This window comes from Paraburkholderia gardini, assembly GCF_907164545.1.
Classification (GTDB): domain Bacteria; phylum Pseudomonadota; class Gammaproteobacteria; order Burkholderiales; family Burkholderiaceae; genus Paraburkholderia; species Paraburkholderia gardini.
In genome coordinates this window covers 227,979-309,785 of sequence record NZ_CAJQZB010000002.1, presented here as the reverse complement: position 1 = coordinate 309,785, position 81,807 = coordinate 227,979, and the positions used below count along the sequence as shown (strand labels likewise).

70 protein-coding genes, 1 tRNA gene, 2 pseudogenes and 1 riboswitch (1 of these 74 cut by a window edge) are annotated in these 81,807 nt (G+C 63.9%); of the genes and pseudogenes, 38 read left to right on the top strand and 35 right to left on the bottom strand.

The genetic code is table 11. The features are described from left to right. The first annotated feature begins 113 nt into the window (after positions 1–113). The 4 genes from waaF (at position 114) to LPA37_RS03280 (ending at position 3,514) form a co-directional block, all read left to right on the top strand. Complete coding sequence (gene waaF, locus LPA37_RS03295) at positions 114–1,139, top strand: lipopolysaccharide heptosyltransferase II (protein ID WP_228978995.1); 1,026 nt, start codon at positions 114–116, stop codon at positions 1,137–1,139. Positions 1,140–1,317: 178 nt separating this feature from the next. Further along, on the top strand, positions 1,318–1,764 hold the full coding sequence (locus LPA37_RS03290) for a nuclear transport factor 2 family protein (RefSeq protein WP_228978762.1): 447 nt from the start codon (positions 1,318–1,320) through the stop codon (positions 1,762–1,764). A 57-nt stretch (positions 1,765–1,821) separates the two neighbouring features. Continuing rightward, positions 1,822–2,904 (top strand): hydrolase, encoded by a 1,083-nt coding sequence (locus tag LPA37_RS03285; protein WP_229011412.1) that lies wholly within the window; start codon positions 1,822–1,824, stop codon positions 2,902–2,904. Beyond that, a complete protein-coding gene (locus tag LPA37_RS03280) occupies positions 2,897–3,514 on the top strand; it encodes a DUF2946 family protein (protein ID WP_229011410.1) in 618 nt (205 codons plus the stop codon). Before LPA37_RS03285 ends, LPA37_RS03280 begins: the two co-directional genes overlap by 8 nt. 5 nt (positions 3,515–3,519) lie before the next feature. On the opposite strand, the gene LPA37_RS03275 is transcribed toward LPA37_RS03280, so the two are convergent. Next, positions 3,520–5,220: a M48 family metalloprotease gene (locus tag LPA37_RS03275; protein WP_229011408.1), complete on the bottom strand. Its 1,701-nt coding sequence runs from the start codon at positions 5,218–5,220 to the stop codon at positions 3,520–3,522. Between the two features lie 266 nt (positions 5,221–5,486). On the opposite strand from LPA37_RS03275, the gene moaC reads away from it, so the two are divergent. Next, positions 5,487–5,966: a cyclic pyranopterin monophosphate synthase MoaC gene (moaC, locus tag LPA37_RS03270; RefSeq protein WP_228978770.1), complete on the top strand. Its 480-nt coding sequence runs from the start codon at positions 5,487–5,489 to the stop codon at positions 5,964–5,966. A gap of 3 nt (positions 5,967–5,969) precedes the next feature. Here moaC and LPA37_RS03265 read toward each other — a convergent pair whose 3' ends face one another. From LPA37_RS03265 to recA, 9 genes are all read right to left on the bottom strand, one after another. Further along, positions 5,970–7,031 carry a class I SAM-dependent methyltransferase gene (locus tag LPA37_RS03265; protein WP_228978772.1) on the bottom strand — a complete coding sequence of 354 codons (1,062 nt, stop codon included), beginning with the start codon at positions 7,029–7,031 and terminating at the stop codon, positions 5,970–5,972. A gap of 185 nt (positions 7,032–7,216) precedes the next feature. After that, positions 7,217–9,010 carry a PglL family O-oligosaccharyltransferase gene (locus LPA37_RS03260; protein ID WP_229011406.1) on the bottom strand — a complete coding sequence of 598 codons (1,794 nt, stop codon included), beginning with the start codon at positions 9,008–9,010 and terminating at the stop codon, positions 7,217–7,219. Positions 9,011–9,163: 153 nt separating this feature from the next. Beyond that, positions 9,164–9,775, bottom strand: coding sequence for a pilin (locus tag LPA37_RS03255; protein ID WP_324251735.1), 612 nt, complete (start codon positions 9,773–9,775; stop codon positions 9,164–9,166). Between the two features lie 165 nt (positions 9,776–9,940). After that, positions 9,941–10,666, bottom strand: coding sequence for a TerC family protein (locus tag LPA37_RS03250; protein WP_229011404.1), 726 nt, complete (start codon positions 10,664–10,666; stop codon positions 9,941–9,943). 171 nt (positions 10,667–10,837) lie between these two features. After that, positions 10,838–11,719, bottom strand: a complete 882-nt coding sequence (gene sucD, locus LPA37_RS03245; protein WP_229011402.1) for a succinate--CoA ligase subunit alpha — start codon at positions 11,717–11,719, stop codon at positions 10,838–10,840. Between the two features lie 106 nt (positions 11,720–11,825). Beyond that, entirely contained in the window at positions 11,826–12,995 is a 1,170-nt protein-coding gene (gene sucC / locus LPA37_RS03240; RefSeq protein WP_228978777.1) for an ADP-forming succinate--CoA ligase subunit beta, read from the bottom strand. A gap of 58 nt (positions 12,996–13,053) precedes the next feature. After that, complete coding sequence (locus LPA37_RS03235; RefSeq protein ID WP_228978779.1) at positions 13,054–13,755, bottom strand: DUF2889 domain-containing protein; 702 nt, start codon at positions 13,753–13,755, stop codon at positions 13,054–13,056. Positions 13,756–13,888: 133 nt separating this feature from the next. Continuing rightward, positions 13,889–14,644 carry a recombination regulator RecX gene (recX, locus tag LPA37_RS03230; RefSeq protein WP_229011400.1) on the bottom strand — a complete coding sequence of 252 codons (756 nt, stop codon included), beginning with the start codon at positions 14,642–14,644 and terminating at the stop codon, positions 13,889–13,891. 7 nt (positions 14,645–14,651) lie between these two features. Next, complete coding sequence (gene recA, locus LPA37_RS03225; protein ID WP_228978783.1) at positions 14,652–15,725, bottom strand: recombinase RecA; 1,074 nt, start codon at positions 15,723–15,725, stop codon at positions 14,652–14,654. Positions 15,726–15,953: 228 nt separating this feature from the next. Between recA and LPA37_RS03220 the strand changes: the two genes are divergently transcribed. The 4 genes from LPA37_RS03220 to LPA37_RS03205 all read left to right on the top strand — a co-directional run bounded on the left by LPA37_RS03220 (position 15,954) and on the right by LPA37_RS03205 (position 20,452). After that, positions 15,954–16,739: a response regulator transcription factor gene (locus LPA37_RS03220; RefSeq protein WP_228978786.1), complete on the top strand. Its 786-nt coding sequence runs from the start codon at positions 15,954–15,956 to the stop codon at positions 16,737–16,739. Positions 16,740–16,821: 82 nt separating this feature from the next. After that, positions 16,822–18,378 carry a sensor histidine kinase gene (locus LPA37_RS03215; RefSeq protein ID WP_228978999.1) on the top strand — a complete coding sequence of 519 codons (1,557 nt, stop codon included), beginning with the start codon at positions 16,822–16,824 and terminating at the stop codon, positions 18,376–18,378. A 228-nt stretch (positions 18,379–18,606) separates the two neighbouring features. Then, positions 18,607–20,265: an MFS transporter gene (locus LPA37_RS03210; RefSeq protein WP_228978788.1), complete on the top strand. Its 1,659-nt coding sequence runs from the start codon at positions 18,607–18,609 to the stop codon at positions 20,263–20,265. 110 nt (positions 20,266–20,375) lie between these two features. Next, positions 20,376–20,452, top strand: a tRNA-Met gene (locus LPA37_RS03205). 74 nt (positions 20,453–20,526) lie between these two features. Here the strand turns inward: LPA37_RS03205 and LPA37_RS03200 are convergent. Together LPA37_RS03200 and LPA37_RS03195 are read right to left on the bottom strand one after the other, a co-directional pair. After that, the gene (locus LPA37_RS03200; RefSeq protein WP_228978801.1) at positions 20,527–20,865 is read right to left on the bottom strand and encodes a hypothetical protein; all 339 of its coding nucleotides are present in this window, start codon (positions 20,863–20,865) and stop codon (positions 20,527–20,529) included. Positions 20,866–20,991: 126 nt separating this feature from the next. Next, positions 20,992–21,723, bottom strand: a complete 732-nt coding sequence (locus tag LPA37_RS03195; RefSeq protein ID WP_228979000.1) for a FadR/GntR family transcriptional regulator — start codon at positions 21,721–21,723, stop codon at positions 20,992–20,994. A 178-nt stretch (positions 21,724–21,901) separates the two neighbouring features. Between LPA37_RS03195 and dgoD the strand changes: the two genes are divergently transcribed. Beyond that, positions 21,902–23,050, top strand: coding sequence for a galactonate dehydratase (gene dgoD, locus LPA37_RS03190; RefSeq protein WP_228978803.1), 1,149 nt, complete (start codon positions 21,902–21,904; stop codon positions 23,048–23,050). Positions 23,051–23,153: 103 nt separating this feature from the next. Here the strand turns inward: dgoD and LPA37_RS03185 are convergent, their stop codons facing one another. Beyond that, complete coding sequence (locus tag LPA37_RS03185) at positions 23,154–24,083, bottom strand: CopD family protein (protein ID WP_228978805.1); 930 nt, start codon at positions 24,081–24,083, stop codon at positions 23,154–23,156. Positions 24,084–24,527: 444 nt separating this feature from the next. Here LPA37_RS03185 and LPA37_RS03180 point away from each other — a divergent pair, with 444 nt between their 5' ends. The 4 genes from LPA37_RS03180 to LPA37_RS03165 all read left to right on the top strand — a co-directional run bounded on the left by LPA37_RS03180 (position 24,528) and on the right by LPA37_RS03165 (position 29,103). Beyond that, complete coding sequence (locus tag LPA37_RS03180) at positions 24,528–25,259, top strand: c-type cytochrome (RefSeq protein ID WP_228978807.1); 732 nt, start codon at positions 24,528–24,530, stop codon at positions 25,257–25,259. A gap of 21 nt (positions 25,260–25,280) precedes the next feature. Continuing rightward, a complete protein-coding gene (locus tag LPA37_RS03175; RefSeq protein WP_229011397.1) occupies positions 25,281–26,579 on the top strand; it encodes a c-type cytochrome in 1,299 nt (432 codons plus the stop codon). Between the two features lie 140 nt (positions 26,580–26,719). Next, positions 26,720–27,340: a PAQR family membrane homeostasis protein TrhA gene (trhA, locus tag LPA37_RS03170; RefSeq protein WP_090528059.1), complete on the top strand. Its 621-nt coding sequence runs from the start codon at positions 26,720–26,722 to the stop codon at positions 27,338–27,340. Positions 27,341–27,549: 209 nt separating this feature from the next. Continuing rightward, positions 27,550–29,103 (top strand): DEAD/DEAH box helicase, encoded by a 1,554-nt coding sequence (locus LPA37_RS03165; RefSeq protein ID WP_228978811.1) that lies wholly within the window; start codon positions 27,550–27,552, stop codon positions 29,101–29,103. A 30-nt stretch (positions 29,104–29,133) separates the two neighbouring features. On the opposite strand, the gene LPA37_RS03160 is transcribed toward LPA37_RS03165, so the two are convergent. From LPA37_RS03160 to ggt, 4 genes are all read right to left on the bottom strand, one after another. Further along, positions 29,134–29,652, bottom strand: coding sequence for a hypothetical protein (locus tag LPA37_RS03160; protein ID WP_228978814.1), 519 nt, complete (start codon positions 29,650–29,652; stop codon positions 29,134–29,136). A 100-nt stretch (positions 29,653–29,752) separates the two neighbouring features. Further along, positions 29,753–30,580 carry a ferritin-like domain-containing protein gene (locus tag LPA37_RS03155; RefSeq protein WP_228978816.1) on the bottom strand — a complete coding sequence of 276 codons (828 nt, stop codon included), beginning with the start codon at positions 30,578–30,580 and terminating at the stop codon, positions 29,753–29,755. Positions 30,581–31,008: 428 nt separating this feature from the next. Then, positions 31,009–32,349 carry an MFS transporter gene (locus LPA37_RS03150; protein ID WP_228978818.1) on the bottom strand — a complete coding sequence of 447 codons (1,341 nt, stop codon included), beginning with the start codon at positions 32,347–32,349 and terminating at the stop codon, positions 31,009–31,011. A 176-nt stretch (positions 32,350–32,525) separates the two neighbouring features. Next, a complete protein-coding gene (gene ggt / locus LPA37_RS03145) occupies positions 32,526–34,163 on the bottom strand; it encodes a gamma-glutamyltransferase (protein WP_229011395.1) in 1,638 nt (545 codons plus the stop codon). A 277-nt stretch (positions 34,164–34,440) separates the two neighbouring features. Between ggt and LPA37_RS03140 the strand changes: the two genes are divergently transcribed. Both LPA37_RS03140 and LPA37_RS03135 read left to right on the top strand, forming a co-directional pair. After that, a complete protein-coding gene (locus LPA37_RS03140; protein WP_228978822.1) occupies positions 34,441–35,220 on the top strand; it encodes a DeoR/GlpR family DNA-binding transcription regulator in 780 nt (259 codons plus the stop codon). Positions 35,221–35,531: 311 nt separating this feature from the next. Beyond that, a complete protein-coding gene (locus LPA37_RS03135; protein WP_176954051.1) occupies positions 35,532–35,729 on the top strand; it encodes a hypothetical protein in 198 nt (65 codons plus the stop codon). A 122-nt stretch (positions 35,730–35,851) separates the two neighbouring features. Here LPA37_RS03135 and LPA37_RS03130 read toward each other — a convergent pair whose 3' ends face one another. After that, positions 35,852–36,226, bottom strand: a complete 375-nt coding sequence (locus LPA37_RS03130; RefSeq protein WP_229011392.1) for a hypothetical protein — start codon at positions 36,224–36,226, stop codon at positions 35,852–35,854. Between the two features lie 178 nt (positions 36,227–36,404). Here LPA37_RS03130 and glpD point away from each other — a divergent pair, with 178 nt between their 5' ends. From glpD to LPA37_RS03115, 3 genes are all read left to right on the top strand, one after another. Next, on the top strand, positions 36,405–37,940 hold the full coding sequence (gene glpD, locus LPA37_RS03125; protein WP_229011390.1) for a glycerol-3-phosphate dehydrogenase: 1,536 nt from the start codon (positions 36,405–36,407) through the stop codon (positions 37,938–37,940). Positions 37,941–38,117: 177 nt separating this feature from the next. Then, on the top strand, positions 38,118–39,623 hold the full coding sequence (glpK, locus tag LPA37_RS03120) for a glycerol kinase GlpK (RefSeq protein ID WP_228978828.1): 1,506 nt from the start codon (positions 38,118–38,120) through the stop codon (positions 39,621–39,623). 160 nt (positions 39,624–39,783) lie between these two features. Then, positions 39,784–40,470 (top strand): HAD family hydrolase, encoded by a 687-nt coding sequence (locus tag LPA37_RS03115; protein ID WP_228978830.1) that lies wholly within the window; start codon positions 39,784–39,786, stop codon positions 40,468–40,470. A gap of 118 nt (positions 40,471–40,588) precedes the next feature. Here LPA37_RS03115 and ribB read toward each other — a convergent pair whose 3' ends face one another. Both ribB and LPA37_RS03105 read right to left on the bottom strand, forming a co-directional pair. Next, the gene (ribB, locus tag LPA37_RS03110) at positions 40,589–41,308 is read right to left on the bottom strand and encodes a 3,4-dihydroxy-2-butanone-4-phosphate synthase (protein WP_229011389.1); all 720 of its coding nucleotides are present in this window, start codon (positions 41,306–41,308) and stop codon (positions 40,589–40,591) included. Positions 41,309–41,461: 153 nt separating this feature from the next. Continuing rightward, positions 41,462–41,623: riboswitch (FMN riboswitch) on the bottom strand. 81 nt (positions 41,624–41,704) lie between these two features. Beyond that, positions 41,705–42,388, bottom strand: a complete 684-nt coding sequence (locus LPA37_RS03105) for a helix-turn-helix domain-containing protein (RefSeq protein ID WP_228978835.1) — start codon at positions 42,386–42,388, stop codon at positions 41,705–41,707. A gap of 108 nt (positions 42,389–42,496) precedes the next feature. Here LPA37_RS03105 and LPA37_RS03100 point away from each other — a divergent pair. The 7 genes and pseudogenes from LPA37_RS03100 to lnt form a co-directional block, all read left to right on the top strand. Then, a pseudogene (locus tag LPA37_RS03100) lies at positions 42,497–42,718 on the top strand (LysR family transcriptional regulator); the annotation flags it as partial. Between the two features lie 120 nt (positions 42,719–42,838). After that, complete coding sequence (miaB, locus tag LPA37_RS03095; protein WP_229011386.1) at positions 42,839–44,212, top strand: tRNA (N6-isopentenyl adenosine(37)-C2)-methylthiotransferase MiaB; 1,374 nt, start codon at positions 42,839–42,841, stop codon at positions 44,210–44,212. 46 nt (positions 44,213–44,258) lie between these two features. After that, entirely contained in the window at positions 44,259–45,332 is a 1,074-nt protein-coding gene (locus tag LPA37_RS03090; RefSeq protein WP_229011383.1) for a PhoH family protein, read from the top strand. A 38-nt stretch (positions 45,333–45,370) separates the two neighbouring features. Beyond that, positions 45,371–45,829 (top strand): rRNA maturation RNase YbeY, encoded by a 459-nt coding sequence (gene ybeY / locus LPA37_RS03085; RefSeq protein ID WP_229011381.1) that lies wholly within the window; start codon positions 45,371–45,373, stop codon positions 45,827–45,829. Between the two features lie 16 nt (positions 45,830–45,845). Beyond that, positions 45,846–46,502, top strand: coding sequence for a gamma-glutamylcyclotransferase (locus LPA37_RS03080; protein ID WP_229011378.1), 657 nt, complete (start codon positions 45,846–45,848; stop codon positions 46,500–46,502). Between the two features lie 253 nt (positions 46,503–46,755). Continuing rightward, positions 46,756–47,649 (top strand): HlyC/CorC family transporter, encoded by an 894-nt coding sequence (locus tag LPA37_RS03075; protein WP_228978846.1) that lies wholly within the window; start codon positions 46,756–46,758, stop codon positions 47,647–47,649. A gap of 53 nt (positions 47,650–47,702) precedes the next feature. Then, a complete protein-coding gene (lnt, locus tag LPA37_RS03070; protein ID WP_229011376.1) occupies positions 47,703–49,388 on the top strand; it encodes an apolipoprotein N-acyltransferase in 1,686 nt (561 codons plus the stop codon). 664 nt (positions 49,389–50,052) lie between these two features. Here the strand turns inward: lnt and LPA37_RS03065 are convergent. After that, positions 50,053–50,629, bottom strand: a pseudogene (locus LPA37_RS03065) (IS3 family transposase); the annotation flags it as partial. Between LPA37_RS03065 and LPA37_RS03060 the strand changes: the two are divergent. From LPA37_RS03060 to LPA37_RS03035, 6 genes are read left to right on the top strand one after another with little or no spacing between them, the layout of a single operon-like run. Next, positions 50,562–51,023 carry a DotU family type IV/VI secretion system protein gene (locus LPA37_RS03060; RefSeq protein ID WP_229011373.1) on the top strand — a complete coding sequence of 154 codons (462 nt, stop codon included), beginning with the start codon at positions 50,562–50,564 and terminating at the stop codon, positions 51,021–51,023. The pseudogene LPA37_RS03065 and the gene LPA37_RS03060 sit on opposite strands and share 68 nt — an antisense overlap. Continuing rightward, positions 50,996–52,003 (top strand): glycine--tRNA ligase subunit alpha, encoded by a 1,008-nt coding sequence (glyQ, locus tag LPA37_RS03055; protein WP_228978859.1) that lies wholly within the window; start codon positions 50,996–50,998, stop codon positions 52,001–52,003. The genes LPA37_RS03060 and glyQ overlap by 28 nt, the downstream gene beginning before the upstream one ends. A gap of 15 nt (positions 52,004–52,018) precedes the next feature. Further along, positions 52,019–54,112: a glycine--tRNA ligase subunit beta gene (glyS, locus tag LPA37_RS03050; protein WP_229011371.1), complete on the top strand. Its 2,094-nt coding sequence runs from the start codon at positions 52,019–52,021 to the stop codon at positions 54,110–54,112. Positions 54,113–54,122: 10 nt separating this feature from the next. Then, on the top strand, positions 54,123–54,683 hold the full coding sequence (gene gmhB, locus LPA37_RS03045) for a D-glycero-beta-D-manno-heptose 1,7-bisphosphate 7-phosphatase (RefSeq protein WP_228978863.1): 561 nt from the start codon (positions 54,123–54,125) through the stop codon (positions 54,681–54,683). Positions 54,684–54,723: 40 nt separating this feature from the next. Further along, positions 54,724–55,482, top strand: a complete 759-nt coding sequence (locus LPA37_RS03040) for a lysophospholipid acyltransferase family protein (protein WP_228978865.1) — start codon at positions 54,724–54,726, stop codon at positions 55,480–55,482. Between the two features lie 45 nt (positions 55,483–55,527). Continuing rightward, a complete protein-coding gene (locus LPA37_RS03035; protein WP_229011370.1) occupies positions 55,528–56,412 on the top strand; it encodes a M48 family metallopeptidase in 885 nt (294 codons plus the stop codon). Positions 56,413–56,515: 103 nt separating this feature from the next. Here LPA37_RS03035 and gloA read toward each other — a convergent pair whose 3' ends face one another. From gloA to LPA37_RS03010, 5 genes are all read right to left on the bottom strand, one after another. Further along, positions 56,516–56,902: a lactoylglutathione lyase gene (gloA, locus tag LPA37_RS03030; protein WP_228978869.1), complete on the bottom strand. Its 387-nt coding sequence runs from the start codon at positions 56,900–56,902 to the stop codon at positions 56,516–56,518. A 77-nt stretch (positions 56,903–56,979) separates the two neighbouring features. Beyond that, entirely contained in the window at positions 56,980–58,599 is a 1,620-nt protein-coding gene (locus tag LPA37_RS03025; protein ID WP_228978871.1) for a long-chain-fatty-acid--CoA ligase, read from the bottom strand. 66 nt (positions 58,600–58,665) lie between these two features. After that, complete coding sequence (locus LPA37_RS03020) at positions 58,666–60,489, bottom strand: alkyl sulfatase dimerization domain-containing protein (protein WP_229011368.1); 1,824 nt, start codon at positions 60,487–60,489, stop codon at positions 58,666–58,668. 55 nt (positions 60,490–60,544) lie between these two features. Then, complete coding sequence (locus LPA37_RS03015) at positions 60,545–61,222, bottom strand: TetR/AcrR family transcriptional regulator (RefSeq protein ID WP_228978875.1); 678 nt, start codon at positions 61,220–61,222, stop codon at positions 60,545–60,547. A gap of 135 nt (positions 61,223–61,357) precedes the next feature. Further along, positions 61,358–62,305, bottom strand: a complete 948-nt coding sequence (locus LPA37_RS03010; protein WP_229011367.1) for a LysR family transcriptional regulator — start codon at positions 62,303–62,305, stop codon at positions 61,358–61,360. Between the two features lie 306 nt (positions 62,306–62,611). Between LPA37_RS03010 and LPA37_RS03005 the strand changes: the two genes are divergently transcribed. After that, on the top strand, positions 62,612–63,955 hold the full coding sequence (locus LPA37_RS03005) for an MFS transporter (protein ID WP_229011365.1): 1,344 nt from the start codon (positions 62,612–62,614) through the stop codon (positions 63,953–63,955). Between the two features lie 88 nt (positions 63,956–64,043). Here the strand turns inward: LPA37_RS03005 and LPA37_RS03000 are convergent, their stop codons facing one another. Beyond that, complete coding sequence (locus tag LPA37_RS03000) at positions 64,044–65,159, bottom strand: porin (protein WP_229011362.1); 1,116 nt, start codon at positions 65,157–65,159, stop codon at positions 64,044–64,046. Positions 65,160–65,461: 302 nt separating this feature from the next. Between LPA37_RS03000 and LPA37_RS02995 the strand changes: the two genes are divergently transcribed. Continuing rightward, positions 65,462–66,412: a DMT family transporter gene (locus LPA37_RS02995; protein ID WP_228978882.1), complete on the top strand. Its 951-nt coding sequence runs from the start codon at positions 65,462–65,464 to the stop codon at positions 66,410–66,412. Positions 66,413–66,471: 59 nt separating this feature from the next. Here the strand turns inward: LPA37_RS02995 and rsmA are convergent, their stop codons facing one another. From rsmA to LPA37_RS02975, 4 genes are all read right to left on the bottom strand, one after another. After that, on the bottom strand, positions 66,472–67,329 hold the full coding sequence (gene rsmA, locus LPA37_RS02990) for a 16S rRNA (adenine(1518)-N(6)/adenine(1519)-N(6))-dimethyltransferase RsmA (RefSeq protein ID WP_228978884.1): 858 nt from the start codon (positions 67,327–67,329) through the stop codon (positions 66,472–66,474). A gap of 22 nt (positions 67,330–67,351) precedes the next feature. Continuing rightward, a complete protein-coding gene (gene pdxA, locus LPA37_RS02985; protein WP_228978886.1) occupies positions 67,352–68,368 on the bottom strand; it encodes a 4-hydroxythreonine-4-phosphate dehydrogenase PdxA in 1,017 nt (338 codons plus the stop codon). Positions 68,369–68,379: 11 nt separating this feature from the next. Continuing rightward, positions 68,380–69,747: a peptidylprolyl isomerase gene (locus LPA37_RS02980; protein WP_228978887.1), complete on the bottom strand. Its 1,368-nt coding sequence runs from the start codon at positions 69,745–69,747 to the stop codon at positions 68,380–68,382. A gap of 67 nt (positions 69,748–69,814) precedes the next feature. Next, entirely contained in the window at positions 69,815–72,181 is a 2,367-nt protein-coding gene (locus tag LPA37_RS02975) for an LPS-assembly protein LptD (protein WP_228978890.1), read from the bottom strand. Between the two features lie 222 nt (positions 72,182–72,403). Here LPA37_RS02975 and LPA37_RS02970 point away from each other — a divergent pair, with 222 nt between their 5' ends. After that, positions 72,404–73,480, top strand: a complete 1,077-nt coding sequence (locus LPA37_RS02970; RefSeq protein WP_229011360.1) for an aminoglycoside phosphotransferase family protein — start codon at positions 72,404–72,406, stop codon at positions 73,478–73,480. 48 nt (positions 73,481–73,528) lie between these two features. Then, on the top strand, positions 73,529–74,221 hold the full coding sequence (gene murU, locus LPA37_RS02965) for an N-acetylmuramate alpha-1-phosphate uridylyltransferase MurU (RefSeq protein WP_228979001.1): 693 nt from the start codon (positions 73,529–73,531) through the stop codon (positions 74,219–74,221). A 123-nt stretch (positions 74,222–74,344) separates the two neighbouring features. On the opposite strand, the gene LPA37_RS02960 is transcribed toward murU, so the two are convergent. Next, positions 74,345–76,240: an ABCB family ABC transporter ATP-binding protein/permease gene (locus LPA37_RS02960; RefSeq protein ID WP_228978894.1), complete on the bottom strand. Its 1,896-nt coding sequence runs from the start codon at positions 76,238–76,240 to the stop codon at positions 74,345–74,347. 235 nt (positions 76,241–76,475) lie between these two features. On the opposite strand from LPA37_RS02960, the gene LPA37_RS02955 reads away from it, so the two are divergent. Continuing rightward, on the top strand, positions 76,476–76,871 hold the full coding sequence (locus LPA37_RS02955; RefSeq protein ID WP_228978897.1) for an acyl-CoA thioesterase: 396 nt from the start codon (positions 76,476–76,478) through the stop codon (positions 76,869–76,871). Positions 76,872–76,950: 79 nt separating this feature from the next. On the opposite strand, the gene LPA37_RS02950 is transcribed toward LPA37_RS02955, so the two are convergent. Together LPA37_RS02950 and LPA37_RS02945 are read right to left on the bottom strand one after the other, a co-directional pair. Continuing rightward, positions 76,951–80,064, bottom strand: a complete 3,114-nt coding sequence (locus LPA37_RS02950) for a sensor domain-containing protein (protein ID WP_228978899.1) — start codon at positions 80,062–80,064, stop codon at positions 76,951–76,953. Between the two features lie 189 nt (positions 80,065–80,253). Then, on the bottom strand, positions 80,254–80,748 hold the full coding sequence (locus LPA37_RS02945; RefSeq protein ID WP_228978901.1) for a nitrate reductase associated protein: 495 nt from the start codon (positions 80,746–80,748) through the stop codon (positions 80,254–80,256). Positions 80,749–80,879: 131 nt separating this feature from the next. Between LPA37_RS02945 and fdhD the strand changes: the two genes are divergently transcribed. Continuing rightward, a complete protein-coding gene (fdhD, locus tag LPA37_RS02940; RefSeq protein ID WP_228978902.1) occupies positions 80,880–81,701 on the top strand; it encodes a formate dehydrogenase accessory sulfurtransferase FdhD in 822 nt (273 codons plus the stop codon). A gap of 62 nt (positions 81,702–81,763) precedes the next feature. Here fdhD and LPA37_RS02935 read toward each other — a convergent pair whose 3' ends face one another. After that, positions 81,764–81,807, bottom strand: partial view of an enoyl-CoA hydratase gene (locus tag LPA37_RS02935; protein ID WP_229011358.1) — the final stretch only. The gene runs 727 nt beyond the window's last position; the window shows 44 of its 771 coding nt (coding positions 728–771); its start codon lies off the right edge, out of view; it ends in the stop codon at positions 81,764–81,766.

The window sequence follows — 81,807 nt, the reverse complement described above, 5'->3', positions numbered from 1 at the left end:
AGCCGGACTTCGTTCCGGCTCGCCGCGCTTTGCCCAGCTGTCTTTTCCCCACAACCTGAACGCCGCGCGCCTGTGCGCGCGGCGCTTCGTTTCGACACCGGAAACCCACCCTGATGCGTCGCGCGTTGGTAATCGCACCGAACTGGATCGGTGACGCATTGATGGCGCAGCCGCTGTTTTCGCGGCTCGTGAAACTGCATCCGCGCATCGCGATCGATGCAGTCGCGCCCAGCTGGGTCGCGCCCGTGCTCGAACGCATGCCTGAGATTCGCGACGTCTACGCCACCGATCTCGCGCACGGCAAGCTGCAGATGCTGCGCCGCTGGCAGCTCGCGAGCGACCTGCGCGACGTCGGCTATGACGCCGCCTACGTACTGCCGAATTCACTGAAGTCGGCGCTGATTCCGTGGATGGCGGGCATCGGGCTGCGCATCGGCTATACCGGCGAGAGCCGTTATGGCCTGCTGAACGTGCGTCATGCGAATCCGCGCAAGGACGAGCGTCCGCCGATGGTCGGCCAGTACACCGCGCTCGCTTATACGCCGGGCGCAAAAGTGCCCGGCGACCTGCCGATGCCGCGCCTCGACGCCGACCTGAACGAGGCGTCGCGCGTGTCGGCGCGCTTCAATCTGGATACGCGCGTGCCGCTGGTCGTGTTCTGCCCGGGGGCCGAATACGGCCCGGCCAAGCGCTGGCCGCCCGAGCATTTCGCCGCGCTCGCGAAGATGATCGGCCAGTCGTTTCCCTACACGCAGATCGTCGCGCTCGGTTCGCCGAAAGACGCGCCGATTGCGCAGGCCATTGCGGACCGCGCGTCGAACGTGCGCAACCTGTGCGGCCAGACCGCGCTCGGCGAGGCGTGCGCGCTGATCTCGCGGGCGAGCGCCGTCGTCACCAACGATTCCGGGCTGATGCACGTCGCGGCCGCGCTGCGCCGGCCGCTGGTGGCCGTCTACGGCTCGACCGATCCGCGCCACACCCCGCCCCTGTCAGAGCTCGCGAAGGTACAATGGCTGCATCTCGAATGTAGCCCCTGCTTCCAGCGCGAGTGCCCGCTCGGCCATCTGAACTGCCTGCGGCAGCTCAGCGCGGAACAGGTCTTCGATGACCTGCGCGGCATGCTGGTCGCGCAACGCTAGAACCGTCTGATCGCCATACGCATGCTTCATCGCGTCATGTCCGCGCCTCACGGCGCGGACATCCTCGCGGAAGTCCCATTCGTTCATGCACGCCGGGGCACTGCCGCTGACTGTCGAGCCGTTCCGAAGACGCACCCGGACACGCAACCGCGCGCCGCGCACAAGAGACTGACGAGCCATGCCACGTTTTGCCCACATCTTCGAAGCCGCCGCCGACACGCTCAACGCCTGGTATCAGGCCATCGCCGAGGCCAACATCGACAGCTTGATGGGCCTGTGGATCGACGAGGAATTCGTCAGCTGTATCTGGGCGGACGGCTCGCACCTGCATGGCCTCGAAAGCATCCGCGCGGGCCTGTCCGTGCAGCTCGAAATGAATCCGGTGTCGATCGAGCCGCTCGATATCCGCGTCTACGACAGTCTTGGCACCGTGGTCTACGCGATTGCGGAAGCGCACCGGCCGGTCGATCCGGCCGCCACGCCCACGATGGTCTTCGCCACCTACGTGATGGTTCACGAGCGCGGCGAATGGTGCATCGCGCACATTCACGCGAGCCCGATGCCCGACACCGCCGCGAGCCAGTTCGCGGCCAAGATGCGGCGCGGACAGGGATCGCTGCACTGACGCTGCCTGTTTTTCCTGCCGCTCCTGCTTTTCCGTTTTTTCGATCTGGCTGCTGGTATGAGTACGACGCATAACAAGAACGGTTCGGATACGTCGCCTGTCGAGGACGTCGCGCAACGGCTCGCCGACCTGCGCTATCGCGCACCGCTGTGGCTGCCGAACAGCCACGTTCAGACCATCGTTCCCGCGCTTTTCGCTCGCGTGCCGGCCGTCGCCTACCGGCGCGAACGCTGGGACACGCCCGATGGCGACTTCATCGAACTCGACTGGCTGAAGCGCGAACCTTCATCGGCTGCACGCACGCACGATGGCACCGCGCCCCTCCTCGCTTCCGACGACAAAACGCCACTGTTCGTGCTGTTTCACGGCCTGGAAGGCAGTTCCGCATCGCATTACGCGCGCGCGCTGATGGCCGGCGCGCGCGATCGCGGATGGCATGGCGTCGTGCCGCATTTTCGTAGCTGCAGCGGCACGCTGAACCTGCTGCCGCGCTTCTATCATCTCGCCGACAGCAATGAAGTCGACTGGGTGCTGCGACGTCTGCGCGGCATGCATCGCGGGCCGATCGTCGCGGCAGGCGTTTCGCTTGGCGGCAACGTGCTGCTGCGCTGGCTGGGCGAACGCGGGCAGGATGCATCGTTTGTCTCGGCGGCGGCGGCGATTTCCGCGCCGCTCGACGTGCACGCCGGTGGACGCGCACTGTCGCAAGGTTTCGGCAAGGTGTACACGCGCAGCTTCCTGAAGACGCTGAAGCTGAAAGCGGACCAGAAGCTCACGCAATACCCCGGCCTGTTCGATCGTCACGCGATGCTCGCGAGCCGCACGATGTACGAGTTCGACAATGTCGTGACCGCGCCGCTGCACGGCTTTCGCGATGCCGACGACTACTGGACGCGCGCGACAACGAGCCCGCTGCTGCCGGACATCACCGTGCCGACGCTCGTGCTGAATGCGCGCAACGACCCGTTCCTGCCGGGCTCGGTGCTACCCTCGCGCCATGAGGTGTCGGCGTCGGTGGAACTGGACCAGCCGGATCACGGCGGCCACGTCGGCTTCATGACCGGGCCGTTCCCAGGCCGCATCGACTGGCTCGCGCAGCGCGTTTTCGGCTATCTCTCACCCTTCGCCCATCATGGATGACATCGTCAGGCAGGCCCTCGTCAAATGGCCGAACGTGCCGCATTGCACCGGCTGGCTGCTGCTCGACCGGCGCGGCAACTGGCGCATGCGCGACGAGGCCGCGCAGGCCCAGGGTGCGCCCGGCGCGCCGATCCGTCATGAGGCGCTGCTGGGGTTCATTCACCGCAACTACGAAGCCGACGCACACGGGAAGTGGTTCTTCCAGAACGGCCCGCAACGCGTGTACGTGGAACTGGTCTACACACCGTGGATCGTACGGCTGGCCGTCGATGCAAACGGCGCGCTGACGCTCACCGATCAGGCGGGCGGCACGTTCACGCCCACTGCCGCATGGCTCGACGACGAAGGCGGCATCCTGTTCACCGAGGCGGCGACCGGCGAGGGGAAACAGCCGCGCGTGGCCGCGTTGCACGACCATGATCTCGATCTGTTCTCGGAACACGCCGAAATCACCGACGATGGCCGGAGCGGCGCATTCCACTGGCGTTCCGACGTGACCTTGCCGCTGCAAGCCATCCCGCGCGCGGACGTCGCGGCGCGCTTTGGCTTCGTCGCGAGCCCCGCGGCGCAGGCAGCGCAAGCCGCCGAAGCGTCCGGCGACCGCGCCTGAGCGCCCTATCCGCGATTCTTGTCGTCTTCGCGCTCTTCCTTGTAACGCGCCTCGAAGTCGTGCAGACGCGCGTCGATCGTCGACAGTTCGTAGTAACCGGCGGTCTTGATGTCGCGCGCTTCTTTCAACTGACGGATCGCCGATGGCCACGCCCCCTCCAGCGCGAACTTCTCCGCGAGCGCGCGATGCTGTGTGAGCGCGTCGCCGGTGCCGACGCTCGCCTGCGCGAGATAGCGCCACCATAACGGCTGTTGCGGGTCGCTACGCGTTTCCTTGTACGCGAGCGCCTGGGCATCGGCGAAGCGGCGGGCGCTGAGCAGCGTCTGCAGCCGCATGTCGATCGCGGCGTGCGACGCCGGCCAGCGACGTTGCGCCACTTCGGCGAGACGCACCGCGTCGTCGTTGCGTCCGGCGCGGCGGGCGATATCGACGTCCAGCACGTCGAGGCTCGGCGAGCTGCGGGCAGCGACACCCTCGCTGCGTCCGGTCGCGCCGAAGGCCTTGCGCGACGCGGCAAGCGACGCAGCCGCATCGTCGTAGCGCTCGAGCAGCATTTGCGCGAACGCAATGCCATACCAGTTCGCCGCGACGTTCAGCGCGGTTTTGTCCTCGATCTCGGCGCGCATCCGGGAGATTTCGTCGGCGTAGTCGCTACGCGAGCGGTCCTGCAGCACACGCGCCCGGGCACGCACAAATCCATATTCCGGCGACTGACGCGGCTGGCGATACGGCGAGCGGCGCGCGCGGTCTTCCATGTCGGCGATGCGCTCGACGGTCAGCGGATGCGTGCGCGCGTAGACCGGAATGCCGGCGTCGCCCATCGACGCGCGGTCGAGCCTGCCGAAGAACGTCGGCATCGCGTACGGGTCGTAGCCCGCGCCCGCCAGCATCTGGAAACCGACGCGGTCCGCCTCGTGCTCCGCAGCGCGCGAGAACTTCAGCTGGGTGTCGACCGCATAGGCCTGGCCGCCCATCACAATCGCGCCGCCGAGATCGCCGCTATGAGCGACGACGCCCGCGAGAATGCCGAGCAGCATCGCGGCGAGCGCGGCGTAGCCGGTGCGCTCGCCAGCACTGATCATGCGCGCGATGTGCCGCTGCAGCACGTGTCCCATTTCGTGGCCGATCACGGACGCGAGTTCGGATTCCGTCTGCGTCGTGACAATCAGGCCCGTGTTCACGCCGATGAATCCGCCCGGCAGCGAAAACGCGTTGATCTGCGCGTCGCGCATCGCGAAGAGGTCGAAATCCGGCTGGTAACCGCCGATGTAAAGCGCCGTGGCCGCCGCCGACAGTTTCGCGGAAACCGAATTCAGGTAGTCGCGCATGAGCCAGTCGTCGAGATAATCGGGGTCGGCACGCACTTCGCGCATCACGCGCTCGCCGAGCTTGCGCTCGGCTTGCGGCGTGAGCGAGCCGCCGGAGCCGTCGCCGAGATCCGGCAACTGCTGCGTCAGAAGCGGCGCGTGCAGGCTGACGTTGGCGCCCGGCGTGCCGGCAAACCGGCTCTCGGCGCCGCCGTAAGTGCCGAACACGCCGGGCGCGATATTGTCGGGAATCAGCGGTGACGTCCAGGACCTGATCGGACCGATTTCGAGCGACGGCGTCTTCGGAGCGGAATTCGATGCGGAAGACTGCGCGAACGCCCCCGACGGCGCCGCGAGCGCGATCGAAAGACAGACTGCGAGAAGCCGTTTCAGACGCATTGCGTGATGGGCAAAAGCAAGGTCGGGAACCAGTCGGGCGCTTCGGCGCGGCGGCGCCGGGCGCGCTTTAATTGTACTCAGTGGCAGGCGGTATCGAGAACCCTGTGCCCGGGAAGTTGCCGCCGCTGTGTCTATACCTGCCGTCGAGTCTGTGCTCGCGCCGGATTTGAGGCCAGTTGCCCGCAGGACGTGCATGCGCGCAGCGCGAGGCGGACAATCACCGTCGAATGGGCGCTGTTATGATGGCACCCTTCAGGGAGCCCACCATGACGGAATTGACTCATTTCGACGCAGCTGGCCAGGCGCATATGGTCGACGTCGGCGGCAAGCAGGAGACGAAACGCATCGCCATCGCGAGCGGCACGATCCGCATGCTGCCCGCGACGTTCGCGCTGATCCGCGACGGCAACGCGAAAAAAGGCGATGTGATTGGCATCGCGCGCATCGCGGCGATCCAGGGCGCGAAGCGTACCGCCGACCTGATCCCGCTCTGCCATCCGCTTGCGCTGACGCGTGTCGCCGTCGACTTCACGCTCGACGACGCGCTACCCGGCGTGCACTGCACCGTGCAGGTGGAAACGCTCGGGCGCACCGGCGTGGAGATGGAAGCGCTGACGGCCGTGCAGATCGGTCTTTTGACCGTGTATGACATGTGCAAGGCCGTCGACCGCGGCATGACCATCACCGATGTGAAAGTGCTGGAGAAGCATGGGGGGAAGTCGGGGGACTGGGTGGCGAACCCTTAACCTTCACGCCCGCGCTTCGAGCACGAGATTGAACGGCGTCTCCGTCGCGCGACGGAACTGCGTGAAGCCGCCCTTCGTCACCACGTCGCGCAGTCTCGCTTCGCCGGCCTGCGCGCCGAGCCCCATCTGTCCTTCCTGCGCGAACGACGCCGGCGTGCAGATCATCGCCGATGCCGAATAGAAAATGCGTCCGACGGGATTCATGTTGTCGGCGGCGTTGTCGTTGGCGAACGGCTCGACGATCATCCACGTGCCGCCCGGCTTCAGCGACTGCCGCACATGCGCGGCCGCGCCCACCGGATCGCCCATGTCGTGCAGACAGTCGAAGAACGCGACGAGGTCGTAGTCGTTACCCGGGAACTCCTTCGCGGGCGCGACTTCGAACGTGACGCGATCGCGCACGCCTGCGTCCCCTGCTAGCTGACGTGCACGTTGAATCGACGGCTCGTGATAATCGAAGCCGACGAACGTCGCCTCGGGATACGCCTGCGCCATCAGCACCGTCGACGCGCCGTGCCCGCAGCCGACATCCGCGACTTTCGCGCCGCCCGCCTTCAGCTTCGCCTCGACGCCATCGAGCGCGGGTATCCACGCGCTGACGAGATTCGCCGCGTAGCCAGGACGGAAGAACCGCTCGGTGCCGCGAAAGAGCGAATGATCGTGCTGGTGCCAGCCGAAGCCAAGCCCGGTGCGAAACGTGCCTTCGAGTTTATGGATGTCGCGAAACATCGATTCGGCTATCTGGAAGAAACCCGGCACGAACACTGGACTCGTCTCATCGGCGAAACACATCGCCTGTTCGTCTTCGAGTTCGAAGGCATCCGCGGCAGCGTCGTAACGAAGAAAGCCGGCGGCCGCCTGGGCAAGCAGCCATTCACGCACGTAGCGCCCGTTGACCTGCGCAGATTCGGCGACCTGCCCGGCGGTCATCGGTCCCTGCCCCGCCATCGCCTTGTAGAGACCCAGCCGGTCACCCAGCAGGATCAGCGGCGCTGAAGCAACCGCGCCAAATTCGCCCACCATCCGCCCCATGAAATTCTGCAGCTTGTCCTGATCGATCTGCATGACTGGTCTCCCGTTCGAGTTAAAAATGAAACGGGCATGGCGCGGGGAAATTGAATGGCTACGATACCTTCCACTTTCGAGGCGCTCGCTCGGTATCGAAAAGTATAGGTTTGCAGCAGGAAGTTGAAAGGCGTTTCACCGGCGCGCGCATTGCACGTGCGCGCCCGGTCAATGTATTAACGACATCACTCGTCGTCGGATTCGTCATCCTGATTGATGTCCCTGGGCGGCATGCCGTACTTCTTCATGAGCTCGGCCTTGAAGCCGGAAAGCATCTTCTGGTCGTCGCAAAGATCATACAGATAGCCGAGTTGCGACGGCCAGTCCTTCAACTCCTGCGCGAAGATTTTCAGACGCTCGACCGTATCGAATGCGGCGTCGGTGTCGCCATTCAACGCCTGCAACACGGCATAGCGACGCAGCACCGTCTCGCCCGGCAACAACGCGAGCGCCTGCTTGTGCATCGCCAGCTTGTGCGGCAGGTTCTGCGCGTTCATCGGCAACAACGTTGCCATGCCGTATTCGCCCCACGCCTGGAACAGGAACGACGGGTCCGCCCGATACTCCTCGGCCGGATGTTTGCCGTAGTACAGCACTTCGGCGCGCGCATAGTCGCGATACACCGGATAGAGCGACGCAAGTCCGACGAAAACCACGAGCGCATAGATACCGAATGCCGCGCCCTGCGGCCCACGCAACGGCTTCGTTTCAAGCAGGCCGAAAACGAACATCGCCGGCAGCAGGAAAAACATGTATTGCTGCGGATACTCGACAAGCGCGTGCATCACCAGCACACCGATCATCGCCAGCCCGAAAATGCGCGCTGCCGTATGCGGCGCGCGCGCGACGCGGATCAGCCAGCTCACCAGACCGATGACGACAATCGCGGCACCGAGCAGGCCCGTCTTCGCGAGCAGATCGATAAAAATATCGTGCGAGTTATTGGCGATTTCCACGCCGCCGAGTATCTTCGCCAGATCGAACTGATAGCGCGGAAACTCACCCCAACCGACGCCCATCAGCGGATGCATCCTGAACATCGTCCAGCCGTACTTCCACAGCGCGAGACGCGGTGCGATCTGACCGGCGTCCTGCATCCGCTCGGCCGCCGACTGCGCGAGATCGAGCTGATAACGCACGTTCGCCCAACGGATCGCCGCGTTGACGACGACGAAGAGCGTCGCCAGCGCAACTGGAATCAGCCACGCGCGGTCGCTGCGCTTGCCTGTCCCGCGCTCCAGCGGCTCGCTGCGTCGCCCGGCAAACGCCATCCAGAACCCGGCCACGACGATCACGCCCATCTGCAGCCACGGCCCGCGCGATACCGTCAACGCGAGCCCGGCGCTGAAAATCGTCGAGACGACAACCCACAGCACGAGATTCAGACGCCGCGTCTGCACCAGATACAACGCACCGGCCATCGCGAACGCGATGTATGTCGCGAGGTGATTGGCCTGCGCCATGTTGCCGAACGGACGGCGATCGATCGTGATGTTGTACGCCACCACGAGCGGCGTGACCTTCGCCTCCAGATGAAACAGTTGCACGACCTGGCAGAACACCGCGAACAGTCCGCCGACGATCAGCGCCGCAGCCATCCAGCGCAACGTCGTCTCGCTCAGGTTCGCGCGCGTGAAGCCATAGCCCGCGTGGGTCGCCATGAACGCAGCCAGCAGGAACCCGGCGCCGAGCCAGTTCATCGACGGTTGCGCAACCGGCAGCGCAAACGACTGCAGAACCAGCACAAGACCGAATGCAAGCGGCACGAGCGCGACAACCGGAGAGGCGAACGCAACACGCGGCCGCGCGCTGCTGACCAGCAGCACGACAGCGGCGCCCGTCAGCAGATACAGCGAGAGCGCGGTGAACTCGGCATAGAACGTCGGAATCGGATACGTGTGATTGACCACGGCATACGGCAGGGTCAACGCAAGAGCCAGCAGGACGAGAGACAGATAGCGCGCGAATGGGGTGGGCATGAGTAACCGGGGGCGTCAGCAACCGGCGCACTATACAAAAAAATCAATGACCTGTGCGCCGGCTGACCTAAATAACGCCAGATTACAGGGATGTACGCATGCGCCCGCCATTTGTGATCCCGTGCGTCGCTACACCCGTATCCACGTTCGTCGTCAGGTGCGGCATTCAGGTGGCGCGAGGTTCGCTGGCAGCGTCGCCGCATCTGCCGGTGCCGGACCCGATCCCGGCGCGGGTAGCGACGAACTGTTCTTGCCGCCCGCGAAGCATTCCCACGTGAGCGTGCCCGGCTGCGACGCTCCCCTGGCGAGGCCGACCCGCGCAGTGGGGGTTTCCGGGTTATCCGGCACCGACGGCACGAGCACGATCGTGTTCGATCCCGCAGCCGCGACCCGCGTCGTGAAGGCGACCGTGATCTGACCGTTGTCGTCGTCGACGTGAATCGACTCGACGTTGCGCGTGGCCGGCGGCGACGCGTATCCGCCACCCAGCGCAGTGCCGCTCGCCGCGTTCTCGGCAACCGACAGACGCGCCGACGAAGCCAGCGACAAGCCCTCGCCCACCCGGCCGCGCGCCAGATAGTCCTGATACGCCGGGATGGCATAGGCGGCGATGACACCGACGATCGCCAGCACGATCATCAGTTCGATGAGCGTGAAGCCGGCGTGACCCCAGCGGGCGTACCGGCGGCGCGCATGGGCAAGCTCGACAGGCCAGGGCCAGCGCCTGAAACACCGCATGGCGCCCACGCGAATGCGGCGGACCATCGATGAGGATGGCGACGAGGAAGGCGATACGGAACAAGGTACAGACACAATCATCAGCAGGCTCCCGAAACGAAAAACGCCTGCTTCACGTATTGAGGCAGGCGCTTCGATCGTAGCCAGTGGGAAAAGCGTCGGACAGTCGGCCGGACGGCCAACGCTCCAGGTTCAAGGTGGGCCGGGCGGCGCCTGCGTGGCCTCGCGACGTGCGTTGCGGCGCTTGAGCGCATAGCCGACGATCACGACGAACAGCGCGCCCGCGATGCTCATGCCGTACTCGGCGGCCGGCATGTCGAGGACAGGCCAGCGGTCGCCGGCAGGATCGTTGATGATGAGACCGCCCGCGATCCAGCCGAGCAGCGCGGCGCCCAGCGTGATCACTACGGGCAAACGGTCGAGCAGCTTCAGCACCAGCTGGCTGCCCCACACGATCAGCGGAATGCTCACGACCAGGCCGAAGATCACGAGCGCAAGGCGATGCTGCGGATCAGCGGCTTCGGCGGCGCCGGCAATCGCGATGACGTTGTCGAGGCTCATCACGGCGTCGGCGACGATGATGGTCTTGATCGCGGCCATCAGCTTGTCGGCCGGCTTGACGTCCGCGTGTGCGTCGTGCGCGGGCGCCATGAGCCGCACGCCAATCCACAACAGCAGCAGGCCGCCCGCGAACTTCAGCAGCGGCACATCGAGCAGGGCGACCGCAAACGCTATCAGCGCGACGCGCAGCAGGATCGCACCGACTGTGCCCCACAGCACGCCACGGGTGCGCTGATCGGCCGGCAGATTGCGGCACGCCAGTGCGATCACGACCGCGTTGTCGCCACCCAGCAGGATGTCGATCACGATGATCTGGAAAACGGCGCCCCAGTGGAGCGTAGCGAAAAACTCGAACATGGCAGGAAGCGTAGAAGGACGTGAAGCGAAAAACCAGCGGAAACGAAAGCGCGAAGACAAAAAAAAGCGAGGGAAGCAGATGCTCCCTCGCCTTGACACTTCGCTCTTACGAAAGGGATTCGTAAGGGTATCAAAATTTCGGGACGGCCGGGGCCGTCGTCGTTATTTCGATTACAGCATCGCCTTCAGAAGACGCGCCATTTCCGACGGGTTCTTCGTGACCTTGATGCCGCATGCATCCATGATTTCCAGCTTCGCTTCGGCCGTATCCGCACCGCCCGAGATCAGCGCGCCGGCATGGCCCATGCGCTTGCCCGGAGGCGCCGTCACGCCAGCGATGAAGCCAACCACCGGCTTCTTCATGTTGTCCTTGATCCACTCAGCGGCGTTCGCTTCGTCCGGACCGCCGATCTCGCCGATCATGATGACGGCGTCCGTATCCGGATCGTCGTTGAACATCTTCATCACGTCGATGTGCTTCAGACCGTTGATCGGGTCGCCACCGATACCGACTGCCGACGACTGGCCCAGGCCGATCGCCGTCAACTGGCCGACTGCTTCATACGTCAGCGTGCCCGAACGCGACACGACGCCGATGCGGCCCTTGCAGTGGATGTGACCCGGCATGATGCCGATCTTCAGTTCGTCCGGCGTGATCGTGCCCGGGCAGTTCGGTCCGAGCAGCAGCGTCTTGCTGTTCTTTGCGCGCATACGAGCCTTGAGCTCGATCATGTCACGGACGGGAATGCCTTCCGTGATACAGATAGCGAGATCCAGATCGGCCTCGACGGCTTCCCAGATCGCGGCGGCGGCGCCTGCCGGCGGAACATAAATGACCGACACGGTCGCGCCCGTTTCAGCCTTGGCTTCAGCGACGCTTGCGTAGATCGGAATGCCTTCGAAGTCTTCGCCGGCTTTCTTCGGGTTCACACCCGCGACGTACGCTTCGCGGCCGTTTGCGTATTCACGGCAGGCGCGCGTGTGGAACTGACCGGTCTTGCCGGTAATGCCCTGCGTGATGACCTTGGTGTCTTTGTTGATCAGAATCGACATGTATTGACCTCTGTTCGTCTGGCGTCGCACGCGCGTGGGCAGGATATTCTTCGCCCGCGTCGCATGCGCGCCGCCATTCGTAATCCGTGATGAGCGCCGGGGCGGCTTACGCCTTGCCCGCAGCGGCCGCGACGACCTTCTGCGCAGCTTCTTCCATGCTGTCCGCCGCGATGATCGGCAGGCCGGATTCAGCGAGCATCTTCTTGCCGAGGTCTTCGTTCGTGCCCTTCATGCGGACCACGAGCGGCACCTTCAGCGAGACGGCCTTCGAAGCCGCGATCACGCCTTCAGCGATCACATCGCAGCGCATGATGCCGCCGAAGATGTTCACGAGAATCGCCGTCAGGTTCGGGTTCTTCAGCATGATCTTGAACGCTTCCGTGACCTTCTCGGTCGTGGCGCCACCGCCCACGTCGAGGAAGTTCGCCGGTTCGCCGCCGAACAGCTTGATCGTGTCCATGGTTGCCATGGCCAGACCGGCGCCGTTCACGAGACAGCCGATGTTGCCGTCGAGCGAGATGTAGGCGAGGTCGAACTTCGATGCTTCGACTTCAGCCGGATCTTCTTCGTCCAGATCGCGATACGCGACGATTTCCGGATGACGGAACAGTGCGTTCGAATCGAAGTTGAATTTCGCATCAAGCGCGATGACCTTGCCGTCGCCGGTCAGGATCAGCGGGTTGATTTCGGCGAGCGATGCGTCGGTTTCCCAGAATGCCTTGTAGAGGCCCTGCAGGATCGCGCGTGCTTGCGGCAGCGAAGCGGCGGGCACGCCGATCTTCGTTGCGAGTTCGTCGGCTTCGGCGTCCTTCAGGCCGGTCGACGGGTCGACCGCGATCTTGTGGATCAGCTCAGGCGTCTTTTCCGCGACTTCTTCGACGTCCATGCCGCCTTCGCTCGATGCCATCACGACGATCTTCTGCGTAACGCGATCGATCACGAGGCCGACATACAGTTCCTTCTTGATGTCAGCGCCTTCTTCGATCAGCAGACGATTCACCTTCTGGCCTTCCGGGCCGGTCTGGTGCGTGACGAGCTGCATGCCGAGGATCTGGTTCGAGTATTCGCGAACCTGTTCCAGCGTTTTGGCGACCTTCACGCCGCCGCCCTTGCCACGGCCACCCGCGTGGATCTGAGCCTTCACGACCCAAACCGGGCCGCCGAGCTCTTCCGCGGCCTTGACCGCATCATCCACCGAGAAGACCGGCTTGCCGCGCGGTACCGCGACGCCGAATTTCCGCAGGATTTCCTTACCCTGGTACTCGTGAATCTTCATGCGTGATTCCCTTCAGTCTGAGAGTTGGATTGAACTTCGTTTCCGCTTTTATCGCTGTTCAACGACGCGCCGCTCGCGCGGCTTGTCCGTCGGATGCACCTTCCGCGCGCTCCTCTGCTCGCGGCGCGCGGCCGTACCAGCGCGGATAAAACTGCTGCACCGCTTCACCGTCGAATCGCAGCGCGTGGCAGCGACCGAGCTGGAAAGGCGGTTTGTCGGTTGATTCCGTTGCCGGCCTGCCGGCCTGTTCATCCGCGGATACAGGCTCGCTGGCGCCGCGGGCCGGATCTGCGTCTGCTGCTTTCTCGCCGGGCGCGCCGCTGTTCGTGTTCCAGACATCGCCCGCGAACGCCTGGATGGCGGCCGTGGGCATGACCGCGCACAACTCGGTGAGATGCGTGCAGCCGGCGGTGCCACCCAGTAAACGGTTGGCATCGCGACGGAAGTTGTTGAACAGATTGAGCCCGATGAGGGCCCGATAGGCGGGAGTGGCGGTCTGGCAGATGCCCGGATAGGGCACCCAGTCGGACGACGCTTCGGCGTCGACGACGTTGAGCTTGCGATCGATCGTAATGCGGAGCCAGAGTTCATGGATCGGCAGACCGTTGGGCCGGACGCCCGACGCAAGCACCACATCGCGTGGCTTTTCGTCGGTGAGGCATGCCTCGATGTCCCACAGCCCGTCCTCGCGCTCATAGGCTTCCGCACATATTGCGCGGCGATGGCGCAACCGACGGGAAACTGGCGGGGAAAGCGGCATGCGAGAGAGTTAAGGCCGGATTGGGAAACCAGCGAATTTTAGCATACTGGGTATTTGACATTATTCGTGTACGGCTACCCTGCGGCAACCTCGCCCGGGCCAACGCGTCGCGACCTGAAATACGATTAGCGGGCTATTCGCCGCCTTCGGCCCAGTCTTCGTCCATCCCTTTCAGGATCTTGCCGATCGTTGCGCCCGAAAATCCGCGTGCAGCCAGAAAACGCGCCTGTTTCGCGCGCTCGGCGGGCGTTTCAGGAACATGGCCGAATTTCTTGCGCCAGACACCTTGCGCGCGGGCAAGTTCGGTTTCGCGCAACTGCGCACTCGCCTCTTCGATCAACGTCTGGCCGACCGCGTGCTGCTTCAGTTCATTGACGATGCGGCTTGCGCCCATACGCGATGAACGGCGGTGGACCAGGCTTTCGGCGAAGCGCGAATCGGAGAGCCAGCCTTCGGTTTCCAGTATGTCGAGCAGCGCGTCGACGCTGTCGTTTTCTTCGACGAACGGAGCGAGCTTGCGGGCAAGTTCAGCGCGGCTGTATTCGCGACGCGACAGATAGCCGAGAGCACGCCCTTTCAGCGAGCGCACGGGACGTTTGGCGTTGGCGGAGCGGTCTTTGCCGGCAGGCGGCGGGTCACCCGGCGCGCGACGCGAGCGCGAGTAAGTGGGCTCCGCGGGTGCCGGGTCGCTTTCGGAGGTGAAATCTGAAGCGAAGGCACCGGCGGAATTTGAAGCCGACGAACGACGCCCTGCCGCGCGATCATGTGCATCAAACGACTCGAACGAGTCGTCTTCCTGCGGGCCGTCCGCATCTTGCCCTGCACGTCGAGCAGACCGTGGTTCAGGCTGCGAATCAAACTGCGGTGCAGACCGGCCCTTGCGTATCACGCGACGATTACTCTTCTTCGCCCGCGATTTCGGCGCTGACCACGGCGATGTCTGCCATCGTGTTCACACCAAGCGATTCGCGGATGCGGTTTTCAATTTCGCGCGCGATGTCCGCATTCTCACGCAGGAATTCGCGCGCGTTGTCCTTACCCTGGCCAATGCGCTCGCCGTTGTAGCTGTACCAGGCGCCGGCCTTGTCGACGATCTTTGCCTGCACGCCGAGATCGATAACTTCGCCCTGACGCGAAATGCCTTCGCCATAAAGAATGTCGAAGATCGCTTCGCGGAACGGCGGCGCCACCTTGTTCTTGACGACCTTCACGCGCGTTTCGTTACCGATCACCTCGTCGTTCTTCTTGATCGAGCCGATACGGCGGATGTCGAGACGCACCGACGCGTAGAACTTGAGTGCGTTGCCGCCCGTTGTGGTTTCCGGGTTGCCGAACATCACGCCGATCTTCATCCGGATCTGGTTGATGAAGATCACGAGACAGTTCGTACGCTTGATCGTACCGGTGAGCTTGCGCAGCGCCTGGGACATCAGACGCGCCTGCAGACCCGGCAGCGAGTCGCCCATTTCACCTTCGATTTCAGCCTTCGGCACGAGTGCCGCGACCGAGTCGATCACGATCATGTCGATCGAACCCGAGCGCACCAGTGCGTCCGCGATTTCGAGTGCCTGTTCGCCGGTATCCGGCTGCGAAACCAGCAGATCGTTCACGTTCACGCCGAGCTTGGCTGCGTATTGAATATCAAGCGCGTGTTCCGCGTCGATAAACGCTGCCGTGCCGCCCAGTTTCTGCATTTCGGCTACGACCTGCAACGTCAGGGTGGTTTTACCCGACGATTCCGGACCGTAGATTTCGACGACGCGACCACGCGGCAGACCACCGACGCCCAATGCAATGTCGAGGCCGAGCGATCCGGTGGAGACCACCTGGATGTCTTCGGCAACCTCGCCTGCGCCGAGCCGCATGACCGACCCCTTGCCGAACTGCTTTTCAATCTGCGCGAGCGCGGCTGCCAGTGCCTTGCTCTTTTCAGCAGTCAGTCCAGCCGGGCCTTTCTTGCTTTCTTCCATGAATCGTCCTTTGCTATGATGAACGGCGTCTGACGCAGGGTTGCGGTCCGTTTTTGCGGACGGCGCTCTAAACGCAGACACTGTATAAAAAAACAGTGGTTTTGGCAAGCGCGTTTCGCATTCATTTCGATGCGTGCGCAACGCCAGCCCAACCACCACGATTGTTTCGGAGACCGCCGCGCGCCGGGCGACACCACGACGCGGGCAATGCCAGAGCCTCAACGCCTCATGCGAATTCTCATTGCCGAAGACGACAGCATACTCGCGGACGGTCTCGTCCGATCACTCCGCCAGTCGGCCTATGCCGTCGATCACGTGAAGAACGGCGTCGAGGCCGATACCGCGCTTTCGATGCAGACATTCGACCTGCTGATCCTCGATCTCGGCCTGCCGCGCCTGTCCGGGCTCGAGGTGCTGCGGCGCCTGCGGGCGCGCAGTTCGAACATGCCGGTGCTGATTCTCACGGCCGCGGACAGCGTCGACGAACGTGTGAAGGGCCTCGATCTCGGCGCCGACGACTATATGGCCAAGCCTTTCGCCCTGAACGAGCTCGAAGCGCGTGTGCGGGCGCTCACGCGCCGCGGCGCGGGCGGCGGACCGACCGTCGTGAAACATGGTTCGCTGTCGTTCGACCAGGTTGGGCGGATCGCGTACGTGAACGAGCAGGTCGTGGACCTGTCGGCGCGCGAACTCGGCCTGCTGGAAGTGCTGCTGCAGCGGATCGGCCGGCTGGTGTCGAAGGAACAGCTCGTCGATCACCTGTGCGAATGGGGCGAGGAAGTCAGCAATAACGCCATCGAGGTCTACGTTCACCGGCTGCGCAAGAAGATCGAGCCGAGCGGCGTGCGCATCATCACCGTACGCGGACTCGGCTACTGCCTCGAAAAGGCCGCACCGGCACTGGCGCCGGCAGCCGGCGAAGCCGCTGCCACACCGGCGACACCTTCAGCAACAGCCGCCGCAACCGCCGCGCCCGCTCCGGGCGCGATGCCCGCGAGCCACTACTTCAAGTAAGGCCCGCATGCCCGCTCGCCACGAGCACGCCGCCGCGCATCACGCCGAAGTGCCGGCGCCACGGGCGCAAACCGGACAAAGCATGTCGCCGGGTTCGCCAGGCGCATCCGCCACGGCTCTCGACGACGAAGCCCGCGACGCCCGCTACGCCAACCCCTTCGCCCCGCCCGACGAAAGCGAGGCCGCTGCCGCAGCCCGTCCGCGCTCGCTCTTCGGCGAAATTCTCGACTGGATGCTCGCGCCGCTGCTGCTGCTGTGGCCGATGAGTCTGGCGGTCACCTATCTCGTCGCCAAATCCATCGCGAACGGCCCGTTCGACCGTGCGCTCGAAACCGATGCCTACGTGCTCGCGCGGCAGATTCATCCGGTGAACGGCGTCGCGGAACTGTCGCTGCCCGATTCGACCCGCGATTTCCTGCGCACGGACAACATCGACAGCGTGTTCTACCAGGTGCTTGGCACGCGCGGCGAACTGGTCGGCGGCGACCGCGACATGCCGCTGCCGCACGAGGAAGACCGGCCGCAACCGGGCATCGTCGCGTTTCGCGACGACGTGCTGCGCGGCAACGACATCCGCGTCGCGTACACGACCGTCGAGTTTCCGCAGATGCCCGGTGCCCAGCCGGTGTTGCTGCAGGTGGCCGAAACGCTCGACAAGCGTAGCCAGCTTGCCAACGACATCATCAAAGGCGTGATCCTGCCGCAGTTCGTGATCCTGCCGCTCGCGATCCTGCTGGTGTGGTTCGGGCTCTCGCGCGGGCTCGCGCCGCTGCACGCGCTGCAGTCGAACATCCGCGCGCGTCGTCCAGACGACCTGTCGCCGCTCGAAGCCCGACGCGCGCCGCCGGAAATCGAGCCGCTCGTGACGTCGTTCAACGACCTCCTGACCCGCCTCGAACAGAACATGGAGCTGCAAAAGCGCTTTATCGCCGACGCCGCGCATCAGATGAAGACGCCGCTCGCCGGTCTGCGCACGCAGGCGGAACTGGCGCTGCGGCAGGATGCGCCGGCGGAAGTGCATCGTTCGCTCGAACAGATCGCGACCAGCTCGGAGCACGCCGCGCGGCTCGTCACGCAGTTGCTGGCGCTCGCGCGGGCGGAAAACCGGATGTCCGGGCAGATCTTCACCCCGGTCGAAATCACGGAAGTGGCCCGCAACGCCGTGCGCGACTGGGTTCAGGCCGCCCTCGCCCGGCAGATGGACCTCGGCTACGAAGGCCCCGACGATATCGACGCACCCGACGGCGGGCGCATCGAGGTGGACGGCAATCTCGTGATGTTGCGCGAAATGCTGTCGAACCTGATCGACAACGCGATCCGCTACACGCCCGAAGGCGGGCGCGTCACCGTGCGCGTCAAACCCGAACCCGCCGTGGGACTCGTGCACCTCGAAGTGGAAGATACCGGCATCGGCATTCCGGCCACCGAGCGCGACCGGGTGATCGAGCGCTTCTACCGGATTCTCGGTCGCGAGGGAGATGGCAGCGGCCTCGGCCTCGCCATCGTCCGCGAGATCGCGACGATGCACGGCGGCACCCTGACGATCGGGGACAACGTCTATCAAACCGCGCCAAGGCTCGCGGGGACGCTCGTGCGTGTCAGCCTGAGATTGCTGGAACGCGCCCGGGACTTACCCTAACTGACGGCTTTCCGGCAAGCACCGCACCCCACCAATTCGCGCAATTGCCACCACATTGAACGATCTTGACACCATATTGGATAATGTAGACGGACATTGAGCTTCAGGCGCAGCGCTCTTATTTACGGGACAAGCGTCAGTAGGCAGTAAGTTTTGGCTCCAATAATCGGCTCACGGGCTCGCCTTGCCGGCGGGTCCGCATGCTTATATCAATATTGGAGACGACATATGGCAACCGTTGGCGGGCAAATCTCGCACGCGCCGATGACAAGCGATGAGAAGCGGGTGATCTTCGCTTCATCGCTCGGCACCGTTTTCGAATGGTACGACTTCTATCTGGCCGGCTCGCTGGCGGCTTACATCAGCAAGAGCTTCTTTTCCGGCGTCAACCCGACCGCGGGGTTCATCTTCACGCTGCTCGGTTTCGCGGCGGGCTTCGCGGTGCGTCCGTTCGGCGCGATCGTGTTCGGCCGGCTCGGCGACATGGTGGGCCGCAAGCACACGTTCCTCATCACGATCGTGATCATGGGCCTGTCGACGTTCGTTGTCGGCTTCCTGCCGGGTTACGCGGCCATCGGCTTTGCGTCTCCGGTGATCTTCATTGCGATGCGTCTGCTGCAGGGTCTCGCGCTCGGTGGCGAGTACGGCGGTGCGGCGACCTACGTCGCCGAACATGCGCCGGCTAACCGTCGCGGTTACTACACCGCGTGGATCCAGACGACGGCCACGCTCGGCCTTTTCCTGTCGCTGCTGGTGATTCTCGGCGTGCGCACGTCGATGGGCGAAGATGCGTTCGGCTCATGGGGCTGGCGCATTCCGTTCGTTGCGTCGATCGTGCTGCTCGCGATCTCGGTGTGGATCCGCCTGCAACTGCAGGAATCGCCCGCGTTCGAGCGCATCAAGGCCCAGGGCAAGACGTCGAAGGCGCCGCTGACCGAAGCGTTCGGTCAATGGAAGAACCTGAAGATCGTGATCCTCGCGCTGGTCGGCCTGACGGCCGGTCAGGCGGTGGTCTGGTACACGGGCCAGTTCTACGCGCTGTTCTTCCTCACGCAGACACTGAAGGTGGACGGCACGAGCGCCAACATCCTGATCGCGCTGGCGCTCCTGATCGGCACACCGTTCTTCCTGTTCTTCGGCTCGCTGTCGGACAAGATCGGCCGCAAGCCGATCATCATGGCCGGCTGCCTGATCGCGGCGCTCACGTACTTCCCGCTGTTCCACGCGCTCACTCACTTCGCGAACCCGGCACTCGAAGCCGCGCAGCAGAAGTCGCCGATCGTCGTGGTGGCGAACCCGGACGAATGCTCGTTCCAGTTCAACCCGGTAGGCACCGCGAAGTTCACGAGCTCGTGCGATATCGCGAAAAGCGCGCTGTCGAAAGCCGGCCTGAACTACGACAACGTGGCCGCTCCGGCGGGCACGCTGGCCGAGATCAAGGTGGGCGACAAGATCATCAACACGTATGACGGCAAGGCTGCGGACGCGAAGGATCAGGGCAAGACGTTCGACAAGACGCTGGGCGACGCGCTGAAGACGGCCGGCTACCCGCCGAAGGCCGATCCGTCACAGATCAACTGGCCGATGACGGTCGTGATCCTGACGATCCTCGTGATCTACGTGACGATGGTGTACGGCCCGATCGCGGCGATGCTGGTGGAAATGTTCCCGACGCGGATCCGCTATACGTCGATGTCGCTGCCGTATCACATCGGCAATGGCTGGTTCGGCGGCTTCCTGCCGGCGACCGCCTTCGCGATCGTTGCGGCGAAGGGCAATATCTATTCGGGGCTGTGGTATCCGATCGTGGTCGCGCTGGCGACGTTCGTCATCGGCATGCTGTTCGTGAAGGAGACCAAGGACTCGAACATCTACGCCGAAGACTGACGGCGTGACTGCGCCGCCGGCTTGAGGGCGCCGCCTGGATGGGGTGTCCACGAATATGGCGCGCGGGGGTTGACAGTCCTCGCCGCCATCCGCATAATCTCGCTTCTTTCGGCGAATTAGCTCAGTTGGTTAGAGCGACGGAATCATAATCCGCAGGTCCGGGGTTCGAGTCCCTGATTCGCCACCAGTTGTAAAAAAAGCCGCTGCTTCTCACGAAGCAGCGGCTTTTTTGTTTCCACTGACCGTCCACCGCGCCCAGCGCTACTTCCCCTTCGACGTCGAAAACGGCTGCGCCAGCTCGAAACACGCAAACTGCGCCGCCGGCATGCGCGTCTTCTGGTCGATCTGATGCTGCTCGATGCATTTGAACGCGCCCTGCTCCCGCTGAAGATAAAACGTCTGGGTCGAATTCGCCTCGCCACGCCGCTCGTCGATCACCGATACGATCCGGTACCCGTCCTGCACGAGCGTAAACAAGGTTGCCTGGCTGGGCTGCCACTGGCTTTCGGGAACGGGCTCGGCATGCACGGCCAGCGACGCCACCGCAGGCAGAAACGCCAGCGCAAGCGCGAGCCTTCGCGCGACGAAACAGACTGACATGAACGAGCCTCCTCTGTTCGGTTGACTGAACGCATCCGCTGCCAGTTGCCAGCGTTCACGCCAGCGCCAGCGTTACTTCAGCAGCACAATCCGGGCCTCAGACCTTAGCACGGCTCCCGCGCACGTTCACCCTTCGATCCGCCGGCGCGTCACGCCGAGCAGGTTCGCCATCGCCTGACGCGCGGCTTCGGCGTCGCGATCGCGGATCGCCTCGAAGACCGCCGTGTGCTCCGCGAGCGACGCGTTGAACACGCCCGCCCGCCGCGCGTTCAGTTGCAGTTGTGCCTCAAGCGTGCGCTCGATCAGCGTGCCAAGCGGAATCAGCAGTTCGTTGCTGCACGCCGTCAGCACGTTCAGATGGAACTGAAGATCGGCCCGCACCCATTCGTCGACGTTGCGCGCCGTCACCATCGAGGCATGCGCGGCATCGAGTGCGGCAAACGTCCCATCGCTCCAGGACGACGCAGCTAGCGCCGCCGCATATGGCTCGATCATCTCGCGCATTTCCTGCAGCTTGAGCGCGAACGCCATCGGCGGGGCGACGCGCGAGTACCAGTCGAGCACGTCGACATCGAGCAGATTCCACGCGTTTTTCGGACGCACACGCGTCCCCACCCGCGGACGCGACTCGATCAGCCCCTTCGACGTCAGCGTCCGCAGCGCCTCGCGCAGCACCGTCCGGCTGACGCCGAACGCATCCATCAGTTCCGCCTCGCGCGGCAGGATGGATTCGGGCGCATAGTCGCCGCGCAGGATGGCGGTCGCGAGCAGGTGGGCGACGCGCCCGTGCAGATCATGCTGAATAACGGTTCTCCGCTTTCGCCTCGCGGCGCGATGAGTGACTGGAACGCCCCGGATTATCCGGCATCAGACCAGGAACGCGAGCGAACGGCCAAAGCCGCGTGACAGTCGATGCCCATACCAATAGTACTATTAATACTACTTAACGGCGATTTTGTTGTAGGATGTGTTCCCCGTATCCACGCTTCCACCGTCCCACAATCTGGCCCGCAGCGGCAGTCAGGAGAGCCTCAGCATGAAAATCACCAAACTCGAAACCTTCATCGTCCCGCCGCGCTGGTGCTTCCTGAAGATCACGACGGATGAAGGCATCGTCGGCTGGGGCGAGCCGGTTGTCGAAGGTCGCGCGCACACGGTTGCGGCGGCTGTCGATGAACTGTCGGATTACCTGATCGGCAAGGATCCGCTCCTGATCGAGGATCACTGGCAGGTGATGTACCGCGCCGGCTTCTATCGCGGCGGCCCGATCACGATGAGCGCGATCGCCGGCGTCGACCAGGCGCTGTGGGACATCAAGGGCAAGCATCACGGCGTGCCGGTGCACGCGCTGCTCGGCGGCCAGGTGCGCGATCGCATCAAGGTGTATTCGTGGATCGGCGGCGACCGCCCGAGCGACGTCGCGAACAACGCGCGTGCCGTCGTCGAACGCGGTTTCAAGGCAATCAAGATGAACGGCTCGGAAGAGCTGCAGATCATCGACACCTTCGACAAGGTGCAAGGGGTGATCGACAACGTCGCCGCCGTGCGTGAAGCGGTAGGTCCGAACATCGGCATCGGCGTCGACTTCCACGGCCGCGTGCACAAGCCGATGGCGAAGGTGCTGGCGAAGGAGCTCGATCCGTACAAACTGATGTTCATCGAGGAACCGGTGCTGTCGGAAAACGCCGAAGCGCTGCGCGATATCGTCAACCAGACGAACACGCCGATCGCGCTGGGTGAGCGTCTGTACTCGCGCTGGGACTTCAAGCACATCCTCGCGAACGGTTTCGTCGACATCCTGCAGCCGGACGCGTCGCACGCGGGTGGCATTACCGAATGCCGCAAGATCGCGACGATGGCCGAAGCGTACGACGTCGCAATCGCGCTGCACTGCCCGCTTGGTCCGATCGCGCTCGCCACCTGCCTGCAGATCGACGCAGTGAGTTACAACGCATTCATCCAGGAACAGAGCCTCGGCATTCACTACAACCAGGGCAACGACCTGCTCGATTACATCAGGAACCCGGAAGTCTTCAAATACGAAGACGGCTTCGTGTCGATCCCGCAGGGCCCGGGCCTCGGTATCGAAGTCAACGAAGAAAAGGTTCGCGAGATGGCGAAGGTCGGGCATCGCTGGCGTAACCCGGTGTGGCGCCACGCAGACGGCAGTGTCGCCGAATGGTAAGCACGGGAAGCGCGTAAGCATCTGTTTGCGTGACGGGAAGCGCCGCCACTTGAAGGCAAGGTGGCGGGCGCGGTAATCGTTCAGTCAGCGGAGAGCAGCCCGATCAGCCCATCGCGGCGAAGGCCGGAATGCTGTGCGACAGCACGGCAGCCGCGACGAACACGCCCAGCATCGCGAGCGCTTCCAGATACATCACGTTGTTGAACGTGTGCGCATCCATGGTCGACGCGCTGCGCTTCAGGCGCGGCAGCGCCGAAAAGCGGTTGAGTCCGCCCAGCACGAGCGCGAGCGCGACAAGCGCCAGCTTGAGCATCAGCACATGACCCCACGTGCTGGCGTCGATGGCTTCGAACGAACCGCCCGAACCGCGCACCGCGTTGAACACGCCCGTCAGCAGCACGAACACGACCGCGACGAGCGACACACTGGACACCTGGCCCGCCGTGCGGATCAGGACGCCGCGCGCGGTTGACGTATCCAGCGCCGGCAGCACAGCCAGCCCCGCTGACAGCGCGAGACCGCCCCACACGCTCGTGACGAGCACATGCAGCGTATGCATGCCGATTGCCGCCGACGGAATGCCGGCATCCGCCGCGTGACCGAGCGCCGCCTTGCCTGCCGCGACGGCGATCACCGCAAGCCACAGCAGCGCGTTGCGTAACACCCCCTCATGACTCGCAAGCGACGTAAGAAGCAACACAAGCGCGCCGCCGAACGCGAGACTCCACGCAAAGCCGACGTGCGTCTGCGTGAGTACGGAAGGCACGACGCCGAGCGCCTCGGGCAGACCGACGCCGCTCATCGTCGCACTTTGATAGATGAGCCAGCCGAGATCGGCGAGCACCAGCACGACAGCCCCCATCACCAGCGCGCGTTGCGCACGCAGCAACGCCGGCCGCGCCGGCGCCACGGTCTGCCCGCCGTCCTTCGCGAGCCACGCCGCGAGGAGCGCCGACCCGACGGCAAACGCAAACGCAATATTCATGAGCGAGGCCATGGCGACCTGCCCGATCCACAGTCCGTCGACGCTCATTGCGCGGCCTCCGTTCTGTCCAGACGGAAATCGGCGTGGCGGCGCGCACCCGATGCCGTTTCATGCTCCAAAGATGAGCTGTCGATCACGGAGTCTGGCGGCAGGCAGGCAAAATCAGTTGGCATCGTGAATGAAATGAGGAGATAAACAGGGAAGCGGAGTGAAAGCGGAAGCAGGCCCGACGCCGGACAGCACCGGCTGCAAGACCCGCGAGTGTACGCTTCGATGCCCTCGACGCGCGATGGTTTCAGATCTCCCGACGGTCCCTGCAATGCAGGTGGCGATCATTCTGCGGCAAACTGTCGCATCGACGCTGAGGCCGGAACTCACGTCAATGTGTCAAATAGTCACCATCAGTCATCGATGATAGAATGCTGCGTCGCCGCAGCGCCGGCTGGCTTCCACACCGAGCCGCTCGAAGTTCGGTCAGGTCCCCTGATTTTGATGGAGTTACGCGTGTCTTCAAGACGCATTTTCCGCCCATTGCTCGCCGTTCTGTTGATCGGGAGTGCAGGCGTCTTCAGCGCAGCGAATGCGCAGACCCAGCCCAAAGCCCCGGACACGATGGAAGCACGTGTGCAGGGTTGTACTGCGTGCCACGGCTCCCATGGTCAGGGTACCGATAACGACTACTTCCCGCGCCTTGCGGGCAAGCCGGCCGACTATCTGTTCAACCAGTTGCAGAATTTCCGCGAAGGCCGTCGCAAGTATCCGCCGATGAACTACCTCGTCACGTATCTCTCGGACGACTACCTTCATCAGATCGCGACGTACTTCTCGCAGCAGCGTCCGCCGTATCCGCCGCCCGCAAAGCCGACCGTATCGGCCACGACGCTTTCGCGCGGCCAGCAGATCGTGCTGCACGGCGATGCATCGAGGGAGATTCCCGCCTGCGCGGCCTGTCACGGCAAGGGTCTGACGGGCATGGAACCGGCCATCCCGGGTCTCGTCGGCCTGCATGCCGACTACATCAGCGCACAGCTTGGCTCCTGGCGCTCGGGTACGCGCCATGCGGTCGCGCCCGATTGCATGCACACCATCGCCACTCGCCTTACCGATGAAGACGTGAATGCCGTCGCGGCATGGCTTTCCACGCAACCGGCTCCGCATAACCCCGTGCCGGCTCCTGCCCGTTCGATGAAGACTCCGCTTGCCTGCGGCAGCGAACCGCAATAAGGCACCGGGAGAGATATTCAAATGAAACGCAAGTCCCTTTTCGCACTTTCGGCTGTTATCGTCGCTGCAGCCGCTGCGCTTGTTCCGGTCCTGTGGACCGGTGGCGATAACCTGCATAACGGCTCGGCCGTCGCGGCAACGCCCGCCGACCAGGCCGAGCTGATCAAGAAGGGCGAGTACCTCGCCCGCGCCGGCGACTGTATCGCGTGTCACACGGTGCGCGGCGGCAAGACGTTCGCTGGCGGCCTGCCGATGGCTACGCCGTTCGGCACGATGTTCACGCCGAACATCACGCCGGACGATCAATACGGCATCGGCAAATGGACGCGGGACGATTTCTACCGCGCGATGCACACGGGCCGTTCGAAGGACGGCAGCCTGCTGTATCCGGGCTTCCCGTTCACGAGCTACACGAAGATCACGCGCGCCGACTCGGACGCGATCTACGCGTATCTGCGTTCGGTCACGCCGGTGAACGTGCCGAGCCGTCCGCACGAGCTCAAATTCCCGTTCAACCAGCGCAACATGCTGATTGGCTGGCGCACGCTGTTCTTCCGTGAAGGCGAGTACAAGGCCGATCCGACCAAATCGGTCGAATGGAACCGCGGCGCGTACCTGATCGAAGGCCTCGGCCACTGCGGCATGTGCCACACTTCGATCAACGCGATGGGCGGCCCGGTGAGCTCGGCAGCGTTTGCTGGCGGTCTGATCCCGCTGCAGAACTGGTATGCGCCTTCGCTGACGTCGAACAAGGAAGCCGGCCTCGGCGACTGGGACATCAAGGACATCTCCGATCTGCTGAAGAACGGCGTGTCGAATCGCGGTGCCGTGTTCGGTCCGATGGCTGAAGTGGTTCACAACAGCCTGCAGTACATGTCGGACGATGACATCCACGCGATGTCGACGTACCTGAAGACCATTCCGCAAAAGAAGGAAGCGCCGGAAGGCCTGCAGCTCGAAACGTCGGAACAGTTCGGTGGCGAACTGTTGAAGCAAGGTCAGAAGATCTACGGTGACAACTGCGCGAAGTGCCACGAAGCGAATGGCCTCGGCCAGCCGCCTAACTTCCCGCCGCTCGCGAACAATCAGTCGATCCAGATGCCGTCGGCCGTGAACCCGATCCGCATGGTCCTGAATGGCGGTTATCCGCCGAGCACGGATGGCAATCCGAAGCCGTATGGCATGCCGCCGTTTGCGCAGTCGCTGTCGAATCAGGAAGTGGCTGCAGTTGTGACGTACATCCGTATGTCGTGGGGTAACCACGGCTCGGCAGTGTCGCCGCAACAGGTAAGCGATCTGCGTTCGGCGCCGCTCGATTAAGCGACGCCGGGTGCACCCGGGGCGCGGCCAGCGGTTTTCGCGGGCTGCGCCCTTTGTTTTTGCTGGATTCTGTTTTTGAGGTTCAGTTGCCGGTCACGCGTGTAGCATGAAGCGCATGAGGGCAGGCAGGAGAGAGTGCCGTGCATTTCGGTGAGCGATTCAACAGCATTACCCATCTCGTCGGCGCCGTGCTGTCGGTGGCGGGGCTCGCGACGCTCGTCACGATGGGCGCGCTCGATGGCGATGCGTACAAGGTCGTCAGTTTCGCTGTCTACGGTGCAATGCTGTTCGTGCTGTATGCTATCTCCACGCTTTATCACAGTGTTCGCCATCCGCGTCTGAAGGCGATCCTGCAAAAATGCGACCATTCGGCGATCTATCTGCTGATCGCCGGCAGTTACACGCCGTTCACGCTGGTTACGCTGCGTGGTCCGTGGGGCTGGTCGCTGTTCGGTGTGAGCTGGGGGCTCGCAGCTCTTGGTATCACGCAGGAACTGACGCTCGGGCGACGCACCCGCAGCGTTTCGATGGTGCTGTATGTATTGATGGGGTGGCTCGCGCTCGTTGCCATTCGTCCGCTGGTGGAAGCATTGCCGCCAGCAGGCACCGCATGGCTCGTGGCCGGCGGTCTCATCTACAGCGCCGGCATCTACTTCTTCATCAATGACGAGCGCATCCGGCATGGACATGGCATCTGGCACCTGTTCGTGCTGGCCGGCAGTCTGTGCCAATTCGTCAGTGTCGCGCGCTACGTCGCATGACATTCCACGGCGGCGAAATGCAACTTAACGCCAGTCGACGTGTCTTGATAGCGCGTTGATGCATTCGGTACGCCAGCGAGCGTACCGCCGATTTCCCGGCGATCAGCTTCAGACCCCGGCTTGCGCCCCGGTCTTTGCTCCGGCTTTCATCGCGCCTTTTCCGGCTGCGAACGAGCGGATCGCTACATCTGCATTTACAAAGAGTTTCTATGTCTTTTGATTCCCTCGGCTTGTCCGAACCGCTGGTCCGCGCTGTTCACGAACTGGGCTACACCTCCCCGACTCCGATCCAGACGCAGGCGATTCCTGCCGTGCTGAATGGCGGCGACCTCCTTGCCGGCGCCCAGACCGGCACCGGCAAGACCGCCGGCTTCACGCTGCCGATCCTGCAACGTCTGACGACGATGCAACCGGTCAACAACGCAAACGGCAAGCGCGCGGTGCGCGCGCTGATTCTCACGCCGACGCGCGAACTCGCCGCGCAGGTCGAAGAAAGCGTGCGCCAGTACGGCAAATACCTGAAGCTGAAGTCGACCGTGATGTTCGGCGGCGTCGGCATCAATCCGCAGATCGATGCGCTGCGACGCGGCGTCGATATCGTCGTGGCGACGCCGGGGCGTCTGCTCGACCACATGCAGCAAAAGACGATCGATCTTTCGCAGCTCGACATCCTCGTGCTCGACGAAGCCGACCGCATGCTCGACATGGGCTTCATCCACGACATCAAGCGCGTGCTCGCGAAGCTGCCGGCGAAGCGCCAGAACCTGCTGTTCTCCGCGACGTTCTCCGACGAGATCAAGACCCTCGCCGACAACCTGCTGAACTCGCCGGCGCTGATCGAAGTCGCGCGCCGCAATACGACGGCCGAGAACGTCGCGCAAAAGATCCATCCGGTCGATCGCGACAAGAAACGCGAACTTCTCACGCACCTGATCCAGCAACACAACTGGTTCCAGGTGCTGGTGTTCACGCGCACGAAGCACGGCGCGAACCGTCTCGCCGAACAGCTGACGAAGGATGGCATCAGCGCGCTCGCCATTCACGGCAACAAGAGCCAGTCGGCGCGTACGCGCGCGCTCGCCGAGTTCAAGGATGCGACGCTGCAGGTGCTCGTCGCGACCGATATCGCCGCGCGCGGCATCGACATCGACCAGTTGCCGCACGTCGTCAATTTCGATCTGCCTAACGTGCCGGAAGACTATGTTCACCGCATCGGTCGTACCGGTCGCGCGGGTGCGACGGGCGAGGCGATCTCGCTCGTGTGCGTCGACGAACTGCAACTGCTGAAGGACATCGAGAAGCTCATCAAGCGTCCGGTGCCGCAGGAAGTGATCGCGGGCTTCGAGCCGGACCCGACGGCAAAGCCGGAACCGATCCTGCGCCGTGGACAAGGTGGCGGCGGCGGTGGCCGTCAGCCGCGCCAGCCGCAAGGCGGCGCGCCGAAGCGTGACGGTGCGTCTTCGCCGAAGCCGGCGCAGTCGCGCCCGAACTCGCGTGGCGGTGCACAGCAACAGCCGCAGCAGGCGCGTACGCAAGGCAGCAAGCCCGTGAACAATGGTCCGGCGCAGGTGCGCAAGGACAATCCGCGTCACGAAACCACGCGTCATCACGACAAGCCGCGCGCCGCATCGCACGAGGGCGGCAACGCCAGTTCGCCCGCACCGCGCAAGCCGCAACGGGCAGGCGGCAATCCCGGCTCACTGCTGGGCGGCGCGCCGCGTGGATCGCATCCTGCGCGTAACGGTGGACAGCGCGGTCGCTAGACCGCAGGTTCCATCGCTCGCATCAGAGAATTAACGGCCGGGGCTTGCTCCGGCCGTTTTTTTCAGGTGCTCGATCTGTTGCTTCCATCGGTCGAGCACCGTCTCGCGCTCCCCTTCCAGATCGAACGTAATGCCGCCGGTGAGGCGCGCATAGCGCACGCGCTGCGCTTCGCCCGTATCGATCGACCCTGTGAAGCACGCCAGATCGCCGCCTGCTTCGGGAAGCGGTTCGATATCGAGCTGCACCTGATAGAACGCATCGTCGAAGACGAAGGTGAGTGCCGCGCGGCCGCCTCCAGCGAGCGCACGGGCAGCGCGCGAATGCGGCCACAGCGCGAGGCACAGCGTGCGCGAGTCCGGTGCATACAACTCGCCGACGCCGAGCAGCGACGTACGCAGATGACCGTTCACATCGCGGGTGATGAGCGATGCGGTGAAGCCGATTTTCGTCTCCAGAGATGTCCCGTCGAACGCCGCTCGCAATGTGGGCGGCCATTCATCGAATACGTCCTGTTCGAGTGATCGCTCGCGATCCGTTGAGGCGGTCATTAGTCGCTCCATGTGGGTTCACACAAAACAGAATGGCCCGCGCAGGCGGGCCATCCGGTCACTGCCACGCAGCGGCATGCGCCGCGCGCGTTGTTCGGAACTATCGGAAGAACACGTGCTGCGTGATCTTCGCCAGCGGATAGTGCACGCCCGGCTGGATCTTCGCGGGTAGATCGAGCGGCTTGAGCAGCATCTTCACACACATATCGGCCGACAGATTGCGACGCACCAGCGAATTGACGCGCGCCGCGCGGTCGCGATTGTAGGCCGAATCGTTGACGCGCTCGGGATAACGGATCGCAAATACATGACGCAGCGCGATTTCCGAATCCTCGTTCTTGATCTCCATCACACGACGCATCAGCGCACCCAGCACCGCCAGCCGGCCGTTACCTTCGATCCTGTTGTACTTCTTGAAGTATTTGAAAAAATGCTTGTAATGGCGCACTTCATCGATACGGATGTTGTCGGTGATTTCCTTCAGCACGGGTTCATCCGAGCATTCGCCGATCGCCCGATACAGCGTTGCCGTACCCGTTTCGACGACGCACCGCGCAACCATTTCGAGCGCGCGCGTCTTTTCGAAGTCTTCGAACGAACAGGTCAGCTTGTACTCTTCGAAGAAGTTATGAAACGCCGTATCCCAGTCGAATTCCGGCCACACATGCGCGATGTACGTCTTGAGCGCGCGCCCGTGCTGCATTTCCTCGGGCTCCCATTCGTTGTTGAGCCACGCGGATACTTCCCGGTCGCCATTGAAGAACGTGCTGAGGTTACTCGTGTAGAGATCGGTGCCGCTTTCAATGAACGACGCCGCGCACAGCAACAACAGCAGATCCTCGTTGACGGCCGCCTTCTGCCGGTCGATCCGGCTGAGATCGATGTCCTCGATACGCCAGGGCATCACATGCATGGAGTCTGTTCGCATTATTCGTGCTCCCAAAAGCTGTCGCGACACGGGAACATGCCAGACCGTATGTCTCTTGCCCGGCTGGCTACGCACCACTGCAACATACAGCGCTTTGAAATGTTTAACCCCTTCTCAACTGCATCTTAGCCAATGTCGCGCAAATGTGCAGATACCACAGCACAGACCGTGCCGGATCGCCGCAGTTCCGCTCAATACCAGGGAAAGCGCTCGGCGCGGGTGACATTCGTCAAACGACAGTCGCGCCACGCTGGCAACTGGCCGAAACCATTCGTCAAGCGGGCGCAAAAAAAGCAGCCGCGAACGGCTGCTTTTTTTGCTGTGTCTGATATTTCGCCCACTATTTTGCGTCGAACGCCTGTAGTGAGCCCGGCTCTCAGCGACCGGTCACGGAATCCGCGCGACCTTTGTACACGAGCAGCATGCGATCAGACGCGCTGACGCACGCGCCGCATGCGTATCGCGACGATCACGAGCGAAATGCCGGACAGCGCGGCCGCAAGCAACACGTAATAGCTGGGCGCGAGCTTGTCGCCGGTCAGATGGATGAACGTCTCGACGATAGTGGGCGCAAAGCCGCCGAAGATCGTGACGCCGACGCTGTAGCCAATTGAAAGACCTGTCGAACGCACCCGCACCGGGAAGATTTCAGACATCAGCGCCGGCATCGGCCCGGAGTACGCGGCCTTGAAAATACCGGCCATGGCTTGCAGCAACAGCAGCCAGCCGATCGTCGGATGAATTTGCAGCAGCGCGAACATCGGATAGATCAGCACGCCCATCAGCACCGACGTTGTCAGCATGATGCGGATACGGCCGATGCGATCCGACAGCGCGCCCATCACCGGCGACAGCAGGAACTGCAGGCCGCCGTTCAGCACGACCACGCCAAACGATGCAGCCGCCGCCATATGTAGCTGCTTCACCGCATAGAGCGGCATGTAGAGCTGGAGCACATACACGCCGACCGTCGATTGCGCGACGATGCCGATCGCAAGCAGCAGATTGACCCACTGGCTGCTGAACGATGCGCCCTGATCCTTGAGCGGCACGGCGCTTTCCACTGCGCGCGCACGCTGGGCCGCGACGAACTCGGGCGTCTCGTCCAGATGCGAGCGGATGTAATAGCCGACCGGCCCGACCAGCAGACCGAACACGAACGGAATACGCCAGCCCCACGCATTGAGCTGATCGGACGGCAGCCAGGCCGTCAGCAACGAGCCGAACGCCGCAGCCGTGATCGCGGCCAGCCCCTGGCTTGCGAACTGCCAGCTCGCGTAATAGCCGCGCCGCGTCGAACTGTGCTCGACCATGAAGGCGGTCGCGCTGCCGAACTCCCCGCCCACCGCGAAGCCCTGCACGAGCCGCGCGACGAGAATCAGGAGAGGCGCGGCAATGCCGATCGCAGAATACGGCGGCATGACGGCCATCGCGAGCGTGCCGACCATCATCAGTGCGATGGCGAGCGTCAGCGCCGCCTTGCGGCCTTTGCGGTCGCCGTAAGTGCCAAGCACGACGGCGCCGAGCGGCCGCATCAGGAACGAGATGCCGAAGGTGCCGATCGCAAGCAGCGTCGAGAGCCACTCGTCGTGAGTCGGGAAGAACTGTTTCGCGATGACGGTCGCGAAGTAACCGTAGACCAGAAAATCGAACCACTCGAGCGCGTTGCCGACGGACGACGAAAATACAATGCGCCGCACCGTCGCTTTCGAAAGCGGGACGGGTTGTGGTGAGGAAGCGGTCGCGGCGTGCGACGCGTGGGTGCTCATGATGTCTCCTGCCTTGCCTGTTATGGCCTGTTATCGCCTTGATTGCTGTATCGCTGTCACGCCGGCCGCGATGCGACGCGGATTGCATCGCATGCGGCGGAAAAACGCGAGATGGATACGCCGGGCGGCGGTACGTTTCACGCGCCGTCGCACCCGGGGCATGCCTGTTCCCTGTACTAGAACCCGGCGGCAAGCCCGTCGCGACGGCTGTCGCTCGCCGCCACATAGCCGCGCTCCGGATCATTGCGGTCGAGCTTCCAGATGTACTGGCCCGAGCCGAAATCCATATACGGATCGTCGACGGACTTGATCGTGTGACCGAGACCTTCCAGCGCGCTGGCAGTTTGCAGGTCGAGGGTCGATTCGACGTCGATCGTGAAGTCTCGGTTGACCTTCCAGCGCGGCGCATCGCAGGCGGCCTGCGGCTGCTGGCCATAGTCGAGCATCCGCACGATGGATTGCAGATGGCCTTGCGGTTGCATGTCGCCGCCCATCACGCCGAAGCTCATGACCGCTTCCTGCTGGCCGTCGACCTGCTGCGTGAGGAACGCCGGGATGATCGTATGGAACGGCCGCTTGCCGCCCTCGACGACGTTCGGCGACTTCGGATCCATCGAGAAGCCGCAGCCGCGGTTCTGCAGCGCGATCCCGCTGTCCGGCACGACGATGCCCGAGCCGAAGCCCATATAGTTCGACTGGATGAAACTCACCATCATGCCGCGCTCGTCCGCCACGGACATATAGATCGTGCCGCCCGCCTTCGGCATGCCGAAGTCGAACTGCGTCGCGCGCTTCGGATCGATCAGTTTCGCGCGCGAAGCCAGGTACGCGTCGTCGAGCATCTGTTCGGGCGTGACATCCATCGAGCGCGGATCCGCGACGTAGCGGTAAACGTCGGCGAATGCCAGTTTCATCGCCTCGATCTGCAGATGCTGCGACTCGATGTTGTCGACCGCCAGCGATCTGATGTCGAAATGTTCCAGGATGCCGAGCGCGATCAGCGCGGCGATACCCTGGCCGTTCGGCGGAATTTCATGCACGGTATAGCCGCGGTAATCTTTGGCGATCGGTTCGACCCAGTCGGCGCGATAGTCGCGCAGATCGTCGAGCGTGAGCGCCGCGCCACCCTGGCGGGCGAAGCCGGCGATCTGTTCGGCGATTTCGCCTTCGTAGTACGCACGCGGCCCAAGCTGAGCCAGCTTGCGCAGTGTCTTCGCGTGACCGGGAAAGCGCACCAGTTCGCTCACTTCCGGCGCACGGCCGCGCGGCATGAACGTCTCCGCGAAGCCCGGCTGATCCTTCAACTCGGGCACCGCTGCCGCCCATTTGTGCGCCACGACGCTCGCCACCGCATGGCCGCGTTCGGCGATCTCGATTGCGGGTTCCATCAGGTCGGCAAACGGCAGCGAGCCGAATTTCTTGTGCAACGCTTCCCAGCCGGCAATCACGCCCGGCACGGTGACCGCGTCCCAGCCGCGCTTCGGCTGCCTCGCGAGGCCGTTTTCCTCACCGTACTTCTGCCTGAAATAGTCGACACTCCACGCCGCTGGCGCCACGCCCGACGCGTTCAGACCGTGCAGCTTCCTGCCGTCCCACACGAGCGCGAATGCGTCGCCACCCAGCCCGCACGACACCGGCTCGACCACCGTGATGGCCGCCGCCGCCGCGATCGCCGCGTCCACCGCATTGCCGCCCTTCCACAGCATGCGCAGGCCGGCCTGGGCCGCAAGCGGATGCGAAGTCGAGACGATGTTGCGGGCGAAGACCGGCAGGCGCGGTGTCGGGTAAGGGTTTTGCCAGTTGAAGCGGGTCATGTCGAACACTCTCTGAAATACGCGGCCCGACATAACGCACGACGTCGAACCGCTGGAAACGGAAACCCGAAATTGCATCGTGTTCGGGCACAAAAAACAAATTCATTTATTGACTGAATAAATGCGCTAAACATCTGAATCGCGGCTGGCGATCGTGCTTGCCGGCAACGTTGCTGACAAGTTGCCTGAAGGTCTTACAATACGTCGACTCCAATACCTGCCCATCAGAGGCGCACCATGCGGCCCGCGTCGCTGAACGGCAATCGATCCTTTCGCCATGACCCGAGACCCACGCCTGACCCTGAACGCACGCCAGCAGGAACTGCTCGAATGGGTCCAGCGCGACGGGTTCGTGACCGTAGACGACCTGGCGGCTCACTTCGACGTGACACCGCAGACCATCCGGCGCGACGTGAACTGGCTCGCGGACATGAATCTCCTGCGACGCTATCACGGCGGCGCCAGCCTGCCGACCAGCTCCGAGAACGTCTCGTACACCGCGCGGCAACGGATGTTCCACGACGAAAAGCGTCGCATCGCCACGTTGGTGGCCACTCACATTCCCGATCAGGCGTCCCTCTTTATCAACCTCGGCACGACGACCGAAGAGGTGGCGCGTGCGCTCAACCGCCATCGCGGACTGCGTGTGATCACCAACAACCTGAACGTCGCCAGCATGATGAGCGGCTACCCCGACTGCGAGGTGCTCGTGACGGGTGGCATCGTGCGGCCGTGGGACAAAGGGATCGTCGGCGAACTGGCCATCGATTTCATCCGCCAGTTCAAGGTCGACTTCGCGATCATCGGCACATCGAGCATCGAGACGGACGGCACGCTGCGCGATTTCGACACCCGGGAAGTGCGCGTCGCGGAAGCGATCATCGAACACGCGCGCATCGTTTTTCTCGCCGCTGACCATTCGAAGTTCGGCCGCCCGGCACTGGTCCGGCAAGGGCATCTCGACCAGATCGACGCGCTTTTCACCGATGCCGCGCCGCCACCCGACATGACCGAAACCCTGACGAACGCCGGCACGCAGGTCTACATCGCCGAATAGTCGCGACTGTCGCGATAGCCGGTACGCAGTGCCCGAAAATGCGCCCTGAGTTTGCTGCACCGCACGAACAACTTCGAGTGAAATCAAGGATCTGGCGGCGAAACCAGACCGCCGCTAGCGTGCCTTTCTGTCAACGGGAAAATTTTCCGGGGGCGGTTTGGCGTTCTGCGTGCGGTTGACTACACTCCAGTTCCCCGGCGTACATACCGTGCCCGCCGGCGTGACCGCGTGCATCTCTGCCTTACCGCCAGATGTGTCGCGTTGCTTCGGCGCCTTGCGCGCAGTCCGGGAACATTGACATGGAGAGAACAATGCTGAGTCCGCATGAATTCGCCACGTTGTTGCTCGTGAAAGACTCCCCGAATCAGACCGACATGGAACGCGACGAACTCGATGCGCTCCTCGAACGTCAACTCGTTCAGCTCGAAAAGCTTGCGTCCGGCCTCCAGCAGTGGCGTCTCACCGAAGTTGGCGATTCTGCGCTCAGGGCAATCAAGCGCTTCTCCTGACCGCTGCGCCGGGCACTCTCATCAAGTACCGTCATCCGCGCCCACGGCGTGCGGCAACCGCACGCCTGCTCACACCGCAATCATCACGCGCTTCCCGCCGCGCGATCGCGCATGCCCGCGCGCTAGCCGCCGCGCAAGGTCGGATCGACCGTCGCCCGCCAGCTGAGCGCCTTCGCGCGCTGTGTGGTGAGGTACGCCACCCACTGGTTTCGGACCTGCGCGTCGCCACTCGCGCCTTCTGTCGTGTAGTGCTGCGCGAGTTCCGTCTGGAACGCGCAATACGCCTCTTTCGATCCTTTCCCACGATGGCTGCCGATATACGCATCGAACAGCATCGAATACACTGACTGCGCGTCCTTGCCGTAATCGAGCGCCTGCCCGCCACACATTTCCTGCAAGGACGCGAACGACGGCGCGCCCACCGTGCCGCTCAGGCTCGGTGTACCGACGCACCCCGCCAGCAGCGCCGTCGCGCCAGCTATCCAGATTCCACGCATGTTTCTCACCTTTTGTTGGCTCATCTCGTGAGTATCGTCCGCGAGCGTGCCTCGTGTCACCCTGGCCATTCAGCTATCAGACTATCGAACTTTACTTTTTCGAATATGTTCATTAAAGTTCGAAAACGAACATTATGGTTTCGTCAAAATTTCCTTCGAGATTCAGGGGACACAGCCGGTGACGCAAGGTGCGAGATACGATCTGCTCGTCGCAGGCGGCGGAATCAATGGTGCGGGCATCGCGCGCGATGCCGCCGGACGTGGCCTTTCCGTGTTGCTGTGCGAACAGGACGACCTTGCGGCGCACACTTCGTCGGCGAGCACGAAGCTCATTCACGGCGGTTTGCGCTACCTCGAGTATCGCGAATTCGGGCTCGTGCGCAAGGCACTGCAGGAACGTGAAACGCTGCTGCGCGCAGCGCCGCACATCATGTGGCCGCTGCGTTTCGTCATGCCGCACATGCCGGACCTGCGGCCGGCGTGGCTCATCCGGGCCGGCCTCTTTCTCTATGATCACCTCGCGCGCCGCGAACTGCTGCCCGGCTCGCGCGGCATCGACATGCGCCGCCATCCGGCCGGCGAGCCGCTGATCGACTCGATCCGTCGCGGTTTCGTGTATTCGGATGGCTGGGTCGACGACGCGCGGCTCGTCGTGCTGAACGCGCTCGACGCCGCCGAGCGCGGCGCCACCGTCCTCACCCGCACGAAACTCGTCAGCGCGGTACGCGCGGGCGGCGAATGGCACGCGCGGCTCGAAAGCGCGGACGGCCGCACCATCGACATGCGCGCGGGTGCCATCGCGAACGCGGCGGGCCCGTGGGTCGGCGAACTGCTGCAGGGCGCGCTCGGACGCGGCGCGACACACAGCGTGCGCCTCGTGAAAGGTAGCCATATCGTGACGCGGCGCCTCTTCACGCACGATCACGCGTATATCTTCCAGAATCCGGACAAGCGGATCATCTTCGCGATCCCGTACGAGCACGACTACACGCTGATCGGCACGACCGATATCGAGTATCCCGACGATCCCGCCCAGGTGGCGATCACCGCCGGCGAAACGCAGTACCTGTGCGACTCGATCAACCGCTACTTCAAGCGCAAGATCGCGCCGGCAGACGTCTGCTGGACCTATTCCGGCGTGCGCCCGCTGCTCGAGGAAGAAGGCGCGGACAACCCTTCGGCCGTCACACGCGACTATCGTCTGGAACTCGACGCGCCGCCTGGCGAAGCCCCCCTGCTGTCGGTGTTCGGCGGCAAGATCACGACGTTTCGCAAGCTCGCGGAAGAAGCGGTCGACGAACTTTCCCGCGCCCTCGAATCGCCGGCGCCGGCCTGGACGGCCGGTGCGACGCTGCCGGGCGGCGATATCGCGAACGCGAATTTCGAGCGCTTCGCCGTGCAGTTTCAGCAGCAGCACGCGTGGCTGCCCGCCGATCTCGCCCACCGCTACGCGCGCGCTTATGGCACGCGCGCGGCGTATGTCGTCGGCCGTGCGCGCGCGCTTGCCGATCTCGGCCACGCGTTCGCGCCAGGTCTCTACGAAGCGGAACTGCGCTATCTTCGCGATACCGAGTGGGCCCGCTGCGCGCACGACGTGCTCTGGCGACGCACCAAGCTCGGCCTGCATCTCATCGGGTCAGGCAAGCTCGACGTGGTCGCGCGCGAGATCGACGTGTGGTTCGCGCGCGAAGAAGACGCCACGCAGCACGCGTGAAGCCGACGTGGCCGCATGCAGTGCGTGCGGCATGGCTGCCGCGCCAAAGCAGGCACATGACGGCCAGCCCGTTGTGCGCGACACACCGTGCTGCCCGAAACATGAGCGTTGCCGCATGCTGACGTACACCGGCAGCCCGCGAACGCGCCGCGTCATGAAAAACATGGAGAAGACACAATGCAGGACCAGTACATCCTCGCGCTCGATCAGGGCACGACCAGCTCGCGTGCGATGCTGTTCGACCATGACGGCAATGTCGTGTCGATTGCGCAGAAGGAGTTCCAGCAGTTCTATCCGCATCCGGGCTGGGTCGAACACGACCCGCGGGAAATCTGGTCGACGCAGGCAGGCGTCGCCGCCGAAGCCGTCACGCGTGCCGGCCTGAACGGCACGTCGATTGCCGCGATCGGCATCACGAACCAGCGCGAAACGACGATCGTCTGGGATCGCGAAACCGGCCAGCCGGTCTACAACGCAATCGTCTGGCAGGACCGCCGCACCGCGGATTTCTGCGACCAGTTGAAGGCACAGGGCTTCGAAGAAAAAGTGCGGGCGAAAACCGGTCTGCCGATCGACTCGTATTTCTCCGGCACCAAGATCCGCTGGATTCTCGACAACGTCGAAGGTGCACGCGAAAAGGCGCGTCAGGGCAAGCTCGCGTTCGGCACGGTCGACAGCTGGCTCGTGTGGAATTTCACGCAGCACGGCCTGCACGTCACCGACGTGACCAACGCATCGCGCACGATGCTCTTCAACATCCACACGCTGCAGTGGGACGACGAACTGCTCGACGCGCTCGATATTCCGCGCAGCATGTTGCCGGAGGTGCGTTCTTCGTCCGAGATTTACGGGCCGACGAAAACCACGGTGTTCGCTTCGAAGATACCGCTTGCGGGCATCGCCGGCGACCAGCATGCCGCGCTGTTCGGCCAGATGTGCACGCAGTCGGGCATGGTGAAGAACACCTATGGCACCGGCTGCTTTCTCGTGATGAACACCGGCGACAAGCCGATCGAATCGAAGAACAATCTCGTCACGACCATCGCCTGGCAAGTCGGCGACCAGATCAACTATGCGCTCGAAGGCAGCATCTTTATCGCGGGTGCGGTCGTGCAATGGCTGCGCGACGGGCTCGGCATCATCAAGAGCGCGTCGGAAATCGAGCCGCTCGCGCGCAGCGTGCCGCATTGCGACGGCGTCTATCTCGTGCCGGCGTTCGCAGGGCTCGGCGCGCCGCACTGGAATGCGCGCGCACGCGGCACGCTGTTCGGCGTGACGCGCGGCACGACGTCGGCGCATATCGCGCGCGCCGCGCTCGATGCGATCGCCTATCAATCGGTCGACGTGCTGCGCGCGATGGAAGCGGATTCGGGCATTCGCGTCGGCGAACTCCGCGTTGACGGCGGCGCGTGCGCGAACAATCTGCTGATGCAGTTCCAGGCCGATATTCTGGGCGTGGACGCGGTGCGTCCGAAGGTCAGCGAAACCACCGCGCTCGGCGCGGCGTATCTCGCGGGGCTGGCGGTCGGGTACTGGAAAGACGTCGGTGAACTGCAGAGCCAGTGGAAACTCGACCGTCGCTTTTCACCCGCGATGCAGCCTGCCGATGTGACAGCCTGCATGGAAGGCTGGCATCGCGCTGTGCGTGCCGCGACGGCGTGGGCCGATTCACCGGCGCATTGAGCGGGCTGTTCTTCGCCTTGCAGGCCGAAAGCCCACGCGGCATGGCGGTTGCGAGCGTTCGCGCGCGACAACCACGTATGATGACGTTTTCGATCCACGCCGGCCAGTGCGTCACCAGGCCGGCCGGCCCGCCAACCTGATATCGGCGCCCGTTTCACACATGCTCGACCACCTCATCTGTGATTGCGACGGCGTTCTCGTCGATAGCGAAGTCATCGCCGATCACGTCATGCTCGATACGCTGACGTCCACCTTCCCCGGCATCGACTTCGAAGCCACCGTGAAGACTGCGTTCGGCCAGCAGACCTCGCGCTTCCTCGAAAACCTCGAAGCGAGCCAGAACATCACGCTACCGGCGGATTTTCTGCACACCGTCGAACAGAACGTCGAGCGTGCGCTGGCTTCTTCGCTGAGCGCGATCAGCGGCGTGCGCGATGCGTTGCAACGCGTGACACTGCCGGCGGCGGTCGTGTCGAACAGCCGGATGTCGCGCGTGCTCGCTTCGGTGAAACGTGCGGGGCTGACGGAGATTTTCGCTGGACGCATCTTCAGCGCCGAGCAGGTCGCACGGCCGAAGCCGTACCCCGACGTCTACCTGCTCGCCGCGCGGCAACTCAACGTGGAGCCGGCGCGCTGTATCGTCGTCGAGGACAGCGTTGCGGGACTGAATGCGGCGCGCGCAGCGGGAATGAAGACGATCGCGTTCGTCGGCGCGAGCCACATCCCCGACGGTTACGCGGACGTACTGCGCCACATGGGCATCACCCGGATCATGGAACACATGGACGAACTGCCCGCGCTGGTCGAAGCCGGCAAACGCGGCGAGTTCGGCGACGTGCAGTCGTAGGCCCCAACGCGCGGGCCGATGTAGTGGCGACATCAACTTCAATGCCGACGCCACCGGCTACGTACCGCCCACGCTTTCGTTTTTCAAAGGCCGGTTCGCATGACGAACCGGCCTTTTCTCACGCGGCGTCCGTGCAGCATTCGCGCGTCGTTGCCAGCGCTTCACGAAACGCCACGAGTTCCGCAATCGTCAGCATCGGCAGATTGTGTCGCGCGGCGAAGCGCTCCACATCGGCGCCGCGCGTCATCGTGCCGTCGGCGTTCATCAGTTCGCACAGCACGCCCGCCGGCTTGAGACCCGCGAGAATCGCGAGATCGACCGTGCCTTCGGTGTGGCCGCGTCGCGCGAGCACGCCGCCAGGCATCGCGCGCAGCGGGAACACGTGTCCCGGACGGACGATATCGGCGGGCTTCGCATTGTCGGCGATGGCCGCGCGGATCGTCGTCACGCGGTCGGCCGCGGAAACGCCCGTCGACACCCCTTCACGCGCTTCGATCGACACCGTGAACGCCGTGCCGTGACGGCTTTCGTTGTTGACGGCCATCGGCGGCAGTTCGAGCGCGCGGATCTTCTCGTCGGGCAGGCACAGACACACGATGCCGCTGCATTCGCGGATCAGCAACGCCATCGTTTCATTCGTGAGGCGTTCGGCGGAAACGATCAGATCGGCTTCGTTCTCGCGGTCGTGGTCGTCCTGAAGCACGACCGCGCGACCATCGCGCAGCGCCTCTAGTGCGGCGGCGATACGGGGCGGAACAGCTTCGGTGGAAAGCAGGGGGAGATCGGCAAACGCACTTTCGACGTGCACGGCCGGTGCGGGAAAAGTAGCAAAAGACATGTGAAACGCTCCTCGCGGAAGTTGGGCGAAAAACGTTTCAGGGCATTGCAAACAGACAGAACCCCGTGCGCGCATCGAACGCAATGCGGCACACGTCCACGCGCCGCCGTTCGCATACACGGACGAAACGCATGGGCTGGACCATGACCATCTGCACATCTTCTCTCATCCGGACTATGACCGTCGGCTCTGGCATTTCACCAGATCTGCTGACCCCGCTACAACGTGAAGCGCGGGCGCTCGCGGGCTCGCGGGCCGGACTGCCGTGGCCTGCATACCGCCGGTGGGGAATTACACCCCGCCCTGAAGACGCACTGATTGCCGGATAAAACCGGCCGGCAAAGAATACACGAATTCGACGAAAAGGATCGCACAGGACGATTTACCCTGGGGCTTTCACGACGCCACCGGTTGCGCTGGCGCGTCGTGCGGCATGTCCTGGCGCGGCGGTGTCTCGGCGTTGAGCGTCACGCGAAACGCGCGCGCTTCGGTGTCGCCGGGATTGCGAAAACTGTGTGGCTGATCCGCATCGAAGACGATCGCATCGCCGGTTGCCAGCAACTGGCGCCGGTCGTGTACGCGCACCTCGAGCGTGCCGTCGCTGACCACCAGATTCACCGTCGTACCCGGCGCGCGACGCGTCCCGGTTTCGGTGTGCAGCGGCGCGACCCTCAGTTCATGAAACTCTGCCGCGACGGGCTCGCCCTCGGGATACAGCGCGCGCGTCGAATACCGCCCGCTGGCGCTGACCACGCGCGCCGCCTGCCCTGCCGGCAGATGCTCGAAACCGTTCACCGCGTGCCGCCGCAAAAACGCCGCCACCGAAACCTTCAGCGCCGCGGCGACCTTGCATAGCACCTTGATCGACGGCACGCTGCGCGCGGATTCGATCTGCGCGAGCATCGCCCGCGAAACGCCGGAAGCGCGTGCGAGTGCATCGAGCGAAAGCTGGCGTTCGGCGCGCAGCCGGACCAGGTTGATGCCGACGAACTGCTCGGGCGCGTCGAACGGTTCAGGCGCGCGGGGGCCGTCGGGCAGATCGGCCGCTGGGTCGCGAACCAGCGCAAGCGGGGAATGCATGGTGGCCTCCAGAAGCGCCGCCATCGGGCGGACGCGCATCAATGAAAAGCCAGACTATCAGCGGATTTCGTCGCGCCCAACGAAGTTATCGTCACACCGTTATCAGCATTGCGCGGCGACGGCCTGCGCATCCTGCTGCCGGACTGCCGCTATCCAGATGCGCCGCTGCACGCGCTTCATCACCGCAACCGCTTCATGGCATCGCACGTGCGGGTGCTGCCCGATTTCCTGAGCACGCGTTTCGCGCAGGTTTCCGTCGAACTGGAAGCGCTGCGAGGCTTTCCAGCGCCCGCGCCGGCGCGCAAAACCATCCGTCAGCAGGGGATATAATGCCGGACTACGCTACACGGATGGCGAACGCCGCAAGAGCCGCTTCAGTGCCCCGTGCAGTTCCTTCGTTCCCCATTACTACCGCGCCCCCAGGTTAACCACTGCGACCGGCGAAATTCGATGACCAAGAAAGTTTATGTAAAGACCTTTGGCTGCCAGATGAACGAGTACGACTCCGACAAGATGGTCGACGTACTCGGCGCGGCTGAAGGCCTCGTGAAGACCGACTCCCCCGAAGACGCGGACGTCATTCTCTTCAACACGTGTTCGGTGCGCGAAAAGGCGCAGGAAAAAGTCTTCTCCGACCTCGGCCGCGTGCGCGAGCTGAAGGAAGCGAACCCGGATCTGATCATCGGCGTCGGCGGTTGCGTCGCGAGCCAGGAAGGCGCGTCGATCGTCGCGCGTGCGCCGTACGTCGATCTCGTGTTCGGTCCGCAAACGCTGCACCGTCTGCCGCAGATGATCGACAAACGCCGCACAAGCGGCCGCGCGCAGGTCGACATCTCGTTCCCGGAAATCGAAAAGTTCGACCATCTGCCGCCGGCGCGCGTCGATGGCCCGAGCGCGTTTGTGTCGATCATGGAAGGCTGCAGCAAGTACTGCAGCTATTGCGTCGTGCCGTACACGCGCGGTGAGGAAGTGTCGCGCCCGCTCGACGACGTGCTCACCGAAATCGCCGGCCTCGCCGATCAGGGCGTGCGCGAAGTCACGCTGCTCGGTCAGAACGTGAATGCTTATCGCGGCGCGCTGACGCTGGGCGAAACGGAAATCGCCGACTTCGCGACGCTGATCGAATACGTCGCCGATATTCCGGGCATCGAACGGATTCGCTACACCACGTCGCATCCGAAGGAATTCACGCAACGCCTCATCGACACCTACGCGAAGGTGCCGAAGCTCGTGAGTCACCTGCATCTGCCGGTGCAGCACGGCTCCGACCGTATCCTGATGGCGATGAAGCGCGGCTATACCGTGCTCGAATACAAGTCGGTGATCCGCAGGCTGCGCGCGATCCGTCCGGACCTTTCCCTGTCGACCGACATGATCGTCGGCTTCCCCGGCGAGACCGAGGAAGACTTCGACAAGATGATGTCGCTGACTCACGAGATGAAGTACGACACGAGCTACTCGTTTATCTACAGCCCGCGCCCCGGCACGCCGGCCGCGAACCTGCACGACGACACACCGCGCGAGGTGAAGTTGAAGCGCCTGCAACATCTGCAGGCCACGATCGAGGAAAACGTCGCGCGTATCAGCGCGGCGATGGTCGGCAAGGTCGAGCGCATCCTGGTCGAGCGCCCGGCGCGCAAGGACCCGAACGAGCTCGCGGGCCGCACCGAAAACAACCGCGTGGTCAACTTCCCGGCGCCGGTCGGGTCGCACGCGCGCCTGACCGGCCAGATGGTCGACGTGAAAATCGTTCAGGCGTACCCGCACTCGCTGCGCGGCGAACTCGTGCTGCTGCACGACGACGTCCCGACGACCACGCATTAGGCAACGCCCCGAAGCGCAACGAAACCGACAGGATCGACCCACCGCCTTGAAGACCACTCAGCAGCATCTGGAATTCACCGCGCCGCGCGAAGACAACGCGCGGCTTGCCAACCTCTGCGGCCCGCTCGACGAAAACCTGCGGCAGATCGAGCAGGCGCTCGACGTCACGCTGCAACGCCGCGGCCATCGCATCACGATTCGCGGACGCGGCGCGAAGATCGCGCTCACCGCGCTCGAAAACTTCTACAACAACGCGCGCGAGCCGCTGTCGGTCGACGATATCCAGCTCGCGCTGGTCGAAGCCCGTCATCCGGTGCGTGCTCGCGGAAACGGTGCGAACGGCACGGATCACGCGGATGCCCGCTTTCCCGGCAACCCCGATCATCCGTTCGACCAGCCGGCCGACACCGGCGACGAAGACCTGGAAGAACTCGGTCCGAAGCTGTACACGCGGCGCGCGGATCTGCGCGGCCGCACGCCCGCGCAACGCGAATACCTGAAGCAGATCGTTTCGCATGACGTGACGTTCGGCATCGGACCGGCCGGCACGGGCAAAACCTATCTCGCGGTGGCGTGCGCGGTCGATGCGCTTGAACGCGATCAGGTGAAGCGCATCGTGCTGACGCGTCCGGCCGTCGAAGCCGGCGAACGCCTCGGGTTCCTGCCAGGCGATCTCGCGCAGAAGGTCGATCCGTATCTGCGTCCGCTGTATGACGCGCTCTACGATCTGCTCGGCTTCGATAAAACCGCGAAGATGTTCGAGCGGCAGATGATCGAAATCGCGCCGCTCGCGTACATGCGCGGCCGCACGCTGAACCATGCGTTCATCATCCTCGACGAGGCGCAGAACACCACGCCGGAACAGATGAAGATGTTCCTCACGCGGATCGGCTTCGGCTCGAAGGCAGTGGTCACCGGCGACACGACGCAGGTCGATTTGCCGCGCGGCCACAAGAGCGGCCTGATCGAAGCGCAACAGGTGCTTTCGAACGTGCGCGGCATTGCGCTCACGCGCTTCACGAGCGTGGACGTGGTGCGCCATCCGCTCGTCGCACGCATCGTCGAGGCCTATGACGCGCATTCCGCGAAGGCCGCCGAAAAGCCCTCCGACGCGCGCTGACCATCGATCATCGAACCGACGCAAAGAAAAGCATCCGCATGAGCCGCGCTCCGAAACTTTCGCTGAATCTGCAGTTTCCCGCTTCGAAAGCCTTCCCCGGGCACAAGGCGATCCTGCCGCGCGCGACCGTCGCCGGCTGGATCAGGGCCGCGCTCTTCGCGGATGCCGAACTGACCGTGCGCCTCGTCGACGCCGAAGAAGGCCGCACGCTGAACCGCACGTATCGCGGCAAGGATTACGCGACCAACGTGCTGACTTTCGCGTACGCCGAATCGGAAGACGATCCGGTGACGGGCGACCTGATCCTGTGCTGTCCGGTGGTCGAAAAGGAAGCCGCCGAGCAGGGCAAACCGCTCGTAGCGCACTACGCGCACCTGCTGGTTCACGGGACCCTGCACGCTCAGGGCTATGATCACGAAGTCGAAGAAGAAGCGCAGGAAATGGAAGGCATCGAGACCGGCATCCTCGTGAAACTCGGCTTCCCCGATCCTTACTGACACGCCGGATTTCACCGTGAGCGCCCGCTACCCCAGTCCCGCCGAAGACAGCACCGCACCCTGCCCGGACTATCCGCCGGCGCTCGGCGAATCGCGGTTACTGACGGACGGGGAACTCGCGGCATCGCTGGAATGCGCGTTGCGCACGTGGGACAGCAAGAGCGACCTGTGGCTCTTCGGTTACGGCTCGCTGATCTGGAATCCCGGGCTGCCGATCATCGAAGCCACGCGCTCGAAAGTGCACGGCTATCACCGCGGGCTGTATCTGTGGTCGCGCGTGAATCGCGGCACGCCGGAACAGCCGGGCCTCGTTCTCGCGCTCGATCGCGGCGGCTCATGCACCGGTATCGCGTTCCGGCTGGCCGCCGAAGGCGCGATGCCACATCTCGAAGCGCTCTGGCGACGCGAAATGGCGATGGGCTCCTACCGGCCGGCGTGGCTGCCGTGCGTGCTCGCCGACGGCCGCCGCGTCGCGGCGCTCGCCTTCGTCATGCGTCGCGACGTGCCGAGCTATACCGGCAAGCTGCGCGACGATACGGTCCGGACCGTGCTCGGCTGCGCCTGTGGCCGCTACGGCACGACGCTCGACTACGTCAGCCGCACCGTCGCCGCGCTGCGCGAAAGCGGCATGCCCGATCGCGCACTCGAAGCGCTGCTTGCCCGCTGCCGGTAATCGTCCGCCGGTCACGGATCGAACGACCCGCGGCACCACCCCGAACCACCTGCATTTTTGGCGAAAAGTCCCGCCGCGCGGTTTCTGCGCCAGGGGTTGAATCTCGCCTCGCACGACCCGCGCCGCCGTCTTCAGGCATCCGGGACCGTGATACAGCCATCCGGCCAGGTGCGCCCGGACACGGAGCCGCCATGTGCGTGGTGTATCCTTAATGCTCTGCCATCACGCGCCCAGCCTTGTCGGGCGCACCATCATGAACGACACGTATCCCAGTCGACGCCATACCGACAAACCACCAGAAAAGCGCTCACTCCTCGAGCGACTGACCGACTTTATCTCGCCCGAGCCCGATTCGCGCGGCGAACTTCTCGAAATCCTGCAGGACGCGCACGAACGCAATCTGATCGACGCCGATTCGCTGTCGATGATCGAAGGCGTGTTCCAGGTCTCCGAACTCAGCGCGCGCGACATCATGATCCCGCGCGCCCAGATGGACGCGGTCAACATCGCGGAAACGCCTGAAGAATTCATGCCTTACGTGCTGGAGAAGGCGCACTCGCGCTATCCGGTGTACGACGGCAACCGCGACAACATCATCGGCGTGCTGCTCGCGAAAGACCTGCTGCGCTACTACGCGGAAGAAGAGTTCGACGTGCGCGGCATGCTGCGCCCGGCCGTGTTCATCCCGGAATCGAAGCGCCTGAACGTGCTGCTGCATGACTTCCGCGTGAACCGCAATCACATCGCGATCGTCGTCGACGAATACGGCGGTGTCGCGGGTCTCATCACGATTGAAGACGTGCTGGAACAGATCGTCGGCGACATCGAGGACGAATACGATTTCGACGAGGAAAGCGGCAACATCATCGCCTCGCCCGACGGGCGCTTCCGCGTGCGCGCGCTGACCGGCATCGAGCAGTTCAACGAGGCATTCAACACGCACTATTCCGACGAGGAAGTCGACACGATCGGCGGGCTCGTCACGCATCACTTCGGGCGGGTGCCGCATCGCGGCGAAAAGGTTCGCCTTGACGACCTGATCTTCGAGATCCTGCGGGGCGATGCGCGGCAGATTCACATGCTGCTGGTGCGCCGTGACCCGATGGCCGGACAGCGCGAGCGCGACGCACAGCACGTCCAGACCTGATTTTCGCCGACGTATCCCGTCTTCCCTCCACTTTTCCCGCCGACCGCGTAACGATGGCCGACCCGATCTCTTCCCGTCTGCGCCGTGGCGTGACGCCCACCGCCACAGAAGCGGGCGGCCGCGCGCTGCCACGCTGGCATTACCTCGTAGCGCTCGCAGCCGGCGCGGCGAACACGCTCTCCTTCGCCCCGACGCCGCACGGCGGCTGGCTCGAACTCGCGCTCTTCGTATTCCTGTTCGCGTGGCTCACGCGCGCGACCGGCTGGAAAAGCGCGGCGCTCACGGGCGGCGCGTTCGGCTTCGGCAATTACGTGACCGGCGTGTGGTGGCTGTACGTTAGCATGCACTTCTACGGCGGCATGGCCGCGCCGCTCGCGGGCGCGGCGCTGGTGCTGTTTTCGCTTTATCTCGCGCTGTATCCGGCGCTGGCCGCGGGCGTCTGGTCGTTTTGCGCCGGACACGCGCGTAACGGCCGGCTCGGCGACAAGCCGTTCGCACCGACGTGGCACGGCGCGTTCGCGTTCGCGAGCGCGTGGGCGATCGGCGAATGGGCGCGCGGAACCGTGTTCACCGGCTTTCCGTGGCTCGCGAGCGGCTATGCGCAGGTCGACGGCCCGCTGGCCGGCTTCGCGCCCGTGGCGGGCGTGTACGGCGTCGGCTGGGTGCTGGCGCTCGTGGCCGCGCTGATCGTGCAGGCGGCGACGCGTTCGCGCGGAACCACGGGCGTCGAGCGTCGATCTGGCAACGGGCGTCTGGCCCGCACGCTCACGCCGGCTGTCATCGCGCTCGGGTTGCTCGCGGCGGGCATGATGCTGCCCTGGGTCCAGTGGACGCTGCCGTCCGGCGCACCGCTTTCCGTGCGTCTGCTCCAGGGCAACGTGAAGCAGGAAATGAAGTTCGAGGAATCCGGCGTCATGACCGCGATCAACGAATTCCAGCAGATGATCACCGCGAAGCCCGCGGATCTGATCGTCACGCCGGAAACCGCGATTCCGGTGCTCGCCCAGCAGGTTCCGCAACCATTCGCCAGCGCCGTGCGGCAGTTCGCCGATACGACGAACTCGTCGATCCTGTTCGGGGCGATCGGCGGCACGATTACGCCAGAAGGCCGGGTCGTCGACTATACGAACAGTCTGTTCGGCATCACGCCCGGTTCAACAGATGTCTATCGCTACGACAAGCATCATCTCGTGCCATTCGGCGAATTCGTGCCGTGGGGCTTTCGCTGGTTCGTGAACCTGATGAACATTCCGCTCGGCGATTTCGCGCGCGGCGATCCGGTGCAAAAGCCGTTCATGGTCCGCAACCAGCCGATTGCGCTCGATATCTGCTACGAGGACATCTTCGGTGAGGAGATCGCGCGCACCGTGCGCGAGAGCGACACGTCGCCGGGCGTGCTCGTCAACTCGACGAACCTCGCGTGGTTCGGCGACACGATCGCGCTCGACCAGCATCTGCAAATCGCACGGATGCGCTCGCTGGAAACCGGCCGGCCGATGCTGCGCGCGACGAACACCGGCACCACGGCGGCAATCGATGCACAGGGCCATGTGATCGCGCGTCTGCCTGTGTACACAAAAGGTTCGCTTGAAGCGACCGTGCAGGGCACGGCGGGCGAAACGCCGTACGTGACGAGCGGCAACAACACGGTGCTGGCGGTTTCGCTGTTGCTGCTCGCGTTCGGGTTTGCGTTTGGGCCGGGGCGGGAGAAGCGCGAAAACGGGAAGTCGGATGACTGAAGTCTGGCGTTGGGCGTCGCGGGTGGGGGTTGCGCGCTCGTTCCGCACTTCGCTGATGTGATCCTGGGAGCGTCAGTCTGCTGGTTTCAGCGAGATCGCACGCGCATGTGCTTGACGCTGTCGAACAGCAGCCGCTCCTCGCTACACCGTTTGAAAGACAGAAGGGCCGATTGAGCGACCCTTCGTTCACGAAACGACGTTAGATCATTGGCGCGCGGCAATTAAATGAGTTGAACCAGCTTTCCGGCCACTCTTCGCGCTCGCTCGACATCTGCCGGCAACCCCATCTGTTCTGTCTCGGCCCATAACAGATAATCGATCACTTCCTCAACCGACTGCCTTTGCACGATGAGCGCGCAAATCCTGGTGACATAGGCATCGTATTCATCCTTCGCGGCATCTTCCCTTCCGATACCGATCGGTGCGCGTCAAGCTAGTTGCCGCCTCATTCATGCAGCCAAAAGGTTGTTTATCCGTGGCAAGCGATGCCATGGCGACGACTGAATCACGTTCCGGGTTAAGGGTCACGGCACCGGCCGGCATCCAGTTGCGCGTGTTGCCCGACCATCGAGCCGGATTGCGTTCGCGCGCCTTCGCGTACAGTGAGGTGGCCTCACTCGTTCGGACAGTCTTCTGAGATTTTTAAGTGGAACGTCCGAGGCGGTCATGCTGCCGATTTGATCGCAGGCAGCGTTGCGAAGTATGCCTCATCCGGCGTGCGATCCGCCAGGCTCGAATGGGGCCGTTTCCGGTTATACAGCTTGATGTAGTTGCCGATGGAGCGTCGGGCATGGCTGACCGACTCGTAGGCTTTCAAATACACCTCTTCGTACTTGATGCTGCGCCACACGCGCTCGACGAACACGTTGTCGCGCCACGCACCTTTGCCATCCATCGACAGCCGCACGCCCCGGCCTAGCACGGCCTCGGTGAACGCGCCCGCCGTGAACTGGGCTGCCCTGATCAGTGTTCACGATGTCCGGCAGCCCGTAGCGGGCAAACGCTTCTTCCAGCGCCTCGATGGCGTGCGTGGCCTCCAGCGTGATGGCGACCCGGTGCGCAAGTACCTTGCGGCTGGCCCAGTCGACCACTGTTGTCAGATAGACGAAGCCGCGCGCCATCGGAATGTAGGTCGTATCGAGTGGCCACGCCTGGTTGGCCCGGTCGATTTTCATGCTGCGCAGCAGGTACGGCCAGATTTTGTGCCGGGCGTTGCGGCGGCTCGTGTTCGGCTTGCGGTACTGCCTGTGTTCCGCGCTCGACGAAGCGGCCGCGCGCACCGACTGGGGCAATGGCAGCACGACCGGGATGGAATGGGGAACGAGCGGCTTGGCCACGACTTTTGGCTATGACCGTCAGGGTGGTGATCGTGTCTACGTAATTGCCCGGGAGTGCGTGCACGCGCCTCACGAAAATCGCCATCTCATCGAGGTCATCCGTTCATGCCGCAGCCGCTCGAACCGGATGGGAGGGCGAGCGCCAATAACCGAAAAGGACGCACCCAGCGCCCTTTCCGTTAAAATCCATGGTTTGGCACTTTGCTCCACGGCCACCCTCCTGCGTGCCCTGGCGCCCGCGGCGTGGCCCTTATGCCTGAAAGGCACTTCATGCTCACGTTTCAGCAAATCATCCTGACGCTGCAGTCCTACTGGGACAAGCAGGGTTGCGCGCTGCTCCAGCCGATCGACATGGAAGTCGGCGCGGGCACGTCCCACGTTCACACGTTCCTGCGCGCGATCGGCCCCGAGCCGTGGCGCGCGGCGTACGTCCAGCCGTCGCGCCGGCCGAAAGACGGCCGCTACGGCGAGAATCCGAACCGTCTGCAGCACTACTACCAGTATCAGGTCGTGCTGAAGCCCGCGCCGGAAAACATCCTCGACCTGTACCTCGGCTCGCTCGAAGCACTCGGCTTCGACCTGAAGCAGAACGACGTGCGCTTCGTCGAGGACGACTGGGAAAACCCTACGCTCGGCGCATGGGGGCTCGGCTGGGAAGTCTGGCTGAACGGCATGGAAGTCACGCAGTTCACGTATTTCCAGCAGGTGGGCGGTCTCGACTGCAAGCCGGTGCTCGGCGAAATCACTTACGGGCTCGAACGTCTCGCGATGTATCTGCAGAAGGTCGAGAACGTGTACGACCTCGTCTGGACCGAATGGGAAGAGCAAGGCCCGAACGGCCCGGAAACGCGTCGCCTCACGTATGGCGACGTGTATCACCAGAACGAAGTCGAACAGTCGACGTACAACTTCGAACACGCGAACGTCGATCTGCTGTTCACGTTCTTCAACAGCTACGAAGCGGAAGCGAAGCGCATGATCGACGCGCAGATCGCGTTGCCCGCGTACGAACTCGTGCTGAAGGCCGGTCACACGTTCAACCTGCTCGACGCGCGCGGCGCGATTTCCGTGACGGAGCGCGCGGCGTATATCGGCCGCATCCGCGCGCTGTCGCGTCTTGTTGCACAGGCCTACTACGATTCGCGCGAGAAGCTCGGCTTCCCGATGCTCGGCAATCCGGTGCACGGCGTGCCCGGCCTCACCACCGATGCACAGGACGCCGCGATGCCCGCCTGGGCGCCGCCGCTCAAAGTCGAACGCAAGATCGATCCGGACTGACGAGACCACGAACACATGACTCATCCCCAACACACCCTGCTCGTCGAACTGCTGACCGAGGAACTGCCGCCGAAAGCGCTCGCGCGTCTCGGTGATGCATTCGCTGAAGGCATCGCGCAGCGCCTCGCGGCGCGCGACCTGATCGACGGCGAACCGTCGTTCGAACGTTACGCCACGCCGCGGCGTCTCGCGATCGTCATCCAGAACGTACGCGACGTCGCGCCTGAAAAGCACGTGCGCGAGAAGGTGCTGCCCGTATCCGTGGCGCTCGACAAGGACGGCCAACCCACCGCGCCGCTCGCGAAGAAACTCGCGGCGCTCGGCTTCCCCGATTTCTCGGTGAACGATCTCGAACGCGCACCGGACGGCAAGGCCGAAGCGTTCTTCCTGCGCTACGCCGCACCTGGCGCCACGCTCACCGAAGGCCTGCAGGCCGCGCTCGACGAAACGCTCGCAAAGCTGCCGATCCCGAAGGTCATGACCTATCAGCGTCCTGACGGCGCCAACGTGCAGTTCGTGCGTCCGGCACATCGTTTGACCGTGCTTCATGGCGACACGGTCGTGCCGGTCAGCGCACTCGGTGTCGATGCCGACGATACGACACTCGGCCATCGTTTCCTGTCGGAAGGTTTCGTGCAGATCCAGCACGCTGACGTCTACGCGGAAACGCTGATGCACAAGGGCCGCGTGATCGCGAGTTTCGCGGAACGCAAGGAAACCATCCGCACGCATCTGCTCGCGCAGGCCGAAGGCGACCAGGTCGTGATGCCCGAAGCGCTGCTCGACGAAGTGACGTCGCTGGTCGAATGGCCGGCTGTGTACACCTGTAACTTCGAGGACGAATTCCTGCAGGTGCCGCAGGAATGTCTGATCCTCACGATGCAGACGAACCAGAAGTACTTCGCGCTCACCGATGCGGCGGGCAAACTGCGCTCGCGTTTCCTGATCGTCTCGAACATCGAGACGAAGACGCCGGGCGACATCATCGAAGGCAATGAGCGGGTGGTGCGTCCGCGTCTTGCCGATGCGAAGTTCTTCTTCACGCAGGACAAGAAAAAGCCGCTCGCCGATCGCGTGCCGCTCCTCGCGAACGTCGTGTATCACAACAAGCTCGGCTCGGCGCTGCAACGCGTCGAACGTGTCGAGGCGCTGGCTGGCGCGATCGCCTGCATGATGAACGCGGACGTCGGGCTCGCCACGCGCGCGGCGCGTCTCGCGAAGGCCGATCTGATCACCGACATGGTCGGCGAATTCCCGGAACTGCAGGGCACGATGGGCACGTACTACGCGCGCCACGACGGCGAGCCGGAAGAAGTCGCGCTCGCGTGCTCGGAACACTATCAGCCGCGGTTCTCCGGCGACGCGCTGCCGGCCACCACCACCGGCACGATCGTCGCGCTCGCGGACAAGCTCGAAACGCTCGTCGGCATCTGGGGCATCGGCCTGCAACCAACCGGCGAAAAAGACCCGTTCGCGCTGCGCCGTCATGCGCTGGGCGTGCTGCGTATCCTCGTCGAGAAGCCGTTGCCGCTCGACCTCGTCGAACTGCTGCGCGCGGCGTATGCGCAGTTCGCATCGGTGCCGAACGTCGCCGATTCGACGGCGGCGATCTACGAATTCTGCATGGACCGCCTGAAGGGTCTGCTGCGTGAACGCGGCCATGCGGCGGGAGAAATCGACGCAGTGCTGGCACTGAACCCGACGCGCCTCGACGACATCGTCGCCCGGCTCGACGCCGTGCGCGAATTCGCGGCGCTCACCGAAGCGGCCTCGCTCGCGGCGGCGAACAAGCGGATCTCGAACATCCTGAAGAAGTCGGAAGGTACAACGGGTGGCGTGCAGACCGCGCTCTTCGTCGAACCCGCGGAAAAGGCGTTGTACGCGCAGCTCGAACAGGTTGCGCCGCGCGTGCAGAAGCAGCTGGCCGGGCGCAACTACACGGGCGCGCTCACCGCGCTTGCCGCGTTGCGTGAACCGGTCGATGCGTTCTTCAACGACGTCATGGTCAACGCCGAAGACCCGGCGTTGCGCGCGAACCGTCTGGCGCTGCTCGGTGCACTGCATCAGCAGATGAACTGCGTCGCCGATATTTCGCGGCTCGCTGCCTGAGCGCCACATCATGCCAACCAGCGCAAAAAAAATCATTGTGCTCGACCGCGACGGCGTGATTAACGTCGATTCGGATGCGTACATCAAATCGCCAGACGAATGGATCGTACTGCCGGGCGCGCTCGAAGCAATCGCGCGCCTGACCCAGGCGGGATATCGCATCGCGGTCGCGACGAACCAGTCGGGCATCGGGCGCGGTCTTTTCGACATGAACACGCTGAACGCGATGCATCTGAAGATGCACAAGATGGTCGCGGCGGTCGGCGGCCGCATCGACGCCGTGTTCTTCTGTCCGCATACGGCGGAAGATCAATGCGAATGCCGCAAGCCGAAGCCCGGCATGCTGAAGATGATCGCCGAACGCTTCGAGATCGATCCCGAAGAAACCCCATGCGTCGGCGATTCGCTGCGCGATCTGCAGGCGGCCGCGGCGATCGGCTGTATTCCGCATCTGGTGCTGACCGGCAAGGGCCAGAAAACGCTCGCTGCGGGCGGTCTGCCAGAAGGCACGATCGTGCATGCGGACCTGCGCGCGTTCGCGCTCGACTTCCTCTCAGAAGAACTCGAGTGATGCGACCCGCACGCATCACTTTCATGGATTGACCACACCGATGCGCTTTATCCGTTCGCTCCTGCTGCTGATCTATTTCGTCGTATTCACCGTGCCGTACGCGATTGCATGCTTCATCGCGTTCCCGTTCATGCGTGCCGATAACCGCTACTGGATGGCCGCGGGCTGGTGTGCGTCGACGCTGCATGTCGTGCGCTGGCTGAACGGTATCCGCTACCGGATAGAAGGTTTCGAGAATCTGCCCGACGGTCCCGCCGTGCTGCTGTCGAAGCATCAGTCGGCGTGGGAAACGCTCGCGTTTCCAGCGCTGATGCCGCGACCGCTCTGCTATGTGTTCAAGCGTGAGCTGCTCTTCGTGCCGTTCTTCGGCTGGGCGCTCGGCATGCTGAAGATGGTTCACATCGATCGCAAGGAAGGCAAGTACGCGTTCAACTCCGTGATCAAACAGGGCAAGGCACGCATGGCCGAAGGCGCATGGGTCATCATGTTCCCGGAAGGCACGCGTACACCCACAGGCAAACAAGGCAAGTACAAGACGGGTGGCCCACGCTTTGCGATTGCGTCGGGTGCACCGGTCGTGCCGATCGCGCACAACGCGGGCCGCGTGTGGCCGCGCAACTCGTTCATCAAATATCCGGGTATAGTCACAGTGTCGATCGGCAAGCCGATTGAGACAACGGGGCTCACGCCCGACGAAGTGAACACGCGCGTCGAAACGTGGATCGAAGCGGAAATGCGCCGCATCGATCCTGCTGCGTACAGCGCTGCGGAAAGCACGCCTGCCGCTGCCCGAATCTGACGCGCCCCACGCCATCACGTGGCGTATAGCGCGAAGCCGAAGCCGATGCAGAAGTCTCCCACGTCGCAGCCCGCTGCGGCGCTCGATAGCCGGCAACTCGATCTGCCGCTCTTTGCCGAGCCGGCTGTCCCGATGCCGCCCTCTCCCGCGTCACCCCAAACCCCGTCTTCGTCACAGAAGCCGGGCGCCCAGTACGCCCCCGACGGCACGAAGCTGCGCAGCCTCACGGTCGGTTCGCAGACGCTCCACTATCTGCTGAAGCGCTCGGCGCGCCGGTCGATCGGTTTCGCGATCGACAGCACGGGGCTCATGATCACCGCGCCACGCTGGGTGACGCTCGCCGATATCGAAACGGCCATCACCGAAAAGCAGCGCTGGATTTTCACGAAACTCAACGAATGGCAGAACCGCGTCGAACAGCGCGCGCTGCCGCAGGTCGACTGGAAAGATGGCGCGCAGGTGCCGTATCTCGGCAAGCCCGTCAGCGTGACGCTGGCGGCTTCACGCGGCACGCTCGAGTTCGATGCGCGCCACGCGGCGCTCCTGCTGCCCCTGCCACAGCACGCCGATCCGCAGCAGATCAAGGACCGCGTGCAGGGCTGGCTGCAGAACGAGGCAAAACGGATCTTCGGCGAGCGGCTCGCGATCTATGCCGGGAAGCTCGGTGTGGATTATCGCGCGTACTCGTTGTCTTCGGCGGCGACGCGCTGGGGCAGTTGTTCCAGCGACGGGCGCATTCGCCTCAACTGGCGTTTGATCCACTTTCCGCTTTCGATCATCGATTACGTCGTTGCGCACGAACTCGCGCATCTGCGCGAGATGAACCACAGCCCGCGATTCTGGGAAACGGTCGAGTCGATCTTTCCCGAGTTCCGCGAGGCACGGCAAACGCTCAAGCATCATCCGCCGGAACTGCTGCCCACGCTTTAACGTCGACGTCGCGCGAACCTCGCGACCATGCAAAAGGCCCGCTTGCACAGCGGGCCTTCTGTTTTATTACTGCACTACACGTGCAGCGTGCAGCACATGGACGTTACGGTTTCTTCTGGATGAATTCGATCTTGTAGCCGTCCGGGTCGGTCACGAACGCGATGACGGTCGTGCCGTGTTTCATCGGGCCGGCTTCGCGCACGACCGTGCCGCCTTGCGCCTTGATCTTTTCGCATGCGGCCGAGGCGTCGTCGACTTCGACAGCCAGATGGCCGAACGCCGTACCCATCTCATACGATTCCGTGTCCCAGTTGTGCGTGAGTTCGAGCACGGTGCCATCGCGTTCGTCTTCGTAGCCGACGAACGCGAGTGTGAATTTTCCTTCCGGATAGTCGTTGCGGCGCAGCACTTTCATGCCGAGCAGTCCGGTATAGAAAGCGATCGAACGGTCGAGATTGCCGACCCGGAGCATGGTGTGAAGCAGGCGCATCGTAGACCCCCTGTTGCATTGATGTCGAGGACGTAAATGTACCAAGGAACCCACGAAGCCGCTGGCACCCGCCGCGCTCACCCGGTGCTGTCGCGCAGCGCCCGCCGCAGGATCTTGCCGACCGCGCTCTTCGGCAACTCCGTGCGGAATTCAATCAGCTTCGGGCGTTTGTAGCCGGTGAGCTGCTGCGCGCAGAACGCGAAGATGTCCGCCTGCGAAAGCGCCGGGTCTTTCCTGACGATGAAGAGCTTCACGACTTCGCCCGAATGCGCGTCCGGTACGCCGAGCGCGGCCACTTCGAAGACGCCCGGATGTTTCGCCACGACATCCTCGATCTCGTTCGGATATACGTTGAAGCCCGACACGATGATCATGTCCTTCTTGCGATCGACGAGCTTCACGAAGCCGCGCTCGTTCATCACGCCGATATCGCCCGAGCGGAAGAAGCCGTCGGGCGTCATCACGCTCGCCGTTTCTTCCGGACGGTTCCAGTAGCCCGCCATCACCTGCGGCCCGCGAATGCAGATTTCGCCTGGCTCGCCGGGCGGCACTTCGCGACCGTCGTCGTCGCGAATCGAGATTTCCGTCGACGGCAGCGGCACACCGATCGAGCCGCTGAACTCCGTCGTGCCGGGCGGATTGCTGCTGACCGAAGGCGACGTCTCCGAAAGCCCGTAACCTTCGAGGAGCGGCACGCCCGTCACGGCCTGCCAGCGCGCCGCGACGGCCTGCTGAACGGCCATGCCGCCGCCTGCTGCCTGAACCAGCTTCGAGAAATCGAGCGATGCAAAATCCGGATCGTTGAGGAGCGCGTTAAAGAGCGTGTTCACCGCTGGAAACGTGTTGATCGTAAAACCGCGCAACGTGCGAATCATCGCGGGAATATCACGTGGATTCGGGATCAGGATGCCGAGACCGCCGGTTCGCATCGACAGCAGTCCGCACACGGTCAGCCCGAACACGTGATAAAGCGGCAGCGCGACGACCGTGACGTACTGTTCGATATCGTCGCGGCCACGCACGGACGCTGCGCGCCATGCTTCGGATTGCAGCACGTTCGCGATCAGGTTGCGATGCAGCAGCGTCGCGCCTTTCGACACGCCGGTCGTGCCGCCGGTGTATTGCAGCACGGCGACGTCGTCGGGCGAGATGGCGACGCGCGCGAAGGGCGCGTCCGCGCCTTGCCGGAGCGCCTGTTCGAACGTCACGTGCGAGACGACGGGTGCCGTGTCCGCCTGAGCGCCCGTCGAAGCAACCACCACATGACGCACCTGCGTATTGCGCCCGAGCGCGTTGAACGTCGGCAGGAAAGCATCGAGCAGCACGAGCGCCTGCGCGCCGCTGTCGTTCAGCTGATGTTCCAGTTCGCGCGACGTGTACAGCGGATTCACGTTCACGACGACATAACCTGCTCGCAGGATCGCGGCGAGCGTCACCGGATACTGCAGCAGATTCGGCAGCATCACGGCGATCCGCGCGCCAGGTTCGAGACCTTGCGACTGGAACCACGCGGCCAGCGCACGCGAGCGGTTGTCGAGACCGGCGTAGGACAGTTCGTGCCCCATGCACACGAATGCAGTCCGCGACGCGAATTTGAGAAAAGCCGCTTCAAGCAGCCCGGCGAGCGAACCGTGCGGTGTGATGTCGATTTCCGCGGGCACGCCGGGCGGGTACGACTTCAGCCAGATTTTTTCCATGCTTCCTCCATTTTTTGCGTCGGGACGCGTCGCTTCGCATCCCGTGTGACCTGTCGTGCGTCCGCGTTATCGCGTGGCGAGTGCGGGCATACGTCGCGATGGCTGGTCGAAGCACGCGAAGAACACTTGCAACTGCTCCAGCGAGCCGCGCTCCAGTGCAATCTCCTTGCTGCTGACGCCCGTCACCAGCATCGCCGGCAGGTCGCGCAGCATTCCACGCAACACGTCTGACGCAAGCGCAAGCTGAACATCGGCGCTCGCCAGCGCGAAGCAATGAACCTGTAGCACGCCGCGTCGCAATTCGAGTGAATACGCTTCGTCGTCGCGATCGGTGAGCCTCAGCGTCAGCGACATGTGAACGTCCGCGCACCGCACAGGGTCGACCACCACGCAGAAGCGCTGGAACACGTTGCGCAGCGGCTGCGCACGCAACACGTCCGACGAGGCAAGCCCACCCGAACCATTGAACGGAAGATCGTCGTACGCGTGCTCGAGTTCCCTCGCCGCGCTCAGATACCAGTTCCGCCAGTTCGTGTTCACCGTGAGAAAACCGAGTTCACGCAACGCCTTCGCCTTGATGCCGCGCGCGTCGTCATCGCCGGTGTCGAGGCGTACCAGCATCGTCGCGAGTTCGGCGGCCCAGCGCCAGTCCCGGTCGCCGAGTGCGGCACGCGCCCCCTCGCGCACGCGCTCGGTGCCGCCCATCATTCCGATCATGCGGCGCGTGCGTTCAACGCGCGGCAGCGGATCGAGCGAAACAGGATCGCCGTCGAACCAGCCGAGCTGCCCCGAATACACCTGACGCACCGAGTGCTTGACCGTGCCGTAGTACTCGCCAAGCCACGCGTGTTCCGCGAGATGCGGCGGCAGCGCCGGAATGGCTTCGGCCAGTTCGTCCGGGCTCAGCCCAAGATTCATGTGGCGAATCGTCTGGTCATGGATGAACTGGATCGCATCGCGATAGACCGACAGCACGTCCTCGACGGCATCCGCGCCCGAGACCGGCCGGCCGTGCGCGGGCACCATATGCGTCGCGCCGAAGCCGCGCATCATGTCGATCGTGTTGTACCAGCGCACGGGATCGCGATAGCGCGTGCCGCGCAGCGTGTGGACGTTCGCCAGACATTCGCCCTGGATCACTTCCGCCGACAGCAGCACGCCAAGGTCGGGCAACCACATCACGATTTCATCGTCGGCCTCCGATGGCGCGTAGCGAAATTCGAACCGCACGCCAGCGAGCATGATGTCGAGCCGTTCGTCGAACACGCGCGTCGGTGCGAGGAACGTCGCCGCTTCGGCGATCAGCACCGGACCGATGCCTGCATTCACCTTGCCCGTCGGGCCCGGCGGCAACAACGTGCCGAAGCTGTACGCCGAGCGCGTCGCGAGAATCGGTGCGACGAGATTCGCGTTGTTGACGACCGTTTCCATCAGCGAACTGTGCGCGATGATCTCGACGCTGCCGCCGGCCAGCGACGATTCGTCGGCGAACGCGCGCACGCCGCCCGTGTGGTCCGTATGGTTGTGCGTATAGACGATCGCCTTCACCGGCAACGCCGCGTGACGCGGATCGATCGAGCAGAAGTCTTCGTAGATGCGCTTCGCCGCCGACACGGCCTCGGTCGCGTCGACGACCACGATGCCGTCGTCCCCCACCACGAAAATGATGTTGGCGATCGCATAACCGACCGCGCAATACACACGCTCCGCCACGCGATAGATACGCTGGGCCATGCGCTGCGAGTGTTCGGTGAGTTTTGCCGGAACCGTCGACGCGGCCACTGCGTAAGCGAGATTGACGCCTGCATCGAAAACCACGTCGAGCGGTTCGCCGACGTGAGGCGCATCGAAAGCAGGATGGCGGACCATTCCGGTGCAGCAGCGGGTCATACGATGTCTCCAGAAACGATATCGGAATTCCTGTTCCGATTTATGCAAAAAAATACTACGCTGCCGGCAGATCGAGGCAACGGCGAAACTGGCGCTGCAGGTAAGGCACAAGACGGCGGCTCGTCAGCGACAGCGGTTCCGGGTCGTTCAGTACGCTGTTCACCAGCATGCTGAGCATCAACTGCAACGCGGCGAGCACTTCGAATTCGAGCGCGGCACGCTCCGCCTTCGGGCCGCCCATGCGCACGAGGGCATCGACGAGCTTCGGCACGATCAGCGCCTGGACTTCGAGGTTGCTGTGGCGGATTGCGTCCCAGGTCGACTTGCGCTGTGACGCACGCAGGAGCGACGCGTGATACAGCCCGCGATTGCGGCGAAACGCGCGCACGTAAAGCGAGATCATCGCATCGGCGATGGCGCCCGCGTCGTTCGACTGCCACACGGCCTCGGACACCAGTGCTTCGCGCACCCTGTCGAGCCCCTCGGCAATCACGCGGTCCTGCACGACGTCGAAAAACGTGTCCTTGTTGTCGAAGCGCCGGTAAAACGCGCCGATCGACGTACCCGCGCGCTCGACGATATCCGTGATCGACAGATCGTCGAGATTGCCGCACTCCTCGATCAGCGCGCGCCCTGCCTCCAGCATCTTCGCGAAGCCGAGCTGACTGCGTGTCTGAAGTGGAGCGCTTGTGGTCTGGAGCGGTTCGCGGGGGCGTCGTTGAGCGGTGGGCATGCGTGTCGCGGTAATCTGGCGGTACTTCGTGGTGTTTCGCGGTGTAATGCCAGCAGACATCAAACCGGAATCTGAATTCCGGATCGTCCGTGATCAGACGGCCTTTGTCAACGGCATCCAGGGAAAGTCCCCGGTCTACGCAGTTGCATGCAGGAAGTTTTCGGCCCCGGTTTTCGCGTCGGACATCACCTGTTCCGCGATCGCCAGCGCGGAACGCGCGGCGGGAGAAGGCGTGCGCTCGGCGAGCGACACGAGCGCGAATTCGAGTCCCATTCTGGGCGCATTGCTCAGCGTGACGCGCGCGAGCCGCCGCGCGCCGAGGTCGCGCCGCACGGCAGACGCCGTCGAGAACATCACGGCGTCGGTCTGTGCAACCACGCCCTTTAGCACCGCGATGTCGTTGCACTCGGTCTGCAGTGGAATCTGTTCGTGCGAACGGAATTTGAGCATCCGGTGCAGCGCGTCCTTCATCACCGGGGGCAGCGATACCGATACGAGCGGAAACTCCCGCAGCGCCGACAGCGGCACCGCCGCGCCCATCAGCAGCGGATGCCCCGGGCGGACAAACCATCCGCCCTCGTGACGCGGCAGCCGGTGCATCGTCACGTCCGGCACGACGGGCGGCACACGCCGGTCGGTCACGAGAAAATCGATCTGCTCGGTGCGCAGCTTGGCGAGGAGTACGTCGCCGTCGCCCAGTTCGATCGATACCTTGATCTTCGGAAAACGCTTCGCGAATTCGACCAGCAGATCGGGCAGCAAAATCGCAGCCACGTAGGGGCCCAACCCGATGCGCACCTCGCCGAGTTCATGCGCGGCGAGCAGTTCGACGTCGCGAAAAAGACAACGGGTTTCGAACAGCACGCGCCGCGCCCGCTCCACGAGCAGACGCCCGGCCGCGGTCACCGCGACACCCCGCGTGGCGCGGTCGAAGAGCTTCATGCCAAGTTCATCTTCCAGCGCCTGGATGCTGCGGCTCAGCGCCGGCTGGCTCAGATGCACGCGCTCCGCGGCACGCGCGAAGCTCCCCTCTTCCGCGAGCGCGACAAGATGGGTGAGGCGGCGGGAACTGATCTCATGCATTTTATGCAACGTCCTCATAATGAGATTGCACTTGAATTATTCCGTTATACCACCTCAAATGGGCGAAAACACGGCGACTCTGGCCCGGATGCGGCCGGCGGTGCCACACTACAACCATCTTGCATGGGACCAGGAGACAGCTTTTGCCCACCTTATATTTCGTCTTGCGAACAGATTCGCCGGGGCGCTCGCGGCGTTGCCGGATGGCTGGTACGCACCGGTCCCACGCGTCACGGCGGGCGACGCACAATGCGCATCATGTCCGATCGAATCCACCGCAACGCCATAGCCTCCTGGGAGGCTTCCATGTCTGAAGCGCAAGGTTCGGGTTTGAACATCGCGCACGCGGCACCTGTACAGGCCAGTCGAAGCCGCCGCTGGGTGATCGTTGCCTCGCTGTTCCTCTTCATGGTGATCAACTTCGCGGACAAGGCCGTGGTCGGCCTCGTCGCGGTACCGTTGATGCACGACATGCAATTGACACACGCGCAGTTCGGCCTCGTCGGCAGCGCGTTTTTCCTGCTGTTTTCCCTGTCGGGGGTCGGCCTCGGGCTCTTCGTCGATCGCGTCGACGTCAAATGGCTGCTGGCCGGGCTCGCGCTGACCTGGGCTGTTGCCCAGTTGCCGCTCGCATGGCCGGTCAGCTTCGCGGTGCTGCTCGCGTGCCGCGTGCTGCTCGGCGCCGGTGAGGGTCCTGCGGCGGCGTTCGCGCTGCACGTCGCGTACACGTGGTTCGACGATCGCGAACGCAACCTGCCGACGACGTTCATCCAGCTGGGCGCGACCTCGGGCGTCATCATCGCCGGGCCGCTGCTCACCTGGGTGACCGGGCGCTGGGACTGGCACGCGGCGTTTCTCGCGCTTGGCGTGGTCGGCGTGCTGTGGACGCTGCTGTGGCTGTGCGTCGGCAAGACGGGTAACGCGGGTCGAGGCACGGCGGGTGACAGCGCGTCCGCGATGCCGCACCACCATGTGCCCGCGCCGCGCGTTGCAGTCGATCCGCGCACACGCGTGAGTTATCGGCGGCTGCTCGCCGATCGCACGGTGATCGGCGTGCTGCTGCAATGCTTCGTCGGATATGCGGTGATCGCGATCGGGCTTACCTGGGTGCCGGCTTATTTCCGCGTCGGGCTCGGCTTCGATGCGACGCAGGCCGGCAACCTGTTCGGCCTGCAGGTCGCGACGCAGATTCCCGTCGGGATCGCGCTCGCCGTGTTCTCACATCGTCTGCTGAAACGCGGGGTGACGACGCGTCGTGCGCGCGGCACGCTGATCAGCGTGGCATGCGTCGTCAGCGGCATCGCGTATTGCATGCTGTATTCGGGCGCGTCGCCGCTCGCCAAAGTCGGTCTGCTGTCCGTTGCGTTCGCGCTGGCAAGCCAGGTGTTCACGTTCGGACCGCTGCTCATCGCGGAGATCGCACCCACTGCGCAGCGCGGCGCGTTGCTGGCGATCACGAACTCGATCGTGACGACGGCGGGTCTGATCGGACCTGTCTCGATGGGCAAACTGCTCGGCGTAGCTGGCGATCATGTGGGCTATGAGACCGGCTTCGCGATCGCGGGTGCGCTGCTGATCCTCACGGGCATTGCCGGCTTCGCGCTGCTCGATCCGCAGCGCTCGCGGCAAAAGCTGCAAACGGCCGCCTGACATGCCTGCTCACGAAGCGCGCGTGACCTCACGAACAGTGCGGTCACGCGCTTATCACAGCCGGACACGAACCCGAGCGCCCTCGCGCTCAGAACGTATGGCGCATGCCTGCCATGACGCCAAGCTGCGTGCTCTTCTGCGCGAGCCCGACACCGTTCACGCCCTGCAACTGCGCGCCGATCAGGTCGCCGTGATACTGCGCGTAGTCGCCTTCGAGATAGACGTCGGTGCGCTTTGACAGCGCGTAGTCGGCGACGAGCTGGTACTGCCATGCCGAGCCGTCCTGCGCGGCCGTCTTGCCGTCCTGCAGCGTGCGCCAGACGTTCGCGGCCAGATGCCACGCCGCGCCGATCTGCTGCGTGATGCCGCCCAGAATCATGCGACGCTTCGAGAAGTCCGTGTACTTGAGCGCCGCGAGCGCGGCCGCGGTGAACGGACCATTGGCGAAGTTGGAAAAGCCTGCGTCGTTCTGGTTGACGATGTAGCCCACGGCAAAACGCGTCTTCTCCCACGTGTACGAACCGCCGACCGTCCACGCCAGCGAGCCCGAACCGTTGACCGAATCCTTCGACTCCTCGTACGCGCCACCGAGACTGACCGGGCCGCCCACCGGCGCATACGCCAGCGCCGCGCCATACTGGCTGCCATACGACGTGTGGCCCGCGACGCCGCCGACCGCATACGCCGCCGAGAACAGGATGTCGTGAAAATGCGCCTGATACTGAACCTGGTTGCTGGTCCAGATGCCACCGGACAGCGTGACTTCCGGCTGGTAGCTGAAGTCATATGGAATCCACGGATTGCTGCCGTATCCGCCGATCGTGATGCCTTCGATCATCACGTTGAACTGACGCCCGATGATGACCTGGCCGTACGACGTGGACCGGATGCCGACCTGCGCTTCGTTGAAGAACGGCAGTGTCGGGTCGCTCTGACCGGTGTTCAGATAGAAACGGTTTTCGAGCTTGAAGAAGGTGCTCCAGCCGCCGCCCAGGTCTTCGACACCCTTCATGCCCCAGCGGCTCTCGCTCATGCCGCCGTTGCCCATCACGACTTTCGAATCGCCCGCCTTGTCGACGTTCGTCATGTAGCGGATGCTGCCGTCGACGATGCCATAGAGTGTGACGCTGGATTGCGCGTGCGCCATCTGGCACGCGAGCGCCGCCGGAATCAGTGCGAAACGCCACTTGCTCAGCTTCGTCATACGGTCTCCCCTGGCAGTGCAGGATTGCGAACCTTGCATGACGGTCACTCTCGGGGCGAGAGGCCGGTGGAACGTCTGAGGAATGTACTCCAGAGCGTCGCGAGCGGCCATCAGGTCCGCGCGCGGCGTGGCGAAATGGAAGCACGCGCGCGTAGTGGGGTCATCGCATCGGTGACACGTGCCTTTTGATATGGTATGGCCTGCCCTTACACGAGACCGCCCATGATCCTGCGTTTTTGCACTCCAGCACGCATGAAGGCGCACATCGCCATGCATGGCACGCATGCCATGCGGGTCGTGCGATGAGCACCCGCGCCGTTTCGCTTCGCCGTCCACCCGACACCGTCGCCATCATGCTGATGGTCGTGCTGTGCGCGATCTGGGGCTTTCAGCAGGTCGCGATCAAAAGCACGAATGCTGCGGTTCCACCGGTATTCCAGGCGGGGCTGCGCTCGGCGATCGCCGCAGTGCTCGTGTGCAGCTGGGCGCGGCTACGCGGCACGCCGCTCTTTCGCGACGACGGCACGCTCGGTGCCGGACTGCTCGCTGGCGTGCTGTTCGCTGGCGAATTCGTCTGTATCTTTCTTGGCCTGACGCTCACGAGCGCGTCGCGCATGGCGGTGTTTCTGTACACGGCGCCATGCTTCACGGCACTCGGGCTGCACTGGTTCGTCGCGGGCGAACACATGCGGCGCATTCAGTGGATCGGCGTGATCACCGCGTTCGCGGGCATAGCGCTCGCATTCGCGGACGGCTTCGCGCGCGCCGGGGCTGGATCTGGGTCGGCGAGTCATGCGTCGATGCTGGCAGGCGTCACGGGCGATGCGTTAGGTGTGCTCGGCGGCATCGCATGGGCCGCGACGACGATCGTCGTGCGCGCAACGAAGCTCGCGCATACGAGCGCGAGCAAGACGCTCTTCTATCAGCTGGCGGTATCGGCGGTGGTTCTGCTGGCGCTGGCCGTGCCGCTCGGGCAGGTGCGCGTGGCAGCGGTTACCCCGCTCGTGGTCGCGAGTCTCGCGTATCAGGCGGTGATGGTCGCGTTCATCAGCTATCTGATCTGGTTCTGGCTGCTCACGCGCTACATGGCGTCGCGCCTTTCGGTGTTCTCGTTTCTGACGCCGCTCTTCGGTGTGACGTTCGGCGTGGTGCTGCTCGGCGAATCGTTCAGCCTGCGGTTTCTGATGGCGGCCGTGCTGGTGCTCGCCGGCATCGCGCTCGTGAATGCGCCCGCGCTCCGGCGTGCCACCTGAAGCGCTAGCGGGCTGACGTGAGCGCGGCGCCCGGTGGTGGTGTATGGCGCATGCGTTAGTTACGCGGGTGCCGCGCCGCCTGGCCGTGCTTTCGGCGAAGCCGACACCGTCTGCGCGACGCGCACGTATTCCTCGACCGGCACATCTTCCGCGCGGCGCTGCAGATCGAAGCCGAGCGCATCGAAATCGATTACATCGCGATACGCCGAGAGCGTATTGCGCAACATCTTGCGCCGCTGCGAAAACGCGGCCGTGACCACTTCGCCGAGCGTGCGCACGTCGACGTCCGGCAATTCGTGCGGCGCGTGGGGAATCATGCGCACGATCGCCGAATTCACTTTCGGCGGCGGCTGGAACGATTCGGGCGGCACATCGAGCAGTTTGTCGATCACGTAGCGATACTGCAGCATCACGGACAGCCGGCCGAACGCCTTGCTGCCCGGCTCCGCGACCATGCGCTCGACGACTTCGTCCTGCAGCATGAAATGCTGGTCGATCACCACCGGCGCAAACGTCGTGAGATGAAACAGCAGCGGACTCGAAATGTTGTACGGCAGGTTACCGACGATCCGCAACGAAGGCGTACCGCCCGGCACGGCGAGCGAGCCGAAGTCGAACGCGAGCGCGTCGCCCGCGTGCAGTTCGAGCAGCGCGCCGAACTGCTTCGTGAGACGCGCGATCAGATCGCGATCGAGTTCCACCGCGTGCAACGGCGCTTCGGGCGTCGAGAGACGTTCGATCAGCGGACCGGTGAGCGCGCCAAGACCCGGCCCGATCTCGACCATGCGTTCGCCGCGTTTCGGCGCGATCACGTCGACGATCGAATCGATCACGCCCATGTCGACCAGAAAATTCTGTCCGAACCGCTTGCGGGCGAAATGGCCCTGATGCTGTCTGCTGCCTGGGCTGTTGGACATCGGAAAAACAGTAAAAAAGAGTTCAGGCCGCGCGACGATGGCGCGCCATCGAAACGGCGGTGTCGATGGCGGCGATCAGGCTGCCCGCGTCCGCGCGGCCCGTGCCGGCGAGGTCGAGCGCGGTACCGTGATCGACAGAAGTACGGATGATGGGCAAGCCCAGCGTGACGTTGATGCCTTCACCGAACGTGGCGTATTTCAGGACCGGCAGGCCCTGATCGTGGAACATCGCCAGCACGCAGTCGGCGTCTTTCAGATAGCGCGGCTGGAACAGCGTATCGGCGGGATACGGACCGCGTGCGTCGATGCCTGTATCGTTTGCCCGTTTCAGGGCCGGCGCGATGACATCGATTTCCTCGTGGCCGAGATAGCCGTTTTCACCCGCGTGCGGGTTGAGCCCCGTGACCAGAATACGCGGCGCGGGAATGCCGAAGTGATGACGCAGATCGTGATCGATGATGCGTAGCGTCTCGACGAGCCCGTCGATCGTGAGCGCCGCCGACACATCCTTCAGCGGCAGGTGTGTCGTGGCCAGCGCGACGCGCAGCGGCCGCTGGCCGGTGCCCGCGAGCATCATCACGACGCGCGGCGTCTGCGTGCGCTCCGCGAGATATTCGGTGTGGCCGGTGAAGGGCACGCCGGCATCGTTGATCGTGCTTTTTTGCAGCGGCGCGGTGACGATCGCATCGAACGTGTGCGCGAGCGCGCCGTCGATCGCGTGGTCAAGCAGCGTGAGTACGTAACGGCCATTCGCCGCGTCGAGCCTGCCGGCCTGCGACGGCACGTCAAGCGGCACGTGCTGCATCCGGATGCGTCCGCCCGCGCGTTCGCCAGTGAGCGCGGCCCAGTCGACGCCCACGGTCTGGGCACGCTGTGCGATGAGTGCGGCATCGCCGAGCACGGTGAACTGTGCGTCGGGCCAATGCGCTGCCGCAGCCGCGAGCGCCTGCGCCGTCAGTTCGGGACCCACGCCGGCGGGTTCACCCGTCGTGATCGCGATCTGCAGCGGGGCGCCTTGCGGCTGGGCGGAAGGTTTCATGACCGTGACCGTTATTGCAAGCTGGGCTGGTCGATCTTGTAGTCGACGTACGCGGTGTCGCGCAGTTCGCGCAGCCAGTCGGCGTAGGCCTGCTCGGCCTTGCGCTGGCCGATTGCCTGGCGCGCCAGATCCATCTGCTGCGAAATCGAGCCCTCGGCTTCGCGGCGGCCCAGCACCTGAATCAGGTGATAGCCGTATTCGCTGCGCACCGGGTCGCTGATCTGACCGTCCTGCAGCGAATTCATCGCGCGCTCGAATTCCGGCACCGTTTCGCCCGGGCTGATCCAGCCGAGATCGCCGCCCTGCGACGCCGAGCCGTCCTGCGAATACGTGCGCGCGAACTTGTCGAAGTCGCCGCCGCTTGCAATGATCTGACGCTTGATGTCTAGCAGCTTCTCGCGCGCCGCCGGCTCCGACATGCCGTCGCCGACACGCAGCAGGATGTGACGCACGTGCGTCTGTACAAGCTTCGATGCGTCGGCCGACGCCGTGCCCTGCGAGTTGCGACGCTCAACGAGGCGCACGATTTCAAAGCCGTCCGCCGTGCGGATCACCGACGGATTCACCTCGCCCGGACGCAGCGTCGAGGCCGCCGTGACGAACTCGGGCGGCAGCTTCGACTGCGACAGGAAGCCCATGTCGCCGCCCTTCGCCGCGTCGGCAGCCTGCGAATTCGACTTCGCGAGCCTTTCGAAATTCGCGCCGCCCGTGGCTTCCTGCAGCAGCGCCTGCGCACGTTGCTGCGCCGCTTCGATTTCCGTTTGCGGCGCGTTCTGCGCGGCCTTCAGCAGGATGTGCTCGAAGTGCAGATCGCTGGTCTGGCCAGGGTTCGGTCCGCGCTGGCTCGCGATGTAGTTCGCGACTTCGCCGTCCGTCACCGTGACCTTGCTGTCCACTTCCTTCTCACGCAGCTTCGAAAGCGTCAGTTCCGTACGCGCGTCGTTCGTGAACACGGTCCAGGGCACCCCTTCCGCCTCGATCCGCGCGCGGTAGACGTCGAGTGTCAGGCCGTTCGACTGCGCGAGACGGCCGAGCGTGCGCTGCACGGTAGCGTCGTCGACGGTGATGCCGTCTTCTTTCGCGCGCTGAAGCTGGATGCGTTCGAGCACCATCTGGTTCAGCACCTGCGTGCGCAGCTGGTCGGCCGGCGGCACCGGTGCGTTCTGTTGCGTGAGACGCCGTGAAATCAGGCCGACACGCTGGTCGAGTTCGCGCTGCGTGATGACCCCGTTGTTCACCACGGCTGCGATCGTGTCGACTGTCTCGCCGTTGCTGTTGCCGAGCGCCTGTGCCTCAGCGGAAGAAACCGGCAGAAAGGACGCCGCGACGGCGATACCCGCTGCGAGCGTTGCGAGGCGAAGCTTTTTCATGATTGCCACAGATACTCCAGTGATGTCGGGCGCGCCCCGCCCGTTTTTTCGCATTTTATAAATGATCGGGCGACGGTCATTCGTAGTTGGTGAAACGCGACTGAGGCGGCGTGCCCGGCGGCAGCGGCGTGTAACCCGGCACGCTGGCGCGGAACGCCGAGATCAGTCCGTTGTCGACATTCGACAGGCCCTTCAATGTCAGCTGCGCGAGGAATTTCGTGCTCGACGTCTGAGTGCCCGATGTGTTCAGTCCATTTGCATAACGCTGAAAACCAACGCCGAGCGTCCAGCAATCGGCATCGTATTGCAGGCCCAGCAGACCGTCGACCACCCGGTGCCCGCCCAGGTCGTAGTTCAGGCGCGCGACACTGTAGACGCGATGCGTCAGCGGCCACTGCCCTGAAATCAGGATCTGGTTGATCGGCTGGTTGTCGAGCGTGGTGTTCGCGCGCGTGTAGCGGTACGCGATGTTGATCACCTTGCCCGATGCTGGACTGAAGCCGAAACCGACGCTGGTTTTGGTCAGCTGATTGTTATCGGCATTATATTGGAACGCGGTTTCCGACGCGAAACCGGCCCCGAGCTTCACCGATGCACCCGCGATCAGGTCCGAATGGGTCGCCTGCGCGTTCGACTGACCCGGCAGCAGCGTGACGCGCTGGTCCTGGAAGTAATACTGCTGCGCGATCACGAAGCGCGCACGTTCGTCGCCGGTTGCCGGGTTGATGAAGCGCGTCGTGAGCGCTGCCGTCAGCCGGTTCGCATCCGCGATCCGGTCGCCGCCGACAAACGTGTTCGGCGTGAAGATTTCGGCGAGACCGAAGTCGGAATCGGCCGTATCGAAGAGCGGCGCGAACTGCTGGTTGCGATACGGCGTGTAGACGTAGTACAGCCGCGGCTCCAGCGTCTGGATGTAATCCTGGCCGAAGAGCCGTACCGAACGGTCGAAAATCAGCCCGGTGTCGAAGCTGAACGTCGGGATCGATTCGGTGAAATTCTTCGGCTGTCCGGCCGGCGCGCCCGTCGCGATATTGCTGAGATCGTACGACGCGAAGTGCCACTGCACCTTCGGCGTGACAAAGTAGCCGGGCCCCACCACCGAATACGACAGGTACGGGTTGAACATCAACCGCTGACCTTCGGTCGCATCGTCCTGCGTGATCTTGAAGCGCGTGTAGTCGGCTTCCGCACCGAAGTCGAAGCCGTCGACGTTGTACTTCGTGTACTTCACGTTCAACTGCGGCTCGCGCGAATACGGCGGCACCGACGGCTCGAGCGTCTGCCAGTGCTGCTCGCGTGCAAGCACGGACCACGGGCCGTTGTTGTACGTCAAGCCGGCTTCCTGCTGGTACAGCAGCTGCGTGCCGTTCAGGAACTGGTTCGACGTCGACGAAAGGTCTTCCGGATAGGTGTTATCCGAGACCTTGTTGTAATAGACATACCCGGCGAACCCGTTGCCGAAGTTCTGGTTGTGCTGCAGGTAGATCGCGTAACGGTCGGTCTTCGTGATCGCGTCGTGCGGCAGGAATTCACCGGTGATCGTGCCGCTGTAAGTGGGCGACAGATAGCGGAACGACGCCTGCGTCTGTACCCCGCGCTTCGAGATGATCCGCGGTGTCAGCGTCAAATCGCGATTCGGCGCGATGTTGAAGTAATACGGAACCGACAGTTCGAAACCGTTGTTCGAACTGAGCGACGCGACTGGCGGCAGAAAACCGCTGCGCCGGTCGCCCGACAGCGGGAACGACAGCCACGGGCTCGCGAAAATCGGCACGCCCTGGAAAAACAGCACGCCGTTATGCGCGACGCCTTCATCCGCGCCGGTGTCGAAATTGAATTCGGTGCCCTTGATGTACCACGCCGGGTCGGTCGCGCACTGGCACGCCGTGTAGGTGCCATGCGAGAACACGGAGCGCTCGCTGTCGAGCATGTCGACGCGCTCCGCGCTACCGGAACCGCCCGTCACGTTGAAGTGGTACTTCGGCGCGGGCATGTAGCCTTCGCTCGCCTCGACGCGCATGTGCGCCTCGGGGCCGGTAAACGAAATGCCGTTGTTGATGACGTGCACCGAGCCGTAAGCGTCGGCCATGTCGGTGTCTTCGTCGTAATGGAGCGCGTCGGCCTTGATCACCGACGTGAAGCGGCGCACCTCGGCCGAACCTTTCGCGGCCATGTCCTGGCCGCTCGTGCCCGTGGTGGAGTCGCCGAGCACGAAGGTGGCGGGCCGCTGGCCGCCCGCGACCGGGTGCTCCTCGAGTTGCGGGGCCAGCCGCAGGCCCCATGGCGCGTCGACAGGCTGCGCCTGCGCGGCGTCGCCGACCAGCTGGGCGTGCGCGAGCGCGGGCATCAGGCCCGGCACGGCGATCAACGCCGCGACGAGCCGCCTTTTGCGCGGTACGCCGTCACAAGAAGGTGTCGTTCGGAAAAGCTGTCTGGGCGGCATGTATCGTTTGGCGAATCGACCCGCCGCCAGCTCACACCGTTACTGTCCGCCGCCAGCGCAAACGGGCCGAGTCAGCCAGAATGCAGACAAACACGCACAATCTGTCGATCGATAAGGCAGGCGGTCAAACGGGATGGGCGAAAGCTGGCGCGAGTCGCGTCAAAAAAGTCGTGGGGTATTATATGGCAAGACGTTGCCCCCCAGAATTTGCCTCGGGTTTTCATGACCTTTTCCACGCCTTCCGGCGCCAGCGCCGCCTCCTCACCCTCCGACAACCGTCTGGATCTGCTCACCACCTGGCTTCGCCCGCATGCCGACCGGTATGGCCTCGAACTGGCCTCGCTCGCGCCGGCTTCGTCGGACGCGAGTTTCCGGCGCTATTTCCGGCTCGCCGCCAGCAGCGAGCATGGCGCGTCGCTGATTGCAGTCGATGCGCCGCCGCCGGAGAAGTGCCGCGAGTTCGCGCAGGTCGCGCAGCTGCTCGCGCAGGCGGGCGTCCACGTGCCGCGCGTACTCGAGGTCGATTTCGACGCCGGCTTCATGCTGGTCACGGATCTCGGCACGCAGTCATACCTGCGGGCATTGACCGATGCGCAGGGCGAACCCGGCAGCGCCATCCCGCGCACGCTGATGCGCGATGCGCTCGATGCGCTGATCCACTGGCAACTCGCATCGCGGGAAGACGTCCTGCCGCCGTTCGACGAGGCGTTCCTGCGTCGCGAAATGGAATTGATGCCTGAGTGGTTTATCGAACGGCATCTGGATCAGGCCGTCGACGACAACACCCGTGGCGTACTCGATCGCACGTTCGCGCTGCTGGTGGCGAGCGCGCGGGCGCAGCCGCAGGTGTTCATGCTGCGCGATTTCATGCCGCGCAACCTGATGATCGCGACCCCGAACCCGGGCGTGCTCGACTTCCAGGACGCCGTCCACGGTCCGATCACGTATGACGTCGCTTCGTTGCTGCGCGACGCCTTTCTGAGCTGGGACGAAGAATTCGAGCTCGATTGCTTCGTGTACTACTGGGAACGCGCGAAAAAAGCCGGCCTGCCGGTCGATCCCGATTTCGGCGAGTTCTTCCGCCAGCTCGAATGGATGGGCCTGCAGCGGCATATCAAGGTGCTCGGACTCTTCTGCCGGATCAATTATCGCGACGGCAAGCCGCACTACCTCGCCGACCTGCCGCGCTTCATCGGGTACGCGCGCAAGGTGGCCGGACGGTATCGCCCGCTCGCGCCGTTCGCAAAGCTGCTCGACCAGCTGGAAGGCCGCGCCGTCGATATCGGCTACACGTTCTGAGCCCATTCACCCAGGATCGGTCCCTCTGTGAATTCCCTGAAGAAAGCGATGATTTTTGCCGCGGGACGCGGCGAGCGGATGCGTCCGCTGACCGATTCGCGCCCCAAGCCGCTGCTCGAAGCCGGCGGCCGTGCGTTGATCGAATGGCAGATCGAGCGGCTCGCGCGGGCCGGTTTTAATACCGTCGTGATCAATCACGCGTGGCTTGGCGAGCAGATCGAAGCCGCGCTCGGCGACGGCTCGCGCTGGAACATCGCGCTGCGCTATTCGCCTGAAGGCGAAGCGCTGGAGACCGCGGGCGGCATCGCACAGGCGCGCTCGCTTCTGGAAGACGCAGGCAAGCCGGAAATCTTCGTCGCGGTCAGCGGCGACGTGTACGCGGATTTCGACTACGGCACGCTCGATGCTCACGCTGCACGGCTTGCCGCGCTGCCGGAACCGGGCATGCATCTCGTGATGGTGCCGAATCCGCCGTTCCATCCGTCAGGGGATTTCGGGCTTGTCGACGGCGTCCTCTCGCTCGATGCGTCGCCGCGTTTCACGTTTGGCAACATCGGGCTGTACGACACGCGGATGTTCAGCGACCTGCAACCCGGCTCACGCCGCGCGCTGACGCCCTACTACCGCGATGCAATCGCGCGCGGGCGCGCGACAGGCGAACTGTACGAAGGATTGTGGGAAAACGTCGGCACACCGGCGCAGTTGCAGGCGCTCGACAAAAAGCTCGCGGCACGCCGCTAGCGGCAGCGGCCTGTGGCGGCACCACGCTGTCGCCGCGCGAAGCGGTTTGCAACAACCGTTGCGCCGGAATCCGCTTGCGCCTGATCGCGCGGCGCAAATCCACGGTAAGCAGGTAAGCGCGCGTCAGTGCCCGGCGCTGCCCGCTTCGGTTGCCGGCTCCGGCGCTTCGCCGGCATGTTCCGCGCGTTGCTGCTGCAACGCCCACATCTGCGCGAAGAGACCGCCCGCGCGCACCAGTTCGGCATGCGTGCCGCGTTCGACGATCCGTCCGCGATCCATCACGATAATCTGCTGCGCGTGAACGACCGTCGACAACCGGTGCGCGATGATGAGCGTCGTGCGCTCGCGGGCGATCTGGTCGAGTTCGTGCTGGATCGCGCGTTCGGAACGCGAATCGAGCGCGGACGTCGCTTCGTCGAAGATCAAAATCGGCGGATTCTTCAGGATCGTGCGCGCAATCGCGACGCGCTGTTTCTCACCGCCCGACAGCTTCAGGCCGCGCTCGCCCACCGGCGTCTCGTAACCCTTCGGCAGCCCTTCGATGAAATCGTGAATGTGCGCCGCGCGCGCCGCCGCGATCACTTCGTCGCGCGTCGCCGTCGGGTGGCCGTAGGCGATGTTGTAGTAGATCGTGTCGTTAAAGAGCACCGTATCCTGCGGCACGATGCCGATCGAGGCGCGCAGCGAATCCTGCGTCACATCGCGGATATCCTGGCCGTCGATCGTGATCGCGCCGCCCGTTGCACGGTCGAGATCGTAGAAGCGGAACATCAGACGCGCGAGCGTCGACTTGCCCGAGCCGCTATGTCCGACAACAGCCGTCGTCGTGCCGGCCGGAATCATGAAGCTCACGTCGTGCAGGATCTGACGCTCGGGGTCATATGAGAAATTCACGTGATCGAGCCGCACCTGCGCGCCGCGCACGGTGAGCGCGGCCGCGTTTTCCAGGTCGGGTACTTCCTGCGCGGCGCCGAGCAGCGTGAACATACGGTCCATGTCGGTGAGACTCTGCTTGAGCTCGCGATACACCACGCCGAGAAAATTCAGCGGAATGTAGAGCTGCAGCATGAACGTGTTGATCAGCACGAGATCGCCGAGCGTGAGCTTGCCCGCCATGACGCCTTGCGTCGCGCGCCACAGGATGAACACAAGGCCCGTGCCGATGATCGTCTGCTGCCCGAAATTCAGCGCCGACAGAGAGTTCTGCGACTTGATCGCCGCCGCGCGATAGCGCTTCAGGTTTTCGTCGTAACGCTGCGCTTCCCACTCTTCGTTGCCGAAGTACTTGACGGTTTCGTAGTTGAGCAGCGAATCGATGGCGCGTGAATTCGCGCGCGAATCGAGGTCGTTCATCGTGCGACGGAAATGCGTGCGCCATTCGGTCACTTTCACGGTGAACGTGATGTACGCGGCAAGCGCGATAAACGTGACGATCGCGTAATACGCCTCGTATTTGACGACGAAAAATCCCAGCACGAGCCCGACTTCGACGAGCGTCGGCAGGATGCTGTAGAGCGAATACGAAATGAGCTGCGTGATGCCGCGCGTGCCGCGTTCGATATCGCGCGACATGCCGCCTGTCTGCCGGTCCAGATGAAACCGGAGTGAGAGCGCGTGCAGATGCCGGAACACTTTCAGCGCGAGTTGCCGCACCGCGCTTTCGGTCACTTTCGAGAACAGGATTTCCCGCAGTTCGGTGAAGAGCGAGGTGGAAAGCCGCACCACCGCGTACGCGACCACGAGCAGCCCGACGCCGCCGAGCAGCACGATGCCCGGCGCGTGATCCGCGCGCCCGAGCGCAGTCAGATGCTGCACCGACACGAGGTTGTCGATGATCCGCTTCATCACGATCGGCACGCCGAGGTTCGCGACCTTCGCGCCGATCAGGCAGCTGAGCGCGAAAATCACGCGCCACCTGTACGTCGCGAGATACGGCAGCAGCGAGAGGATCGTCTGCCAGTCATTGCGCGGCTGGGTCGAGATCGGAGAAGGCTCGGACGAGGCGGAATAACGGCGCATGAAGGTCGGCTGTGGGGAGGGGGTGTCGAATGTATCGGAGCGCGCCTGCCCGCAGGCATCCGGCGTGCGCGCTTTCCCGTACAATTCCTGATCTTCCTATTGTCGCAGAAGCCGGCTGGCGCCGCTTTGGCCGCGCTGGCCGGGTACCGGCCATGCCGATGGCGCGAAAAACGCGTCTCTTCCATACGAAGCAAAGCCAGCCGGCACGAAGCCCACCCGCTCCATGGACGTCACGATGACCCAAAACCTGCAACTCCCGCAAAAGCCGCCTGCCCTGCGTGTCGTCCCGCAACCGTCGGATTCGAACATGCATGGCGACGTGTTCGGCGGCTGGATCATGGCGCAGGTCGACATCGCCGGGTCGATCCCGGCGAGCCGCCGCGCGAACGGCCGCGTCGCGACGATCGCGGTCAATTCGTTCGTGTTCAAGCAGCCGGTTTTTGTCGGCGATCTGCTGAGCTTTTACGCGGATATCGTGAAGACGGGCAATACGTCGGTCACGGTTTCGGTCGAGGTGTACGCGCAGCGTATGAGCCTCGCCGAACACGTCGTGAAGGTGACCGAAGCGACGCTCACGTATGTCGCGACCGACAGCGACCGTCGTCCGCGGGCATTGCCTGCGCTGGATTGACCGTTTTCAGTTGACGGGAAATATGGGCGCTTCAATCCACACTGGAACAAACGCCGCCGCAGCGCGGCCCCGGTATTTTTCAGGTCTCGACCGATAACACGGCCGCCGCCTGCCGCAACAACACCGGAACCGCCTCGTGCGGCATCGGCTTCGCGAAATAGAAGCCCTGCATTTCGTCGCAGGCACGTTCGCGCAGGAAGTCGAGTTGCGCCGACGTTTCCACGCCCTCCGCGATCACCTGCAATTTCAGCGAGTGCGCGAGCGCGATGATCGCTGACGTGATCGCTTCATCGTCGCTCGATGCGCCGATATCCGACACGAACGAGCGGTCGATCTTCAGACGGTCGACCGGAAAACGCTTCAGGTAGCTCAGGCTCGAATAACCGGTGCCGAAGTCGTCGATGGCAAGACCGATGCCGAGCGCGTGCAACTCGGTGAGCATCGTCACCGCGTCTTCGGCGTTGCGCATGATCGTGCTCTCGGTCAGTTCGAGTTCGAGATACTTCGGTTCGAGCCCCGTCTGCGCGAGCACCTGTTTGACGAGCACCGCGATGTCGCGCTGTTCGAACTGCCGCGCCGACAGGTTCACCGACACGCGCGCCGGCGGCAAACCTTCGTCCTGCCACGCCTTGTTCTGGCGGCACGCCTCGTAGAGCACCCATTCCGACAGCGGCCCGATCAGCCCGCTTTCCTCGGCTACCGGAATGAACGATGCCGGCGACACCAGTCCGACCTCAGGATCGAGCCAGCGCACGAGCGCCTCCATTCCGACAATCCGCCCGCTGGCGATATCCACCTGCGGCTGGTAATGCAGCAGGAATTCACTGTCGCGCAGCGCGCGCCGCAAACGCCGTTCGAGGTTCATCCGCGCGCTCGCGTTCGCGTTCATCTCCGGCTCGAAGAACTGGAACGTATTGCGGCCCATGTCCTTCGCACGGTACATCGCGAGGTCGGCCTTTTTCATCAGCGTTTCGGCGTCGTGCCCGTCCTGCGGGAAAAGGCTCGCGCCCATGCTGCAGCCCACATACAGTTCGGTGCCGTCGAGCCAGACCGGCTCCGAAATCGATGCACGTGCCCGCTCCATCCACGCAATCAGAAACTGTTCGTCGATGGTGTCGGTCATCACGATCACGAACTCGTCGCCGCCGTGACGCGCGACCGTGTCGCTCGCCCGCGCGCAACGCGTGAGCCGCTCCGCGACGACACCGAGCAGCCGGTCGCCAACGCTGTGTCCGAGGCTGTCGTTCACGTTCTTGAAACCGTCGAGATCGATGAACACCACCGCGACGCCCCGCTCGCGACGCTGCGCGGCAATCAGTGCGTGCTGCAGCCGGTCGCGCAGCAGGTTGCGGTTCGGCAGGCGCGTGAGGCTGTCGTAATTCGCCTGGTATTCGAGCTGCTCCTGATAGCGGATCAGCTCGGTCACGTCGTTGATGACGCCGATGTGGTGCGTTGTCTGGCCGTCGGCGTTCGGCACCGGCGCGATGAACAGCTGGTTCCAGAACAGCGCGCCGTCCTTGCGGTAATTGCGCAGCACGGCACTGACTTCGCGATTGGCGGCGAGCCCCTGACGGATCGCGGCGAGCCCTTCCTGATCGCGATCGTCACGCTGCAGCAGGCGGCAATCCTGGCCCAGCACTTCGGCCGGATCGTAGCCGGTGATGCGCTTGAACGCGGGGTTCACATATTCGATCAGGTTGCCAGTCTCCGCCGGCCCGGTGATCAGGATCGCGTTCACGCTTGCGTCGAGCGCGCGACTCTGCAGGCGCAGCGCGAGATCCGAACGCTTGCGCTCGGTGACGTCCGTGTACGAGCCGAGCACCCCGATCACGCTGCCGTCGCTGTCGGTGAACGGCAGCTTGCTCGTGACGGTCGTGCGGTGCACGCCGTCGAGTACGAGATCGACCTCGAAGTTCATCTTCGGCACGCTCGACGCGATCACTTCCTCGTCGATCGTACGTATGTGCGGCGCGAATTCGCGCCACGGCATGTCGAAGTCCGTCTTGCCGATCACCTGCTCCGGATAAGCGAGCCCGGCGTCGCGCGCGAACGCCATGTTGCAGCCGAGATAGCGCGATTCGCGATCTTTCCAGAAGATGCGCTGCGGAATGTTGTCGATGACCGTTTCCAGCATCTGGTTCGACCGCTGCGCCTCGGCTTCGGCGTTGATCTGTTCGGTGACGTCGTCGGCCAGCACGAAAAATGCCGGGCGGCCGGCGAAACTCAGCGCGTGATATGAAATGTCCGCGCTGATCAGTGAGCCGTCCTTGCGACGGTGACGCCACACGCCGGCCATCGTCCGCCCGCTGCTCGGCACGATGTCACTGCGCTGCAAATGCGACTCCAGCCGCGCGACTTCCGCGACCGGCCGGATCACACGAATCGTCATCGCGAGGAACTCGGTTTCGGAATAGCCGTATTGCTGCACGGCCGCGCCGTTCACCGCGAGAAAGCGCAGCGTCTCGCGATCGAAGATGTACATCGGCACCGGATGCGCGTCGAACAGGCCTCGAAAGCGTTCGTCATTGCGGCGCAGTGCACGCACGATGCGGATTTTTTCGCGTGCGGCGGTCTCGCGCACGCCGAACGTGTAGATCAAAAGACCGCTGCCGGCGAGTGTCGTGACGAACAGGAACAGCATCGCGACCTGGGTCGATTTCGTCGAGTCGCCAAGCGCGGCTTCGAGCGCGCGGTCCTCGTCCTGGCGTATTGCCGTGAGGCCCGAATCGAACGCATCGAGTTGCGTGTCGAGACGCGTGTATTCGATTGCGGCCCACGCCCGCGAATCATCGAGCCCCGGTTGCGCCGCCCGGGCGAGCGCCGTGTCGACGCCGCGCTGCAACACGCGCGAGGCCGGCACGAGCCGGTCGAGGCCGTCGATCAGACGCGGCTCGGCGCTGAACCGGCCTCGCAGCGACGCCTCCAGCCTGCTGAGTTCGACGGCCCGACGCGTGGCGGCGCTGGCCGGCTCGATGGTGCCGGACGCTTCGAAACGGCCGAGGGCGGCCAGCCCGCCTTCGAGCGTTTCCCGCCAGGCGTCCAGGTCCTGCTTGACGCTCATCGAGCGCAAGGTCCGTTCGTCCGCGGCGCGCTGGCCGCAGATCTGCGTGTAGGCAACAAAAGCGTTCGCGCCGACGGCCGCGGCGACGACTGCCAGATTGATCAGCAGTCGCTTCGAAAAAAGAGAAGTCATGAGTTCCGAACGTCGGGTCGTTCTGCGGGCGGGAAGCCCGGGCTGGCCTGCTTTTCGTCGCCATGTACGGCTGCACGAACGCGGGTCTTTTGCGCGCTAACCTCTGGTTAACGACCGGTTTCGGAGGAGATTGAGGGCTGGCCGGGAAATAATCCGGCGCAAACGGTTGTGACTCGTCGCATCGGGCGTTCAGCGCAGGTCGTGCCCGGAAGCCGCGACGCCGAACTCAGTCATCGCCGGGATGAAATCGTGGTTGCCTTCCGGCTTGCGCGACAGCTTGGCGAGCACGTAGCGCTGGAACGGATTGAGCCGTGCCCACTGCTCGCGCGTCGGCGCACGCAGCCGCGCGACGAGCGACTGATGCACGACGCCATCCGGCACCGCTTCCGTATTGCGCCACGCGGGCGCTTCCTCGGGCGTGAACCACTCCGGCTCGACATTCGCGTGCGTGCGCAGCATTTCGAAAAGCGCATGATCGAAATTCGGCTCGATGGTGGCGTCCTCCTCGACCGGAAAACGTGCCAGCAGCGCGCGGTCCTCGTGCGGCAGCATCTGCCACTGCGCGAGGGAGATGCGCAGGCCGAAACGGTCGAGATTAAAGCGCACGGACATCGGAATGAAGCTGAGATTCTCCGATGAAGCGACTTCGAAGTTGAAGAGGAGCGGCGCCTCGTTGAGTCCCATGTCAGTGTCCTGGTTGGTGACCGGCAACGCATGATGCCGGCTTGAGGTATTTTAGAACCTTATTCGCGGGCCGGAGACGCGTTGACGCATTGGCAGCGCGCCCCGCTTGCGGCAATTCAAGGAGTGGACGCTTGAACGAACTGGAAACCACCGGCCAGCCCGGCGCCGTCGAGCAGATCGTGCACCGGCATCGGGGAGAGTCGGTCGAAACGCTCGCCGATCATGTCGGTCAGGAATGGCCTGTCGCGCTCGTTTTCAACGGCATTTCGCATGCCGTGATGATGTGCACGCCGCGCGACCTGGAGGCGTTTGCCGTCGGCTTCGCGATTTCGGAAGGCATTGTCGGGCGCGGCAGCGACATTCAGGACATCGAGGTGGCGTGCTTCGAAGGCGAAATGCCGTACGCCGAAGTGCAGCTGACGGTCGTGCAGCAGGCATTTGTCGCGCTGAAGGAGAAACGCCGCGCGCTGGCGGGACGCACGGGCTGCGGTGTCTGCGGGATCGAAAGTATCGATCTGCTCGACCTGCAGCCGGAAGTGGTGCCGGATACCGGCTTTCTGGCACGCCTCGCGCCCGATGCGATTGCACACGCCGCGCGCGCACTGCCGGCGCATCAGGCGCTGACGAAACTGACGGGCGGCCTGCACGCGGCCGCATGGTGCGATGCGGAAGGCGCGATCCGCTACGCGTTCGAAGACGTCGGCCGCCATAACGCGCTCGACAAGCTGATCGGCCAGCTCGTGCTCGATCGCGCGGATGCGAAAGACGGCTTCGTGTTCCTGTCGAGCCGCGCGAGTTACGAGCTGGTGCGCAAGGCGGCCCGCGTCGGCATTCCGATGCTCGCGACGATTTCCGCGCCTTCGTCGCTCGCGATTGCGATCGCGAAGAAAGCGCAGCTCAGGCTGGTGAGCTTCTGCCGCGAATCCGGTTACGTCGAATACGGCACGCGGTGATCCGCTCGTGACGGACGCTGCGCAATAGCGCCGCGGCGCCCGACGTCGCTCCGCGAAGACGCTCAGTCGAACTGCCGGAAATCCGGCTTGCGCTTTTCGAAGAACG

What these genes read in the sequence shown, in the direction of transcription:
- LPA37_RS03060 (WP_229011373.1), top strand. Translation starts at nt 50,562, where the DNA reads ATGCTGCGCAGCAGGTACGGCCAGATTTTGTGCCGGGCGTTGCGGCGG.
- LPA37_RS03250 (WP_229011404.1), bottom strand. Translation starts at nt 10,666, where the DNA reads ATGTTCGAGTTTTTCGCTACGCTCCACTGGGGCGCCGTTTTCCAGATC.
- glpK (WP_228978828.1), top strand. Translation starts at nt 38,118, where the DNA reads ATGCAGGACCAGTACATCCTCGCGCTCGATCAGGGCACGACCAGCTCG.
- LPA37_RS03035 (WP_229011370.1), top strand. Translation starts at nt 55,528, where the DNA reads ATGCAGAAGTCTCCCACGTCGCAGCCCGCTGCGGCGCTCGATAGCCGG.
- LPA37_RS03150 (WP_228978818.1), bottom strand. Translation starts at nt 32,349, where the DNA reads ATGAGCACCCACGCGTCGCACGCCGCGACCGCTTCCTCACCACAACCC.
- glyS (WP_229011371.1), top strand. Translation starts at nt 52,019, where the DNA reads ATGACTCATCCCCAACACACCCTGCTCGTCGAACTGCTGACCGAGGAA.
- moaC (WP_228978770.1), top strand. Translation starts at nt 5,487, where the DNA reads ATGACGGAATTGACTCATTTCGACGCAGCTGGCCAGGCGCATATGGTC.
- LPA37_RS03105 (WP_228978835.1), bottom strand. Translation starts at nt 42,388, where the DNA reads ATGCATTCCCCGCTTGCGCTGGTTCGCGACCCAGCGGCCGATCTGCCC.
- LPA37_RS03260 (WP_229011406.1), bottom strand. Translation starts at nt 9,010, where the DNA reads ATGCCCACCCCATTCGCGCGCTATCTGTCTCTCGTCCTGCTGGCTCTT.
- gmhB (WP_228978863.1), top strand. Translation starts at nt 54,123, where the DNA reads ATGCCAACCAGCGCAAAAAAAATCATTGTGCTCGACCGCGACGGCGTG.
- glyQ (WP_228978859.1), top strand. Translation starts at nt 50,996, where the DNA reads ATGCTCACGTTTCAGCAAATCATCCTGACGCTGCAGTCCTACTGGGAC.
- miaB (WP_229011386.1), top strand. Translation starts at nt 42,839, where the DNA reads ATGACCAAGAAAGTTTATGTAAAGACCTTTGGCTGCCAGATGAACGAG.
- ggt (WP_229011395.1), bottom strand. Translation starts at nt 34,163, where the DNA reads ATGACCCGCTTCAACTGGCAAAACCCTTACCCGACACCGCGCCTGCCG.
- LPA37_RS03200 (WP_228978801.1), bottom strand. Translation starts at nt 20,865, where the DNA reads ATGTCAGTCTGTTTCGTCGCGCGAAGGCTCGCGCTTGCGCTGGCGTTT.
- LPA37_RS03155 (WP_228978816.1), bottom strand. Translation starts at nt 30,580, where the DNA reads ATGCGAACAGACTCCATGCATGTGATGCCCTGGCGTATCGAGGACATC.
- LPA37_RS03130 (WP_229011392.1), bottom strand. Translation starts at nt 36,226, where the DNA reads ATGCGTGGAATCTGGATAGCTGGCGCGACGGCGCTGCTGGCGGGGTGC.
- LPA37_RS03010 (WP_229011367.1), bottom strand. Translation starts at nt 62,305, where the DNA reads ATGCATGAGATCAGTTCCCGCCGCCTCACCCATCTTGTCGCGCTCGCG.
- lnt (WP_229011376.1), top strand. Translation starts at nt 47,703, where the DNA reads ATGGCCGACCCGATCTCTTCCCGTCTGCGCCGTGGCGTGACGCCCACC.
- LPA37_RS03075 (WP_228978846.1), top strand. Translation starts at nt 46,756, where the DNA reads ATGAACGACACGTATCCCAGTCGACGCCATACCGACAAACCACCAGAA.
- LPA37_RS03160 (WP_228978814.1), bottom strand. Translation starts at nt 29,652, where the DNA reads ATGACCGCCTCAACGGATCGCGAGCGATCACTCGAACAGGACGTATTC.
- LPA37_RS03165 (WP_228978811.1), top strand. Translation starts at nt 27,550, where the DNA reads ATGTCTTTTGATTCCCTCGGCTTGTCCGAACCGCTGGTCCGCGCTGTT.
- LPA37_RS03005 (WP_229011365.1), top strand. Translation starts at nt 62,612, where the DNA reads ATGTCTGAAGCGCAAGGTTCGGGTTTGAACATCGCGCACGCGGCACCT.
- LPA37_RS03180 (WP_228978807.1), top strand. Translation starts at nt 24,528, where the DNA reads ATGGAGTTACGCGTGTCTTCAAGACGCATTTTCCGCCCATTGCTCGCC.
- LPA37_RS03015 (WP_228978875.1), bottom strand. Translation starts at nt 61,222, where the DNA reads ATGCCCACCGCTCAACGACGCCCCCGCGAACCGCTCCAGACCACAAGC.
- LPA37_RS03000 (WP_229011362.1), bottom strand. Translation starts at nt 65,159, where the DNA reads ATGACGAAGCTGAGCAAGTGGCGTTTCGCACTGATTCCGGCGGCGCTC.
- ybeY (WP_229011381.1), top strand. Translation starts at nt 45,371, where the DNA reads ATGAGCCGCGCTCCGAAACTTTCGCTGAATCTGCAGTTTCCCGCTTCG.
- LPA37_RS02955 (WP_228978897.1), top strand. Translation starts at nt 76,476, where the DNA reads ATGACCCAAAACCTGCAACTCCCGCAAAAGCCGCCTGCCCTGCGTGTC.
- LPA37_RS03285 (WP_229011412.1), top strand. Translation starts at nt 1,822, where the DNA reads ATGAGTACGACGCATAACAAGAACGGTTCGGATACGTCGCCTGTCGAG.
- LPA37_RS03265 (WP_228978772.1), bottom strand. Translation starts at nt 7,031, where the DNA reads ATGCAGATCGATCAGGACAAGCTGCAGAATTTCATGGGGCGGATGGTG.
- murU (WP_228979001.1), top strand. Translation starts at nt 73,529, where the DNA reads ATGATTTTTGCCGCGGGACGCGGCGAGCGGATGCGTCCGCTGACCGAT.
- LPA37_RS03140 (WP_228978822.1), top strand. Translation starts at nt 34,441, where the DNA reads ATGACCCGAGACCCACGCCTGACCCTGAACGCACGCCAGCAGGAACTG.
- LPA37_RS03025 (WP_228978871.1), bottom strand. Translation starts at nt 58,599, where the DNA reads ATGGAAAAAATCTGGCTGAAGTCGTACCCGCCCGGCGTGCCCGCGGAA.
- LPA37_RS03115 (WP_228978830.1), top strand. Translation starts at nt 39,784, where the DNA reads ATGCTCGACCACCTCATCTGTGATTGCGACGGCGTTCTCGTCGATAGC.
- LPA37_RS03275 (WP_229011408.1), bottom strand. Translation starts at nt 5,220, where the DNA reads ATGCGTCTGAAACGGCTTCTCGCAGTCTGTCTTTCGATCGCGCTCGCG.
- gloA (WP_228978869.1), bottom strand. Translation starts at nt 56,902, where the DNA reads ATGCGCCTGCTTCACACCATGCTCCGGGTCGGCAATCTCGACCGTTCG.
- LPA37_RS03280 (WP_229011410.1), top strand. Translation starts at nt 2,897, where the DNA reads ATGGATGACATCGTCAGGCAGGCCCTCGTCAAATGGCCGAACGTGCCG.
- waaF (WP_228978995.1), top strand. Translation starts at nt 114, where the DNA reads ATGCGTCGCGCGTTGGTAATCGCACCGAACTGGATCGGTGACGCATTG.
- rsmA (WP_228978884.1), bottom strand. Translation starts at nt 67,329, where the DNA reads ATGTCCAACAGCCCAGGCAGCAGACAGCATCAGGGCCATTTCGCCCGC.
- LPA37_RS03215 (WP_228978999.1), top strand. Translation starts at nt 16,822, where the DNA reads ATGTCGCCGGGTTCGCCAGGCGCATCCGCCACGGCTCTCGACGACGAA.
- LPA37_RS02950 (WP_228978899.1), bottom strand. Translation starts at nt 80,064, where the DNA reads ATGACTTCTCTTTTTTCGAAGCGACTGCTGATCAATCTGGCAGTCGTC.
- sucC (WP_228978777.1), bottom strand. Translation starts at nt 12,995, where the DNA reads ATGAAGATTCACGAGTACCAGGGTAAGGAAATCCTGCGGAAATTCGGC.
- LPA37_RS03220 (WP_228978786.1), top strand. Translation starts at nt 15,954, where the DNA reads ATGCGAATTCTCATTGCCGAAGACGACAGCATACTCGCGGACGGTCTC.
- LPA37_RS03185 (WP_228978805.1), bottom strand. Translation starts at nt 24,083, where the DNA reads ATGAGCGTCGACGGACTGTGGATCGGGCAGGTCGCCATGGCCTCGCTC.
- LPA37_RS03255 (WP_324251735.1), bottom strand. Translation starts at nt 9,775, where the DNA reads ATGGTCCGCCGCATTCGCGTGGGCGCCATGCGGTGTTTCAGGCGCTGG.
- LPA37_RS02945 (WP_228978901.1), bottom strand. Translation starts at nt 80,748, where the DNA reads ATGGGACTCAACGAGGCGCCGCTCCTCTTCAACTTCGAAGTCGCTTCA.
- LPA37_RS02995 (WP_228978882.1), top strand. Translation starts at nt 65,462, where the DNA reads ATGAGCACCCGCGCCGTTTCGCTTCGCCGTCCACCCGACACCGTCGCC.
- dgoD (WP_228978803.1), top strand. Translation starts at nt 21,902, where the DNA reads ATGAAAATCACCAAACTCGAAACCTTCATCGTCCCGCCGCGCTGGTGC.
- LPA37_RS03235 (WP_228978779.1), bottom strand. Translation starts at nt 13,755, where the DNA reads ATGCCGCTTTCCCCGCCAGTTTCCCGTCGGTTGCGCCATCGCCGCGCA.
- LPA37_RS03135 (WP_176954051.1), top strand. Translation starts at nt 35,532, where the DNA reads ATGCTGAGTCCGCATGAATTCGCCACGTTGTTGCTCGTGAAAGACTCC.
- LPA37_RS02970 (WP_229011360.1), top strand. Translation starts at nt 72,404, where the DNA reads ATGACCTTTTCCACGCCTTCCGGCGCCAGCGCCGCCTCCTCACCCTCC.
- LPA37_RS02960 (WP_228978894.1), bottom strand. Translation starts at nt 76,240, where the DNA reads ATGCGCCGTTATTCCGCCTCGTCCGAGCCTTCTCCGATCTCGACCCAG.
- LPA37_RS03290 (WP_228978762.1), top strand. Translation starts at nt 1,318, where the DNA reads ATGCCACGTTTTGCCCACATCTTCGAAGCCGCCGCCGACACGCTCAAC.
- ribB (WP_229011389.1), bottom strand. Translation starts at nt 41,308, where the DNA reads ATGTCTTTTGCTACTTTTCCCGCACCGGCCGTGCACGTCGAAAGTGCG.
- LPA37_RS02975 (WP_228978890.1), bottom strand. Translation starts at nt 72,181, where the DNA reads ATGCCGCCCAGACAGCTTTTCCGAACGACACCTTCTTGTGACGGCGTA.
- sucD (WP_229011402.1), bottom strand. Translation starts at nt 11,719, where the DNA reads ATGTCGATTCTGATCAACAAAGACACCAAGGTCATCACGCAGGGCATT.
- LPA37_RS03210 (WP_228978788.1), top strand. Translation starts at nt 18,607, where the DNA reads ATGGCAACCGTTGGCGGGCAAATCTCGCACGCGCCGATGACAAGCGAT.
- pdxA (WP_228978886.1), bottom strand. Translation starts at nt 68,368, where the DNA reads ATGAAACCTTCCGCCCAGCCGCAAGGCGCCCCGCTGCAGATCGCGATC.
- LPA37_RS03175 (WP_229011397.1), top strand. Translation starts at nt 25,281, where the DNA reads ATGAAACGCAAGTCCCTTTTCGCACTTTCGGCTGTTATCGTCGCTGCA.
- recA (WP_228978783.1), bottom strand. Translation starts at nt 15,725, where the DNA reads ATGGAAGAAAGCAAGAAAGGCCCGGCTGGACTGACTGCTGAAAAGAGC.
- LPA37_RS03020 (WP_229011368.1), bottom strand. Translation starts at nt 60,489, where the DNA reads ATGACCCGCTGCTGCACCGGAATGGTCCGCCATCCTGCTTTCGATGCG.
- LPA37_RS03040 (WP_228978865.1), top strand. Translation starts at nt 54,724, where the DNA reads ATGCGCTTTATCCGTTCGCTCCTGCTGCTGATCTATTTCGTCGTATTC.